Annotated in this window: 90 protein-coding genes (2 of these 90 only partly in view); 32 read left to right on the forward strand and 58 right to left on the reverse strand. The window is 61.4% G+C overall.

Translation table 11 applies throughout. The annotated features are described in order from the left end of the window. Window positions 1-96, reverse strand: the start of a protein-coding gene (locus BMZ46_RS14075) for an NEL-type E3 ubiquitin ligase domain-containing protein (protein ID WP_092163868.1). The gene continues 3,720 nt to the left of window position 1, outside the view; only the first 96 of its 3,816 coding nucleotides appear in the window; it begins with the start codon at window positions 94-96; its stop codon lies beyond the left edge, outside the window. A gap of 63 nt (window positions 97-159) precedes the next feature. Then, window positions 160-2,574 carry a hypothetical protein gene (locus BMZ46_RS14080; protein ID WP_081353113.1) on the reverse strand — a complete coding sequence of 805 codons (2,415 nt, stop codon included), beginning with the start codon at window positions 2,572-2,574 and terminating at the stop codon, window positions 160-162. 401 nt (window positions 2,575-2,975) lie between these two features. On the opposite strand from BMZ46_RS14080, the gene BMZ46_RS14085 reads away from it, so the two are divergent. The 5 genes from BMZ46_RS14085 to BMZ46_RS14105 all read left to right on the forward strand — a co-directional run bounded on the left by BMZ46_RS14085 (window position 2,976) and on the right by BMZ46_RS14105 (window position 12,815). Then, entirely contained in the window at window positions 2,976-5,279 is a 2,304-nt protein-coding gene (locus BMZ46_RS14085) for a YgiQ family radical SAM protein (protein ID WP_039766786.1), read from the forward strand. Window positions 5,280-5,630: 351 nt separating this feature from the next. Continuing rightward, complete coding sequence (locus BMZ46_RS14090; RefSeq protein WP_074689639.1) at window positions 5,631-8,906, forward strand: transglutaminase family protein; 3,276 nt, start codon at window positions 5,631-5,633, stop codon at window positions 8,904-8,906. A gap of 88 nt (window positions 8,907-8,994) precedes the next feature. Further along, window positions 8,995-11,481: a circularly permuted type 2 ATP-grasp protein gene (locus BMZ46_RS14095; protein ID WP_074689640.1), complete on the forward strand. Its 2,487-nt coding sequence runs from the start codon at window positions 8,995-8,997 to the stop codon at window positions 11,479-11,481. After that, window positions 11,481-12,371: a transglutaminase family protein gene (locus BMZ46_RS14100; protein ID WP_074689641.1), complete on the forward strand. Its 891-nt coding sequence runs from the start codon at window positions 11,481-11,483 to the stop codon at window positions 12,369-12,371. The genes BMZ46_RS14095 and BMZ46_RS14100 overlap by 1 nt, the downstream gene beginning before the upstream one ends. 66 nt (window positions 12,372-12,437) lie before the next feature. Then, complete coding sequence (locus BMZ46_RS14105) at window positions 12,438-12,815, forward strand: NUDIX hydrolase (RefSeq protein ID WP_039766685.1); 378 nt, start codon at window positions 12,438-12,440, stop codon at window positions 12,813-12,815. Between the two features lie 72 nt (window positions 12,816-12,887). Here the strand turns inward: BMZ46_RS14105 and BMZ46_RS14110 are convergent, their stop codons facing one another. Both BMZ46_RS14110 and BMZ46_RS14115 read right to left on the reverse strand, forming a co-directional pair. Beyond that, window positions 12,888-13,070, reverse strand: a complete 183-nt coding sequence (locus BMZ46_RS14110; protein ID WP_039766687.1) for a hypothetical protein — start codon at window positions 13,068-13,070, stop codon at window positions 12,888-12,890. A 68-nt stretch (window positions 13,071-13,138) separates the two neighbouring features. Beyond that, window positions 13,139-13,726, reverse strand: a complete 588-nt coding sequence (locus BMZ46_RS14115) for an LOG family protein (RefSeq protein WP_039766689.1) — start codon at window positions 13,724-13,726, stop codon at window positions 13,139-13,141. Window positions 13,727-14,066: 340 nt separating this feature from the next. Between BMZ46_RS14115 and azu the strand changes: the two genes are divergently transcribed. Continuing rightward, the gene (gene azu, locus BMZ46_RS14120) at window positions 14,067-14,513 is read left to right on the forward strand and encodes an azurin (protein WP_074689642.1); all 447 of its coding nucleotides are present in this window, start codon (window positions 14,067-14,069) and stop codon (window positions 14,511-14,513) included. 54 nt (window positions 14,514-14,567) lie between these two features. On the opposite strand, the gene nadE is transcribed toward azu, so the two are convergent. The 5 genes from nadE to BMZ46_RS14140 form a co-directional block, all read right to left on the reverse strand. After that, a complete protein-coding gene (gene nadE, locus BMZ46_RS14125; RefSeq protein ID WP_074689643.1) occupies window positions 14,568-15,395 on the reverse strand; it encodes an ammonia-dependent NAD(+) synthetase in 828 nt (275 codons plus the stop codon). A gap of 4 nt (window positions 15,396-15,399) precedes the next feature. Continuing rightward, window positions 15,400-16,623 (reverse strand): nicotinate phosphoribosyltransferase, encoded by a 1,224-nt coding sequence (pncB, locus tag BMZ46_RS14130; protein WP_074689644.1) that lies wholly within the window; start codon window positions 16,621-16,623, stop codon window positions 15,400-15,402. 79 nt (window positions 16,624-16,702) lie between these two features. Further along, window positions 16,703-16,933, reverse strand: a complete 231-nt coding sequence (locus BMZ46_RS29065; RefSeq protein WP_085667731.1) for a hypothetical protein — start codon at window positions 16,931-16,933, stop codon at window positions 16,703-16,705. Continuing rightward, window positions 16,926-17,195 (reverse strand): hypothetical protein, encoded by a 270-nt coding sequence (locus BMZ46_RS14135; protein WP_074689645.1) that lies wholly within the window; start codon window positions 17,193-17,195, stop codon window positions 16,926-16,928. The genes BMZ46_RS29065 and BMZ46_RS14135 overlap by 8 nt, the downstream gene beginning before the upstream one ends. A gap of 146 nt (window positions 17,196-17,341) precedes the next feature. Next, window positions 17,342-18,793, reverse strand: coding sequence for an alanine/glycine:cation symporter family protein (locus BMZ46_RS14140; RefSeq protein WP_074689646.1), 1,452 nt, complete (start codon window positions 18,791-18,793; stop codon window positions 17,342-17,344). A 176-nt stretch (window positions 18,794-18,969) separates the two neighbouring features. Between BMZ46_RS14140 and BMZ46_RS14145 the strand changes: the two genes are divergently transcribed. Continuing rightward, window positions 18,970-19,779, forward strand: a complete 810-nt coding sequence (locus BMZ46_RS14145; RefSeq protein ID WP_074689647.1) for a helix-turn-helix domain-containing protein — start codon at window positions 18,970-18,972, stop codon at window positions 19,777-19,779. 42 nt (window positions 19,780-19,821) lie between these two features. On the opposite strand, the gene BMZ46_RS14150 is transcribed toward BMZ46_RS14145, so the two are convergent. Next, window positions 19,822-20,727 carry a LysR family transcriptional regulator gene (locus tag BMZ46_RS14150; protein ID WP_074689648.1) on the reverse strand — a complete coding sequence of 302 codons (906 nt, stop codon included), beginning with the start codon at window positions 20,725-20,727 and terminating at the stop codon, window positions 19,822-19,824. 161 nt (window positions 20,728-20,888) lie between these two features. On the opposite strand from BMZ46_RS14150, the gene BMZ46_RS14155 reads away from it, so the two are divergent. From BMZ46_RS14155 to BMZ46_RS14200, 9 genes are all read left to right on the forward strand, one after another. Further along, window positions 20,889-22,379, forward strand: coding sequence for an L-piperidine-6-carboxylate dehydrogenase (locus BMZ46_RS14155; RefSeq protein ID WP_064379117.1), 1,491 nt, complete (start codon window positions 20,889-20,891; stop codon window positions 22,377-22,379). Window positions 22,380-22,544: 165 nt separating this feature from the next. After that, window positions 22,545-23,828, forward strand: a complete 1,284-nt coding sequence (locus BMZ46_RS14160) for an L-pipecolate oxidase (protein ID WP_039766701.1) — start codon at window positions 22,545-22,547, stop codon at window positions 23,826-23,828. A 364-nt stretch (window positions 23,829-24,192) separates the two neighbouring features. After that, window positions 24,193-25,326, forward strand: coding sequence for an ABC transporter substrate-binding protein (locus tag BMZ46_RS14165; protein ID WP_011332206.1), 1,134 nt, complete (start codon window positions 24,193-24,195; stop codon window positions 25,324-25,326). Between the two features lie 229 nt (window positions 25,327-25,555). Next, window positions 25,556-26,470, forward strand: coding sequence for an ABC transporter permease subunit (locus tag BMZ46_RS14170; protein ID WP_039766704.1), 915 nt, complete (start codon window positions 25,556-25,558; stop codon window positions 26,468-26,470). A gap of 3 nt (window positions 26,471-26,473) precedes the next feature. Continuing rightward, window positions 26,474-27,775, forward strand: coding sequence for a high-affinity branched-chain amino acid ABC transporter permease LivM (gene livM / locus BMZ46_RS14175; protein ID WP_039766706.1), 1,302 nt, complete (start codon window positions 26,474-26,476; stop codon window positions 27,773-27,775). Further along, a complete protein-coding gene (locus BMZ46_RS14180) occupies window positions 27,772-28,644 on the forward strand; it encodes an ATP-binding cassette domain-containing protein (protein ID WP_064593137.1) in 873 nt (290 codons plus the stop codon). The genes livM and BMZ46_RS14180 overlap by 4 nt, the downstream gene beginning before the upstream one ends. Further along, window positions 28,641-29,357 carry an ABC transporter ATP-binding protein gene (locus BMZ46_RS14185; RefSeq protein ID WP_074689649.1) on the forward strand — a complete coding sequence of 239 codons (717 nt, stop codon included), beginning with the start codon at window positions 28,641-28,643 and terminating at the stop codon, window positions 29,355-29,357. Before BMZ46_RS14180 ends, BMZ46_RS14185 begins: the two co-directional genes overlap by 4 nt. A gap of 739 nt (window positions 29,358-30,096) precedes the next feature. Next, window positions 30,097-30,861 carry an SDR family oxidoreductase gene (locus BMZ46_RS14195; RefSeq protein WP_011332209.1) on the forward strand — a complete coding sequence of 255 codons (765 nt, stop codon included), beginning with the start codon at window positions 30,097-30,099 and terminating at the stop codon, window positions 30,859-30,861. Between the two features lie 131 nt (window positions 30,862-30,992). Further along, window positions 30,993-31,898, forward strand: a complete 906-nt coding sequence (locus BMZ46_RS14200) for a cation diffusion facilitator family transporter (protein WP_039766710.1) — start codon at window positions 30,993-30,995, stop codon at window positions 31,896-31,898. A gap of 38 nt (window positions 31,899-31,936) precedes the next feature. Here the strand turns inward: BMZ46_RS14200 and BMZ46_RS14205 are convergent, their stop codons facing one another. The 7 genes from BMZ46_RS14205 to BMZ46_RS14235 form a co-directional block, all read right to left on the reverse strand. Next, entirely contained in the window at window positions 31,937-33,064 is a 1,128-nt protein-coding gene (locus tag BMZ46_RS14205; RefSeq protein ID WP_074689650.1) for an AGE family epimerase/isomerase, read from the reverse strand. 100 nt (window positions 33,065-33,164) lie between these two features. Next, window positions 33,165-33,737 carry a HupE/UreJ family protein gene (locus tag BMZ46_RS14210; protein ID WP_074689651.1) on the reverse strand — a complete coding sequence of 191 codons (573 nt, stop codon included), beginning with the start codon at window positions 33,735-33,737 and terminating at the stop codon, window positions 33,165-33,167. A gap of 27 nt (window positions 33,738-33,764) precedes the next feature. After that, entirely contained in the window at window positions 33,765-34,379 is a 615-nt protein-coding gene (gene ureG / locus BMZ46_RS14215) for an urease accessory protein UreG (protein ID WP_007950645.1), read from the reverse strand. A 22-nt stretch (window positions 34,380-34,401) separates the two neighbouring features. Next, window positions 34,402-35,076, reverse strand: a complete 675-nt coding sequence (locus BMZ46_RS14220) for an urease accessory protein UreF (protein ID WP_074689652.1) — start codon at window positions 35,074-35,076, stop codon at window positions 34,402-34,404. Beyond that, window positions 35,073-35,573 carry an urease accessory protein UreE gene (gene ureE, locus BMZ46_RS14225; RefSeq protein ID WP_007950631.1) on the reverse strand — a complete coding sequence of 167 codons (501 nt, stop codon included), beginning with the start codon at window positions 35,571-35,573 and terminating at the stop codon, window positions 35,073-35,075. The genes BMZ46_RS14220 and ureE overlap by 4 nt, the downstream gene beginning before the upstream one ends. Window positions 35,574-35,776: 203 nt before the next feature. Beyond that, complete coding sequence (locus BMZ46_RS14230) at window positions 35,777-36,409, reverse strand: TetR family transcriptional regulator (protein ID WP_074689653.1); 633 nt, start codon at window positions 36,407-36,409, stop codon at window positions 35,777-35,779. Window positions 36,410-36,580: 171 nt separating this feature from the next. Beyond that, a complete protein-coding gene (locus BMZ46_RS14235; protein WP_039766719.1) occupies window positions 36,581-37,087 on the reverse strand; it encodes a hypothetical protein in 507 nt (168 codons plus the stop codon). A 381-nt stretch (window positions 37,088-37,468) separates the two neighbouring features. Here BMZ46_RS14235 and BMZ46_RS14240 point away from each other — a divergent pair, with 381 nt between their 5' ends. Continuing rightward, window positions 37,469-39,544, forward strand: coding sequence for an AsmA family protein (locus BMZ46_RS14240; RefSeq protein WP_074689654.1), 2,076 nt, complete (start codon window positions 37,469-37,471; stop codon window positions 39,542-39,544). A gap of 136 nt (window positions 39,545-39,680) precedes the next feature. On the opposite strand, the gene BMZ46_RS14245 is transcribed toward BMZ46_RS14240, so the two are convergent. Both BMZ46_RS14245 and BMZ46_RS14250 read right to left on the reverse strand, forming a co-directional pair. Beyond that, window positions 39,681-40,211 (reverse strand): ferritin-like domain-containing protein, encoded by a 531-nt coding sequence (locus BMZ46_RS14245; protein WP_039766721.1) that lies wholly within the window; start codon window positions 40,209-40,211, stop codon window positions 39,681-39,683. A 98-nt stretch (window positions 40,212-40,309) separates the two neighbouring features. Next, the gene (locus BMZ46_RS14250) at window positions 40,310-41,212 is read right to left on the reverse strand and encodes a LysR substrate-binding domain-containing protein (RefSeq protein WP_074689655.1); all 903 of its coding nucleotides are present in this window, start codon (window positions 41,210-41,212) and stop codon (window positions 40,310-40,312) included. Window positions 41,213-41,332: 120 nt separating this feature from the next. Between BMZ46_RS14250 and BMZ46_RS14255 the strand changes: the two genes are divergently transcribed. The 3 genes from BMZ46_RS14255 (at window position 41,333) to BMZ46_RS14265 (ending at window position 43,259) form a co-directional block, all read left to right on the forward strand. Then, window positions 41,333-41,971 (forward strand): FMN-dependent NADH-azoreductase, encoded by a 639-nt coding sequence (locus tag BMZ46_RS14255; protein ID WP_074689656.1) that lies wholly within the window; start codon window positions 41,333-41,335, stop codon window positions 41,969-41,971. Beyond that, window positions 41,972-42,277, forward strand: a complete 306-nt coding sequence (locus BMZ46_RS14260; protein ID WP_074689657.1) for a DMT family transporter — start codon at window positions 41,972-41,974, stop codon at window positions 42,275-42,277. A 91-nt stretch (window positions 42,278-42,368) separates the two neighbouring features. Then, a complete protein-coding gene (locus BMZ46_RS14265; protein ID WP_074689658.1) occupies window positions 42,369-43,259 on the forward strand; it encodes an esterase/lipase family protein in 891 nt (296 codons plus the stop codon). On the opposite strand, the gene BMZ46_RS14270 is transcribed toward BMZ46_RS14265, so the two are convergent. After that, window positions 43,256-44,149 carry a DMT family transporter gene (locus tag BMZ46_RS14270; protein ID WP_074689659.1) on the reverse strand — a complete coding sequence of 298 codons (894 nt, stop codon included), beginning with the start codon at window positions 44,147-44,149 and terminating at the stop codon, window positions 43,256-43,258. The two genes, BMZ46_RS14265 and BMZ46_RS14270, sit on opposite strands and share 4 nt — an antisense overlap. Window positions 44,150-44,247: 98 nt before the next feature. Here BMZ46_RS14270 and BMZ46_RS14275 point away from each other — a divergent pair, with 98 nt between their 5' ends. The 3 genes from BMZ46_RS14275 (at window position 44,248) to BMZ46_RS14285 (ending at window position 46,771) form a co-directional block, all read left to right on the forward strand. Further along, window positions 44,248-45,042 carry an AraC family transcriptional regulator gene (locus BMZ46_RS14275; RefSeq protein WP_074689660.1) on the forward strand — a complete coding sequence of 265 codons (795 nt, stop codon included), beginning with the start codon at window positions 44,248-44,250 and terminating at the stop codon, window positions 45,040-45,042. A 63-nt stretch (window positions 45,043-45,105) separates the two neighbouring features. Further along, a complete protein-coding gene (locus BMZ46_RS14280) occupies window positions 45,106-45,411 on the forward strand; it encodes a PsiF family protein (RefSeq protein WP_064379136.1) in 306 nt (101 codons plus the stop codon). Window positions 45,412-45,757: 346 nt separating this feature from the next. Then, window positions 45,758-46,771, forward strand: coding sequence for an AI-2E family transporter (locus tag BMZ46_RS14285; RefSeq protein WP_039766732.1), 1,014 nt, complete (start codon window positions 45,758-45,760; stop codon window positions 46,769-46,771). A 108-nt stretch (window positions 46,772-46,879) separates the two neighbouring features. Here BMZ46_RS14285 and BMZ46_RS14290 read toward each other — a convergent pair whose 3' ends face one another. Then, window positions 46,880-48,148: an Hsp70 family protein gene (locus tag BMZ46_RS14290; protein WP_074689661.1), complete on the reverse strand. Its 1,269-nt coding sequence runs from the start codon at window positions 48,146-48,148 to the stop codon at window positions 46,880-46,882. Window positions 48,149-48,441: 293 nt separating this feature from the next. On the opposite strand from BMZ46_RS14290, the gene BMZ46_RS14295 reads away from it, so the two are divergent. After that, complete coding sequence (locus BMZ46_RS14295; protein WP_039766790.1) at window positions 48,442-49,380, forward strand: DnaJ C-terminal domain-containing protein; 939 nt, start codon at window positions 48,442-48,444, stop codon at window positions 49,378-49,380. A gap of 23 nt (window positions 49,381-49,403) precedes the next feature. Then, on the forward strand, window positions 49,404-49,709 hold the full coding sequence (locus tag BMZ46_RS14300) for a chaperone modulator CbpM (RefSeq protein ID WP_074689662.1): 306 nt from the start codon (window positions 49,404-49,406) through the stop codon (window positions 49,707-49,709). 4 nt (window positions 49,710-49,713) lie between these two features. Here BMZ46_RS14300 and BMZ46_RS14305 read toward each other — a convergent pair whose 3' ends face one another. Continuing rightward, on the reverse strand, window positions 49,714-50,841 hold the full coding sequence (locus tag BMZ46_RS14305) for a sensor histidine kinase (RefSeq protein WP_074689663.1): 1,128 nt from the start codon (window positions 50,839-50,841) through the stop codon (window positions 49,714-49,716). 178 nt (window positions 50,842-51,019) lie between these two features. Between BMZ46_RS14305 and BMZ46_RS14310 the strand changes: the two genes are divergently transcribed. After that, the gene (locus BMZ46_RS14310; RefSeq protein WP_170844911.1) at window positions 51,020-58,069 is read left to right on the forward strand and encodes an NEL-type E3 ubiquitin ligase domain-containing protein; all 7,050 of its coding nucleotides are present in this window, start codon (window positions 51,020-51,022) and stop codon (window positions 58,067-58,069) included. A gap of 49 nt (window positions 58,070-58,118) precedes the next feature. On the opposite strand, the gene ureC is transcribed toward BMZ46_RS14310, so the two are convergent. The 11 genes from ureC to urtA all read right to left on the reverse strand — a co-directional run bounded on the left by ureC (window position 58,119) and on the right by urtA (window position 68,284). Beyond that, a complete protein-coding gene (ureC, locus tag BMZ46_RS14315) occupies window positions 58,119-59,819 on the reverse strand; it encodes an urease subunit alpha (RefSeq protein WP_039766741.1) in 1,701 nt (566 codons plus the stop codon). A 122-nt stretch (window positions 59,820-59,941) separates the two neighbouring features. Further along, window positions 59,942-60,247 (reverse strand): urease subunit beta, encoded by a 306-nt coding sequence (locus BMZ46_RS14320; RefSeq protein WP_074689664.1) that lies wholly within the window; start codon window positions 60,245-60,247, stop codon window positions 59,942-59,944. Continuing rightward, complete coding sequence (locus BMZ46_RS14325; RefSeq protein ID WP_039766745.1) at window positions 60,247-60,780, reverse strand: GNAT family N-acetyltransferase; 534 nt, start codon at window positions 60,778-60,780, stop codon at window positions 60,247-60,249. Before BMZ46_RS14325 ends, BMZ46_RS14320 begins: the two co-directional genes overlap by 1 nt. A 5-nt stretch (window positions 60,781-60,785) precedes the next feature. Beyond that, window positions 60,786-61,319 (reverse strand): GNAT family N-acetyltransferase, encoded by a 534-nt coding sequence (locus tag BMZ46_RS14330; RefSeq protein ID WP_074689665.1) that lies wholly within the window; start codon window positions 61,317-61,319, stop codon window positions 60,786-60,788. 9 nt (window positions 61,320-61,328) lie between these two features. Continuing rightward, window positions 61,329-61,631: an urease subunit gamma gene (gene ureA / locus BMZ46_RS14335; RefSeq protein ID WP_039766748.1), complete on the reverse strand. Its 303-nt coding sequence runs from the start codon at window positions 61,629-61,631 to the stop codon at window positions 61,329-61,331. A gap of 33 nt (window positions 61,632-61,664) precedes the next feature. Continuing rightward, on the reverse strand, window positions 61,665-62,504 hold the full coding sequence (locus BMZ46_RS14340; protein ID WP_074689666.1) for an urease accessory protein UreD: 840 nt from the start codon (window positions 62,502-62,504) through the stop codon (window positions 61,665-61,667). Window positions 62,505-62,547: 43 nt separating this feature from the next. Next, window positions 62,548-63,246, reverse strand: coding sequence for an urea ABC transporter ATP-binding subunit UrtE (urtE, locus tag BMZ46_RS14345; RefSeq protein WP_039766753.1), 699 nt, complete (start codon window positions 63,244-63,246; stop codon window positions 62,548-62,550). Window positions 63,247-63,411: 165 nt separating this feature from the next. Continuing rightward, window positions 63,412-64,281, reverse strand: coding sequence for an urea ABC transporter ATP-binding protein UrtD (gene urtD, locus BMZ46_RS14350; protein WP_007950599.1), 870 nt, complete (start codon window positions 64,279-64,281; stop codon window positions 63,412-63,414). After that, window positions 64,278-65,357 carry an urea ABC transporter permease subunit UrtC gene (urtC, locus tag BMZ46_RS14355; protein WP_074689667.1) on the reverse strand — a complete coding sequence of 360 codons (1,080 nt, stop codon included), beginning with the start codon at window positions 65,355-65,357 and terminating at the stop codon, window positions 64,278-64,280. Before urtC ends, urtD begins: the two co-directional genes overlap by 4 nt. After that, the gene (gene urtB, locus BMZ46_RS14360; RefSeq protein WP_074689668.1) at window positions 65,357-66,859 is read right to left on the reverse strand and encodes an urea ABC transporter permease subunit UrtB; all 1,503 of its coding nucleotides are present in this window, start codon (window positions 66,857-66,859) and stop codon (window positions 65,357-65,359) included. Before urtB ends, urtC begins: the two co-directional genes overlap by 1 nt. A 159-nt stretch (window positions 66,860-67,018) precedes the next feature. Beyond that, window positions 67,019-68,284, reverse strand: a complete 1,266-nt coding sequence (gene urtA / locus BMZ46_RS14365; RefSeq protein WP_007950596.1) for an urea ABC transporter substrate-binding protein — start codon at window positions 68,282-68,284, stop codon at window positions 67,019-67,021. A 317-nt stretch (window positions 68,285-68,601) separates the two neighbouring features. Between urtA and BMZ46_RS14370 the strand changes: the two genes are divergently transcribed. Further along, complete coding sequence (locus tag BMZ46_RS14370; protein WP_081353115.1) at window positions 68,602-73,413, forward strand: DUF4329 domain-containing protein; 4,812 nt, start codon at window positions 68,602-68,604, stop codon at window positions 73,411-73,413. A 49-nt stretch (window positions 73,414-73,462) separates the two neighbouring features. On the opposite strand, the gene BMZ46_RS14375 is transcribed toward BMZ46_RS14370, so the two are convergent. The 12 genes from BMZ46_RS14375 to cbiE form a co-directional block, all read right to left on the reverse strand. Next, window positions 73,463-74,473: a FecCD family ABC transporter permease gene (locus BMZ46_RS14375; RefSeq protein WP_074689669.1), complete on the reverse strand. Its 1,011-nt coding sequence runs from the start codon at window positions 74,471-74,473 to the stop codon at window positions 73,463-73,465. Further along, window positions 74,470-75,417, reverse strand: coding sequence for an ABC transporter substrate-binding protein (locus BMZ46_RS14380; RefSeq protein WP_074689670.1), 948 nt, complete (start codon window positions 75,415-75,417; stop codon window positions 74,470-74,472). The genes BMZ46_RS14375 and BMZ46_RS14380 overlap by 4 nt, the downstream gene beginning before the upstream one ends. Beyond that, a complete protein-coding gene (locus BMZ46_RS14385; RefSeq protein WP_074689671.1) occupies window positions 75,414-76,202 on the reverse strand; it encodes an ABC transporter ATP-binding protein in 789 nt (262 codons plus the stop codon). Before BMZ46_RS14385 ends, BMZ46_RS14380 begins: the two co-directional genes overlap by 4 nt. Before the next feature lie 12 nt (window positions 76,203-76,214). Further along, a complete protein-coding gene (locus tag BMZ46_RS14390) occupies window positions 76,215-78,341 on the reverse strand; it encodes a TonB-dependent receptor (protein ID WP_074689672.1) in 2,127 nt (708 codons plus the stop codon). Between the two features lie 163 nt (window positions 78,342-78,504). Then, window positions 78,505-79,884 carry a PepSY-associated TM helix domain-containing protein gene (locus BMZ46_RS14395; protein ID WP_074689673.1) on the reverse strand — a complete coding sequence of 460 codons (1,380 nt, stop codon included), beginning with the start codon at window positions 79,882-79,884 and terminating at the stop codon, window positions 78,505-78,507. Between the two features lie 79 nt (window positions 79,885-79,963). After that, window positions 79,964-82,084: a TonB-dependent copper receptor gene (locus tag BMZ46_RS14400; protein WP_074689674.1), complete on the reverse strand. Its 2,121-nt coding sequence runs from the start codon at window positions 82,082-82,084 to the stop codon at window positions 79,964-79,966. Between the two features lie 84 nt (window positions 82,085-82,168). Next, the gene (locus BMZ46_RS14405; protein ID WP_074689675.1) at window positions 82,169-82,597 is read right to left on the reverse strand and encodes a DUF2946 domain-containing protein; all 429 of its coding nucleotides are present in this window, start codon (window positions 82,595-82,597) and stop codon (window positions 82,169-82,171) included. Window positions 82,598-82,618: 21 nt separating this feature from the next. Then, the gene (locus BMZ46_RS14410) at window positions 82,619-83,098 is read right to left on the reverse strand and encodes a copper chaperone PCu(A)C (protein WP_074689676.1); all 480 of its coding nucleotides are present in this window, start codon (window positions 83,096-83,098) and stop codon (window positions 82,619-82,621) included. Window positions 83,099-83,146: 48 nt separating this feature from the next. Then, the gene (locus BMZ46_RS14415) at window positions 83,147-83,548 is read right to left on the reverse strand and encodes a DUF2946 domain-containing protein (RefSeq protein ID WP_039772017.1); all 402 of its coding nucleotides are present in this window, start codon (window positions 83,546-83,548) and stop codon (window positions 83,147-83,149) included. Between the two features lie 187 nt (window positions 83,549-83,735). Beyond that, window positions 83,736-84,455 carry a cobalt-precorrin-6A reductase gene (locus BMZ46_RS14420; RefSeq protein ID WP_074689677.1) on the reverse strand — a complete coding sequence of 240 codons (720 nt, stop codon included), beginning with the start codon at window positions 84,453-84,455 and terminating at the stop codon, window positions 83,736-83,738. Beyond that, a complete protein-coding gene (locus BMZ46_RS14425; RefSeq protein ID WP_074689678.1) occupies window positions 84,452-85,549 on the reverse strand; it encodes a cobalt-precorrin-5B (C(1))-methyltransferase in 1,098 nt (365 codons plus the stop codon). Before BMZ46_RS14425 ends, BMZ46_RS14420 begins: the two co-directional genes overlap by 4 nt. After that, window positions 85,542-86,753, reverse strand: a complete 1,212-nt coding sequence (cbiE, locus tag BMZ46_RS14430; RefSeq protein WP_074689679.1) for a precorrin-6y C5,15-methyltransferase (decarboxylating) subunit CbiE — start codon at window positions 86,751-86,753, stop codon at window positions 85,542-85,544. Before cbiE ends, BMZ46_RS14425 begins: the two co-directional genes overlap by 8 nt. A gap of 143 nt (window positions 86,754-86,896) precedes the next feature. On the opposite strand from cbiE, the gene cobG reads away from it, so the two are divergent. The 5 genes from cobG (at window position 86,897) to BMZ46_RS14455 (ending at window position 98,731) form a co-directional block, all read left to right on the forward strand. Continuing rightward, a complete protein-coding gene (gene cobG, locus BMZ46_RS14435; protein WP_074689680.1) occupies window positions 86,897-88,195 on the forward strand; it encodes a precorrin-3B synthase in 1,299 nt (432 codons plus the stop codon). Beyond that, complete coding sequence (locus tag BMZ46_RS14440) at window positions 88,188-88,814, forward strand: precorrin-8X methylmutase (RefSeq protein ID WP_011332253.1); 627 nt, start codon at window positions 88,188-88,190, stop codon at window positions 88,812-88,814. The genes cobG and BMZ46_RS14440 overlap by 8 nt, the downstream gene beginning before the upstream one ends. Beyond that, window positions 88,811-89,545 (forward strand): precorrin-2 C(20)-methyltransferase, encoded by a 735-nt coding sequence (locus BMZ46_RS14445; protein ID WP_371855313.1) that lies wholly within the window; start codon window positions 88,811-88,813, stop codon window positions 89,543-89,545. The genes BMZ46_RS14440 and BMZ46_RS14445 overlap by 4 nt, the downstream gene beginning before the upstream one ends. Then, a complete protein-coding gene (gene cobJ / locus BMZ46_RS14450) occupies window positions 89,545-91,248 on the forward strand; it encodes a precorrin-3B C(17)-methyltransferase (protein WP_074689682.1) in 1,704 nt (567 codons plus the stop codon). Before BMZ46_RS14445 ends, cobJ begins: the two co-directional genes overlap by 1 nt. Window positions 91,249-91,579: 331 nt before the next feature. Next, a complete protein-coding gene (locus BMZ46_RS14455; RefSeq protein WP_074689683.1) occupies window positions 91,580-98,731 on the forward strand; it encodes a TcdA/TcdB pore-forming domain-containing protein in 7,152 nt (2,383 codons plus the stop codon). Between the two features lie 66 nt (window positions 98,732-98,797). On the opposite strand, the gene BMZ46_RS14460 is transcribed toward BMZ46_RS14455, so the two are convergent. The 13 genes from BMZ46_RS14460 to BMZ46_RS14520 form a co-directional block, all read right to left on the reverse strand. After that, entirely contained in the window at window positions 98,798-99,394 is a 597-nt protein-coding gene (locus tag BMZ46_RS14460; RefSeq protein ID WP_007951032.1) for a MarC family protein, read from the reverse strand. Window positions 99,395-99,457: 63 nt separating this feature from the next. Next, on the reverse strand, window positions 99,458-102,235 hold the full coding sequence (locus BMZ46_RS14465; protein ID WP_039772033.1) for a hybrid sensor histidine kinase/response regulator: 2,778 nt from the start codon (window positions 102,233-102,235) through the stop codon (window positions 99,458-99,460). Window positions 102,236-102,337: 102 nt separating this feature from the next. Continuing rightward, window positions 102,338-103,630 carry a phosphoribosylamine--glycine ligase gene (gene purD / locus BMZ46_RS14470; protein ID WP_007951030.1) on the reverse strand — a complete coding sequence of 431 codons (1,293 nt, stop codon included), beginning with the start codon at window positions 103,628-103,630 and terminating at the stop codon, window positions 102,338-102,340. Between the two features lie 172 nt (window positions 103,631-103,802). Further along, window positions 103,803-105,410: a bifunctional phosphoribosylaminoimidazolecarboxamide formyltransferase/IMP cyclohydrolase gene (purH, locus tag BMZ46_RS14475; protein WP_074689684.1), complete on the reverse strand. Its 1,608-nt coding sequence runs from the start codon at window positions 105,408-105,410 to the stop codon at window positions 103,803-103,805. Between the two features lie 82 nt (window positions 105,411-105,492). Further along, on the reverse strand, window positions 105,493-105,813 hold the full coding sequence (gene fis, locus BMZ46_RS14480) for a DNA-binding transcriptional regulator Fis (RefSeq protein WP_002555375.1): 321 nt from the start codon (window positions 105,811-105,813) through the stop codon (window positions 105,493-105,495). Then, window positions 105,810-106,820: a tRNA dihydrouridine synthase DusB gene (gene dusB, locus BMZ46_RS14485; RefSeq protein ID WP_074689685.1), complete on the reverse strand. Its 1,011-nt coding sequence runs from the start codon at window positions 106,818-106,820 to the stop codon at window positions 105,810-105,812. Before dusB ends, fis begins: the two co-directional genes overlap by 4 nt. 185 nt (window positions 106,821-107,005) lie before the next feature. Next, the gene (locus tag BMZ46_RS14490; RefSeq protein ID WP_074689686.1) at window positions 107,006-108,256 is read right to left on the reverse strand and encodes a DUF3426 domain-containing protein; all 1,251 of its coding nucleotides are present in this window, start codon (window positions 108,254-108,256) and stop codon (window positions 107,006-107,008) included. Between the two features lie 30 nt (window positions 108,257-108,286). After that, window positions 108,287-109,165, reverse strand: coding sequence for a 50S ribosomal protein L11 methyltransferase (prmA, locus tag BMZ46_RS14495; RefSeq protein WP_007951025.1), 879 nt, complete (start codon window positions 109,163-109,165; stop codon window positions 108,287-108,289). 166 nt (window positions 109,166-109,331) lie between these two features. Then, entirely contained in the window at window positions 109,332-110,690 is a 1,359-nt protein-coding gene (gene accC / locus BMZ46_RS14500; RefSeq protein WP_011332264.1) for an acetyl-CoA carboxylase biotin carboxylase subunit, read from the reverse strand. A 17-nt stretch (window positions 110,691-110,707) separates the two neighbouring features. Next, on the reverse strand, window positions 110,708-111,175 hold the full coding sequence (gene accB / locus BMZ46_RS14505; protein ID WP_007951023.1) for an acetyl-CoA carboxylase biotin carboxyl carrier protein: 468 nt from the start codon (window positions 111,173-111,175) through the stop codon (window positions 110,708-110,710). Window positions 111,176-111,199: 24 nt separating this feature from the next. Beyond that, a complete protein-coding gene (gene aroQ / locus BMZ46_RS14510) occupies window positions 111,200-111,655 on the reverse strand; it encodes a type II 3-dehydroquinate dehydratase (protein ID WP_074689687.1) in 456 nt (151 codons plus the stop codon). Window positions 111,656-111,787: 132 nt separating this feature from the next. Beyond that, complete coding sequence (locus BMZ46_RS14515) at window positions 111,788-113,545, reverse strand: protein-disulfide reductase DsbD (protein WP_074689688.1); 1,758 nt, start codon at window positions 113,543-113,545, stop codon at window positions 111,788-111,790. Window positions 113,546-113,603: 58 nt separating this feature from the next. Continuing rightward, window positions 113,604-115,343: the 3' portion of a methyl-accepting chemotaxis protein gene (locus BMZ46_RS14520; protein ID WP_074689689.1), read on the reverse strand. The gene runs 207 nt beyond the window's last position; only the last 1,740 of its 1,947 coding nucleotides appear in the window; the start codon falls outside the window, past its right edge; it ends in the stop codon at window positions 113,604-113,606.

Here is a 115,343-nt window from a genome sequence, read left to right on the forward strand (position 1 = left end):
CGGATCGGCTCCGGGAAGCGACTCGTTTGCTCGGCGTGAAGGAGGTGTATGTACTTCTACGGTAGTGTTGCCCCTGGAGGGCGGTTTTACTGGCATGGTTATTCATCCTTGAATCATGGTTGCATCAGCTCCCTTGGTCGGAGTGATGCGCATTGGCGGCTATTGCCGAACCGGTGTCCCGGCGGCCGGTTCGCTTGCGCAGTCGAAGAGCTTTTGCGCAACTTTCGGGCTGATGTATTCCCGCCAGATGGGCTGGTGGGCAAGGCCCGCCTGCTCCTGGCGTTGCTGAAATGCGCTGCCCGCTCCGGCCTGGGCGAGTGTTTTCATGTGTGCTCCCCTGACCGTGTAATCCAGCGCCGGGCGATCCTGTCGGTCGTAATGGAAGTGGGCCTCCCATAGCGGGGTATTGGCGGAGCGGTCATTGATCGAATAGACGTCGAGAAATGATTTGTCCTTGCCCTTGCCCAGCTGCTTGCGGGCAACGATCTTGATGACATTGAGCTGCGAATGTTCGAGCAGGTAGTTCAGTCGCAACACGTCCAGTACTGCCTTCTCCTTGTACATGCGGACCATGATGTCGCGTCCCGCTGTACTGAGCGAATCACCGGCTGCTTTCAGGCGAGCGATGACGCTGGCGGCCTGCGCATCGCTGGCAATACCCTCGATGCTCTCCAGACGGCTGGCCAATCCGTGAAGCTCGTCGGCGCTTTCGTCCAGTGATTCCCGAATACTGGTCGGATTGGACTTGCGGCTTTCCATCGCCAGCCCCTCGTCCAGCAATTCATCGACCCTGCCCAGCAGATGAGTCGCCTGACCTAGCAGTTGGGGCGTGGGGGCCGCTGGGGGCGTGGAGCGCATGGGGTGCCATTCGCCCTGTCTTTTCTCGTAGCGTTGAGGCGGATCTTGCGGTTTGAACGGGTCTGGAACGTCAATGGTGACGCTACCGTCCGGATCGACTTGCCTGACCCCTACCAGAACCCGATAAGTCCCATGCTGGCGGGTCCGGAAGATCTTTCGCGGGGCGCTCGGGGTGGCGGTCGGAACGGACTGCTGCGGCACGAAGTCCAGGTCGATGTCCTGATCGAGTGCGGGCCACTCGGTGTTGCTGTTGACCCTGGCGTAGATATCGTTCAGCTGGCCGTCGATCCTCGACTCGAATGTTCCGAGTACGGACATCGCTTCGTGCAGGTAGGGTGTCTTCGTGGCGGGCAAAGCCGGCAACAGCTCTTCGAAACGGCCTTTTTCCAGTCTGATTTCATCGAGTGCCAATTGCAGGACAACTGGCCGGGACTGTCCGGAAACGTTGTGCAGCTCTTCTACAAACAGGTTGACGGCCATGTAGCTGCGCATTCCGAACGGCGGCGGGATGGTCGGATCATCGGCGAGCAGGCGCAGGCAGAGGTTGTATCGGGCGCAGTTGATCTGATCAACGCCGGGTATTCCCCGGTTGAGCTCTTCGATTTCGGATGTGGCGCTGCGGGACACCTTGCGTACCTGATCCATCACGGCCTGGCGGTCATCGAGGATCCGCAGTTTTTTGTTCATGTGAGCGAGGTTGCCTTTCAGCGAATCAACCGTCATCAGTGCAACCGAGGGATAAACCCGGCGATCCATGATGGCGAGCAGTTTGTTTAAATAGTCGACCCTGGCCAGCTGTTGCTCATGCAGCTCGGTTTTGTAGACGCCGCCGGCTTTCATCATGACCAGCCAGTCCTTGTTGTCGATGAGTGACTGGACGAACTCGGTCTGAAGGCGGATATGTTTGAGGGTGTGGACTTCAAGTCCGATCAGCTCCGCTCTTTCGAGGTCGCTGCCTTCCGGCAAATGTTTGGCGACGTCCCAGAGTTCATTGAAGCGCGCGTCCGAGGCTTGCAGCGCAGCAAAGGCTTCCCTGATGGGCTCGTACCGCTGCAGCAAATGCGCAATGTTGGCTCGGGCAGTGGCGGTCCGGGGCATTCCACCCAGAAGGCCGGAGCGGCTCGAAACCCAGCCGTGATCGGCGTCTCGAACAATGCCCAGGGTTTCACCGGCACGGCTTGGGCGATAAACGTTCTCGGTGTCGTGGGCGACCGGATCCTTCGAATTGACGATGCGCCAGACCTTCCTGGCGGGAGAGGAAGCGTCGATGTCGCGCATGACCTGATAGGCATGCCCTTCAATGACCGCGTATCGCTTGCCTTCAAAGCCGTGTAGTCCGTCGCTGTCTGGCGATGCACCGGCGAAATCCAGGGGGGTGCGAAAGCCTTCCAGACGTTTTTGTGGCAACGGGTAACCGATCAGGTCGGCGTCGTCGGGCGAAAACCAGCGCAGGCTGAATGGATCCTGCAGGAGGATCGGCCCGGAAGGTTTCAATTCTCCGGGCAGTTTGGCACGGTACAACCCGTTGTCAGGGTCCAGGCCCACATGCAGGACGTGGCCATCTTCGGTACTGACGAAAAGTCGACCTTTCAGCTGGATGAGACCCTGATCGTCGGGATCCGGCAGCGAGCCGCCAGGACGGATGCGATAGTCCGCCAATGAAAGCGGCGCTGGAATCACCGGTATTGCCGAATTCGGGATTTCGCTGACAGTCAACGGCGGTGCCGGTGTTATTGCATCCAGGTCACCGACGGTCGGCAATCTGGCCGGTTTCTGGTCGGGAACGGGAGGTTGGTTGATCGGGGGCAATCGCGAGGCAGTGTCACTCCTGAAGAGAGGGTCTTTGACCGGGCGCGAGGGCGGAGCATGTACTTCAGCGGTAGTAATCCCCCTTGGAGGCGGTTTTACGGGCATGTCTTTTCATCCTTGAATACTGATTCAGTTGTCGGCGTCATTGCCTTGTTTTGCTGCGAACCCGAAAGGTGCGACACATCGGGAGCGGACCGGGAGCGGGAAACGGCAATTGGAGAAACCGACCACGGTCGTCGGAATTGGTCAAAATTTGTGCTATATTCCGCGCCCGCGAAATTCAATGAAAGCCAACACCGGTTATCGACATGCAAGCAGCCAAGCCGTTATTTGACTATCCAAAATATTGGGCCGAATGTTTCGGGCCAGCGCCGTTCCTGCCCATGAGCAGGGAGGAGATGGATCAGCTTGGCTGGGATTCCTGCGACATCATCATTGTTACGGGGGATGCCTACGTCGATCACCCGTCGTTCGGCATGGCGATCATCGGCCGGCTGCTGGAGTCGCAAGGCTTCCGCGTCGGGATCATCGCGCAGCCCAACTGGCAGTCCAAAGACGACTTCATGAAGCTCGGCGAGCCGAACCTGTTCTTTGGCGTCGCGGCCGGCAACATGGATTCGATGATCAACCGCTACACCGCCGACAAGAAAATCCGTTCCGACGACGCCTACACCCCGGGCGGCATGGCCGGCAAGCGTCCCGACCGCGCGAGCCTGGTCTACAGCCAGCGCTGCAAGGAAGCCTACAAGCACGTGCCGATCGTGCTCGGCGGCATCGAAGCCTCCCTGCGCCGCATCGCCCACTACGACTACTGGCAGGATCGCGTGCGCAACTCGATCCTGATCGACGCCAGCGCCGACATCCTGCTGTACGGCAACGCCGAGCGAGCGATTGTCGAAGTCGCCCAGCGTCTGTCCTACGGGCACAAGATCGAAGACATCACCGATGTGCGCGGCACCGCGTTCATCCGTCGCGACACGCCGGCGGGCTGGTACGAAGTCGACTCCACGCGCATCGACCGTCCGGGCAAGATCGACAAGATCATCAACCCGTACGTCAACACTCAGGACACTCAGGCTTGCGCGATCGAGCAGGAGAAGGGGCCGGTTGAAGACCCGCAGGAAGCCAAGGTCGTGCAGATCCTGGCCAGCCCGAAAATGACCCGCGACAAGACCGTGATCCGCCTGCCGTCGATGGAAAAGGTGCGTAACGATCCGGTCCTGTACGCCCACGCCAACCGCGTGCTGCACCTGGAAACCAACCCGGGCAACGCCCGTGCGCTGGTGCAGAAGCATGGCGAGATCGACGTCTGGTTCAACCCGCCGCCGATTCCGATGACCACTGAAGAAATGGACTACGTGTTCGGCATGCCTTACGCACGTGTTCCGCATCCTGCGTACGGCAAGGAAAAAATCCCGGCCTACGACATGATCCGTTTCTCGGTGAACATCATGCGTGGCTGCTTCGGCGGCTGCACCTTCTGCTCGATCACCGAGCACGAAGGCCGGATCATCCAGAACCGTTCCGAAGAGTCGATCATTCGCGAAATCGAAGAGATCCGCGACAAGGTGCCGGGCTTCACCGGCGTCATTTCCGACCTCGGCGGCCCGACCGCGAACATGTACCGCATCGCCTGCAAGAGCCCGGAAATCGAATCCGCGTGCCGCAAGCCGTCCTGCGTGTTCCCGGGCATCTGCCCGAACCTGAACACCGACCACTCGTCGCTGATTCAGCTGTACCGCAGCGCCCGTGCGTTGCCGGGTGTGAAGAAGATCCTGATCGCCTCCGGCCTGCGTTACGACCTTGCGGTCGAGTCGCCGGAATACGTCAAGGAGCTGGTGACCCACCACGTTGGTGGTTACCTGAAGATCGCCCCGGAACACACCGAGGAAGGTCCGCTCAACCAGATGATGAAACCGGGGATCGGCACCTACGATCGCTTCAAGCGCATGTTCGAGAAGTACACCAAGGAGGCGGGGAAAGAGCAGTACCTGATCCCGTACTTCATCGCCGCGCACCCGGGCACCACCGACGAAGACATGATGAACCTGGCCCTGTGGCTCAAGGGTAACGGCTTCCGTGCCGACCAGGTCCAGGCGTTCTATCCGTCGCCGATGGCCACCGCCACCGCGATGTACCACTCGGGGAAGAACCCGCTGCGCAAGGTCACCTACAAGAGCGACGGCGTGACCATCGTCAAGAGCGAAGAGCAGCGCCGTCTGCACAAGGCGTTCCTGCGTTATCACGACCCGAAGGGCTGGCCGATGCTGCGTGAAGCGCTGACCCGCATGGGTCGCGCCGACCTGATCGGGCCGGGCAAGAACCAGTTGATCCCGCTGCATCAGCCGGCCACCGACAGCTACCAGAGTGCCCGTCGCAAGAACTCGACACCGGCCGGCAGCCACAAGGTCGCGAAAGAGAAGACCACCAAGATCCTCACCCAGCACACCGGTTTGCCACCGCGCGCCAGTGATGGCGGCAATCCTTGGGACAAGCGTGAGCAGGCCAAGGCCGCGGCATTCGCCCGCAACCAGCAGGCCGCCAAGGAACGCAAGGAAGCCGCGAAAGGCAAAGGGCCGAAACCGGCACGCAAGCCGGTCGTACCGCGCTGAAACGCACTTGAGCCAAAACAGAACGCCAACCTTCGGGTTGGCGTTTTGCTGATCGTTCCCACGTCGAGGCGTCGAGCCGTCTGCGTGGGAATGCCTCCAGGGACGCTCCGCGTCCAGTGACGCAGAGCGTCACGGGCTGCATTCCCACGCAGGAGCGTGGGAACGATCACGGGAGAGGGTCAGGGGAAGGGGCTCTTCGCAACATTTGCGTGCAACTGTGCCAAACCATTTCACCGCATCGCCCGATTTTGGTGCTGTACTGCCCTAAGCATTCCGGGAAAGCGCCCAAGCCTCTGCATGGCATAAGTCTTGCGCGCTTTCGAATACGCTTGGGCTCGCAGGAGGCACGCCGTGTCGATTCATGTCGCATTGCATCACGTCACGCATTACCGCTACGACCGCGCTGTCGAACTCGGCCCGCAGATCGTGCGTCTGCGCCCGGCTGCCCACAGCCGCACGCGGATTCTGTCTTATTCACTGAAAGTCTCGCCCGAGCAGCACTTCATCAACTGGCAGCAGGACCCTCAGGGCAACTACCTCGCACGGCTGGTGTTCCCCGAGAAAACCGCCGAACTGCGGATCGAGGTCGATCTGCTGGCCGAGATGGCGGTGTTCAACCCGTTCGACTTTTTCCTCGAGCCCTACGCCGAGAAAATCCCCTTCGCCTACGCCGCCGATGAACGCAAGGAACTGGCGCCGTACCTCGAAACCCTGCCGCTGACGCCGAAATTCAAGGCCTATCTGGACGCCATCGACCGCACGCCGCTGCCGGCCGTGGATTTCCTGGTGGCGCTCAACCAGCGTCTGAGCGAAGACATCAATTACCTGATTCGCATGGAGCCGGGTGTGCAGACCCCGGAACACACCCTCGAACACGCCTCCGGCTCCTGTCGGGATTCGGCGTGGCTGCTGGTGCAACTGCTGCGCAACCTCGGGCTGGCGGCGCGTTTTGTCTCCGGTTACCTGATTCAACTGACCGCCGACGTGAAAAGCCTCGACGGCCCGTCCGGCACCGAAGTGGACTTTACTGACCTGCACGCGTGGTGCGAGGTGTATCTGCCCGGCGCCGGCTGGATCGGTCTCGATGCGACGTCGGGGTTGTTCGCCGGTGAAGGGCATATCCCGCTGGCCTGCAGTCCCGATCCGTCCTCGGCGGCGCCGATCAGTGGGCTGGTGGAGCCTTGCGAATGCGAGTTCAGCCACGAAATGTCCGTGGAGCGGATCTGGGAAGCGCCGCGGGTCACCAAGCCCTACACCGATGAGCAATGGCTGGCGATCCAGGCGCTGGGCCGGCAGATCGATGCCGACCTGCTGGAAGGCGATGTGCGCCTGACCATGGGCGGCGAACCCACCTTCGTGTCCATCGACGACCCCGACGGCGCCGAGTGGAACACCGCCGCGCTGGGTCCGGACAAGCGCCGGCTCTCCGCCGAACTGTTCCGGCGCATGCGCAAACATTACGCGCCCAAGGGGCTGGTGCATTTCGGTCAGGGCAAGTGGTATCCCGGCGAGCAACTGCCGCGCTGGTCATTGAATTGCTACTGGCGCCGCGACGGTGTACCGATCTGGCACAACAGCGCGCTGATTGCCGACGAGCAGCAGGATTACGGCGCTACGGGTGAGCTGGCCGGGCGCTTTCTGGCGAGTGTCGCCGAACGCTTGAAGCTGCCGACACGCTTCGTGTTCCCGGCCTACGAAGACAACTTCTATTACCTCTGGCGCGAGGGCGCCTTGCCGAGCAACGTCAGCGCCGAAGACTCGCGTCTGGAGGAGCCACTGGAACGTGCGCGGCTGCGCAAGGTGTTCAGTCAGGGGCTGGACAAGGTTATCGGCCAGGTGTTGCCGCTGGCGCGCACCGCCAAGGGCGATCAATGGCAGAGCGGGCGCTGGTATCTGCGCGATAAACATTGTCGGCTGGTGCCGGGGGATTCACCGCTGGGCTATCGCCTGCCGCTGGGCTCGCAGCCCTGGGTGAAGGCAGCGGAGTATCCGTTCATTCATCCGAACGACCCGAACCAGGATTTCCCCGAGCTGCCCGAAACCTCGCAGCTCAACGACCACCGTGAGCCGGCTCCGGCAGACGAGCGTGTACCGAAGATCGATGAGTCCGCCGACTGGCTGACCCGCACCGCCTTGTGCGCCGAGGCCCGGGAAGGCCGGTTGTACCTGTTCATGCCGCCGCTGGAGCGGGTCGAGGATTATCTGGAACTGGTCGCGGCCATCGAAGCCACCGCTGAAGAGCTGCATTGTCCGGTGTTGCTCGAAGGCTACGAGCCGCCGAGCGATCCGCGCCTGAGCAATTTCCGCATCACCCCGGATCCCGGCGTGATTGAGGTCAACGTGCAGCCGTCGGCGACGTGGGACGAGTTGGTCGAACGCACCGAGTTTCTGTACGAAGAAGCGCGCCAGACCCGACTGTCCACCGAGAAATTCATGGTCGACGGGCGGCACACCGGCACCGGCGGCGGTAACCATTTCGTGCTCGGCGGCGCGACGCCGGGCGATTCACCGTTTCTGCGCCGTCCGGACCTGCTGCGTAGCCTGATCAGTTACTGGCACAACCATCCTTCATTGTCGTACCTGTTTTCCGGTCTGTTCATCGGCCCGACCTCTCAGGCGCCGCGGGTCGACGAAGCGCGCAACGACGCGCTGTATGAACTGGAAATCGCTTTCGCACAAATGCCGGCGCCGGGAGAGGAATGCCCGCCGTGGCTGGTCGATCGCCTGTTGCGCAATCTGCTGATCGACGTCACCGGCAACACCCACCGCGCCGAGTTCTGCATCGACAAGCTGTATTCACCGGACGGCGCCACCGGGCGCCTCGGGTTGCTGGAGTTGCGTGGTTTCGAGATGCCACCCCATGCGCGCATGAGCCTGGCGCAGCAGCTGTTGTTGCGAGCGCTGGTGGCGCGGTTCTGGCGCGAGCCCTATGCGCCGCCGAAACTGGCGCGCTGGGGTACGGAGCTGCACGACCGCTTCATGTTGCCGCACTTCATCGAGCAGGACTTCGCCGACGTCATCGTCGAACTCAACAATGCCGGTTACCCCCTGCGCGCTGAATGGTTCGCGGCGCACCTTGAGTTCCGTTTTCCCAAGGTCGGCGATTACGCCGTCAACGGTATCGAGCTGGAATTGCGCCAGGCCCTTGAACCCTGGCACGTGCTGGGCGAGGAGGGCGCGGCGGGCGGCACGGTGCGCTACGTTGACTCATCGCTGGAGCGCTTGCAGGTCAAACTCACGGGACTGCCACCGCAACGTTATTTGCTGACCTGCAACGGCATCCCGGTGCCGCTGCAACCGACCGGACGGGTTGGCGAGTTTGTCGCGGGTGTGCGTTTCCGCGCGTGGCAACCGGCCAATTGCCTGCAACCGACGATCCCGGTGCATGCGCCGCTGGTGTTCGACTTGCTCGATACCTGGATGCAGCGCTCGCTGGGCGGTTGCCAGTACCACGTCGCGCATCCGGGCGGGCGCAATTACGAGACGCTGCCGGTCAATGCCAACGAAGCGGAGAGCCGGCGCATGGCGCGGTTCTTCCGCATCGGACACACGCCGGGGAAACTTCCGATACCGAACCTGACAATCTCCGACGAGCTACCGATGACTCTCGATTTACGACGTTTTTGATTCGTACACGACCCCCGGATTTTTCGTATATCCGGGCGTCATGTGCCTGCGTTAGTCTGACCGTTCCTTGCCGGCTGCCGAGCTTTCCATGCCTGACCTGCTTGACCGCTACCCGCTGACGGCGGGCACCTATCACGAACTGCTCGACGACAGCGGAGCGGTGCGCCCGCACTGGCGGCGGCTCGTCGACCAATTGCAGCGCAGCACCCCGGCGCAACTGGTGCAGCGTCAGGCGTTGCTGACCCGGCAGATTCAGGAAAACGGCGTTACCTACAACGTCTATGCCGACCCAAAGGGGGCGGACCGTCCGTGGGAACTGGATCTGCTGCCCCACGTGATCGCCGCCGATGAGTGGCAACAGCTGTCCGCCGGAATCGCCCAGCGCGCGCGGCTGCTCAATGCGGTGCTGGCGGACCTGTATGGCCCGCAGCGGTTGATCCGCGAAGGCTTGCTGCCGGCCGAGCTGGTATTCGGCCACAACAACTTCCTCTGGCCCTGTCAGGGCATTGCGCCGCCGGACGGGGCCTTTCTGCACCTGTATGCCGTGGATCTGGCGCGCACACCGGACGGGCGCTGGTGGGTGACGGCGGATCGTACCCAGGCGCCATCCGGCGCCGGTTATGCGCTGGAAAACCGCACCATCGTGTCCCGTGCCTTCCCCGAGTTGTACCGGGATCTGAAAGTGCAGCATCTGGCCGGCTTCTTCCGCACCTTGCAGGAAACCCTGGCCCGTCAGGCACCCTGCGACGATGATGCGCCGCTGGTGGTGTTGCTGACCCCGGGGCGCTTCAACGAAAGCTATTTCGAACATCTTTATCTGGCCCGCCAGCTCGGTTATCCGCTGGTGGAGGGCGGTGACCTGACGGTACGTGATGCCACGGTCTACCTGAAAACCCTCAGCGGCCTGCGCCGGGTGCACGCGATCCTGCGTCGGCTCGACGATGATTTCTGCGATCCGCTGGAATTGCGCACGGATTCGGCGCTCGGCGTTCCGGGATTGCTGGAGGCGGTGCGTCAGGGCCGGGTGCTGGTGGCCAACGCGCTGGGCAGCGGCGTGCTGGAGTCGCCGGGGCTGCTCGGTTTCCTGCCGAAGATCAATCAGTACCTGTTCGGCGAAGAGCTGATTCTGCCGTCCATTGCCACGTGGTGGTGCGGCGAAGCGCCAGTGTTGGCCCAGGCCCTGGAGAAACTGCCGGAGCTGTTGATCAAACCGGCGTTCCCGTCGCAAAGCTTCGCTCCGGTTTTTGGCCGGGATCTGAGCGAAAAACAGCGTGAAAGTCTCGCTGCGCGCATGCAGGCACGCCCTTATGCGTATGTTGCGCAAGAACTCGCCCAGTTGTCCCAGGCGCCGATCTGGCAGCCCGAGGACGGGCAACTGCAGCCCCGGGCAATCGGCATGCGCATGTACGCGGTGGCCAGTCACGATGGTTATCGGGTGCTGCCCGGTGGCCTGACCCGGGTCGCGGCCGAAGCCGATGCCGAAGTGGTGTCGATGCAGCGCGGTGGTGCGAGCAAGGACACCTGGGTGCTGGGGGATCGGCCGCCAAGCGGTGAACAGTGGAAAGCCCAGCGCAATATCGGCGTGCCTGATCTGGTGCGACGCGATCCGTACCTGCCGTCGCGGGTGGTGGAAAACCTGTTCTGGTTCGGCCGTTACTGCGAGCGTTGCGACGACAGCGCGCGGCTGCTGCGGATCATGCTCGCGCGCTACGTCGACGGCGATGACCCGCAAGCCTTGCAGGCCGCTGTGGATCTGGGCGAGCGGCTGATGCTGCTGCCGGATGAAGGTGAGCTGCCAGAGCGTTTGCTTGCGGCACTGCTCGGCGAGGACTGGTCGTTCAGTTTGCGTTCCAACCTGCAACGCTTGCAGTGGGCGGCTTCGCAAGTGCGCGGTAAGTTGTCCCGGGAAAACTGGCAGGCGCTGGTGGAGCTGCAACGTGAGGCTGCGGAACTGGACACCGACGAACCGGACTTCGGCGAGTTGCTGGATTTTCTCAACCGGCTGGTGATGTCGCTGGCGGCGCTGTCCGGGTTTGCCCTCGACGACATGACCCGTGACGAAGGGTGGCGCTTCCTGATGATCGGCCGGCGGATCGAGCGCCTGCAATTTCTCAGCGGCAGTCTCGCGGGTTTCTTGCGTGGCGCCGGGGCGTTCGATCAGGCCGGGCTTGAGTGGTTGCTGGAACTGGGCAACAGCAGCATCACCTATCGCTCGCGTTATCTGGCGGTGGCGCAGTTGATTCCGGTGCTCGACCTGTTGCTGCTGGATGAGCAGAACCCCCATGCGGTGCTGTTCCAGTTGAAGCTGGTGACCCGCACCCTCAAGCGGCTGAATGATGACTTCGGTGTGCCGAGGGAGGCAGGATTGCCGCCGCTGGTCGAGCGTCTGGCGCGTTTCGACCTGAGCTGTCTGGAGAATCCTCTGTTTGGCGAGTCCAGCGTGCGCTCGGCCCTCGATGGTCTGGCGGATCTGCTGCAGGAGATCGCCGACGCCAGCAGTCAGGTCTCGGACCGTCTGGCCCTGCGCCATTTCGCCCATGTCGATGATGTCAGCCAGCGTACGGTGTCCGTCTGATGAGCGCCCATTACCAGATCTTTCACGACACCTGCTATCGCTACGACAGCCCGGTGTCCCTGGCCCAGCAACTGGCGCATCTGTGGCCGCGCGAATGCGACTGGCAGCGCTGCACCGAGCAGCAATTGCTGATCAGCCCGGAGCCGACCACCCGCCGTGACGAGCAGGATGTGTTTGGCAATCCGCTGACCCGCCTGGCCTTCGAGCGGCCCCACGATGAATTGCAGGTCAACGCACGGCTGACGGTCGAAGTGCTGGCGCGGCCCGTGGTGGATTTCCAGCAGTCGCCGGCCTGGGAATTGACCCGCAATGCGCTGACCTACAGCAGCCAGCCGCTGTCCGCCTCGTTGCTGGAAGCCTGTCGCTACCGATTTCAGTCGCCCTACGTGCATCTCAAACGCAGCTTCGTCGAGTTCTCGGAGAGCTGTTTCCCGGCCGGCAGACCGTTGATGCTGGGTGTGCAGGCCTTGATGCAGAAGATCTTCAGCGAATTCACCTTTGATGCCGAAGCGACCCAAGTCGCCACTCCTCTGGTGGAGGTGCTGGAGCGGCGGCGCGGGGTCTGTCAGGACTTCGCGCACCTGATGCTCGCCTGTGTGCGATCACGGGGATTGGCGGCGCGTTACGTCAGCGGCTACCTGCTGACCCAGCCGCCACCGGGGCAGCCACGGTTGATCGGCGCCGATGCATCCCATGCCTGGGTCTCGGTGTTTTGCCCGGTGCTGGGCTGGGTGGATTTTGATCCGACAAACAATGTGCAGCCGGCACTGGAGCACATCACCCTGGCCTGGGGCCGGGATTTCTCCGATGTGTCGCCGTTGCGTGGGGTGATTCTGGGAGGAGGGAGCCATGATCCGGAGGTGCGGGTCACGGTGATGCCACTGGAATAACGGAGTTCAGAAATGTGGCCCGCTCCTTAATGGTTCTGTGTTGTAACGGCTGATGAGGGTTTTCCAATGTTTCCGGTTTCAATCAAAGGGGTTCTGCAAAACCCGGAAGGTAAGGTTGTGCTGATGCTCAACGAGCGTGACGAATGGGAATTACCCGGGGGACGGATTGAGTTGGGTGAAACGGCGCAGGAATGTCTGGCTCGGGAAATTGCAGAAGAACTGGACGTCAAGGTGGCAGTGGGGAAGTCGTTGGACTCCTACCTGTTTGAAGTCATCCCGGGCAAGCATGTCTTTATCTCGACCTATCGCTGCCAGCTGCTGGGCGAGTTCAGACCGACCATCAGTCACGAGCACAAGAAGATTGGCCTGTTCGACCCGGCACAACTGCCGGTTAACCTGCCTGGGGGCTATCGTGAGTCGATTGCCAAAGCGCTGGGTCTGTAAGGGCCGGCAATGAAGCCGCCAGCCCCGTCACGGATCAATGGAGCCTGATTCGATCATCAAGCCCGATGTGGCTCAGGCGTCGGGCGCCTGGTCTTTCGGTGTCTCAACATCATCATCTTCAGTCGCCACTTCACCGTCAGGGTTCAGTGCCGCCTCTTCAGCCATCTGTTTCTTGCGCTGAAGCTTTTCCTCTTTCTTCTGTTCCTTGGCCAGGTCACGTTGACGTTTGGCGAAGGAGTAATTGGGTTTGGCCATGGGCGATCCTCTGGGGTCGAAGGTGAGGTTGAGCGGCGCGTATTCTGCCCTGTATCGGTGCCCGGCGGTTAACCGGGTTTCTGGTCGACCCATTTTGGGGTGACGGTGGGCTTCCAGTTGTCGAGGGCTTCGAGCAGCGTTTGCGGCGATTCACTCACTTGCAGCATGTCACGGTGCGGCGCGCGAACGAAGCCTTCGCCGACGATGTGATCGAGAAATGCAGTGAGTTTGCTGTAGAAACCGTTCACCTCGAGCAGGCCCAGTGGCTTGCCGTGATAGCCGAGCTGGCCCCAGGTCCAGACTTCGAACAGCTCCTCCAGGGTGCCAAGGCCACCTGGCAGGGCAATGAACGCATCGCTGAGTTCGGCCATCCGCGCCTTGCGCGCGTGCATGCCGTCGACCACTTCCAGACGCGTCAGGCTCTTGTGACCGATTTCCTTGTCCATCAGGCTCTGCGGGATGATGCCGATCACTTCGCCACCGGCCGCCAGCGCGGCGTCGGCGACAATCCCCATCAGGCCGACGGCGCCACCGCCGTAGACCAGCGTCAGCTTACGCTCGGCAATAGCTGTGCCGAGGGCAATGGCGGCTTCGGTGTACGCCGGGGTGGTGCCGGCGTTGGCACCGCAAAATACACAAACGGATGTGAGAGACATGCCTTCCTCCTGGGTCAATCGGTCACAGGGTAATGGCTGGCACGCCTTGATCCAAGGGCTAGACTTCGCGTTTCGGGGTTTCACAGGTGCCGCTGGCGCCACAGGCGTAAGCAGCGAGCAGACTGCACAACAGGCTGTTGAAGGACATGACGGATGCTCCAGATGAGTGTTGAGCCCTGAAGATACGACCCGGCCATACGTCTGGCTGTTAGATTGTTTCGATGAGTGTCATAGCCTGAAAGTTGTATACAATTTTTGACTCAAGTCATAGGAACTTGCGAAGATTTCAGGCAGTCTTCCAACCATTCGTGTTTTGTTAACCCTGCCTTGGAGATTCACCATGTTTTCCAAAGTTGTTGCGGTATCCCTGCTGGCGCTGGCCAGCAGCCAATTGATGGCTGCCGAGTGCAAAACCACCGTTGATTCCACCGACCAGATGTCCTTCAACACCAAGGCCATCGAAATCGACAAGAGCTGCAAGACCTTCACCGTCGAGCTGACCCACTCCGGCAGCCTGCCGAAGAACGTCATGGGCCATAACCTGGTGATCAGCAAAGAAGCCGACATGCAGCCGATCGCCACCGACGGCCTGGCCGCCGGCATCGACAAGAACTACCTCAAGGACGGTGACGAGCGCGTCATCGCTCACACCAAGATCATCGGCGCCAAGGAAACCGATTCGGTGACCTTCGACGTGTCCAAGCTCAAGGTTGATGAGAAGTACGGCTTCTTCTGCTCGTTCCCGGGCCACATCTCGATGATGAAAGGCACCGTGACCCTGAAGTAAGCAACACAAGGTCAAAAAAAGCGTCCGGAAGGACGCTTTTTTTATGCCTCGGAATCAAGGCGCAAACGGCATGACCCGCTTGTGATGAGTCTTTTTGTAGGTGTTGACGATGATGTCGAACGCCTCCTGACGCACCGGCTCGCCATGCAGGAAAGCGTCGATTTCGGCGTAGGTCACACCGTGGGACGCCTCGTCCGGTTTGCCCGGCGACAGGTCCTCCAGATCCGCGGTCGGCACTTTTTCCACCAGCGATTCCGGTGCGCCGAAGCTGCGGGCGATGGCCCGGACCTGGTTTTTCACCAGACCGCTGAGCGGGGCCAGGTCGCAGGCGCCGTCACCGAACTTGGTGAAGAATCCCATCACCGCTTCCGCCGCGTGGTCGGTGCCGATCACCAAGCCATGGGCCGCGCCGGCGATGGTGTACTGGGCGACCATGCGCATCCGCGCCTTGGTGTTGCCGAGCACGAAATCCATCGACACCGCGTGCTTGCCTTCGAAGGCTGCGACTTCGCTGGCCAGGGATTTGACCGCCGGGCCGATGTTGACGGTGTGGCGCTCGTCCGGGGCGATGAAGTCCACCGAGGCCTGGGCATCGTGTTCATCGAACTGCACGTCGTACGGCAGGCGCACGGCGATGAACTTGTAGGCCTCGTCACCGGTGCGCTCGCGCAGCTCTCGCATGGCGCGCTGGGCCAAAAGGCCGGCAGTCAGCGAATCGACGCCGCCGCTGATGCCCAGCACCAGGGTCTTGAGTCCGGAACTGGTCAGGCAATCCTGGATGAAGGTGATGCGGCGGGCGACTTCCGCTTCGAGGGCCTGGTGATCGGCGAACGGCGGCTGAACGTTGAGCTGTTCAGCAATCTCACGCTGTACGGCTTGCATGAATTCACTCCTTGCTGGAAAGGCTGGAAACGGCAGGAACCTGGAAAACGTGTCGCAAGTAGGCGACGAAATTCGGGTCTTTGCAGTGGGTCTTGCCCGGCTCGTCGGAGATCTTCGCCACCGGTTGGCCGTTGCAGGCGGTCATTTTAAGCACGATGCTCATCGGTTCGACACCCGGAATGTCACAGGTCAGGTTGGTGCCGATGCCGAAGCTGACGTTGATCCGGCCGCGCAGGGCCCGGAAGATCTCCAGCGACTTGGGCAGGGTCAGGCTGTCGGAGAACACCAACGTCTTGCTCATAGGGTCGATGCCGAGCTTGTGATAGTGGGCGATGCATTTTTCGCCCCACTGCACCGGATCCCCGGAATCATGGCGCAAACCGTCGAACAGCTTGGCAAAGAACAGATCGAAGTCGCCGAGGAACGCGTCGGTGGTGATGCAGTCGGTCAGGGCGATCCCCAGCAGGCCGCGATACTCGCGAACCCAGCAATCGAGGGCGGCGATCTGGCTGTCGATCAGTCGCGGGCCGAGTTGCTGGTGGGCCATGATCCATTCGTGGGCCATGGTGCCCAGCGGTTTCATGTCCAGCTCGCGGGACAGGTGCACGTTGCTGGTGCCGACGAAACGCCCGGGGAAATCGTGCTTGAGCACGTTCACCACTTCTTCCTGCACACGGTAGGAAAACCGCCGGCGCGTGCCGAAATCGGCGACCTGCAGCTGCGACAACTCTTCGGCCGAGGCATTGGCGGTCAGCCAGTCGAACTTGCGATACAGCTGTTCGCGGGCCTGTTCCAGCAGCGTTTCACGGTAGCGATAGCGGTTGCGCACTTCGCTGACGATCGCCAGCAGCGGCACTTCAAACAGAATCACGTGCAGCCACGGCCCGCGCAGGCGGATGAACAACTCGCCGTTCTCGATGCCGGTGTGCAGGTAGCGCAGGTTGAAACGGAACAGACCGAGGAACCGCAGGAAATCCGGCTTGAGGAACGAGATGCGCTCCAGGAAACTCAACTGATCGGCGCTCAGGCTCAACTCGGCCAGACGCTCGACCTGGAAGCGGATCTCCGCCAAATAAGGGCGCAGATCCTCACTGTTACGGCAACGGAACTCCCATTCGACTTCGACGTTGGGGTAGTTGTGCAGCACCGCCTGCATCATCGTCAGTTTGTAGAAGTCGGTGTCGAGCAGGTTCTGCACGATGCGATCGGCAAACACACTCTCGCTCATAACGGGGTCTCCAGGCGGGCCGCGCGTTGGCGCGGTATCAATCAATGGCGCTAGTGGCGCATATCCTGGATGAAGATTGCTAGCGATTTTTTGTTCGGTGGCCTGCTTTTGTTTTTGACGGCTTTTGCTTTTTTTTTCCTGCAGCCGCTTTTTGTTCGGGATACACATCGAGGGAGGCTTGAATGACCAGCTCAAGTCGTTCCCAACTTTTTATGTACTCTGCGAGACGCGAATGCCTAGGGATGAGGTTGGTTTCAACCGCTTTGATCATTGCTGCCCTGAGCATTGCATAGGTTGCTTTCTCAGCCATGAGTGAAGTCTCCCTTGAAGGAAACCTGGTCGAGTGTGTCAACGCCATCTTGAAGTAATACATAAACGGGAAGTATCAGTCGGTACAGATCTGAGTCATTGATGTCCTTGATGGTTACGGATGTCAGGGTCTCCAGAAGGCTGACAGCAGCGCGGATTCTGAAGCAGGCATCTTCGAACAGCTGGCCGGGTGCGGAGTGTGTATCTATCAAGTAAGTTGGACTGTTGGTCGCATTGGCTTTAAGTGGGAAATAACGATTCATCGGGGGCGTCCTGATAATTGTTTTTGGCTTAATGAGTAGAAGAGTTTTTTCTTCTTCAAGTCGATTTGATGAGGTTCTTATATATTGGTTTGCTGAGCCATTGCGGGGTCGAATGGCTCAGCACTCGGCTTAATTGTTTAAACTGATCATGTAGTTACTTCGTTGGTTACCGATGACGAACTGCGATTTATTGTTTGTAGTTTTCTTGGTCGCGGCGGCCAGGCCAATGGGTCGAGATCAAGATCAAGAAACTTGCTGGAGTCGAAAATGGGCGTCTTGATTCCGATACGACGCTGCTCGTCGTAATCTCGCAAGATCCGAAGACAAACTTTAAACAGCAGTGCCATGGCTACAAGGTTGACCAGCGCCAGCAACGTCATGGTGATGTCGGCGAAAGCAAGCACGGTCGAAAGATCCTCTACCGCCCCCCATAACACCAAAACCAATACCAGCGATCGGTAGAAGAACAGCGTTTTTCGAGGCTCGCCAAACATGAACCGAAGGCTGTTTTCCCCGAGGTAATAGTTGTAGAGCATCGCCGTGAAGACGAACAGCGCCAGCACCACACTGATGAACATTCGCCCCCATTCACCGACCACGGCTGCCAACGAGTTTTGTGCCAACGCAACACCGTCGCCCTCAAATCCAGGCGCGTAGAAACCCGAAAGCAAAATGAGTAATGCCGTGCACGTACAAATCACGAACGTGTCGATGAATACGCTGAATGCCTGCACCACGCCCTGTGCCACGGGATGGTCGGTTTTCGCCACGGCAGCAACATTGGGAGCGCTGCCCAGCCCCGCTTCATTGGAAAACACACCGCGTCTCACACCCATGACTATTGCGCTGCCGACCAATCCACCAAAGGCCTGATCCAGACCGAACGCGCTTTGGATGATAGTCATCAGCATTGGTGGAACCTGATCGAACTGCAGCACGATCACGTAACTCGTCACGCCGACGTAAGCGAGAACCTTCAACGGCACCAACAAGTCGGCTACGGCAGCTATTCGTTTTATCCCACCCATAAAAACTGCCCCGAGCAGCAGGGACATTGTGAGTCCTGACCACATGGGCGCCAGACCGAAAGCGTCTTTCAGCGAATGTGAGACTGCATGCGATTCGAGACCATTGATTGCAAATCCAAACGTCACTAGCAGTAGAAGCGCTGCAATTGTTCCGAGCCAGCGTTTGTCCAGACCGTGCTCGATGTACCAAGAGGGGCCGCCTCGAAACAGGCCATTCCCATCGCTACGTTTGTAGAGTTGGCCCAGTGTGCATTCGAAGAAGCTACTCGACATGCCGAGCAAGGCTGTCATCCACATCCAGAACACGGCGCCGGGTCCTCCCATGCTCACTGCAATCCCTACCCCGACGATGTTGCCCGTGCCCACCCGCCCGGCGAGGCTGAGGGTCAATGCCTGAAGCGAACTCAGATGGCGACTGCCGCTGCGCCAACTGCCCTGTAAAACGGTAAACATGTGCAGGAAATATCTGAACTGGACAAACCTTGATCGGATGGTGAAATAGCTACCCAGTCCAAGGACTACAGGGATCAAAACCTTTCCCGAAAGAAAGTCGTTGATGATGTCTAGCATTCAAAGCTCCTTGCTATTGAAAGTGCTGGCGTTTTTTATTAGCTGGTCAAGTCCTGAAACCTTTCAGGGCTCGTAATATCCAGCCATATTTCGCAGGCCGCAATTTCGCAAGTTGCTTAAAAGTGATGCGAGTTGCTGCTATGGTTGCGTCTTCTAAAACTGTTTCAAGGATATTTATGTGGGAGTTTCTTCCAGCTAACTTAAGACTTCTGTGCAGTCACTACAGATCTGTCGCGGAAGTCTGTAGGAAGATTCGAATTAATCGCGGGCAATTCAATAAGTATCTGTGTGGGAATAGTGTACCTACAGCTTTCAACTTGAAAAGAATCTGCGATTTTTTTGGGGTCGAGGCGTTTGAAATAGCCCTTCCGACAGAGCAATTCATCACACTGATCGGCATGAGGTCTAGGAAACCCGGCACAGTCGAAGAACAAACTGCACCGCAGAGAATGCTTGGACACCTGCGTCAACACTCCTCGCCGGAGCTCAAGGCGCACACTGGTTACTACTATGAGTACTATCACGCTATGACGGAGCCTGGCTCGATTCTGTGCTCGCTGGTGCACGTCTGTGAAGATGGATCAGACATCGTCTATGAGCGAAACGAGTGCTTACAGATTGCGGGTGCCGAAGGTGAGTTTGAAAGGTATCGATACATCGGGTTCGCTTACTACCTCAGAGATCGCCTGTTTCTTATCGACTACGAGTCACTGACCTCGAACGAGATCAGCCAAACTATTCTCATACCAAGCTTCAAAAGCTGCATCACACGGCTCAACGGTCTGAAAATGGGTGTGTCCGCCGCTGACCATCGGGCTCCGGCTTGTTCGCGAGTCGTTTGGGAGTATCTGGGGCAGGAAATCAATCGGATCGATGCTTATCGCCGGGTGCGACTTTATGACGTTGATGATCCGGTTATCGATGACGACCTGCGCGCGCGACTCACTCAAACCAAGTTTGTTGATGGCCTGTTTGTAATTGCGTGACGATTCGCCGAGCCGGCGCAATACAACGCGTTTTCACTCAGGTCAGTCGGCATTAGTACTATCGATCTGCTCCAGCATCCACTTCACGAAATCCCGCACCTTGGGCACTTCTGCCGCGTGTTCCGGATAGGCCAGGTAATAGGCGTCGGTGCTGGGCATCGCATGCTGCCAGGGAATGACCAGTTTGCCGTCGGCCAACTCCTCTTCCACCAGAAACCTCGGCAGCAGGGCGACGCCGCAACCGACCTGCGCGGCGCGGATGCACATATAAAAGGTTTCGAAGCGCGGGCCGTGGTAGCTGTGTTCGGTCTGATAGCCCTGGCTGTCGAACCAGTCGTGCCACGCTTGCGGGCGCGAAGCATTCTGCAGCAGGACCAGATCGGTGAGTTGCGTTGGATCAGTCAACGGAATGTCCGGCAGGCTACTCGGCGCGCAGACCGGCACCAGTTCTTCGCCGAACAGCTTCAGGCATTCGGTGCCGGGGCGTGAACCCTGGCCGAAATAGAACGCCAGGTCGCTGCGCCCTTGCAGCAAGTCATCGGCCTCCTGCTCGTTGCACAGGTCCAGATGGATCGACGGATGACGCAGACGCCAGCCCTTGAGGCGCGGCACCAGCCAGCGAGCGCCGAAGGTCGAGGGCGTGGAGACCCGCAGGACTTCGGTTTCGCCGCCGTAGGAACGCAGGTAATGGGTCGACATCTCGACCTGGGTCAGGATTTTTCTGACTTCCACCAGATACAGATCGCCGGCCGGGGTCATCTGCAAACGGCGGCGCACCCGGCGAAACAACAAGTGCTGTAACAATTCTTCGAGCTGCGCCACCTGCTTGCTGACGGCGCTCTGGGTCAGGTTCAGTTCCTCGGCGGCCCGGGTGAAACTCAGGTGCCGGGTCACGGCCTCGAAGCACTGCAACGCGGTGATCGACGGCAAGTGGCGTTTGTTCAGCATGGGCGATCCTTTTCTTGTCTTTCTGCGCAGCATGAATAAACGGAATGATATCTCGCGTAAAGGTCGTTTGTTGCACAGCCTTCCTGACGCTACAACTAAAGGTCTGCCCGGTCGTGAAAACGCGCCCGCACACATTCAGTTTTTTGCTTGAGGAGTGACCCATGGTTGCCGCATTGCTTGATCGTCTAGGTGTGAACCCGGCCCTGTACCAGAACGGCAAAGTGCCGGTGCATTCGCCCATCGACGGCAGCCGCATCGGCGCCGTGAACTGGGAAGGCCCGGCCGAAGTCGAGCAGCACATCAGTCGCGCAGATCATGCGTTCGAACATTGGCGCAAGGTGCCGGCCCCGCGTCGTGGCGAACTGGTGCGTCAGTTCGGCGAAGTGCTGCGTGAATACAAGACCGAACTCGGTGAGCTGGTGTCCTGGGAAGCGGGCAAGATCACCCAGGAAGGCCTCGGTGAAGTGCAGGAGATGATCGACATCTGCGATTTCGCCGTCGGCCTGTCCCGCCAGTTGTACGGCTTGACCATCGCCTCCGAGCGTCCGGGCCACCACATGCGTGAAACCTGGCACCCGCTGGGCGTGGTCGGCGTGATCAGTGCGTTCAACTTCCCGGTCGCGGTGTGGGCATGGAACACCACGCTGGCGCTGGTCTGCGGAAACCCGGTGGTATGGAAGCCGTCGGAGAAAACCCCGCTGACCGCGCTGGCCTGTCAGGCGCTGTTCGAGCGCGTACTGAAGAACTTCAGCGATGCCCCGGCGCACCTGAGCCAGGTGATCATCGGCGGCCGCGATGCCGGCGAAGCGCTGGTGGATGACCCGCGTGTCGCGCTGATCAGCGCCACCGGTAGCACCCGCATGGGCCGCGAAGTGGCGCCGAAAGTTGCCGCACGCTTCGCTCGCAGCATTCTCGAACTGGGCGGCAACAACGCGATGATCCTCGGCCCGAGCGCCGATCTGGACATGGCCGTGCGCGCTATCCTGTTCAGCGCCGTCGGCACCGCCGGTCAGCGTTGCACTACCTTGCGTCGCCTGATTGCCCATGAGTCGGTGAAGGAAGAAATCGTCACCCGCCTCAAAGCCGCGTACTCCAAGGTCCGTATCGGTCACCCGCTGGAAGGTAACCTGATCGGCCCGCTGATCGACAAGCACAGCTTCGAAAACATGCAGGACGCGCTGGAGCAGGCGCTGAGCGAGGGCGGCCGGGTGTTCGGCGGCAAGCGCCAGCTCGAAGATCAATTCCCGAATGCCTATTACGTGTCGCCGGCCATCGTTGAAATGCCGGAGCAGAGCGACGTGGTGTGCAGCGAGACTTTCGCACCGATCCTGTACGTGGTCGGTTACAGCGATTTCGAAGAGGCGCTGCGCCTGAACAATGCCGTGCCGCAAGGGTTGTCGTCGTGCATCTTCACCACCGATGTGCGCGAGGCCGAGAAATTCATGTCGGCGGTCGGCAGCGACTGCGGCATCGCCAACGTCAACATCGGCCCGAGCGGCGCGGAAATCGGCGGCGCGTTCGGCGGTGAGAAAGAAACGGGCGGCGGTCGTGAGTCGGGCTCGGATGCGTGGCGCGCGTACATGCGTCGGCAGACCAATACCGTGAACTACTCGCTGGAATTGCCGCTGGCGCAGGGCATTACCTTCGACTGACAGTTTTCTCAAAGCTATTGATCGTTCCCACGCTCTGCGTGGGAATGCTGCACCGAACGCTCCGCGTTCGCTTTCGGGACGCAGAGCGTCCCTGACTGCGTTCCCACGCAGAGCGTGGGAACGATCTCTTAGGTGTGTTTGGCAGGTTTCTGTTGGAGTCTGGCAATGCCGTTACGCGAAGAATGTCTGTGGGAAAAGCTTACGCCGCAACGCCCGGATAACACGGCGCTCAGGGGCGAGGTCAAGGTTGATGTCTGCGTGATCGGCGCCGGGTTTACCGGGCTGTCGGCGGCGCTGCATCTGCTGGAGAAAGGCAAAAGTGTCTGCGTGCTCGAAGCCCATCGCGCCGGGCATGGCGGCTCCGGGCGCAACGTCGGGCTGGTCAACGCCGGGATGTGGATTCCACCGGACGAGATCGAGGCGGGATTCGGCGAGGCGGTCGGCAGTCAGCTCAACCGCATGCTCGGTGCGGCGCCGGCGCTGGTGTTCAGCCTTGTGGATAAATACAACATCGATTGCCAGTTGCGCCGCGAAGGCACCCTGCACATGGCGCACAACGCCAAGGGTGAGGCTGATCTGCGCAGTCGCGAAGAACAGTGGAAACGCCGCGGTGCACCGGTCGAACTGTTGACCGGCAAGGCCTGTGAACAGGCGACCGGCACGCAGAAGATTGCCGCCGCGTTGCTAGACCGGCGCGCCGGTACGCTCAATCCGATGGCCTACGTTACCGGCCTGGCCAACGCTGTCATCAGCCTTGGCGGGCAGATGTTCGATCACTCGCCGGTCGCGCGTCTTGAACGGCAAGGGCAGAAATGGTCGGTGCAGACCGAGCAGGGTTCGGTGCTGGCCGAACAAGTGGTGATCGCCTCCAACGCCTACACCGAAGGCGACTGGACCGAACTCAAGCGCAATTTCTTCCCCGGTTACTACTATCAGGTCGCTTCGGTGCCGCTCACCGAAGACGCTGCCCAGGAAATTCTCCCGGGCGGGCAGGGCTCGTGGGATACCCGCCAGGTGCTGAGCAGCATCCGCCGCGACAAGGACGGGCGTTTGTTGCTGGGCAGCCTCGGCAACGGCAATCAGAAACCGACCTGGTTCCTCAAGGCCTGGGCCGACCGGGTGCAGCAGCATTACTTCCCCAATCTGAAACCCGTGGAGTGGGAATGCACCTGGACCGGGCGCATCGCGTTCACCCCTGATCATTTGATGCGCCTGTTCGAACCGGCGCCGGGACTGGTGGCCGTCACCGGTTACAACGGCCGTGGGGTGACTACCGGCACCGTGGTCGGCAAGGCCTTCGCCGATTACCTGTGTAACGGAAATCCTCAGGCATTGCCGATTCCCTTCGCACCGATGCAGCCGCTGGCAGGGGTGGGTTTGCGCAGTTGTCTGTACGAGGCCGGGTTCTCGCTGTATCACGCGGGCCAGTGCCTGCGGATCGTCATCTGAGTGTTGAAATATGTTGCCGGAAGCGGCGCTTTTCGATGTAGCGACTAGCCTGTAATGGTGCGGGTTGTAGCAGTCCCGCACCAGCAGTGTGCAGTTCGGTGACGCGGGCTGTTACAGGCTGGTTGCACGTCGTTTGGCGCCGCGGTTGCAATGATGGCGCGTGCGGGTTGCGCCTGAAAAAACAAATGGTTTCACCTTCCGCGGTTTAGACGGTTGCACGCCCAATGAAAATGGGAACGAAACAGTCGAAATAACAAGAAAGCAGCGACTTTTTGAAGAATAAAAAACCGATGGCACGGCCCTTGCTCTGAGCATTCAAGTGAAGTCGCAGTGCCAACTAAAAAAAACCTTGGAGCACCACCTCATGTCCCAGACGTTTTACAAGAAAGGCTTTCTGGCCCTCGCAGTGGCTACTGCGCTGGGTGTTTCTGCGTTTGCACAAGCTGATGTGAAAATCGGTGTGGCGGGTCCGATGACGGGCGCCAACGCGGCATTTGGCGAGCAATACATGAAAGGGGCACAAGCGGCGGCCGACGCGGTCAACGCGGCGGGCGGCGTCAACGGGGAGAAGATCGTCCTGGTCAAGGGCGATGACGCTTGCGAGCCGAAACAGGCGGTGACGGTCGCCAAGGATCTCACCAACCAGAAAGTCGCCGGTGTGGTCGGCCACTTCTGCTCGTCCTCGACCATTCCTGCGTCCGAGATCTACGACGAAGCCGGCATCATCGCCATCACGCCGGGCTCCACCAACCCGCAAGTGACCGAGCGCGGCCTGAGCGCCATGTTCCGTATGTGCGGCCGTGACGACCAGCAAGGCATCGTCGCCGGCGACTACATCGTCGACGTGCTCAAGGGCAAGAAAGTCGTCGTGCTGCACGACAAGGACACCTACGGTCAGGGCCTGGCCGACGCGACCAAGGCTCAGCTGGAAAAACGCGGCGTGAAGCCAGTGTTGTACGAAGGCCTGACCCGTGGCGAGAAAGACTTCAGCACCATCGTCACCAAGATCCGTGGCGCCGGCGCCGATGTCGTCTACTTCGGTGGCTTGCACCCGGAAGCCGGCCCGCTGGTTCGCCAACTGCGTGAACAAGGCCTGAAAGACGTCAAGTTCATGTCAGATGACGGCATCGTGACCGACGAACTGGTGACCACTGCCGGTGGCCCGCAATTCGTCGACGGCGTGCTGATGACCTTCGGTGCCGACCCACGCCTGCTGCCAGACAGCAAGACCGTGGTAGATGCATTCCGCAAGGCTGGCACCGAGCCTGAAGGCTACACCCTGTACGCCTATGCATCGGTTCAGGCCCTGGCCGCCGCCTTCAACGGCGCCAAGTCGAACAAGGGCGAGGAGGCCGCTGCCTGGCTGAAGAAAAACCCGGTCAAGACCGTCATGGGCGAGAAGACCTGGGACTCCAAAGGCGACCTGAAGGTCTCCGACTACGTGGTCTACCAGTGGGACAAGGACGGCAAATATCACCAGCTGGAAAAACAGAAATAACGGCACCTGATCAACCGGAAGCCACATTCCCTGTGGGAGCGGGCTTGCCCGCGATGACGGCCTGACAGTCGACAACTTTGTTGAATGTTCTACCGCTATCGCTGGCAAGCCAGCTCCCACAAGGGGGCTGCGGTTTCCTGTCTGACATTGCTCCGACGTAAATCTGTATTTTTCCTAGAAGAACCGCGCGCCTCAGGGTGTGCAGGTTCTCACTGCGTGAGATTGCGTTATGGATGGTATTTTCCTGCAGCAACTGGTCAACGGCCTGACCCTCGGGTCGGTCTATGGCCTGATCGCCATCGGCTACACAATGGTCTACGGCATCATCGGCATGATCAACTTCGCCCACGGCGAGGTTTACATGATTTCTGCTTACCTGGCGGCAATCAGTCTGGCTCTGCTGGCTTACTTCGGTATTGAATCCTTCCCGCTGCTGATGCTCGGCACCCTGGTATTCACCATCGTGATCACGGCGGTGTATGGCTGGGTCATCGAGCGAGTCGCTTACAAACCCCTGCGCAACTCCACCCGACTGGCACCGTTGATCAGCGCCATCGGCATCTCTCTGATTCTGCAGAACTACGCACAGATCGCCCAAGGCGCCAAACAACAGGGCGTTCCCACCCTGCTGACCGGTGCATGGCGTGTCGAAGTCGGTACCGGCTTCGTGCAACTGACCTACACCAAAGTCTTCATCCTGGTGGCCGCATTCGTCGGCATGGGCCTGCTGACCTACGTCATCAAGTACACCAAGCTCGGGCGCATGTGCCGTGCGACCCAGCAGGACCGCAAGATGGCTTCGATCCTCGGCATCAACACCGACCGGGTGATTTCTTACGTGTTCATCATCGGTGCGGCCATGGCGGCGTTGGCCGGCGTGCTGATCACCATGAACTACGGCACCTTCGACTTCTATGCCGGCTTCATCATCGGCATCAAGGCATTTACCGCGGCAGTACTGGGCGGGATCGGTTCGCTGCCTGGCGCCATGCTCGGCGGGATCATCCTCGGGATCTCCGAGTCGCTGTTCTCGGGCCTGGTCAACTCCGACTACAAAGACGTGTTCAGCTTCTCGCTGCTCGTACTTGTTCTGGTCTTCCGGCCTCAGGGCCTGCTGGGCCGTCCTCTTGTGTCGAAGGTGTAAGCGATGTCTTCAACCACTACAAAATCCATTGATGTCAAAAAAAGCCTGGTTGAGGCGATTCTCGCCGGTCTGATCGCCCTGATTGTGTTCGGGCCGATCGTCGGCGTCGTACTCGACGGCTACAGCTTCAACCTCGAACCGACCCGCGTGGCATGGATCATTGCCATCGTCATGGCCGGCCGCTTTGCCCTCAGTCTGTTCCTGCAAACCCCGAAAGGCCTGCGCATTCTCGACGGATTCGAGAGCACCGGTTCCGGCGTACATGTGCTGGCCCCGGACTACAAATCGCGCCTGCGCTGGATCATCCCGCTGATGATCGCCATCGCCGTGGCGTTGCCGTTCTTCTCCAACTCCTACCTGCTGGGCGTGGTCATCCTTGGTTTGATCTACGTGCTGCTGGGGCTGGGACTGAACATCGTGGTAGGCCTGGCCGGCCTGCTCGACCTGGGTTACGTGGCGTTCTACGCCATCGGCGCCTATGGTCTGGCGCTCGGGTATCAGTACCTCGGCCTGGGCTTCTGGACCGTGCTGCCACTGGCGGCGATCACTGCTGGCCTTGCCGGTTGCATCCTCGGTTTCCCGGTGCTGCGTCTGCACGGCGACTACCTGGCGATCGTGACCCTGGGCTTCGGTGAAATCATTCGTCTGGTGCTCAACAACTGGCTGTCCCTGACCGGCGGCCCGAACGGTATGCCGGCGCCACTGCCGACCTTCTTCGGTCTGGAGTTCGGCAAGCGGGCGAAGGATGGCGGGGTGCCGTTCCACGAGTTCTTCGGCATCGCCTACAACCCGGACGTGAAGTACTACTTCATCTATGCGGTGCTGTTCCTGGTGGTACTGGCCGTGCTGTACATCAAGCATCGCCTGGTGAAGATGCCGGTCGGCCGCGCCTGGGAAGCCCTGCGTGAAGACGAGATCGCCTGCCGCTCGATGGGCCTCAACCACGTGCTGGTCAAGCTCTCGGCGTTCACCATCGGTGCGTCGACGGCAGGTCTGGCGGGTGTGTTCTTCGCCACCTATCAAGGTTTCGTCAACCCGACCTCGTTCACCTTCTTCGAATCGGCGCTGATCCTCGCCATCGTTGTGCTCGGTGGCATGGGCTCGACCATCGGTGTGGTGATTGCAGCGTTCGTGCTGACGGTTGCTCCGGAACTGCTGCGCGGCTTCGCCGAATACCGCGTGCTGCTGTTCGGGATCCTGATGGTGTTGATGATGATCTGGCGACCTCGCGGGCTGATCCGCATCAGCCGTACCGGGGTCACTCCACGCAAAGGTGCCATTCACTATGAGAGGACTGCGCCATGAGTGAAGTCGTACTCTCTGTTGAAAAACTGATGATGCATTTCGGTGGCATCAAGGCCTTGAGCGATGTCAGCCTGAAGGTCAAACGCAACTCGATCTTCGCCCTGATCGGCCCCAACGGCGCCGGCAAGACCACGGTGTTCAACTGCCTGACCGGGTTCTACAAGGCCTCCGGCGGCAAGATCGAACTCAACGTGCGCGGCCGGCAGACCAACGTCATCCAGCTGCTGGGCGAGTCGTTCAAACCGACCGACTTCGTCTCGCCGAAAAACTTTGCCAGCCGTCTGTATTACAAGATGTTCGGCGGCACCCACCTGGTGAACCGCGCGGGCCTGGCCCGGACGTTCCAGAACATTCGCCTGTTCAAGGAAATGTCGGTGCTGGAGAACCTGCTGGTGGCCCAGCACATGTGGGTCAACCGCAACATGCTGGCCGGCATCCTCAACACCAAGGGCTATCGCAAGGCCGAAAGTGATGCGCTGGACTGCGCGTTCTACTGGCTGGAAGTGGTGGATCTGGTGGACTGCGCCAACCGTCTGGCCGGTGAGCTTTCCTACGGCCAGCAACGGCGTCTGGAGATCGCCCGGGCCATGTGCACGCGGCCGCAGATCATCTGCCTCGACGAACCGGCCGCCGGCCTCAACCCTCAGGAAACCGAAGCGCTGAGCGCGATGATCCGGCTGCTGCGCGACGAGCACGATCTGACCGTGGTGCTGATCGAACACGACATGGGCATGGTAATGAGCATTTCCGATCACATCGTGGTGCTGGACCACGGCATCGTCATCGCCGAGGGCGGACCGGATGCCATTCGTAACGATCCGAAAGTGATCGCCGCTTACCTGGGCGCCGATGAAGAGGAAGTCGTATGACGCAACCCATCCTCGAACTCAAGGATCTGGACGTGTTCTACGGCCCGATCCAGGCCCTCAAAGGCGTTTCGCTGCAGATCAACGAAGGGGAAACCGTCAGCCTGATCGGCTCCAACGGTGCCGGCAAATCCACGCTGCTGATGTCGATCTTCGGCCAGCCTCGGGCGGCGGGCGGGCAGATCCTGTATCAGGGCGTGGACATTACCCACAAGTCATCGCACTACATCGCCTCCAACGGCATCGCGCAATCGCCGGAAGGGCGGCGGGTGTTCCCCGACATGACCGTCGAGGAAAACCTGCTGATGGGCACCATTCCGATCGGCGACAAGTTCGCCAAGGAAGACATGCAGCGCATGTTCGAGCTGTTCCCGCGGCTCGAGGAGCGCCGTAATCAGCGGGCCATGACCATGTCCGGCGGCGAGCAGCAGATGCTCGCCATCGCCCGGGCGTTGATGAGCCGGCCCAAGCTGTTGCTGCTGGATGAGCCGAGCCTGGGGCTGGCGCCGATCGTGGTCAAACAGATCTTCGCCACCCTGCGGGAACTGGCGAAGACCGGCATGACCATTTTCCTCGTCGAACAGAACGCCAACCATGCGTTGAAGCTGTCCGACCGGGCATACGTGATGGTCAATGGCGAGATCCGCCTGACGGGAACCGGCCAGGAACTGCTGGTGAACGAGGAGGTGCGTAACGCTTACCTCGGCGGTCACTGATCGTTTGAAGTTGTCCACAAGCCCCGATGCGTGAGTGTCGGGGCTTTTTTGCGCCCGACTGTTCACCGAAGACAGACACGTTCGGGAAATTGTGGAAAACAAAATCGCCAACCTGCCAAAGCGCGACATATAGACGCTGCAAATGGCTGTTTTTCCACAGTTTTGACTTGTCCCCGTTTGCTGTGGAGCTGGCTGTGAATAACGTGGGTGTAGCTCGCTGAAAGCCTTTTAAACCGTGGCTTGCAGAGGTGTGATTGTTTTTTGATCAGTATGTTTTTGCTGAGGGGAAGGCCTGTTTGTCAACCTTTTTATAGGGGTACAAAAAGGTGCAGATCGTTGTGGTTAATCCTGTGGATAAGTCTGTGATTAAACTCTGGAAAGACTCGGCTGAGGGCCGTAATTGCTGGCCTCGCGCAATCATGGGCATGACCGGCCGGTCGTGCAAAATGCCCTGCCCGGCACAACTGGTTGTTCAGGGTCAAGCAAAAAACTTTCTGAATCGCTCGCAAAGCCTTGTGTGGCGCGGCTTTGCGCTTTTCCACTTGCCCCCGGAAACTGTGGAAGGGCTTGTGGATAACGTGCGTGCACATGGCTCCAGGCCACGGCGCATATGGCGTAGCGGCCATTGATCAATTAATGAGCAGGATTCGGTGGTTGCCGGTTAAAGCAGGGCCGGGCATGCTGCCCGCTGATTTTCTATTCCAATGGCTGCCCCGGCGGCCGAAGCAAGGAGAACACGATGTCCAACACCCTGTTTATCACCGGCGCGACCTCCGGTTTTGGTGAAGCCTGTGCCCGTCGTTTTGCCGAGGCCGGCTGGAAACTGGTGCTGACCGGTCGTCGTGAAGAACGCCTCAACGCGCTGTGCGCCGAACTGTCGAAGCAAACCGAAGTGCATGGCCTGGTGCTGGACGTGCGTGATCGCAAGGCGATGGAGGAGGCGATTGCCAACCTGCCGCCATCGTTCGCCAAACTGCGTGGCCTGATCAACAACGCCGGGCTGGCGCTGGGCGTGGACCCTGCGCCGAAGTGCGACCTCGACGACTGGGACACCATGGTCGACACCAACGTCAAAGGCCTGATGTACAGCACTCGCCTGTTGCTGCCTCGGCTGATCGCCCACGGTCGTGGCGCCGGCATCATCAACCTCGGCTCCATCGCCGGTAACTATCCGTACCCGGGCAGCCACGTTTATGGCGCGACCAAGGCCTTCGTCAAACAGTTCTCGCTGAACCTGCGCTGCGACCTGCAGGGCACCGGTGTGCGCGTCAGCAACATCGAGCCGGGCCTGTGCGAGAGCGAGTTCTCGCTGGTGCGTTTCGCCGGCGATCAGGCGCGTTACGACGCCACCTACGCCGGTGCCGAGCCGATCCAGCCGCAGGACATCGCCGAGACCATCTTCTGGGTGCTGAATGCGCCGGCGCACATCAACATCAACAGCCTTGAGCTGATGCCGGTGAGCCAGACCTGGGCGGGTTTTGCCATCGAGCGTAACAAGGCTTGATAGGGTTTTGCCCCCCTTCGCCAGTCTGCTGGCGAAGAGGGCAAATCGGCCAAATTATGGCAGTAAGTTAGACTCACTCCTCAACAACCCCACCGCACCCAGCGTTTTTCAAGGTTTTTCGAGGAGTCAAAGTGAGTAACCGAGGTGAGCAGTCGCTGCTCAAACAATCCACCCTTCTAATGTTGGCCGTGTCGATCGCCGGGATCGTCACCGGTTTTGTTTCGGGTTCCCAGTCCATCCTGTTCGATGGCTTTTTTTCGCTGATTGCCACCTTCATCAAAGTCCTGATGCTGATCACCGCGAAGCTGATCGCCAAGCAAAGCAACCAGCGCTTCCAGTTCGGCTTCTGGCACCTGGAGCCGATGGTGCTGCTGATCGAGGGCAGTTTCCTGTTGCTGATCGCGATCTACGCGTTTCTCAACGGTGTGTTCGGCATCATCAATGGCGGTCGTGAGATCGAACTGGGGCTGGTGATCATCTACGCGGCGGTGTTCACCGTTGTCGAGTTCGCCTACTTCTTCTACGTCCGGCACCGCAATCGCACGCTCAAGTCGAGCCTGATCCAGTTCGACAACATCAGCTGGCTGGTGGACGCGATGCTGTCGGTGGGCCTGTTGATCAGTTTCCTTGCGGCGCTGTTGCTCCAGTCCCAGGGTTATGGCGAGTGGGCGAAGTTCGTCGACCCGCTGATTCTCATCGTGCTGGCCCTGACCATGCTGCCGCCGGCCTTCAAGATCCTCGGCCCGGCGCTGCGGGACGTGCTCGGCATTGCGCCGGACACGCTGGACGATCAGGTGCGTCAGGTGATGGACGCGGCCAAGGCCGAGCATGGTTTCGACGACTACGTGTCCTACGTGCAGAAGCACGGGCGGGCGCGGTTTATCGAGATTCATGTGGTGTTGCCAGCAGACTACCGGCTGCAGAGCGTCGGTCAGCTGGACGTGCTACGTGAGGAGATTTCCGCGAAGCTGGGCAAACCGGATGCGGCGCGCTGGCTGACCATCAGCTTCACTGGCGACCGGAAGTGGATTGCCTGATGTTTGCGGCGAGGGAGCCTGCTCCCTCGCCACAGCTGTCAGCTCAGATAGACGGCAATGCCGCGATAGCAGGTCGCCAGGTGATACGGCGTGGTCGACGGCATGTCCTTGCGGCTGACCTCGCCCTGATCGTCACGGCATTCGTGCCAGCCGCCGGCGTGCAGGAAGCGCTGTTGCAGCGCCTGCAACTGGCGCAGCACCGCGCTTTCACTGCCCGGACGCAAGGTCAGGGCGCGCAGGTACTCGGCCTGGGCCCAGATGCGCTGGGTCGAATCCTTCCCGTGTCCTTGCGGATCAAGCATGGCCAGCACCGCACCGGTGTCGGCCTCGACGCCCTGTTGTTCGGTGAAGGCAAACGCACGATCCAGTGCCGCGTGCAGCTTCGACCCGCGCAGCAGCGGTGAGGATTCGAGCAGGAAATACCATTCGAACTGATGCCCCGGCTCAAACCAGTTATCCACAGCACCCAGCGGTTTTTCCATCAGCACGCCCTGTTGCGGTTCGATGAAGCGCTTGTGCATGGCTGTGCATAACTCGCTCAGCGCCTGCTGGGTCTGGGGATCTTCGCGCACGGCCAGCGTGGCCAGGAAGGCCTCGGCCAAGTGCATCAGCGGGTTTTGCAGCGGGCCGGTTTCCAGCGTGATCCAGTCGCGATCAAGGCAGGCTTCGTAGAGGCCGTCACCCGTTGCGAAGCGCCGGCCGATCACTTCCAGCGCGGCGTTGAGCGTCGATTCCACCAAGGGCTCGCGGGATTTTTCCCAGTAGTGGGCGCAGGCAAACAGGATAAAGGCGTGGGTGTAGAGGTCCTTGCGCTGATCCAGCGGTTTGCCCTGCGGATCGATGCTGTAGAACCAGCCGCCGTGCTCGGCATCGTGGAAGTGCCGTTGCAGGGAACGGAACAGTGCAGCCGCGCGGATTTCGGCGTTATCCACAACCCCGATCAGGCTGGAAAACAGGTACAGCTGCCGTGCGCAGGCCATGGCCCGATAGCGCTGCGGTGGCAGCGGCTGATGTGCGCCGTCCAGCGCCTCGTAAGGCAACGCCATGTCGGCGTTCCAGCCCGGTCCTTGCCAGAGGGGCACGATCACGTTCAGAAAGTGCTGTTGCACTTCGCCGAACAGGGCGGTCAGTTCAGGCAGGGAGGTGGAGCGGGAAGCGTGGGGCATGGGCGGACGTCGTCACGGCAGGGGCGATTGCGCGACATGGTAGCAGAGAGTGGCGATCGATCGTTCCCGCGCCATGCGCGGGAACGATCAGAGGTGCAGTTCAGCCGGCCAGCAACCACGCGCCCGTCACCGCCGAAGCGGCTCCGGCCAGTCGAACCAGCGGCGCGGCCGCCTGAGGCAGAAAACGCACGACCGCATAACCCGCCGCATGCAGCGCAGCCGTCGCGACCACGAACCCTGCGGCATACGCCCAAGGGCTCGACATGTCCGGCAACTCGAGGCCGTGAGCCACGCCGTGGAACAGCGCAAACAGCGCCGTCGCCGCCACCGCCATCACCAGTGGCGGGCGCACCGCCAGCGCCACCGCCAGACCCAGCGCCAGCACCGAGGCGGCAATCCCGCTTTCCAGCGCCGGCAATTCCAGCCCTTCAAAGCCGAGCAGGCCACCGATCAGCATGGTGCCGACAAAGGTGCATGGCAGCGCCCAGCGTGCGGCGCCTTGCTGCTGCGCGGCCCACAGGCCGACGGCCAGCATTGCCAGCAAATGGTCGAGACCGCCGATCGGGTGGCTGATGCCGGCCACCAGGCCAGAGTCGCCGTGGCCAGGGTGGGCGAAGGCCAGGGCCGGAGTCAGCAGCAGCGCGACAGCGCCGAGAATGCGTTTGAGTGTCATGGATAAGCTTCCTTGTTGATCAGTGAATCAGGCTGCGGTCAGCAGGCCCTGGCGTTCGATGAAGGCGATGATGTCTTCCAGGCCCTGACCGGTTTTCTGGTTGCTGAACACGAACGGCTTGCCGTTGCGCATGCGTTGGGTGTCGCTGTTCATCATCTCCAGCGAGGCGCCGACCAGCGGCGCAAGGTCGATCTTGTTGATCACCAGCAGGTCGGATTTGCAAATGCCGGGCCCGCCCTTGCGCGGCAGTTTGTCGCCGGCCGACACGTCGATCACGTAGATGGTCAGGTCGGACAGTTCCGGGCTGAAGGTCGCGGACAGGTTGTCGCCGCCGGACTCCACCAGAATCAGGTCCAGCCCGGGAAAGCGGCGGTTCAGTTGATCCACCGCTTCGAGGTTGATCGAGGCGTCCTCACGAATGGCGGTGTGCGGGCAGCCACCGGTTTCCACGCCGATGATGCGTTCCGGCGCCAGCGCTTCGTTGCGCACCAGAAAGTCGGCGTCTTCGCGGGTATAGATGTCGTTCGTGACTACAGCCAGGTTGTAGCGCTCGCGCAGGGCCAGGCACAGGGCCAGGGTCAACGCGGTCTTGCCGGAACCGACCGGGCCGCCGATGCCGACGCGCAGGGGTTGTGTGTTCATGTGATTCTCCAGATAAAAGGCCCTAGGAACGGAACAGGCGGCTGTACTGGCGCTCATGGGCCATGCACGCCAGGGACAGACCGAACGCGGCGCTGCCGAGGTGTTCGGGATTGATTCGGGTGGCGTCCTGCTGCGCCTGTTGCAGCAGCGGCAGCAGTTCGCTGGTCAGGCGCTGGGCGGCTTGCTGGCCCAGCGGCAAGGTTTTCATCAGCACCGCGAGCTGGTTTTCCAGCCAGCTCCACAGCCACGCGGCGAGGGCGTCCTGCGGGCTGATCTGCCAGGCGCGAGCCGCCAAGGCCCAGCACAGGGCCAGGTGCGGCTCGGCGCAATGTTCGAGAAAGTCCCGCGCGGGCTGATCGAGTTCGGGCAAGCCGTTGAGCAATTGCTGCAACGAGTAGCCCATCTGCCGGCTCTCCAGATGCAGTTCGCGGGTTTCGCGGCTGGCGCGATGGCTTTCGCAGAGCTTGCGCAATTCATTCCAGTGTTCGTCCGCCGCGGCCTGGCAATGGGCGAGCAACATGGGCGCCTCGAACCGCGCGAGGTTGAGCAGCAATTGATCGCTGATCCAGCGGCGGGCGCTGTCCGGGCTGTCGACGCGGCCGTTATCCACAGCCATTTCCAGGCCCTGGGAATAGCTGTAGCCGCCAATCGGCAATTGCGGACTGGCCAGGCGCAGCAGCGCCCAGGCCGGGTTCACAGACGGACGCCGAACTGATGGAGTTTCGGCGCGTAGTTGAAGTCTTCGTCACCGTGCCGCGAATGGTGATGGCCGCCGCCGTAGGCGCCGTGTTCCGGCTGGAACGGGGCCTCGATCGATTCCACGGCGGCGCCGAGCTGTTCGAGCATCGCCTTGAGCACGTAATCGTCAAGCAGCCGCAGCCAGCCGTCACCGACTTGCAGCGCAACATGGCGGTTGCCCAGGTGATAGGCGGCGCGGGTCAGTTCGAAAGCATTGGCGCAGGTGACGTGCAGCAATTGTTCGGGGCGGGCGCAGACCCGGACGATCCGGCCATCTTCGGCTTGCAGGCACTCGCCGTCATACAGCGGCGGCTGACCGCGCTCCAGAAACAGTCCGACGTCTTCGCCTTCGGCACTGAAACAGCGCAGGCGGCTTTTGCTCCTGGCTTCGAAGGTCAGGTGCAACTCGGCGGCCCAGACGGGTTGAGGGTCGATTCTGCGATGAATCACCAGCATCGGAAAGCTTCCAGCAATGGACAATGCTCAGGCTAGAGCAAGGGGCTTGCCAATCGGACGAGATGTAGGAAAACCCTGTCGGAGCCTAGTGGATGTTTCAAGATGTTGCAGGATTGTGAGATGTTTTGGTGCATGAAGTTTTTTACATGCACCAATTTGCGGCGCAAAAAAATCGCAGCTCAAGGCTGCGATTTTTTGCTTTCTCACTCGGTACTGCCGAGCCCTTGCCAGTGCTTCAGCCCGATGAAGATAAAGCGCAACTGCTGGGTGATCTTCGCCTGGGGCGTCAGATGCTCCGGCAGGGCTTCGGCCGGCGGGTCGATGATGTCCGGCAGGGTGGCGAACACCGATTTGACGATCAGGTCGGCCATCACGCTCAGGCCATCGTGATTCAGATGCTGAAGCTTGGGCATCAGGGCCAGGTCCGCCGCCAGGTCGGAGCTGATGTCTTCACGCAAGCGGCCGATGGCCTGACGCACCGGCAACGATCCGCCGTACTGCTCGCGGGCCAGAAACAGAAATTGCGAACGGTTGGCGCTGACCACATCGAGAAAGATTCGCACCGACGCATCGATGATGCCGCCCATGACAAATTCGTTGTGGCGTACCAGGCGGATGGTTTCGCGGAAGGTCTGGCCGACTTCACTGACCAGCACCAGGCCGAGTTCGTCCATGTCGGCGAAATGCCGGTAGAAACCGGTGGGCACGATGCCGGCGGTTTTCGTCACTTCACGCAGGCTCAGGCTGCCGAATCCTCGGCCGCTTTCCATCAGGTGGCGGGCAGCGTCCATCAGGGCGTTGCGGGTCTGTTGTTTCTGTTCGGCGCGGGGCAGCATCGCAAGGGAGTGTTCTTAGGCAAGACAAGCGCCGCACTCTAGCAAATCGGCTTTGTCGGCGTCGAACGGCAGGGGGGATGAAAGCGGGAAATCGCGACTTCTTTATACAGGCTGCTGAAAAGTCAAAAGCCCAATCCGGGGATTGGGCTTTTTTTCCAGGCCGCCATGGGCTTAGCTCAAAGCGCTGTTGCGTTCGATCACACGGTCACCACCACCTTCGGCCAGAGTTTGACCTTGTGGAGTGCGGTCACCACCGTCCGATGCCAGGGTCTGGCCTTGGGGAGTGCGGTCGCCGCCGTCAGAAGCCAGAGTCTGACCTTGTGGGGTACGGTCGCCGCCGTCAGATGCCAGGGTTTGACCTTGTGGAGTGCGATCCGAACCGTCTTGAACCAGACCTTTCTCTTCCAGACGATCGCGGCCGCCTTCAGCTACGGTTTGACCTTGTGGGGTTTTGTCATAGCCATCTTGAACCAGGCCTTTTTCTTCCAGACGGTTACGACCGTTTTCAGCCAGGGTCTGGCCTTGTGGAGTGCGGTCCGAGCCATCAGCAGCAACGGTCTGGCTGAACACCGAGTGGCTGGTTTTGACTTGCGGAGTCGCTTGATCGGCAGCTGGCAGAGCGAAAGCGGTGCTGGCCAGCATCGAGAGGGTAAGACTGAACAGAAGTTGGCGTTTCATGATGGGTTGCTCCTTGGGAGGGCGATAAAGTGGGTACGAAGCTAATGCTACTCTCGATAAGTCGATATAAAAGTTCATAAACACAATGGTAATAATCAACAGAATTGATTGTTCCATTGGGAGGCTCTAGCTCGGGCGTTTCAGGCGGGCGGTTTTGCACTGCGGTGGGTATTTTCCACCCACTTGCGCCCCGCAAATGTGCGGGGGCGGTAACGCCAATTCGACCGATCGGTCAGAATGGCGACCGTTTTTTCCCCTCGCTGGGGCTTTGGATTAAACCTGCGGGCTGTTTGTCAGTCACAGATTTCATGAGGGCCATCATGGCCTGCCGTTTCAGCTGCGTCGTGCCAATGGATGCAGTCGTCTTCAGGAGCTTTGTGCATGACGCGCACCCGTAAAATCTTCGCCTGGACCTTCGCCACCCTTGTGCTGCTTCTGGCGGTGCTGGTGTTGGTCATCGTGTTTTTCGACTGGAACCGGATCAAGCCGCCGCTCAATGCCAAAGTCTCGGAAGAATTGCACCGACCGTTCGCCATCAACGGCAACCTGTCGGTGGTCTGGCGGCGCGAAATCGACGAGGGCGGCTGGCGCGCCTGGGTGCCGTGGCCGCATGTAGTGGCCGAAGACCTGACGCTGGGCAATCCGGACTGGTCGAAGCAGCCGCAGATGGTCACCCTCAAACGGGTCGAGCTGCGCATTTCACCGCTGGCCTTGCTGGCGCAACGGGTGACGATCCCGCGGATCGACCTGACTGAGCCGAACGCACAATTGCAGCGTCTGGCTGACGGCCGCGCCAACTGGACCTTCAAGTTCGATCCCAAGGATCCGAATGCCGAGCCCTCGAACTGGGTGGTCGACATCGGCGCCATCGGTTTCGACAAGGGCCACGTCACCCTGGATGACCAGACCCTCAGGACCAACCTCGACTTGCTGATCGATCCGCTGGGCAAGCCGATTCCGTTCAGCGATATCGTCGGTGACAAAGCCGCGAAAACCGCACAGGACAAGGGCGGGGCACCGCAGGATTACGCCTTCGGCCTGAAAGTCACCGGCCAGTACCACGGCCAGAAACTTGCCGGCCAGGGCAAGATCGGCGGTCTGCTGGCGCTGCAGGACGCGAGCAAACCGTTCCCGTTGCAGGCCCAGGTGAAGATCGGCGATACCAGCGTCGAACTCGCCGGCACCCTGACCGATCCGCTGAATCTCGGCGCCCTCGACCTGCGCCTGAAACTGGCGGGCGCCAGCCTCGGCAATCTGTATCCGCTGACCGGCGTGACCCTGCCGGACACCCCGCCTTATGCCACCGACGGCCACTTGATCGCCAAGCTGCATGAGCCGGGCGGCGCGCAGTTCCGCTACGAACAGTTCAACGGCAAGATCGGTAGCAGCGACATCCATGGCGATCTGGCTTACGTCGCCAGCCAGCCACGGCCGAAGCTGAGTGGCGCGCTGCTGTCCAATCAATTGCTGTTCGCTGACCTCGCGCCGCTGATCGGTGCCGACTCCAATGCCAAGCAGAAGGCCCGTGGCGGCGAGAGCAAACAGCCGGCGGACAAGGTGTTGCCGGTGGAAGAATTCAAGACCGAGCGCTGGCGCGACATGGACGCCGACGTCGAATTCACCGGCAAACGCATCGTCCACAGCGAAGAACTGCCGTTCACCGACCTCTATACCCACCTCAAACTCAACGACGGCGAACTGAGTCTGGAGCCACTGCGCTTCGGCGTGGCCGGCGGCAATCTCGACGCGCAGATTCGTCTCAACGGTCGTACCGAGCCACTGGAAGGCCGGGCCAAATTGACCGCGCGCAAGTTCAAGCTCAAACAGCTGTTCCCGACCTTCGAACCGATGAAGACCAGTTTCGGTGAACTCAACGGCGATGCCGACATTGCCGGTCGCGGCAACTCGGTGGCGAAGCTGTTGGGCGGTGCCAACGGCAACCTGAAGATGCTGATCAACGACGGCGCGATCAGTCGCGAGTTGATGGAGCTGGCAGGCCTCAACGTCGGCAACTACGTGGTCGGCAAGATCTTTGGCGACAAGGAAGTGAAGATCAACTGCGCGGCGGCGGACTTCGACATCAAGACTGGCCTGGCGAGCACGCGGCTGTTTGTGTTCGATACCGAGAACGCAATCATCTACATCGATGGCACGGCGAACATGGCCACCGAGCAACTGGACCTGACGGTGACGCCGGAATCCAAGGGCTGGCGTTTGATTTCCCTGCGTTCGCCGTTGTACGTGCGTGGCAAGTTCATCAAGCCGGATGCCGGGGTCAAAGCGGTGCCGTTGATGTTGCGCGGGGCGGGGATGGTGGCGTTGGGCGTGATCGCCGCGCCGGCGGCGGGGCTGCTGGCGCTGGTGGCGCCGAGCGGCGGCGAGCCGAACCAGTGCGCGCCGTTGCTGGAGCAGATGAAGGCGGGCAAGGCACCGGTGACCGTCAAACCCACCAAGTAATCGCAGCAACCCGATCGTTCCCACGTCGAACCGTCTGCGTGGGAACGCCGCCATGGACGCTCTTGGGACGCGGAGCGTCCCGGGATGCATTCCCACGCAGAGCGTGGGAACGATCGGTCAGCGGGGGTAGCGGGGATTAGAGGTCTTTCAGGATATCGGCCATGTCATCGGCATGCTCTTCTTCCTGAGCCAGGATGTCTTCGAAGATCCGGCGGGTGGTCGGGTCCTTTTCACCGATGTACTGGATGATCTCGCGGTAGCTGTCGATGGCGATCCGCTCGGCCACCAGGTCCTCGTAGACCATTTCCTTCAAGGTGTTGCCGGCCACGTATTGCGCGTGGGACATCTTCGACAGCAAGTCCGGGTTGAACTCGGGCTCGCCGCCCAGTTGCACGATGCGTTCGGCGAGACGGTCGGCGTGTTCGGCTTCCTGGGTGGCATGTTCCAGGAACTCGTTGGCGGCGACGTTGGCTTTCAGGCCGTTGGCCATGAAGTAGTGGCGCTTGTAGCGCAAGACGCAGACCAGTTCAGTGGCCAGCGACTCGTTGAGCAGGCGCAGCACTTCTTCACGGTTGGCGCTGTAGCTTTCGGTCACCGCGCCATTTTCCACGTGCTGGCGTGCGCGCTCGCGCAGGGTTTGAACATCAGACAAATGCAGATCACTCATTTCAGTCTCCTGGAGGCTAATCCGATTGGCGTCACGTTCTGCTGACGTGATCGTTACCAGGTTGTGAGTGATGAACGCGGCAAAAAGTTTTGTCGGATTCAGCGCGGGGCATGTCCCGAAAGCAATGCTTCCTCGCGCAGCCAGGCAAAAAACGCCTTCACCGGTGGATGCCGTTCACGGCCCGGTACGCAAAGTGCGCTGTAACCGGCGCCGTCGACCTGCACTTCACCCTTGTACGGCACCAGCAGACCACTGGCGACGCTCTGCGACACCAGGATGTTGCTCGCCAGCACCAGCCCCTGTCCGGCAATGGCCGCTTGCAGGGCGTAATGCTCTTCGTCGTATTCGCGGACGGCCGGGTGCTGATTCAACCAGTTTTCGCCCGACTGCGCGCACCAGGCCTCCCAGCCGTGAGCGTAGAGCTTCGAATTGTGCCAATGCACGCTGATCAGCGCCGGGGTGCGACGGGCGGCCAGCGCCACCTGTTCCGGCGAGCCGTACACGCCGAACGATTCATCGAACAGGCACAACCCGTAGAGGTTCGGGTAATCGTCGAGGCTGTAGCGCAATACCAGGTCGACACTGGCGTCCTGATGCAGATCGATCACTTCGCAATGCGTATCCAGGCGCACATTGATGTTCGGGTGCCTGGCGTAAAACCGCCCCAGTCGCGGCACCAGCCACAGCGCAGCAAACGCGGCGGTGGTCGACAGCGTCAGGCTGCTGCCGCTGCGTTGCGGGCGCAGGGTGTCGACGCTTTGCGCCACTTCCAGAAACGCGCCGTGCAGGCTGCGAAACAGCCGCTCGCCGCCCTCGGTCAGGCGCACCTGACGCGGCAGGCGTTCGAACAGCGCCACGCCGAGCCAGTCCTCCAGCGAGCGGATCTGATGGGAAATCGCCGTGGGCGTCACCGCCAGTTCTTCGGCGGCCGCCTTGAAACTCAACAGACGTGAGGCGGATTCGAACGCGCGCAGGGCGGTCAGGGGCAAGGCTGCGAACATGAAAACTCCACGGATGAGATCAATTCATCCCGACTGATTTTTGCTCATTTGAGGCGGTGATGTGATGCCTGCAATCTGGCGCCACACAGTCACTCAAGTCTAGACCTCAAGGAGATTCAGATGAGCAAGATTCTTGCAATCCATGCCAGCCCACGCGGTGAACGTTCTCATTCGCGGCGCCTGGCAGAAAGCTTTCTCAGCGCCTGGCAAGTCCGCCATCCACAGGCTCAGGTCACCCGCCGTGAAGTCGGGCGGGCGGTGATTCCGGCGGTTAATGAGGCGTTTGTCGCGGCGGCGTTTTACCCGGAGCCCGAGGCTCGACCGCTGACGATGCAAGCCGATCTGGCGCTCAGCGATCAACTGGTGGGCGAGCTGTTCGATCACGACCTGCTGCTGATTTCCACGCCGATGTACAACTTCAACGTGCCCAGCGGCCTCAAGGCCTGGGTCGATCAGATCGTCCGGTTGGGCCTGACGTTTGATCACACCCTCGACAACGGCATCGCCCAGTACACGCCGTTGTTGCAGGGCAAGAAGGCGCTGATCGTCACCAGTCGCGGCGGTTTCGGATTCGGCCCGGGTGGCGAGCTGGAGGCGCTGAACCACGCCGATCCATGGCTGCGCACCGCGCTGGGCTTCATCGGCATCAACGATGTCACGGTGGTCGCCGCCGAGGGCGAGGAATCCGCCGAGCGCACCTTCGCGGTGTCGGTGGCCGAGGCCGAGCAGCGCCTGCTCGAGCTGGCCCGGGAGTTCTAGGTGGCCTGGCTGTTTCTGCTGATTGCGGCCGGGTTTGAGGTCACCTTTGCCATGGGCATGAAGTACGCCGAGGGCTTCACCCGGCTCTGGCCGTCGCTGATCACTGTGGTTGCGGCGGTGGTCGGGATCTATTTCCTGACCCTGGCGATGCGCGAGTTGCCGGTGAGCATCGCCTACCCGATCTGGACCGCCATCGGCTCGCTCGGCACGGTGTTTCTCGGTTTCGCCCTGCTGGGCGAGAGCTTGACGCTGGTGAAGTTACTGTCGGTGGGGCTGATTGTGGCGGGGGTGGTGGGGCTGAAGTAGGCTGGTCGTGGAGTTGTCATCATCGAGGAGGATGCTTGGCGGGCGTTTTGCACGCCCTGCATCCACTCACCGACCACAAGGATGTTTGCCCATGTCGCAAGATTCGGCCACACGTTACCCACTGGTGCTGGTGCCGGGAATGCTCGGTTTCATCCGTCTGGTGCTGTACCCCTACTGGTACGGGATCATCAAAGCGTTGCGCCGGGGTGGGGCGACGGTGATTGCGGTGCAGGTGTCGCCGCTCAATTCCACCGAAGTGCGCGGCGAGCAGTTGCTGACGCGCATCGATGAAATCCTGCGCGAGACCGGCGCGGCCAAGGTCAATCTGTTCGGCCACAGCCAGGGCTCGCTGACGGCACGTTACGCGGCGGCCAAGCGTCCGGATCTGGTGGCGTCGGTGACGTCGGTGGCCGGCCCCAATCACGGTTCGGAACTGGCCGACTATCTGGCGAAACATTATCCGGCGGACAGCGCCAAAGGGCGCATTCTGGAAGCGCTGTTACGTTTTGTCGGCTGGCTGATGGCGCTGCTGGAAACCGGCTACCACGGGCCGAAACTGCCGGTGGATATCCATGCCTCGCACAACTCGCTGACCACCGAAGGCGTGGCGCTGTTCAATCAGCGTTATCCACAGGGCCTGCCTGATACATGGGGCGGGCAGGGACCGGAAGAGGTCAACGGCGTGCGTTATTACTCGTGGTCCGGCACCTTGCAGCCGGGCAAGACCGACCGTGGGGGCAACCTGTTCGATGGCACCAACCGCAGTTGCCGGTTGTTCGCCAAAACCTTCGTGCGCGAGCCGGGGCAGTGCGACGGCATGGTCGGCCGCTACAGCTCGCACCTGGGCACGGTCATCGGCGATGACTACCCGATGGATCACTTCGACATCGTCAACCAGTCACTGGGACTGGTCGGCAAAGGCGCGGATCCGGTGCGGCTGTTTGTCGAGCATGCGGCACGGTTGAAAACCGCAGGAGTCTAGGCTGCGCTTGGAGTGCGGGAGCGACCGAGGACGGTGGTCCAGCGCTCGGAAAGAATTACCCCACCCAGTGTCAGCAAACCACCGACCAGGTGATACATCGCCAGTTGTTCCTTCAATACCACCGCAGCAATCAGCGCGGTGATCAACGGCAGCAGGTTAAAGAACAGCGTGGTCCGGCTCGGGCCCAGACGCTGCACGGCCTGCATCCACGCCAGCGGCGCGAGCATCGAGGCCAGCAGGCACGCATACAGCACCAGCGGAATGTTCTGCAGGGTCAGGCCGGTTTTCGGCGACACGGCGTACAGCGGAAACAGCACCACCACCGCCACCAGCACCTGCAAATACAGCAACACCAGCGGCGGCAGGCGCAGCTGCCACTTTTTCAGCAGGGTGCTATAGATCGCGTAGGCGAGGGTGGCGACCAGCATCATCGCGTCACCCAGGTTCACCCCGTGTTGCAGCAACGCGCCGAGGCTGCCGGACGACACCACCACCAATACACCCGCGAATGAAAGTACGGCACCGACCAGCGCACCGGCGGTCAGGCGCTGGCCGAGGCTGATGATCGCCATGGCCAGCGACATCAGCGGCATCAGCGACAGGATGATGCCCATGTTGGTGGCGCTGGTCAGGGTCGCCGCAAAGTAGGCCAGGCTCTGATAGACCGCCATGCCCAGCACGCCAAGGATGAAAATCTTGCCGAGGTTCGGGCGGATCTGCGGCCAGTGCGCGATCACCTTTTTGAGCATGAACGGCGTGAACAGCAGGCCGGCGAGCAGCCAGCGGTAGAAGCCGATCTCGGCGGGAAAGATCGCACCGACCGCGAGCTTGTTGATCACGGTGTTGCCGGCCCAGATGAAAATCGCCAGCAGGGGAAACGCGTATTGCATGGGAGGAGAAACCAGTACGTTGATGAACGGCGATTATCCCCTGTCTGGATGCAGGCCTATACTGCGAACCGGACAACCCGCCCCTGATTCCGGACAGCATGAACAGTAAACACATCGATCTGCTGGATTTCAGCGAACTGCCGTCGGCAGTGTATTTCCGCTATGCCGATTTCAATGCCCACGAATACGCCGCGCCGCATCGCCATCCGTGGGGCACGTTGGAATACGCGGCCCACGGCGTGCTGCATATGGATGTCGATGGCAGCCGCTTCATGTCGCCGCCGCAATACGCGGTGTGGGTGCCGCCGCAGGTCGAGCACAGTTTCTACAGTCATCAGCCGGTCAATTATCGGGCGGTGTGCCTGGCGCCGGAGGTCTGTTCCGATTTGCCGGCGCAGGCCTGCACCCTGGCGATCAGCGACATTCTCAAGGCGATCCTCAAGGACTTCGCCGCCCGTGATGTGAAGATCCCCGCGTTCGAAGCCGACCAGCGCCTGGCCCAGGTGTTGGTGGATCAACTGCGCCAGGCGCCGGTGCACCAATGCTATTTGCCTTACGCCAGCAGCCCCGGTTTGCTGACCATTCTCGAAACCCTGCAGGCCGAGCCCGGCAACAATCAGCCGCTGGCGCACTGGGCGGCGCAGGTGCATGTCAGTGAGCGCACCCTGGCTCGGCAATTCGTGCGGGAGCTGGGGATGAGTTTCGGCGAATGGCGTCAGCGGCTGCGTTATCTCGCGGCCATCGAGGCGCTGGAGTCTGCGCGCAGCGTGCAGGAAATCGCTTTCGATCTCGGCTACAGCAGCGGCTCGGCCTTCATCGCCATGTTTGCCCGGCAGGCCGGATGTACCCCGGAGCAGTATCGGCGCAGCCATCTTGAGGCTAGGAAGGTGTAACAAGCTTTGACTACACTCCAGCAGAGGCCACCTCCATCGAGGCGGCGCCAAGGAGAAAACTCCATGAAGATGTTGCGTGTCCCTTTGTTGATGATCGGTCTGCTGCTGTGCTCCCAGGGTTTCGCCGCCACGGCGCAACAGAACAAGATGACCACCTGCAACGCCGACGCCACGGCCAAGAGCCTCAAGGGCGACGAGCGCAAAGCCTTCATGAGCACCTGCCTCAAGGCAGCCCCGGCGGCCAACGACGCCAAGGCTCTGACCCCGCAGCAGGAAAAGATGAAAACCTGTAATGCCGATGCCAAGACCAAGGCGCTGACGGGTGATGCGCGCAAGACCTTCATGAGTGATTGCCTGAAGAAAAAATAAAGCGGGTTTGAGTGGTGACTGGCAGAGGTGTCCGGCTTGGGATCCAGGCCCTCACCCTAACCCTCTCCCAGAGGGATAGGGGACTGACCGCGTTGTTTCCAGACATTCTTCGACCTGAAACATCCGGTCGATTATGGATTCGATACAGAGCTTTCAGGTCGCCAGATCACCCGAGCATCCCGCAATCAGTTCCCTCGCCCTCCGGGCGGTCCTACGTTTCGGGAGGGCTAGGGTGAGGGCTGGGCCGCAAGTCAGACACCAGACCCCAAACACCGCATATCCCTAGTGCTCCCCAAGGATCGCTGGCAGACTGCCAATCCTTTTACGCCGTTCGTTTTGAGGCTGTATGCCAACGTTTTCTGAGCGTCATGTTGTGTTCTGGGTCAGTTGCATCATCATTTTCGGCGGTCTGTTGCTGGTGTTGCCATTGCGTTTGCTGCCCAGCCTGCTGGCCGGGTTGCTGGTGTTTGAACTGGTCAACATGCTCACCCCGCAACTGCAACGGCTGATCGAAGGCCGGCGTGCGCGCTGGCTGGCGGTGGCGCTGCTGGGCACGCTGGTGGTGAGTGTGCTGGCACTGATCTTTGCCGGGGCTATCAGTTTCCTGTTGCACGAGGCGGAAAACCCCGGCGCATCCCTCGACAAATTCATGGGTGTGGTTGATCGCGCCCGCGGGCAACTGCCGCCATTTATCGATAGCTACCTGCCGGCCAGTGCCGCCGAGTTCCGGGTGGCCATCGGTGAATGGGCGAGCAAGCATTTGTCCGAACTGCAACTGGTGGGCAAGGACGCGGCGCACATGTTCGTGACGCTGCTGATCGGCATGGTGCTGGGCGCGATCATCGCCTTGCAGCGCGTGCCGGACGTCACCAAGCGCAAGCCGCTGGCGGCCGCCCTGTTCGACCGTCTGCATCTGCTGGTTCAGGCGTTTCGCAATATCGTGTTCGCGCAGATCAAGATTTCCCTGCTCAACACCTTCTTCACCGGGATCTTCCTGGCGGTGGTCCTGCCGCTGTTCGGGATCAAGCTGCCGCTGACCAAGACCCTGATCGTGCTGACCTTCCTGCTCGGTCTGCTGCCGGTGATCGGCAATCTGATGTCGAACACGCTGATCACCATCGTCGGCCTGTCGCTGTCGATCTGGGTGGCGATTGCGGCGCTGGGTTACCTGATCTTTATCCACAAGCTCGAATACTTTCTCAACGCGCGCATCGTCGGCGGGCAGATCAGTGCCAAGTCCTGGGAGTTGCTGCTGGCAATGCTGGTGTTCGAGGCCGCGTTCGGCCTGCCGGGGGTGGTGGCGGGGCCGATTTATTACGCGTATCTGAAGAGTGAGCTGAAGCTGGGCGGGATGGTTTAAAAGCAGCTGCGAGTTTTGAGCTGCAAGCCGCAAGAAAAAGGCAAGAGCGGTGGTCGCTCTTGCCTTTGCTTTTACTTGTAGCTTGAAGCTTGCAACTTGAGGCTGGCGTTAAACGCCGTAGCGCTTCATGGCTTCAATCGCCAGACCGCTACCAATGCTGCCGAAGATGTTGCCTTCAACATGCCGCGCGTTCGGCAGCATCGCCGAGACGCTGTTGCGCAGTGCCGGGATGCCGCTGGAACCACCGGTGAAGAACACCGTATCGACCTGACCCACCGCCACATTGGCGTCGGCCAGCAACTGGGTGACGCTGGCGCGCACGCGCTCGAGCTGCGACTCGATGGCCGACTCGAACAATGCCCGGGTCAGTTCCACGCTCAGGCCCGACTCGATGCGATCCAGCGGTACATGACGGCTGTCGTTGTGGGTCAGGTGGATTTTGGTTTCTTCCACTTCCATCGCCAGCCAGTGCCCGGCGCGCTGTTCGATCAGCTTGAACAGACGGTCGATGCCGCCGGTGTCCTCGATGTCGTAACGCATGCTGCCCAGGGCCAGGGTCGATTTCTGCGAGTACACCGAGTTGATGGTGTGCCAGGTCGCGAGGTTCATGTGGTGGCTGGTCGGCATGAACGCGCCGCTTTTCATGCGGCTGCCGTAGCCGAACAGCGGCATCAGGCCTTGCAGGCTCAACTGTTTGTCGAAGTCGGTCCCGCCGATGTGCACGCCGCCGGTGGCGAGGATGTCGTCGTGGCGGTTATCCACACCACGACGCTCGGGCGACAGGCGCACCAGCGAGAAGTCCGACGTACCACCGCCGATGTCGACGATCAGCACCAGTTCTTCTTTTTCGATGGTCGACTCATAGTCGAACGCTGCGGCAATCGGTTCGTACTGGAACGAAACGTCCTTGAAGCCGAGCTTGCGTGCCACTTCCACCAGGGTGTCTTCGGCTTCCTGGTCGGCCAGCGGATCGTCGTCGACGAAGAACACCGGACGGCCCAGCACCACTTGCTCGAACTCACGACCGGCGGTCGCTTCGGCGCGGCTCTTGAGCTGGCCGATGAACAGCCCGAGCAAGTCCTTGAACGGCATCGCGGTGCCGAGGACGCTGGTGTCGTGCTTGATCAGCTTGGAACCCAGCAGGCTCTTGAGCGAGCGCATCAGCCGGCCTTCGTAGCCTTCCAGGTACTCGTGCAGCGCCAGACGGCCGTAAACCGGACGGCGCTCTTCGATGTTGAAAAAGACCACCGACGGCAGGGTGATCTTGTCGTCTTCCAGCGCGATCATCGTTTCCATGCCGGGGCGCAGCCAGCCGACGGTGGAGTTGGACGTGCCGAAGTCGATGCCGCAGGCACGGGCTGGAGAGGCGTCTTTCATGGTCTTTCGGTTCCGGTCAAAAAAACGGCCGCGCAGTGTATGTCAGTGCGCGACATATTCGAAGGCCGGTCATCTGCTATTTCACGACTAAGCTTGCTTGAAACTCGGCGGTTTGCCCCAAACTTGCTGGCATGGGCCGGCAGACATACCGGCGGTCGCAAGAACCGCCGTCCACTGCCGATAAACTTCTGCTGCGCCACCCGGTCACAAACTTGAGATCGGTCAACCCGGCACGCGCGAATAGGTGCATGCTGGGATCGGCGCGAAATCGATAACGGATGGTGATTCCTTCGATGGACTTCAAAGACTATTACAAGATACTCGGCGTGGAGCCGACGGCTGACGACAAGGCAATCAAGGCTGCCTATCGCAAGCTGGCGCGCAAATACCACCCCGATGTCAGCAAGGAAAAGGACGCCGAGGCCAAGTTCAAGGACGCCTCGGAAGCCTATGAAGCGCTGAAAAGCGCCGACAAGCGCGCCGAATACGACGAACTGCGTCGTTATGGCCAGCACGGTCAGCCGTTTCAGGGCCCGCCGGGGTGGCAGAGCCGTGGCGGCAGTGGCGACACCGGCGACTTCTCGGACTTCTTCAGTTCGATCTTCGGCAATCGCGGCCCCGGTTTCGGTGGCGGCGCTGGCCGGCAATCCCGCAGCGCCGGACGGCGAGGGCAAGACGTGGAACTGGAACTGCCGATCTTTCTGGAAGAGACGCTTTCGAACGAATCGAAAAAGATCAGCTTCCAGGTGCCGCAATACAACGGCTCGGGCCAGCACGTCAGCAACACCAGCAAGAGCCTGAACGTGAAGATCCCGGCCGGTGTGGCCGACGGCGAGCGCATCCGCCTCAAGGGCCAGGGCGCACCGGGCATCGGTGGCGGCGCCAATGGCGATCTGTACCTGACCATCCGTTTCGCGCCACACCCGAAATTCGACGTCGAAGGCGAAAACCTGATCATCACCTTGCCGCTCGCTCCCTGGGAGCTGGCGCTGGGCGCCGAAGTGGCCGTGCCGACCCTGACCGGCAAGATCAACCTCAAGGTCCCGGCCGGCAGCCAGAACGGCCAGCGCATGCGTGCCAAGGGCCACGGTCTGCAGAACAAGGCGGGCGAGCGGGGTTATCTGTTCGTCCAGCTAAAGGCCGTGATGCCCAAAGCCAACGGCGATGACGTCAAGGCGCTGTGGCAGGAACTGGCGAAGAAGGCCGCCTTCAACCCGCGCGAGAACTTCTGATACTGACGACGGAGTAGCCCATCATGAGCAGCCCCCTGATCGTTCAACTGGACATGGCAGAATTCTGTGAGGCGGCCGACCTGTCGGACGTCTACGTGATCGAAATCGTCGAGCACGGCATCCTCGAACCTCAGGGCGCGCAGCCCAGGGAATGGCGCTTCACCGACTACGAACTGACCCTGGCCAAACGCGCCGCCAAGCTGCGGCGCGACCTGGAGCTGGAATGGGAAGGCGTCGCCCTGGCGCTGGACCTGCTGGAAGAAGTGCAGGAGTTGCGATCCGAGAACCGCATGCTCCGTCAGCGTCTGGCGCGGCTGGTGGTCGAGTAGCGTTTCAAACCTGTCTGGGCAGCGTCACGCTGAACAGCGTACCGTCGGCTTCGGTTGAACTGACTTCGATCGCCCCGCCGTGGGCGGTCACCACTTCCTTGATGATGAACAGGCCCAGACCGAGGCTGGTCGACGGCTGGCCGAGTTCTTCGTCGGCACTGCGCACCAATGGATCGAAAATCGTGCCGATGGCTTCTGCGGGAATGGGGTTGCCGCAGTTGTGCACGGTCAGCAGCACGTGCCTGGCTTCTCCCTTCAACGTCACGATCACTTCGCGCGGATCAGACCCATGCTGCAAGGCATTGCCGATCAGATTCTGCAGCAGTTGATCGATCCGTCCGGCGTCCCAGTTGCCACGGGTGTCACCCTCGGTTTTCAGTGTCGGATCACTTTCCGGATTACCGGCGCAGGCTTCGGCGATGGCCGCGCGGGCCGCGTCGGCCAGGTCCATCGGCGCCGGTTCGATCGGCAGGCTCTTGCCCAGGCGGCTGCGCACCAGTTCCAGCAGGTCGCTGACCATCGCCGCCATGTGCCGCGAACCCTGCTTGATGTTGAGGGCGCACTGAAGGGCATCGTCCTGTAACGCGGTCTTGCGCATCAGCAGTTCGATCGACATGGTCACCGCTTGCAAAGGCGCGCGCAGGTCATGGCCGAGTATCGCGAGAAAGATGTCCCGGGAATGATCGACCTGCTCGGCGTAGGCAGCCGTCGATTCGGCCAGGGCTTCATCAATGGCTTCGTTGAAACGGATCATGTCCTGGAAGTACGCCATGTCCGGCGATTCCAGACTGTCGACCCAGAGGCGGATCACACAGGCGCGCAAATGGCGGAACTCGGACGTCATCTGCACAAGGTCGAAGCCCACTGTGTGGCGCAACTCACCGTGGCTGGCACCGGCCTCGTCCAGGCTCGGGGTCTTCTCCGGGCCTTCGCCCTTGGCTTTGGCGATCTGCTCGCTGGCGGTCTGTGCGGTGTCCATGTCGCGGGCGGCGGCCAGCAGAATCTCTCTGGCATGATCGCGCAGCGCTGCCCTGTCCATGGTCTCGGCTGCCGGGGTGATGGTCCTGGCGAACTGTTCCCACTCCTCGACGATGCGATCTGCATGTTGCCGGATAAATTCGGATAAACGCATGTCCGGGTTCCTGGAAATTCAAGGCGGGGCGTTCGAATATTAGTCTCTTTGCGCGGGAATGAAAGCGCCGCTCGGGCTTGTAATTTCCGCTGACAAGACGCTGTGTTGCGAGATTTATGTACCGCAGTCGCAAATTGTCGTCATGGTCTGCTTTTGCTCCATTTCAAGGAGCGAAACCATGTCCGAATTGCCTGTCGCCCCACCTTCGCCGGACACCGCAGCAACGCCGCGGGTGCCGGTCGTGACGCAAAGCCTGCACGCTGATTTTCTTGAGCAGTCCAGCCCTCAGTGGTTGATCAATGCATCGCCAAACCAGCGCGAGGCCCTGAAAAATGCCGATTCCGCCACGCCGGACTGGTACCTGCGCGCATCACGCGATCAACGCAAGGCTGTAGGGGATGCCGTAACCGCCAGCCTTGCCGCCCAGACATCTCTGGATAAGGCCATGTCGACCTTCCAGGACATCGACAGTTTCGCCGCGCCGCTGCTCACCAAGGCCCTCAAGGACCGGTTCAACGTGACGCTGGACGTCAACAAGACCTGGCTGGTGCTGAACAAACCGGTGGAGGTGGGGATTTTTGCCATCGACATCGGCTTCTTCGAAGTCTTGAAACTGCCTTTGCTGCAAGCGGCGCTGCACAACTTCGAAGACCGTGAATGTAAAAGTGGCGCCTTCCATGAAACGTCGGGATTTCGCAGTGAAACCCCGACACCCGGCACGCTTGCGCCATTGAGCACACCGCTGACGGTCGAGCAGTTCACTAGTCTGTGCCGTTCCCTGGACATCGGCGCGAAATATCAGGCTTACCTCAAGGATTTCCTGCACCCCCGGGACGCGGTGGCCGAACAGGTGCTGCGCGACAAATTCATCGACGCGCATAAAAGCGCTCTGCACGCGGCGGCCGAACTGGCGTTGGTCAAAGGTGATATCGGACACGAGGACTACGCTTCGATTCGTTCGATCCTGAACGGTGAACTGGCGCCGCGCCAGGGCCATCGGCAGATCTGGTTTCGCGATCTGGGCCTGATGGGCCGCCGCATGACCGGCTGCGTGATGTTCACGATCTGCGAGAAATATCGTTCCAGTGACGACTCGATCCTGTACATCCCGGGCGATCCCTACCATCCGCTCAAACGCTACAAGGGGCGGGAAATCGCAGCGATGTTCAAGCAGCGGTTCACCGCATCCGACGCCACTCAGGCTCATCCTGCAGAACCCAATAGCTACCAACGGTTTTTCAGCCAGTTCGTCGCGTATGCCGACCGACCGCACTACTTCGGTCAATTCACCGACGACACACCGGACCGTACGCTCACACAAAGGGTGGCGCCCTACGGATCGCTGCTCAACGAACTGCTCAAGGCGCTCAACCCGATCAACGCGGCGCTGACCGGAGTTCGCGAATTACCGCCCGCACCGCCGGTCGCACAGGTGCCGAACACCGATCCCTATCTGAACCCGGTTGCCCTTCCCCGCAAGGGAGGCGGGCTCTGGCCGGACAATATCGACCTGTGGCGTTACCAGTTCGAGCAGCATCGCGACCGTTTGCTCGCCGATGCCCGCAGCCACGCGGTGCCTACGGCGGATGTCGACGCCAGGGTGCGTTCGGAAAAACTCGCCGCGTTGTTGAACATCGGCATGCTGGTGCTGATGGGCGTCTCGATGTTCGTGCCGGTGCTGGGTGAAGTGATGATGGTGGTGATGGCCGCGCAACTGCTCGAAGAAACCCTTGAATGCGCCAACGAGTGGAGTGAAGGTGATCGCAAGGCCGCCAAGGCCCATCTGATCGATGTCGCGCAAAACATTGCGTTGATTGCCTTGATGGCGGGTGCCGGGAAAGGCCTCGCTCGGCTGACTGCCGCCAGATCGACACCGGTCATCGAGAACCTGCACCAGGTGGAAATGCCCGACGGTACGACCCGCTTGTGGAAGCCTGGTCTGAATGGCTACGAAAGTCCGGTCGCACTGCAAACGAATGTTGCACCGAATGCGCTGGGGCAGTACGCGGCGGGAGAAAAAAACTACATCCGCCTCGACGGCAAAACCTATCAGCAGACTTACGATGAGTCGCGCAAAGCCTGGCGCATTCAGCATCCGGACGATTCGCAAGCCTATCAGCCGCTCCTGGCGCACAACGGCGCCGGCGCCTGGCGACATACCCTGGAGCGCCCGCAGGACTGGGACCGGTTGACGCTGTTGCGGCGCATCGGCCACAGCACTGACATGTTTGCTGACGAGCAATTATTGGCGATGGCCGATGTCGCCGGTATCAGCGACAACGCGTTGCGCAAGATGCACCTGGACAACGCCTTGCCGCCGCCGGAACTGGCGCACGCCATGCAATTGTTCAACGCCGAGCGCGATGCCGGATTGATCGTCGAACAGGCCGCAGGGAAGCAGGCGGTGGACAGTCGATTCATGCACCTGTTGCCGCTTCTTCCCGACATGCCCCGCTGGCCATTCGGGCGCCAGCTGCAGATCTACGACAGTTCTGATCTCTCGGGGCGTGCCATCCGTTACGGGACGCAGCGCGGCGGCAAGGCGCCGATCCGGGTCAGCCGGGCCGAAGTGCTGAACGGTGCGTTGCCGACCCGAATACTCGCGACACTGGACGAGGCGGAGACGGTTCGTCTGTTGGGTGGCGAGCCCGCGCGCGTTCGGGCAGCAAGGGCGAAGGAGTTGTCCATTCAGATTGCCGATTTTGCCAGCGCGCAACAGCCCGCGCTGTTCGACCGTCTTCTCAAGGGGATCGAGCCTGTCGATTCCCGGGCGGCAAAGCTGCAACGAGTGATTCCGGGGCTGAGCGATCGTGCGGCGATGGCCGCGGTGGGCCACGCCAATGCCGCAGAACTGGCACGTCTGGACAGCGCAGCGCCGGTTCCGTTGCACGTGCAGGAGCTCGGTCGCTGGTATGGCCAGGCAGAGCGCCTGAACCGGGGACTGGCCGGGTTGCGCAGTGAAACCATGGCCTCGCCTGACAGCCGCCATCTGGCCTTGCAGACGCTGGGCCGCTTGCCAGGCTGGTCCGATGACCTGCGTCTGGAAATACGTGAAGGCAGTATCAACGGTCCGATGCTGGATGCCATCGGCAGCGAAACGGCCAGCACACGCAAGTATCTGGTCAAGTACGCAGATGCCTGGCAGGCGGCCAATGAGCGTGGCGAACCGCTCAACAGTATTCCCCATCGGGGCGACAACTTTTACGCCTCGCTGATGCACGCCTTGCCCGATCAGGCGCGTCATGCATTGGGGCTGCCGAATGTCGGGCAGAGCGTCGATCTGCAAGCTGCGATCATCGAACGGGCGTTCACCGAGCGCAGTGAATCGGCCCGGATTCTGCGTGCACGCAGCGCCGAACAACCATGGTTCAAGCCGCCGCAACGCATTGCTTCCAAACTGCTTGGCTATCCCGCCAGCGGTGATGGGCCAGGGCCCAGTCCGGCGTTGACGGCTCATGTCCAGAGCGTCTACCCGCAGTTGACCGACGTGCAGGCTCGCGGCTTCATTCTTGAACAATGGCGTCTGGGCAAGAGCGATCAGCAGATCTTTCATTTGCTCAACAACCGGTTGAGCGAGTGGCGAGAGCTGGAAACAACCCTTGAGCAATGGCTGACGTCGCAGAACCTGCGTCTGCGCACGACCCCTGACGAGTTCGTCAGCGTGGTGCAGAACATCAAGGAGTGCTGGCGAAATGCGCCGTTGGCCGAACATGATCCGCTGGCGGCTCGCCTGACGTTGATCGGTGAAGTGCCGCTGCCGTCATTGACCGCAGACTTTACGCATGTCAGAGAGCTGACGCTGCACGCGCCGGTGGTCAGCGATACGCTTTCGGCGTTTCCCAATGTCGAGAAACTGTCCCTGACCTCGAGCATTGCGGAGTTCGACAAAGTGCTCGCGACGTTGAAGACGCTGCGCCAGATGACCCGACTGAAACTCTCCACACCGATTACCGGACAGGTGGCGTCGCGACTTCGGGAGCTGACCCGGCTTGAAGAGCTGGAGCTGCGCTGTACCTCCGGGGGCATGAACCCGGTGGTGCCCATGACCCTCGACGTCGGCGGCATGCGTCAATTGCGCAGGCTCGAACTCGGCAGTCCGCAAATGCACCAATGGCCGAGAGGTGTTCTGGAGTTGCCTCGACTGGAGCGCCTGAACCTGCGATCGACCGCGATCGAAACCCTGCCAATGGAGATCTATGAAGGCCATCAACGATTGTTGTCCGGGCTGTCACTGGACTGGTCGAAGTTCCCGCGCCGGGTGTTCAAGCCGATCTACGAATTCGTTCGGAGTCAGCCTCGGCACCTCATCGATCTGGACGAAATGGTCGCAGACTATTGTCGCGGTGAGCTCAAGCGTTTTGTCGGCATGGAAAGGAGTCTTCTGGATGTCTTGAATACGGGGTTCAAGGCGCAATGGACGGATGTCGGCAGCCGGTTCGCCGCGATCGAAACCTTGAGCGAGCAGTTCAGTGAACTCGACCGGCTTGAGGAGTGGATCGGTTCCGATCCAACGGCTGCCAACGGTGGTGCTGCCCGCGCGGAGGTGGCCGAGGCGCTGAAAGCCAGTTGGCGCAGCGGGTTGTTCCAGCGCTACGGCGCGCGCACCGAAAGCGTGTTCTACAACTTGTATGTCAGCCTGCCCAATGACGCCACGGTGCTGGATATTCCAGGCTCGCCGCTGGACAGCCTGCCGACGCTCTCGGCTGACGGGTTCAACCATGTCAGAAGTCTGCAGCTGCCCGGATTGCAGGCCCCGGTCGAGCAGTTGCGCCGTTTCATTCGGACCTTTCGCGGGGTCGATACCCTCGATCTGAGCCATTGTGGCCTGGCGGAACTGCCGATCGATTCAAGCGATCTGCCGGCACTCGAAACCCTGAACCTGCATGGCAACCCGCTGAGCAGTATTGACGTGCGCGGTATGAATCGCCTGAAGGCCCTGGACCTGAGTGCAACGGCCCTGCGCGAATGGCCGGTGGGGGCGGAGTTGCTGCCGGACCTGACCTGGCTGGATCTCAGCGACAGCCGGTTGACCTCGTTGCCGCAGGTGTTGCTGGGGCGTGATGACTTGTTGCTCGATACCAGCCTCGCCGGGACCCCGCTGAATGCGCAGGCCGAAGTGGCGCTGGCAACCGCGCGTCAGCGTATCGAAGACGCCAGAGGCCTGTTGCCGGGGGCGTTGCAACGCTTTGCACTGGAGGAGCCGCGCCATCGTACGCCGCCCGCCGAAAGTGGCTCGGTGATCGCCCGGCGGTTGCTGCCGCTTGCGCCGAGTCCGGCAGACGTGGGGCCCGGCGGGTGGGGCTCGCGCATCCAGCGCCTGTGCCCGTCGTTCGAAGAGGCGCAGACACAGCAGACGATTGAGCGGATGCGGGGCGCAGGGCTGACCGAGGTGCAGATCGGTGCACGGATCAATGCATGGGAGCAGGCATTCGAGGCGCTGACGCGGCGGCTGAACGATTGGCTGTTCACCCATGAAACCCGAGGCATGGATTGGGTCGTGTCGTCGCGCACCCGCCAGCTCGCCGCCCGGCGCATCATGGAATGCTGGCGTGAAAGTACCGTCGACTGGAATGGCGTGTCTGACCGAGAACTCAACCTTGACGGTCTGCAGGTGGGCGACCTGCCCGCACTGGACCAAACATTCGCGGCGGTGGGCACCCTGAACCTCTCGGGAGTCAAGCTCACCACCAATGGCTCCAATGCTTTCCTTCGGGCCTTCACACAATTGCGCAGGCTCAATCTGAGCGGCAATCACTTGCCGGCTATCCCTGAGCCTGTCGGGCACATGCTGCAACTGGAACGACTGGAACTGTCGCTCACCGGTCTCGTGGATTCCGAAGCGCTGGATCAAACGCTCGAGGGCCTGCCGCAACTGCGGTGGCTGGATCTCAGCCATAACGGCCTGCGTACCCTGCGCGTTGACCGTCTGCAGCGACTGGAACGGCTGGACCTGCGTGACAACCTGCTGACTGTGTGGCCGGAGGGGCTGCTGCGAGCCCCGCGTTTGCAGGCGGTCGACTTGAGCAGCAATGAAATAACCTCGATTCCGTCCGGGTTGTATGACGGCACCCATGCTGCACTGATTGCCGGCAGCAATCTGTCGGATAACTTCGAAATCTCGCAGCAAAGCCTGATCCGTCTGCGTGAATACGCCGATGCCCATGGACGTGACGATGTGCTGGGTCTGACGTATGCCGAGATCGATCGAATGATCGATGACATGGACAGCACCACCGAGAGTGAGGGTGAAGACACGGGAAGCGAAAGTGATCTGGAACCGGATGAAGTGGTGCCGACACTCGCCGAAAGTGTCCTCGAACTGCAAGCGACGCCGTGGATTGAAAACCTTCCGCAAGAGGATGCCGTACGCTGTCGGGCCATGTGGCAGCGGCTGGCAGCGGAGCCTGATAACGGAGCGTTCTTCCATCTGCTTTCGCGGATGCCGGACACCGAGGAGTTCCGGGTGTTTCGCGCTGATCTGACACGCCGGGTGTGGGAGGTTGTCGAGGCGGCCAATAACAGTCAGGAACTGCGCGATACGCTGTTTTCCATGGCCACCACGCACACGACCTGCGTCGATGGACGCACCCTGGCGTTCAGTGAAATCGAGGTCAAGGTGTTCGAGTACAACGCCTTGCGCTACCTGCCTCCGGGCCTGGCGGTCAAGGGGCGTGCCTTACTCGACCTGTCGCGTCAGCTGTTCCGCCTGGGCGAGGTGGAAAAGCTGGCCGCGCGCAGCATGGGCCGTGATGCGGATCCTGCGGAAGTGCGTTTGCAGTATCGGATCGGCCTGACCTCCGGCTGGCAGGATGGCCTGCAATTGCCGGGGCAACCCGGCCATATGCGCTTCGCCCGACCGCTCAGAGGGGAGGAGCTGGCGACCGCGCGTGATGCGGTCGTGAAGGCGGAAAAAGGCGAGCGCTTCTATGAAGAACTGATCAGCCGCGATTACTGGGTGCAGTACTTGAACGAGAAGTACCCGGACGAACTCGGCGCGCTCAGGCGCAGCGCAGATGAAAAGCTGCAACGCCTTGAGGATCAATATGACGACGTGACCAGCACGGCTTACCAGGAGGCGGTACAGATGCTTGAAGTTGAACGCAGCATTGAGCGCAATCAGCAACTGATTGCCCTGTCGCGCCTGGAAACCGGCGAGCCGGTGGTGGTCGCGCTCGACGACGAGCAGCCAGGCCCTTCGCGTTATTTGATGGACACCTCAATCCGCTGAGGCGCCGCCAGCCCCGGTCGTCGAACGCTTCGACGACCGGGTCCTTGTCTCAGAACAGAAAGTAACGCTGCGCCATCGGCAGGGTTTCGGCCGGTTCACACCAGAGCAACACGCCGTCGGCCTTGACCTGATAGGTCTGCGGGTCGACGTCGATGTTCGGCAGGTAATCGTTGTGGATCAGGTCGGTTTTCTGCACGTCGCGGCAACCTTTGACCACCGCGATTTTCTTCTTCAGGCCCAACGCTTCGGGCAGTCCCGACGCCTGCGCCGCCTGGCTGATGAAGGTCAGGCTGGTGGCGTGCAGCGAGCCACCGTAGCTGGCGAACATCGGGCGGTAGTGCACCGGTTGCGGGGTCGGGATCGAGGCGTTGGCGTCACCCATCAGGCTCGCGGCGATGGCGCCGCCCTTGAGGATCAACGTTGGCTTCACGCCGAAAAATGCCGGACGCCAGAGCACCAGATCGGCCCATTTGCCGACTTCCACCGAACCCACTTCATGGCTGATGCCATGGGTGATTGCCGGGTTGATCGTGTACTTGGCGATGTAGCGTTTGGCGCGGAAGTTGTCGTTGCCTTCGCCGTCCTGAGGCAGCGGGCCGCGCTGCTTTTTCATCTTGTCGGCAGTCTGCCAGGTGCGCGTGATGACTTCGCCGACGCGGCCCATGGCCTGGCTGTCGGAGCTGATCATCGAGAACGCGCCGAGGTCATGCAGGATGTCTTCGGCGGCAATCGTTTCGCGGCGGATGCGGCTTTCTGCGAACGCCACGTCCTCGGCGATGCTGGGGTCGAGGTGGTGGCAGACCATCAGCATGTCGAGGTGTTCGTCGATGGTGTTGCGGGTGAACGGCCGGGTCGGGTTGGTCGAGCTCGGCAGCACGTTGGCGAAACCGCAGGCCTTGATGATGTCCGGCGCATGGCCGCCACCGGCACCTTCGGTGTGGTAAGTGTGGATGGTGCGACCCTTGAACGCGCCGAGGGTGGTTTCGACGAAACCGGACTCGTTGAGGGTGTCAGTGTGGATCGCCACCTGCACGTCGTACTGGTCGGCGACGCTCAGGCAGTTGTCGATGCTCGCCGGGGTGGTGCCCCAGTCTTCATGCAGCTTGAGGCCGATGGCGCCGGCCTTGACCTGTTCGATCAGAGGCTCCGGCAGGCTGGCGTTGCCCTTGCCGGTGAGGCCGATGTTCATCGGGAACGCATCCGCTGCCTGAAGCATTCGCGCCAGGTGCCACGGCCCCGAAGTGCAGGTCGTGGCATTGGTGCCGGTGGCCGGCCCCGTGCCGCCGCCGATCATGGTGGTGACGCCGCTCATCAGCGCTTCTTCGATCTGCTGCGGGCAGATGAAGTGGATGTGGGTGTCGATGCCGCCGGCGGTGAGGATCATGCCTTCGCCGGCAATCACTTCGCTGCTGGCGCCGATGGCGATGGTCACGCCGGGCTGCACGTCCGGGTTGCCGGCCTTGCCGATGGCAGCGATGCGTCCGTCCTTGAGGCCGACGTCAGCCTTGACGATGCCCCAGTGGTCGATGATCAGCGCGTTGGTAATGACGGTGTCGACCACTTCGGCCGCCAGCAACTGGCTCTGGCCCTGGCCGTCGCGGATCACTTTGCCGCCGCCGAATTTCACTTCTTCGCCGTAGGTGGTGAAGTCCTGTTCGACCTCGATCCACAGCTCGGTGTCGGCCAGGCGCACCTTGTCGCCGACGGTGGGGCCGAACATGTCGGCGTAGGCTTGACGGCTTAGTTTCATTTCCTCGTTCCTCGGAACTGAGCTGCAAGCTTCAAGCTGCGAGCTTCAAGTAAAAGCAAAAGTGTGAGCGCCACGAAACTGCCTTTTACTTGCAGCTCGCGGCTTGCAGCTCTGAGCTGCTTTCAGAGGTCACCCATGACCCGCCCGGCAAACCCGAACACCCGCCGGTGCCCGGCGTAATCCACCAGTTCCACCTCGCGGCTCTGCCCCGGCTCGAAGCGCACGGCGGTGCCCGCCGGAATGTTCAGGCGCATGCCACGGCTGGCGTCGCGGTCGAAAGTCAGGGCATCGTTGGTCTCGAAAAAATGGTAGTGCGAGCCGACCTGGATCGGCCGGTCTCCGCTGTTCGCCACTTTCAGGCTGACGGTGCGGCGACCGACATTGAGTTCGATATCGCCGGGATGGATCCGGTATTCGCCGGGAATCATCAGTTCGCTCCTTGCAGGACTTTGTAATAGAGGGCCGTCGGGCGATAGGTGCCGTTCGGGTCGCAGGCGTAATCGGGAATTTCCCCGGCGCGGGTGTAGCCCAGAGCCTTGTAGAAATCTTCGGCGGGGGAGCCGGCCTCGGTATCGAGGTAAAGCATGCCGCGCTTGTACTGACGCGCGGTCTGTTCCAGCGCTTGCATCAACTGCTGGCCGAGGCCGCGCCGCCGGGCGTGTTCACGCACCAGCAGTTTCTGCACCTCGGCACGGTTCAGGCCGTTGGCTTTCTGGCACAGGCTCAACTGGACGCTGGCCTGCACCTGTTCGTCCTTGACCACCACCCACAGCAACACGTTGCCCTTGTTCAGGTTGTCCTGCACATCGTCGAAATAGGCGCGGGCCTGCGTGGCATCAAGGTCGGCCATGAAGCCGACGCTGGCGCCATACCCCACGGCGTCGAGCAGCAGGTCGATCAGGCCCTGACGATAGTGCGCAAAACTTTCAGCGTTGACGCGTCGCAGTTGGGCGGGGTTCATCGGTGTCACTCCTTGTTGGCGGTCGGCGGCTCCGCGCCAGGATTGAGGGTCAGTTGCATGAAGGTCAGATCGAGCCAGCGGCCGAACTTGGTACCGACTTGCGGCATCTGCCCGGTGGTGATGAAACCGGCGCGCTCGTGCAGGCGGATCGACGCGGCGTTGCCGCTTTCGATGGCGGCGACCATGACGTGCTTGTCGCAGGTTTTCGCGCGTTCGATCAGCGCGGTCATCAGTTGCGGGCCGAGGCCGTTGCCGCGCTGGTCGCTGCGCACGTAGACCGAGTGCTCGACGGTGTGGCGGAAACCATCGAACGGCCGCCAGTCACCGAACGAAGCGTAGCCGAGGGTGGTGTTGTCGGCGTCGACGATCACCAGTATCGGATAACCCTGAGCCTGACGGGCGCTGAACCAGGCCTGACGGTTGCCGAGGTCGATGGCGGACTCATTCCAGATCGCCGTGGTGTTGAGCACGGCGTCGTTGTAGATGTCGCGGATCGCCGGCAGGTCGGCGTGCAGGGCATCGCGGATGGTGTAGGTCATGGCACGGCCTCAGACGATCGGTTGGTGGACGGTGACCAGTTTGGTGCCGTCGGGAAACGTCGCCTCGACCTGGATCTCCGGGATCATTTCCGGGATGCCTTCCATCACCTGATCGCGGGTCAGCAGGGTGGTGCCGTAGTGCATCAGCTCGGCCACGGTCTGGCCGTCACGGGCGCCTTCGAGCAGCGCCGCCGAGATGTAGGCCATGGCTTCCGGGTAGTTGAGCTTCACGCCACGGGCCAGTCGCCGCTCGGCAACGAGGCCGGCAGTGAAGATCAGCAGCTTGTCTTTTTCGCGTGGGGTCAGGTCCATCGTTTGAAATCCATTGTCGGCAGTTGAAGAAAATCAGGTGTTCCAGATTCGGGGGGGCAGGGCTTCGCGGCCGAGCAGCGCAGGTCTGAGCAATCGCCAGAGATCGATCAGCCAGGCCCGCGCCAGCAACGCTTCGCTGGCCAGGCAACGGGCGACCAAAAGACCGGGCAACTGCGTCAGATCTCCGCGCACGTCGTGGCCCAGCGAGCGGCAGCGCTCCAGCAGTTCGGCATCGATTTCGCCGGTGACCAGCAACGTCGCAAACACCGGATTGCCATCCAGCCCGATCGGCGAATCGAGCAAGCCGTCATCGCCGACGATGCGCTGGCGCTCATGCCACAACAACCGGCCATCACGGCGAATATCCAGATGTGCCTGGAAATGCCCGAGGTCGAAACGCTCGCCACTGGCCGGCCGCCCGAGGGCTACCACGTCCCAGTAGAACAGCCGCGCATCGCCTTCAAGCTCAATCGAGGTCGAGAGTTCCGCCTGGGCGGCGCTGTAGACGATGGTCTCCTGAGGTAGCCATTCCAGTGTCGCGCCATCGGCGACATGCAGGTTCAGCGACTGATAAGCGGGCCCCGCCGCGCGATACCACTTGGCCGCGCCGGGGCTGGTGATCTGTGCCCAGGCGCCCTGTTCGACGCGGGCGCTGATGTCCAGTCGGTCACCGCCGGCAATCCCGCCCGGCGGGTGGACGATGATGTGCTGGCAGACCTCGGGCCCTTCGGCGTATAGGTGCTTTTGCACCCGCAACGGGCCGAGGTGCCGGCGGCGGGTCGGCCGCGTGCAATCGCCGAAGCGGGCGTAGGCCAGCTCCAGCTCGGCGTGCCAGCTCGGGGTAAACAGGGCAGTCGCAACAGGTAAGTTCATGTTTTCTGATTATCGTTAGGACGCTACAGATTAGACCGTAACCTCAAATAGTCACCAGCCCGCGCACACCTTCGGCTTCCATATTTTCGCCACGGCCCTGCTGCACGATCTCGCCCCGGGACATCACCAGGTATTGATCGGCCAGTTCGGCGGCGAAATCGTAGAACTGCTCCACCAGCAGAATCGCCATGTCGCCACGGGCGGCAAGTTTCTTGATCACCGCGCCGATTTCCTTGATCACCGACGGCTGGATGCCTTCGGTGGGCTCGTCGAGGATCAGCAGACGCGGACGGCTGGCCAGTGCGCGGCCAATCGCGAGCTGCTGTTGCTGTCCGCCGGACAGGTCGCCGCCGCGCCGCTGTTTCATTTGCAGCAGCACCGGGAACAGCTCGTAGATGAACGCCGGCACCTCTTTGGCTTCGCTGCCGGGAAAACGCGACAGCCCCATCAGCAGGTTCTCTTCCACGGTCAGCCGGCCGAAAATCTCCCGGCCCTGCGGCACGTAGGCAATCCCCGCATGCACCCGTTGATGCGGCTTGAACGTGGTGATCGGTTGGCCTTCCCAGTTCACCGCGCCTTCCTTGGCCGGCAGCAGGCCCATCAGGCATTTGAGCAGCGTGGTCTTGCCCACGCCGTTGCGGCCGAGCAGGCAGGTCACTTCGCCGACCTTCACGTCAAAGCTCAGGCCGCGCAGGATGTGGCTACCGCCGTAGTACTGGTGCAGCTTGTCGACTTGCAGCATGTTCAATTCTCCCCGGTGATCGTTCCCACGCTGTGCGTGGGAATGCATCCCGTGACGCTCCGCGTCACATAACGGCGGACGCGGAGCGTCCATGGCGGCATTCCCACGCGGACGGTTCGACGCCTCGACGTGGGAACGATCTGGTGTTGGGTGTTTGTTCGCAGGTTAACGGCCGAGGTAAACCTCGATCACGCGCTCGTTGTCCTGCACCTGTTCCAGCGATCCCTCGGCCAGCACGCTACCCTGATGCAACACGGTGACGTGGTCGGCAATCGAGCCGACGAAGCCCATGTCGTGTTCCACCACCATCAGCGAATGCTTGCCTGCCAGCGACTTGAACAGCTCGGCGGTGAACTCGGTTTCGGCGTCGGTCATGCCGGCCACCGGTTCATCGAGCAGCAGCAGTTGCGGGTCCTGCATCAGCAACATGCCGATTTCCAGGAATTGTTTCTGTCCGTGGGACAGCAGCCCCGCCGGGCGATTGACCGAGGTGGTCAGGCGAATGGTGTCGAGCACTTCGCTGATCCGGTCTTTCTGCTCGCCGCTCAACTTCGCCCGCAGGCTGGCCCACACCGACTTGTCGGTCTTCTGCGCCAGCTCCAGGTTTTCGAACACGCTCAACGCTTCGAACACCGTCGGTTTCTGGAACTTGCGCCCGATCCCGGCCTGGGCGATCTGCACTTCGCTCATCTGCGTCAGGTCGAGGGTTTCACCGAACCACGCCTTGCCGTGGCTTGGGCGGGTCTTGCCGGTGATCACGTCCATCAGCGTGGTTTTGCCCGCGCCGTTGGGGCCGATGATGCAGCGCAGTTCGCCGACACCGATGTACAGGTTCAGATTGTTCAGCGCGCGGAAGCCGTCGAAGCTGACGCTGATGTCTTCCAGGGTCAGGATCGTGCCGTGGCGGGTGTCGAGGCCCGGACCGACGCGTTGCCCGAGGCCGATCGAGTCGCGGCTGGTGCCTTCGTCCTTGTTGGGCTCCACCGGGAAAAAGGCCGGTTCCAGCATGAATTCAGCGCTTGCCGTGACTCTCATGATTCACCTCGTTTCTTCAGCAGACCGATCACACCCTTGGGCAGGTACAACGTCACGACGATGAACAGCGCGCCGAGGAAGAACAGCCAGTATTCGGGGAAGGCCACGGTGAACCAGCTCTTCATGCCGTTGACCACGCCGGCGCCGAGCAGCGGGCCGATCAGGGTGCCGCGCCCGCCAAGGGCCACCCACACGGCGGCTTCGATCGAGTTGGTCGGCGACATTTCGCTCGGGTTGATGATCCCAACCTGCGGCACGTACAACGCACCGGCCAGACCACACAACACCGCGCTCAAGACCCAGACGAACAGCTTGAAACCGCGCGGATCGTAGCCGCAGAACATCAGGCGATTTTCCGCATCGCGCAACGCGGTCAGCACCCGGCCGAACTTGCTGCGGGCCAGCCGCCAGCCGATGAACAGGCTCGCCACCAGCAACAGAACAGTGGCTAGAAACAGCACCGCGCGAGTGCCGGGTTCGGTGATGCCGAAGCCGAGAATCGTGCGGAAATTGGTGAAGCCGTTGTTGCCGCCGAAGCCGGTCTCGTTGCGGAAAAACAGCAGCATCCCGGCGAAGGTCAGGGCCTGGGTCATGATCGAGAAATACACGCCCTTGATCCGCGAGCGGAAGGCGAAGAAACCGAACACCAGCGCCAGCAGACCCGGCGCCAACACCACCAGGCACATCGCCCAAAGGAAGTTGCCGGTGCCGCTCCAGTACCACGGCAACTCGGTCCACGACAGGAAGGTCATGAACGCCGGCAGACCATCACCGGCGGCCTGACGCATCAGGTACATGCCCATCGCATAACCGCCGAGTGCAAAGAACAGACCGTGGCCCAGAGACAGGAGACCGGCGTAACCCCAGACCAGATCCAGTGCCAGGGCGACGATGGCGTAGCAGAGAATCTTGCCGACCAGCGTCAGAGTGTAAGCAGAAACGTGCAGTGCACTGTGCGCCGGCAACAGCGACAGCAGCGGCAGAGCGATCAGCAAGGCGAGCACCACCGCGCCGATGGCGAGGGTGACTTTCGGGCCGGCCTTTTGTGTGGCCGTGACTAGTAGAGGCTGGTTCATCAGTCGATCACCCGTCCTTTCAGTGCGAAGAGGCCTTGCGGACGTTTCTGGATGAACAGAATGATCAGCGCGAGGATCAGGATCTTGCCGAGCACCGCACCGATCTGCGGTTCCAGAATCTTGTTGGCGATGCCCAGGCCGAATGCGGCGAACACGCTGCCGGCCAGTTGCCCGACGCCGCCGAGCACCACCACCAGGAACGAGTCGATGATGTAGCTCTGGCCGAGGTCCGGGCCGACGTTGCCGATCTGGCTCAGGGCCACGCCACCGAGCCCGGCGATGCCCGAGCCGAGGCCGAAGGCGAGCATGTCGACTCGCCCGGTGGGCACGCCGCAGCAGGCGGCCATGTTGCGGTTCTGGGTGACGGCACGCACGTTCAGACCGAGGCGGGTCTTGTTCAGCAGCAGCCAGGTCAGCACCACCACGAACAATGCAAAGGCAATGATCACGATGCGGTTGTACGGCAGCACCAGATTCGGCAACACCTGAACCCCGCCGGACAGCCACGCGGGGTTCGCCACTTCCACGTTCTGCGCACCGAACACCAGACGCACCAGCTGAATCAGCATCAGGCTGATGCCCCAGGTGGCGAGCAGGGTTTCCAGTGGGCGACCGTAGAGGTGACGGATCACCGTGCGCTCCAGGGCCATGCCGATGGCGGCGGTGACGAAGAACGCCACCGGCAGCGCGATCAGCGGATAGAACTCGATGGCATTCGGCGCGTAGCGCTGGAACATCAACTGCACGACGTAGGTCGAGTAGGCGCCGAGCATCAGCATCTCGCCGTGGGCCATGTTGATTACACCGAGCAGACCGAAGGTGATCGCCAGGCCGAGCGCGGCAAGCAGCAGAATCGAACCGAGGGACATGCCACTGAACGCCTGGCCGAGCAGTTCGCCAACCAGCAGTTTGCGCTTGACCTGGGCGAGGCTGGTTTCGGCGGCGGTGCGCACGTTGGCATCGGTTTCGACGCCGGGTTCGAGCAGGCCTTCAAGGCGGGTACGGGCCAGCGGGTCGCCGGTTTCACCGAGCAGACGCACTGCCGCGAGGCGCACCGCCGGGTCGGTGTCGACCAGTTGCAGATTGGCCAGCGCCAGGCTCAGGGCGGCGTGGACGCTTTCATCGGTTTCGCCAGCCAGTTGCCGGTCGAGGAATTTCAGCTGCGCCGGTTTGGCGCTTTTCTGCAATTGCTGCGCGGCAGTCAGACGGGTTTTGGCGTCGGCGGCGAGCAATTGGTGGCTGGCCAGTGCGGTGTCGATCAGACCCCGCAGGCGGTTGTTCAGGCGCAGGGTCTTGGGTTGGCCGTCGACGGTCAACTCGCCTTGTTGCAGGGCGTTGATCAGTTCGACACGCGCCGGATCGGGCTGCGCGGCCCAGGCTTCCAGCAGTTTGGCCTGTTGCGTGGGATTGGCGGCGACGAAGTCTTCGGCGTCGCCTGCATGGGTGGCCATCGGCAGCAAAAGTGCGACGGCCAGGATCAAACGGATAAGGGCAGTGAGCATATGAAATGGCCTTGCGTAGTGATCGTTCCCACGCTCCGCGTGGGAATGCAGTCCGGGACGCTCCGCGTCCCAAAAGCGGACGCAGAGCGTCCATTGAGGCATTCCCACGCAGACGGTTCGACGCCTCGACGTGGGAACGATCAGGTTGAGCGGGTTAACTCAGTTGCTCTTCACCGCATACTCCGGCTTCTTGTCATTACCCGGAATGAACGGGCTCCACGGCTGCGCACGGATCGGCCCTTCGGTCTGCCACACGACGTTGAACTGACCGTCGCTCTGGATCTCGCCGATCATCACCGGTTTGTGCAGGTGGTGATTGGTCTTGTCCATGGTCAGGGTGTAGCCCGACGGCGCGGCAAAGGTCTGGCCGCCGAGGGCTTCGCGGACCTTGTCGACGTCGGTGGATTTGGCTTTCTCCGCCGCCTGCGCCCACATGTGGATGCCGACGTAAGTGGCTTCCATCGGGTCGTTGGTCACCGCTTTGTCGGCGCCCGGCAGGTTGTGTTTCTTCGCGTAGGCTTTCCAGTCGGCGACGAATTTCTTGTTCGCCGGGTTATCCACCGACTCGAAGTAGTTCCACGCCGCGAGGTTGCCCACCAGCGGCTTGGTGTCGATGCCGCGCAGTTCTTCTTCGCCTACCGAGAACGCCACCACCGGTACGTCGGTGGCCTTCAGGCCCTGGTTGGCCAACTCTTTGTAGAACGGCACGTTGGAGTCGCCGTTGACGGTCGAGATCACAGCGGTCTTGCCGCCGGCCGAGAATTTTTTGATGTTGGCGACGATGGTTTGATAGTCGCTGTGGCCGAACGGGGTGTAGACCTCTTCGATGTCTTTGTCCGCGACGCCTTTGGAATGCAGGAACGAACGCAGGATCTTGTTGGTGGTGCGCGGGTAGACGTAGTCGGTGCCGAGCAGGAAGTAGCGCTTGGCGCTGCCGCCTTCTTCACTCATCAGGTATTCAACCGCCGGGATCGCTTGCTGGTTCGGCGCGGCGCCGGTGTAGAACACGTTCGGCGACATCTCTTCGCCTTCGTATTGCACCGGGTAGAACAGCAGGCCGTTGAGCTCTTCGAACACCGGCAGCACCGATTTGCGCGACACCGAGGTCCAGCAGCCGAACACCACCGCGACCTTGTCCTGGGTCAGCAACTGCCGGCCCTTTTCCGCGAACAGCGGCCAGTTCGACGCCGGGTCGACCACCACCGGTTCCAGCATCTTGCCGTTCACCCCGCCCTTGGCGTTGATCTCGTCGATGGTCATCAACGCCATGTCCTTGAGCGATGTTTCGGAGATCGCCATGGTGCCGGACAACGAATGCAGAATCCCGACCTTGATGGTCTCGGCGGCCTGTACGGTCCAGGTCATGCCCATCGCGGCAATGGATGCCGTGAGTGTGAAAGCCTTGATCAAACTGCGACGCTTCATTGTGCGATCTCCATGAACGTTAAAGTTTTTTATGGTTGGCAGATGCGAACGACTGAAGGCTGTTTTGCAAGGGCTGTGCCCAAGCGGGGAATGACGGTGTCCCGAGGGGGATGCCCCAGGCGGGAGGCGCAAGCTGCACCAAAAACAGGCAGGTGAGCATCGTGAGTGCGAAGTGTCTGCGCACAAATGGTGCTGCTCTCTTGTGCGAGTGCGGTACAGATGGATACATAAACGATAAACATGTACTGCGGATCGAAGCGCGGCTGCGCCAACACTCATTCATTCGATATGTCGATTCTTAACCGCAGGATTTGATCATGAATGAAGTACCTGGCCGGACCGGCCGCGCAGCAAGTGCCTTTGGGAAGCCCCGCCTGCCGCGGTTGAGCCCGGCTTTTGTGACGGAAGAAGATGCCGCTTACTGGGCTCACACGCAGATTCCAGTCAAGCCGGACAGGGAATATGGCAGCGTAATCATGCTCAGGCCGGATGGCCTGTTTGTCGCTACAGAACCGGTATCTGGCAGTGTCGACCGTTTTGATTTCGGCACCATTATCGAAGTCGACGCGAGGGGAAGTTACGTACAGCCGCAAGGTTATCGATGTGTTGCAAATCTGCATAACCATGCACCCCTTTATAAGGAGGTACGCAACGCCAATCCCGGGGTGGATGAATTCCACCTGAGGCTGTTCATCAATTTTTTTTCCTATCTGGACTTTGTGGCTGATGTTGCAGCGCGAGGTTTTTTTCCCAGCGCTTACCTGTCCGGGCCCGATGGCGTTCTGCTTAAATATTCGCCCAGCGGTTCGAAAGAAGAGTGGAGTTACTCCCTTTGGCGCCAGGCCGGTTCGCCGCCCGGCAATCCGGTGGGGACATATGACATCGTCAGTACCATCAACAAGTTTGCTGCCGTAGGTGATCTGAGGGTCATTGTTTCGAATGCAGACTGGGGCTACTCCGTCGGTCGCGTGCCGTCTGACTGGAAAGCCGGGAAGGCTTTTTCCGGAGGAGAGGTGACGGAGTTGCCGCTCATGACCCGCGTTTGCGCCAATGCAGAACGCGCTGTTCTTGCCGCGCTCAAGTTCAGGGATGCCAAGACCAGCGGGCTCGTACTTCGAAGCCATTCGGGCAAACACTATGTAGCGACTCATGCAAGGCCCGCCGGATTGGCGGCATGGGATCCGCACAGGTTGTTTCCTGCCGGGAGCGACGGTCAACCGAGGTTACCCCGCGGCTATGTGCTGGAGGGCTTTTACTATGGCTCTCGCCCGGACCCTGGAATGTTTCCTCCCACTCAACACTGGCTCTACGAGAATTTTTTCACGCCGCAGGAAATGGCCCTTGCCATTGCTTGCAACACCCGGTGGCAACAGTTGTCTGCGCCGGGCCAGTCACTGTCGCTGTACATGCTGGCATTGGATGCCTCGATGCTGAAATACACCTTCAGTGGCAGTCGGATCGAAGCAGGAATGAGTGTCGAGAGCTCTGACGGGACGATTCACGACGCAGGCCTGCAGGCCGGACTTCGTAACGGGGCGCTACTTCCCCGTGAATACGTTTCGGTAGTCATGCTGGCCGGGCGTCTGCAGGTGTTGCGCGGAAGCGCACTATGGGCGCGACTCGGTTTGGTGGATGTCGACTGGAAACCATTCGCAAACTTTCCCTGGCCGGTGCTGAGCCAGGAGTTTTTAACCGCCGATGATGCCGTTCGATATGCCCACGAGCAGATTGACCCGCGGCGTGACCGGCAATATGCGGGTTATGTCCTGCAACGCGACAATCGTCGTTTTGTGGTGACCGAACCGCTTGAAGGTGACATCGCCACGCTCAGCCGAGGCGACTTGTATCCCAAGGATAACAAGGGGCGTCCGGTTCTTCCCGATAGCCATCTGCTGCATGCCCGTTACGTGTCCCATGTGGCACTTTCAGAACTCGACTCCGTCGACGTCGCCTCAGTTCCAGGAACGTCGCAGGACACTCCCGGCAACCCTATCGATAGCGATGCCCGCCCCGTTGTACCGAGCCATTTGCCCTTTGAGGGTGAGCCGATGGACCAGCCGACAGATGCCCAGCCAGCAAAGTGGACACGAAACAGTTTCGCCATGAGCCTGCAAATGGTCAGTGTCGACGAAAGCAGGCAGGTTTTCATGGAGGATATCCCTCTCTATGTTTCTGCGGGGCAGGATGGTCTTGTCAGGTTCGAACCCTCTACCACGCAGGATGCCAGGGATTTTCAACAACGTCTGGGCACCACCGGGAATCCGGGTCCCCTGGCGAAAGCGCTGGAAACCAGAACCATCCTGCCGGAAGCGTTCATTCGATTGCAGGCATCAGCCGGTCGGTTGACTGTCTTGCTCGACAGTGACCTGTGGGGGCCGAGAGGCGACATAACGCCTGCCTGGCGTTCGCCCGATGTACCCCAGGCATGGAAACGCCCCGGGACCGTCGCCTTCGGCGCAGTGTGTGCGTCCGCAGATGACGCCAGCGTGTATCGATATGCCCGTGAAGCACGTTTGTATGACACTGAGCGGGCGTGGTTCGGCTTTATCCTCAAACACGTGGATCGTGAGGAGTACGTCGCCACGGAGTTGTTTCCCGTCGATGAGCACAAAGACAACGTCTTCCAGCTGGCAAGCATGTTCGCCTGGCGAAGTGGAGCGCCGTGGTTCCAGTTCCCGGAGGGCTTCGGTCGCCACGCATTGTTTTATTCGCGTCAGCGGGTGAAACATCCGTCGAGCCGCTCTCTTTCCTGGCTGGCGCAGTACTTCATCCCGCCGCAAGACCTTTCCCTTGCGACTTACGATCCCAATCGCCGTCCAGTGGTGGATCCGATCCAGGGGGCTTTGTATATGTCGACGCAGGACGGCGCCTTGCTGAGGTATGAGCGCAGCGACGCCAGTCGACTGTTCAAAAGTAGTGATCCCGAACTCAGTCTGGCTGCAATCAACCAGAAGCTGGCGCGACGCAGGATGCTCCCCGAAGAGTTTGTCCGGCTCGTTGCCAACAGCGGCGAACTCTATGTCCTGCGCACGAGTGCGTGTTGGGACAGGGCAGGGAGGGTCAATACAACCTGGAAACCCAGGATGAATCTTGAGCGCCGCTGGCTCAGTCCGGTATTTCAAAGCCCTGACGATGCGGTGGTCTATATGCGATCCCTCATAACCGGTTCGGCGATCAAGCCCTTTGGTGGCCTGATTCTGAAAAGGTCCGATGGCCTGTATATGGCTACTGCGCCGCTTGAGGTCTCGCGGGAGGACTTCGATATCGCGGAGATTTACCCGGACCAAAGCGAGAAGACCGGATTGTTTCCCTCTGGCTGCCGGGTCATGGCGCGCTACCGATCACGTGTTGCCAGGGGCATGCCGGTTTTGTTGTCGTCGGTCGAAAAACAGGTTTACTTGAACATGTTGTCGGTCGACACGCTGTATACGGCGTTCACCAGAGCCTCGCCGACCGCACTCGATGAGTACCTGTTGAGCCCTGACGGTTCGGTGATCTGCTACCGGTCCGGGCTCCTCGACCGCATTCGCGCCGGTGTGGCCAATGTGCTGACAGACTACAAGGGATTGCCTGCCGATCTGGATGGAAAAAAAATCAGACAGTTCATCCACACGGGTGAATTGAAGCCCGGTGTCTGGATCGATTCCCTGGCCAAGGCAGGCAATTTGCGGGTCATTGTCGGCGGTGACCTGTGGGGGCTTCCTCGTCTGGTGATGCGTTGGGTTCCGTTTTCCACCGATCTGCTCCCCCCGTCGGACTATCACAAGGCCGCGAGTGACCCGGTGTGCAGTCCTTTGTTTATCCAGGCGGACGACGCTGCCCGATACACCCATGAATCAGAGGCAAGCAGACGTGACCAGACCTTTGGATTCATTCTGCGCTCAGGGGATGGCTCGTTCATTGCCACTCTGCCAATCGAGGTACAACGCTCGTCGCTGGCACTGGATCGGGTATTTGTACAAGGACGGTTGCTCGCAGGATTTTCTCTGGAGGCCGTTTATATTCGTGCAGCCTATCCACCCATAGGCGCGCGGGATGATGACATCAGGCATTTCTTTATTTCACCGAACGATATGTACCACGCACGCGTGCAGGCCTTTACCCACCAGGGTTACAAAAGCATTTACATATCCTGTACCGACGGCGCGCTATTGAAACTGACGCTTGATGCTTTTGAGCCTGGGGTGTTTTACGACAGACACGGACAGATCGAACTACGGCCCAACATGTTTGCATCGGCGGATCAGGCTGCGCAGGATGAGCGTGACATCGCCAAGGGGACTTTCATTTTTTCCGATTACGTTCGACGCATGTCCCGAGCCGGTAAGCTGGAAGTCATTGAAACCAGTGCGCACTGGTCGCGTCATGGTTCGGTGGGCGATGACTGGCGGCCACGGATGGTCGATGTGTCTGTCGATGAGAGATGGCGAGCCAACCCTGCGCCGGCACTGGGGCCTGTTTTTCAGCATGCCGACGATGCTGCCCTCCATGCGTGCGAACGTATGGACGACGAACCTGACACCGAAAACGGATACGAAGGCGCAATCCTTGCGAAGGCCGGGGCCGATCGGCATGTCCCGCTGGAGCCTGTTGCTTATTCCGCCTATGAACAAAGTCCGCTGGTGCGAATATTTCGTACCGCCAGGGACGCCGACACCAGTTGGACTCATCCGGTACCGAGTTTTCCTGATGGCTACAAGCTTGTGGCGGCTCATCAGTTTCATTTGTCGGCCAACACGACGCTTGTGCCTGACCCTGATGCGGTACACGCGAATTTCGCCTCGCCGGATCAGGTTCATGCGCATACCCATGAACTGAAAAACAAGGGTTTTGCGATACGGGATTACTACTATTCGACCCCCGACGGAGCACTGCTCAAATACACGCCGGTCTATTCGGATGCCGAGCGGCATCTGCTGTTGACGAAGCCGGTGGTGTTTGAAAAGGGTCGATGGGTCAGCAAGCTGAGTCCCGGCCAGTTCATTTCAAAGCTGGTGGAACTGGGCGAGTTCAGGGTGCTGGTGCCCGGACATTACTGGAAGCAGACGGGAGGTATGGGAACCGGTTGGAAAACCTTACGCCAACAGCCAATGAACCCGGGAGTTGTCCGGCCCAGAGACGAACTCTGATGCTCTGCACCCGTTGACGCGGTGAATGCGTCGCCGCGCGCTTGCAGAGTCAGCGGCGGCGCATCAGAGCGATGAAGAACAGTCCGCCGAGGGCCGCGGTGGCAACACCGATGGGCAGGTCTTCGGGGGCGATCAGTGTGCGTGCGGCGACATCCACCCAGACGAGGAAAACGCTGCCGAGCAACACGCACACCGGCAGCAGACGCCGATGCTCGGCACCGATCATGCGCCGGGCAATGTGCGGCACCATCAGCCCGACAAAACCGATGGAGCCACTGATCGACACCAGCACTCCGGTCATCAGCGAAGCGATCACGAACACCCGCAGACGCACAGCCCGGGCATTCAGGCCGAGGGTGACGGCGGTCTGCTCGCCGGCCATCAAGGCGTTCAGCGGGCGGGCCATGCCGATCAGCAGAAGCAAGCCGAGCAACACGCTGAGCGCCGGCACCGCCAACAACTCCCAGCGCGCCAGACCGAGGCCGCCGAGCATCCAGAACATCACCGCTGAACTGGCGCGGTGATCGCCCATGAACAACAGCAGGTTGGCGATCGCCATCATCACGAACGACACCGCGACGCCGCACAGCAGCAGGCGATCACTGTCCAGCCGACCCTGCCGGTTGGCGATGCCCAGCACCAGAAACATGCTCGACAACGCGCCGATGAACGCCGCAATCGGCAAGGTCAGCAGGCCGACGATTTCGCCGACGTGCAGCACCACGATCACCGCGCCGAGGGTGGCGCCGGAGGTGACGCCGAGCAGGTGCGGATCGGCCAGCGGATTGCGCGTCACTGCCTGCAGCACCGCGCCGATCAACGCCAGACCGGCACCGACCAATGCACCGAGCAACATACGCGGCACGCGGATCAGCCAGACGATGTGTTCCTGGCCGGCGCTCCAGTCCGGCACGCCGAGGCCGAACAGTTTATGCAGCAGAATCCGCCACACCACGTCCACCGGCACCCGCGCCGGGCCGAAACCCAGCGACACCACGCACGACACCAGCAGCACGGCACCGAGGGCGATCAGCAGCAGCGCATAGCGACGATCGATCATTCGCCGTGGAAACCTTTGGCCAGGGTTTCCACCGCCAGCACGTTGTCGATCCCCGGCGTGGCCTGCACGTAGGGGATGACGATGAAGCGCTGGTTCTTGATCGCGTCCACCGATTGCAGCGCCTTGTTCTTCAGCAGGAATTCAATCTTCTGCTCGGCGGTGATTTCGCTGTAGTCGACGATCACGATCACCTGTGGATTACGCTCGACCACGGTTTCCCAGTTGACCCGGGTCCAGCTCGCTTCGACGTCATCGAGAACGTTGCGCCCGCCGGCGGCGTCGATCAGCGCTTGCGGCATGCCGAGGCGGCCGGAGGTCATGGCGCGGTCTTCGCCGCTGTCGTACAGGAACACCCGTGGTTTCTCGGCGGGCAGGTCTTTGCGAACGGCGGCGACCTGGTTTTGCATGTCGGCGATCAGCGCGTTGGCGCGATCCTGCACGTCGAAAATCTTTCCGAGGTTGCGCAGGTCGTTGTAAGTGTCGTCCAGCGTGGCGGCCGGGCGCTTCATCACGAAGGCGCAGGACTCGGTCAGTTCATACACATTGATGCCCAGCGGTTGCAGGGTCTGCGGCGTGAGATCGCCGCCGACGCGCATGCCGTAATCCCAGCCGGCGAAGAAGAAATCGACGTTGGCGTTGAGCAACGTTTCCACCGACGGGTACTTGGCCGCCAGTTCCGGCAGGCCATCGAGCAGCGACTGCAATTCAGGTGTCACCGACTTCCAGCCACTGACGCCGCTGTAGCCGGCCATCTTCGACTTGAGGCCGAGGGCGAGCATCATCTGGGTCATGTTGATGTCGTGACTGACCGCGTGTTTCGGTGCTTGCTTGAAGGTCACTTCACGGTTGCAGCTCTTGATCGTCAGCGGGTACTTCGTGGCCTCGGCGAAGGCGTGGGTGGTGCCCAGCAACAGGGCGAGGCAAAGCAGGGAGCGCACAGTCATGGTCGGGTTATCCAGGTGATTCGCGGGTAGCCGTGGAGGGGGTGTGGATCGATCAATGCTTCGACGCCGAACACGTCGCGCAGCAATTCAACAGTGAGGACTTCTTGCGGCGTGCCGCTGGCTACGATGCGACCGTGGTTGATCACATACAAACGGTCGCAGAACGCGGCGGCGAGGTTCAGGTCATGGATGCTCGCCAGCGTGCCGATCTGCAAACGTTTGACCAGTTGCAGCAGCTCCAGCTGATAGCGCGGATCGAGGTGGTTGGTCGGCTCGTCGAGGATCAGCAGTTGCGGTTGCTGGGTCAGGGCCCGGGCGAGAATCACCCGCTGTTTTTCACCGCCGGACAGCGTGGCGAACGCGTGATCTTCGAAGCCGTCGAGGCCGACGGATTTGAGGGCCTGGGTGGCGAGCTGGCGGTCTTCCAGCGTGTCGCCGTCGAACAGGCCCTTGTGCGGCGTGCGGCCCATGGCGACCACTTCTTCGACGGTCAGGCCGAAGGCGTCGGGGAATTCCTGCAGCACCACGGCGATGCGTTGCGCACACCAGCGTGAGGATTGCTTCCAGACGTTATGGTGGTCGAGTTTGACCTCACCGGTTTCCGGCTGACTGAAGCGGTAGGCGCAGCGCAACAGGCTGGTCTTGCCGCTGCCGTTGGGCCCGATCAGCCCGACGAACTCACCGGCGGCCACTTGCAGCGAGGCGTCACGCAGCTGGAACTGGTGATGACAGTGGCCGTGGCCCAAGGGGGACCAAGCGAGATTAGTGAGGGACAGTGAGGTCATTTCGTTCCTGTTCTAGAAGGTGTAGTCAGCCGTGACAAAGAACGAACGAGGCTCACCCAGAATCCACTGCTGGCCCTCATTGTATTGGCTTTGCGCATACGTTCGGTCAAACAGATTGTTCACCTGCAACCCCAGCGTGGTGTTGCGCAGGGCTTTCCACGACAGCGTTGCATCGACCACGGTGTAGCTCGGCAGCTCGTTGCGGTTGGCCATGTCGGCGTAGCGCGCATCGACATAACGCACGCCGGCGCCGGCCTTCAGGTCATCGGTCAGCGCCTTGCTCAGCCACAGATTGGCAGTGCGGCGTGGCACGTCCACCGGGCGATTGCCGTTGCGCGACACGGGCACGCCGTCGACCACTTCTTCAAAATCGTCGTACTTGGCTTTGACGATGGCGGCGTTGGCCTGCAGTTGCCAGGCGTGCGGCAGTTGCAGATCGAGGCTGGCTTCCAGGCCGTTCGACGATTGCTGGCCGACCTGCTGCTTGAGCGTCGGGTTGCCCGGATCGTCGGTCAGCAGTTTCTTCTTCACGATGCGATACGCCGCCAACGTGAACTCGCCACGCTGATCCCAGAACAGTTGCTTCATGCCGATCTCGGTCTGCCGCGCGTTCGACAGGTCATATTGCTGCTGGCTCGGGCTCAGGGAAATCAAACCGCCAATGCCATCGGTGCTGGTGGCAACCTGGCCGTAGAACGAGGTGTCCTGGGTCAGCGCGAACACCAGCCCGGCCTTCCAGTTGTTGCCGGTCAGGGTCTTGTCGCTCTGGCTGCCATCGACCAGGTTGTTGCGATCCACATGTACGTAGTCGCGGCGTACACCGGTCACCAGCGACCAGCGCTCGCTCAATTGCGTGCGGTTTTCGGCGAACAGCGACATCTGTCTGGTGGTGCTGTCGAACTGATCGCGATACGGATCGGCGCTCTCGAAATAACCGGTTTGCGGGTGATAGCGATCCAGCGGCTGGCCGTTCGGCAATACGTCGTTGAACGGCGAGTTGCTGTCGAGCTGGAAGCGAATACGGTTGTAGTCGACGCCGGTCACGGTCTGGCTGTCGAGGCCGAACAGCGAGTGCTTGAAGGTGAAGGTCTGGCGGTCGCCGAGCTGTTCCTGTTTATGGCCGATACCGAAGTAACCGCTGCGGCTGAGTTGCTGACGGTCAGCGTCGAAGTTGTAGTTCTCTGCGTTCTGCCAGCGGCGTTGGGCCTTGAGGTAGTACAGCTCGTTGCTGGCGCTGACCGCCTCGTTGATCTGCCAATCCGAGGTCAGGCGCGTCCATTGATCGTTGTAGTGCTGCTTGTCGTCGCGCACGTTGTAGTTCTTGTTGCGCAGGCTGTCTTTCAATTGGCCGTTGATCAGTGGCGTGCCGAAGTAGTTTTGCGGGCGCTGATCGCCGTAATCGTGGGCGAGGGTGAAGGTCAGGTCGTCGGTCGCCTGCCAGCGCAGGGCGGCGCTGATGAAGTCGCTGGACGAGTCGCCGCGATCGACCCAGCCGTTGCCGCGCAGGCGGTTGAGGTTGAGGCGATAGCTCAGGGTGTCGGTCAGCGAGCCGCCGCTGTCGAACGCCTGTTGCTGGCGGTCGAGCGAGCCGTAGCCGACCCGCACATGGTTTTCGATTTCGCCTTCGAACGGCTTCTTCGGAATCACGTTGACCACCGCGCCCGTTGCACCTTCGCCGTACAGCACCGAGGCCGGGCCGCGCAGCACATCGACGCGCTCCACCGACCAGGTGTCGACCGGGAACGTCACGGTGCCCATGCCGGTGTACATGCGGTTGCCGTCATACAACTGCATCACCGAACTCTGCCCGGTAAAACCCCGGGCCTGCAACGAAGTGCCGCCATCGCCTGGCGTGCCGGTGCGGCTGATGCCGGTGCTGCGCGACACCGCGTCCTGCACGCTGCGGTCGCCACGGGCGCGGACCTGTTCGCCGCTCAGGCTTTCGACACTGGCCGGGGTTTCCATCGCACTGAGGTTCAGGCGCGAGCCGGCGCTGGTCGGCGTGGTCAGGCTGACGGTCTGGTCGTCATTGGCCGGGGCGGTGATGGTGCCGGTGGGCAGCGTCAGCGGGGCGTTGTCGGCGTGGGCGCTGTTGTTCAGGGCGAACAGACAGAGGCTGGACAAGAGGTACTTGTTCATCGGGGTGGTGAATCACTTCTTCAAAAAGAAAAGCCCGCAGGCTCATGACGGTGCATGGCCGCGGGCAGAGCAGCAAATTTGCGTTATACAGTAACACTAAAAATTGCCGAAGTTTAAGCCCCGGCAGTTTAAAGATCTGTCTGGATCGCGCATCTCGCGTGATTCACGATGAAGTTGAGGCAGATTCAGTTTGCCGGCCCAGACGCGACAACAGCAGCCGATCCAGCAACCACACCACTACCAGCGAAGCCCCTACCAGCGGAAACACCACCGCCAGCACCAGCATGATCGCCACCCCGGTTTTCCATTTCGGCAGATCGTGGCGCAGCGGCGGCACGCCGAATTTGCCCTGGGGCCGACGCTTCCACCAGATCACCACACCGCTGACGGCGCTGAGCAGAATCATCAGGCAGATCAGCAACACGATGATCTGGTTGAAGGTGCCGAACATCTTGCCTTCGTGGAGCATCACGCCGATCTCGGTAGCCCGGGCAACAGCGCCGTATTGCTCGAAGCGCACATCGGCGAGGACTTTGCCGCTGTACTGATCGATGTGCAGGGTCGCGTCGTTGCGTGGGTCGTCGGCGAACACGGCTATGGTGAACACGCCGGTGGCGGTGGTCGGCATTGTGATGCTGTAGCCCGGCTCGACCTTGCGCTCGATCGCGATGTTCTGCACGTCCTGCAGGCGGATGGTCGGCGCGGCGGGGCCGTGTTGCATGCCGCCGTGGGCCATGTGTTCGGCATGGTCGCCGGACATCGGCATCGGGGTGTTTTCCATCGCCCAGGGTACGGTCTGGCGCGCGGCGTTGTTGAGGCTGCCGGCCTCGACGTCGGAGGTCGGCACGTTGTCCCACATCGCCGCCGGGAACACGTTCCACACCTGGGCGTATTGCTTGCCCCAGAAGCCGGTCCAGGTCATGCCGCTGAGCAGCATCACCAACAGCAGTGCGGCGCCCCAGAATCCGGTAACGGCATGCAGGTCACGCCACAGCACGCGGCCGCGACTGCTCAGGCGTGGCCACAGAATCCCCGCGGCCTGACCTCGCGGCCACCACAGGAAAACCCCGGACACCACCAGCACCACGCCCCAGCCGGCGGCCATTTCGATCAGTCGGTCACCGACGGTGCCGATCATCAGTTCGCCATGGATCGCCCGGGCGATGGCTTGCAGGTTCTGCCTGGCATCCTGCTCGCCGAGGATGTCGCCGTGGTACGGATCGACGAATACGTTCAGCTCATGGCCTGCATTGGCCACGACAAACTGCGCGCTGCGCTCGGCATTCACCGGCGGCAGGTACTGGGTGACCTGGCCCTGGGGATAAGCGCTTTTGACCTTTTGCAGCAAGTCGTCGGCCGGCACCGTGTGATGCCCGGCGGGGACGTTCAGCAGGCTGCTGTACATCAGCGAATCGAGCTGCGGCTTGAACAGGTAAATGATGCCGGTCAGGGCCAGCATCACCATGAATGGTGCGACGAACAATCCGGCATAAAAATGCCAACGCCAGGCCAGGTTGTAGAAATTCGGTTTGGGCTGTTTCATCACGTGTGCTCCGCTTGGCTTGGATCTTCTCGTTGTCTGTTGCCGCCCGCTCCCTGAAGGGAGCGAGCGCCCTTCAGGGTTAGAAACTCATGTCCACCTTGGTCCAGAGCGTACGCCCCGGTTCATTGATCGCTTGCGGGTCGTTGGCCGGGTAGCCGAACCCGGCGTTGCCCGCCAGGTTCAGGTGTTCGGCGTAAGCCTTGCCGAACAGGTTGTCGACGCCGGTACTGACCTTCCAGTGTTTGTTGATCCGGTAGGCACCGTTGAGCGAGAACACGCCGAAGCCTGAACTCTTGTCGTAGTCCTTGCCGACCACGTTGCCCTTGTTCTGGTCGATACGGTTTTGCGCGGCGACCACCCTCCACAGTGCGCCGGCGCTCCAGTTGTCTTCGCTGTAGGTGAGGCCGAAACGTGCATCCAGCGGCGGCATCTGCGGCAGGGCCTTGCCGTCGCTGCTGTTCTTGCCCCAGGCGTAGGCCAGGGTCGCATCGGCTTTCCAGTTGTCGGTGAGTTTGTAAGCGGCACCGAGTTCACCGCCCATGATCCGCGCGTCGATGTTCTCGGCGCGGGAAGTGCTCATGCCCATCATCGTCGGGGTGTAGTCGAACAGGATGTAGTCGCGCACCACGCCGATGTAGCCCGAGGCCCACGCTTCGAGGTCGGCGTCCTTGTAGTTCACGCCGAAGTCGAGCTGAGTGGTCTTTTCCGGCTTGATCGAATCGAACGCATTGACCGAGCCGGCCGGGCCGGACTTGGGCGAAAACAGCTCCCAGTAATCCGGGAACCGCTGCGCGTGGCCGAGGCCGGCGTAGAGCGTGGTCGGGCTGTCGGCCAGGTCGTGCTCGAAACGGATGAAACCACTCGGCAGGGTGTCGGCGCGGGTATCGCCAGCGGTCGGGTTCGGCCGGGACATCATTCCCGAGCCGGTGGTCTGGCGATAATCCCTGGCCGAGGCACGGTCGACCCGGGCGCCGGTAATCAGTCGGTCGCGATCGTCGGCGTACCAGGTCATTTCGCTGAACACGCCGTAGTTATGGAAGTCGGCGTCCTTGGTGAACGGCTGATCCTTGTAGGTATCGATGCCCATGCCGCTGCGCTGCCGGTGTTCATTGGTTTGCGCGTCGAGGCCGGTGATCAGCTGGATATCGGCCCAGCGCCAGGTCGCCTTGATCCGCGCGCCGAGGGTACGGCGGTCGACGTTGGACGCCATCGGTCCCGCCATCATCCCGGTGCCGGACGGCGTGCGCAGGGTGTAGTTGTCCATCACGTGGTCGGCGTAGTTGTAGTAGACCTGCGCTTCGAGCTTCTCCAGCACGTCGCTGATGTTGGATTTCTCAAAACGCAGACCGAGGCTTTCACGCAGGAATTGCGAGCCGTCCATGCCGCGCCCGGCATAGCGTGCTTCGCCGTCGCCCTTGCCGGCGGTGAGTTCGATCAGGGTGTCGGCATCCGGGGTCCAACCCAGCGCCACGTCGCCGTTCCACTTGTCATAGCGCGAGGCAACGCTGTCGTTGTTGCCGTCGCGGTAGTCGTCGGAATGCGCGGTGTTGCCGATCACCCGCACATAGCCGAGCGAGCCGCCGGCCGCTGCATCGACGACTTTGTCGAAGCGTCCGTGGGAGCCGGCCAGCACGCTGGCGTTCACCCGGGTGCCGAGCTCGCCGAAGCTTTCCGGCTCGCGGTCGAACAGGATCGTGCCGGCCGAGGCGCCCGGTCCGTAGAGCACGGTTTGCGGGCCTTTGATCACGGTGAGTTTGTCGTAGGTTTCGGGCGAGATGTACGAGGTCGGCGCGTCCATCCGGCCGGGGCAGGCGCCGAGCATCATGCTGCCGTTGGTGAGGATGTTCAGGCGCGAACCGAACATGCCGCGCAGCACCGGATCACCGTTGGTGCCGCCGTTGCGCACCAGGGCGAAGCCTGGAATGGTCTTCAGGTAGTCGCCGCCGTCGCTGGCCGGCACCGGTTGGCGCGGGTCTTTCGGGTTGGTGACGATGGTCAGCGGCGAGCTCGGGGCGATGGCGGTGATCACCGTCGGGCTCAGTTCGTCAGCATGGCCGGCGTGTTCGTCGGCGTGGACCAGCGGGGACAGCAGGACGCCGCAAAGGACGGCGGTAGCGTGCCTGAAACGAACGCGGGATTCGTTCAGAGCAAAGGACGCCGGGGCAGAACCCGGGCGTGGCACAGCAGAAAACCTGGACATGACAATTTCCATCAAACAGTCGTAAACGACACGGCCGGCAGCCTGAAGCTGTCTTCTCAACCGTGTGCAATCAGCGGTGGGTGTTTACGCTGCGACGGGCGGGGCGCGGGTGCGGGCGCCGGGGAAAAAGGTCTGCCGGGCATGGCCCAGACGCGGGGAGGGTGGGGTGAAGGTGTTGACCAGTGGAATACTGAAGGTGGCGAAGCTGCCGCCGCCGGTCAGCGCCGGGCAGTTGAACAGCAGGCTGCAATAACCGCATTTTTCCCATAGCACATGGTGCGAGGATTGCGGCGGACAGTGTTCGGCGGTGGGTTGCGCGGTGTGCCCGGAGTGATCCATCCCCGCCATGTCCATCGGCATGGAGGTCGAGGCGTGCTGATCCATCGGCATCGACTGGGAAATCAGCGGGCCGATGAAAATCATCAACATGGCGAACAGGGCGATCCAGCTGCCGCGGGTCAGGTGTTCAGTCTGACGGCGTTGCAGGGAGGGCCTGGCGCTCAGGGGGCGCATGGGCGGAGTCTGCCGGAACGGTTACTGGGCGTGCGCGTGGGCTTGCGTGGCTTCCGGCGGCTTCTTCTGCACGGCAACTTCGACAGTCACGTCACCGGCCTTTTCGAAGTGCAGGGTCAGCGGGAAGCGCTTGCCGTCGGTCAACAGACTGCGGTCGGTCGGATTCATCAGCATCACGTGATAGGCCATCGGCGCGAAGGTCACGTTTCCACCGGCCGGAATGGCCACGTTCGGCACCTGTTGCATCTTCATCAGATCACCCTGCATCACGTGCTCGTGCAGTTCGGCCGTCGGGGCGATTGGGGAGTCGACGCTGAGCAGGCGGTCAGCCGTCTTGCCGGCGTTGTGAATGATGAAATACGCGGCAACGGTCGGCGCGTTCGGCGGCAGTTCCTGCGACCACGGGTGGGCGATTTCCAGCTCGCCGGCCTTGTATTCGTGGGCATGGGCGAAGCACGCCGGCAGCAACAGCGCAGCGATGACGATGAGTTTGTTCAACATGGCAGTTCTCCAGAACGATTTGAAACGCAGGTCAAATGCGGGAACAAATCAGACCAGAGGAGAGGCGCGGGGATTGAGGCTCGGCCATTGTTGGCGCGGTGTCGGAGTTTGCAGCAAGGCGGGGGCCACGCTGCGATTGCTTTCGTATTGAGCGAAATACAGCTGCGGCGAATGCCCCGGCAACGCCACCACCGGCGCCGATCCGGAACAGCACCAGCAATGCTGCATGGTCGAATGATTGTCACCACTCTGCGGCGCTTTCTGATCGAGGCTGCCGATGTCGATCGCCACCATCTTCGTCCCGCTGCCGGTGCAGAAACTGCTCCACAGCAACTGCTCGGCCGGCGTCTGCGCTGCCTGCGCCATCGCTCCCGTCAACGGCATGGCGAGCATGTTGAACAGCACTGCAAAGCAGGCGATCCAGGCAAATGCGAGCCGGTGTCGGTTCATGGGACAGATCCGTAGGGTGGGCGATCAGGCGCGGCTATTTAGCCTGATCAGGGCCGATAAGTAAAAAAGCGTCGTGCGGTTTGGTGTCGCAGCGCTCTTTCAAGAGAGTGTAGCGGCTCGAATTTGCATTGCATGGGACTTGCATCAACAACTGAAGCTATCGCGAGAGGAAAAAGCTCCGTCCCGATCAAGGTTTTTCAAGAGCCGAGATGACGTCATCAACCGTCGCAAATTCCCGATCGACCCTCGCCAACACCGGCCGCTTCAACACCATTACCGGCACCCCAAGCTCCCGCGCCACGTCCAGTTTCGGCTCGGTGGCGGTGCTGCCGCTGTTCTTGCTGATCAGCACGTCGATCTGCCGGCGTTCGAACAGTGCCCGCTCATCTTCCAGCAGAAACGGCCCGCGGGCGCCGATGACTTCGCAGCGTTCGTTGCCGGGGTAGACGTCGAGGGCGCGCAGGGTCCAGAACTGGTGCACAGGGATTTCGTCGAGGTGTTGCAGCGGTTCGCGGCCAAGGGTGAACAGGGGGCGGCGGAAGGGTTCGAGGGCGGTGATCAGTTCGGCCCAGTCGGCGACTTCGCGCCAGTCATCGCCCGGTTGCGGTTGCCACGCGGGGCGGCGCAGGGCCCAGCAGGGGATGCCGGTGAGTTGCGCGGCGGTGGCGGCGTTCCGGCTGATTTGCGCGGCGTACGGATGGGTCGCGTCGAGCAAAAGTGTGATGCCTTCAGCGCGAATGAACTGCGCCAGACCTTCGGCGCCACCGTAGCCGCCGACGCGCACCTGACACGTCAGATCGGTCGGCACCCGGCCGACGCCGGCCAGGCTGTAAATGTGTTCCGGCCCCAACGTGCGCGCGATGGCCAGCGCTTCAGTCACGCCGCCGAGCAACAAGATTCGCTTCATACAAAGGCTCCCGCATGGCCAACGATGCCGCCCTGACGATCAATCGCAAACACCTCGACCTGCACCTGCGCCGGCACCACGCTACGGGCGAATTCCAAAGCATGGCGGCAGACTTCATCGCCCAGCGCAACGCCCGCCGCACTGGCCATCGCCAATGCCTGCTGACTGGTGTTCGCCCCGCGAATGGCTTGCTGCAAATCGTCGTCGGCACCAATCGCCGCCGCCCATTCGGCCAGTTGCGGCAAGTCGATGCTCGAATGGCGCGAGTGCAGATCCATGTGCCCGGCCGCCAGTTTGCTGATCTTGCCGAAGCCGCCGCACAGGCTGAGTTTCTCCACAGGTACTTTGCGCAGGTGCTTGAGCACCGCGCCGACGAAGTCGCCCATTTCGATCAGGGCGATTTCCGGCAGGTTGTAGACCTGGCGCATGGTGTCTTCACTGGCGTTGCCGGTGCAGGCGGCGATGTGCAGGTAACCGTTGGTTTTCGCCACGTCGATGCCTTGATGGATCGAGGCAATGTACGCCGCACAGGAAAACGGCCGGACGATGCCGCTGGTGCCGAGGATCGACAGGCCGCCGAGAATGCCCAGACGCGGGTTCATGGTTTTCAGCGCCAGGGCTTCGCCGCCCTCGACATTGACCGTCACCTCAAAGCCGCCGCGATAGCCGGTTTCTTCGGCCAGCAAAGTCAGGTGATCGCTGATCATCTTGCGCGGCACCGGGTTGATCGCCGGTTCGCCGACGCCCAGCACCAGCCCCGGCCGAGTGACGGTGCCGACGCCTTTGCCGGCAATGAAGCGGATTCCCGGCTCGGCCATCAGCCGCACTCGCGAATAAAGCAGGGCGCCGTGAGTCACGTCCGGATCATCGCCCGCATCCTTGATGGTTCCGGCTTCGGCGCCGTCTTCGGTCAGCCGGCAGAACTCCAGACGCATCTGCACCTGCTTGCCCTTGGGCAACACGATCTGCACGGCATCCGCCACCACGCCGCCGAGCAGCAGACGGGCAGCGGCGAGGCTGGTGGCCGTGGCGCAGCTGCCGGTGGTCAGGCCGCTGCGCAGGGGCGCGGGTTGTTCGGCGGTTTCGTCACGCATCGAGGGGTTTGACCAGATCGAGCAGGGTAATCGGCAGGGCCTGGCGCCAGGTGTCGAACTCGCCCAGCGGCTGGGCTTGAGCGATGTGGATGCGGGTCAGCTCGCCGCCGTGGCGTTCGCGCCAGCTCATCAAGGTCATTTCACTTTGCAGGGTCACGGCGTTGGCCACCAGTCGGCCTCCGGGTTTGAGGTGTTCCCAGCAGGTGTCGAGCACCCCTTCGCGGGTCACGCCGCCGCCGATGAAAATCGCATCCGGTCGTTCCAGCCCGGCGAGCGCCTGCGGGGCGCTGCCGCGAATCAGTTGCAGGCCAGGAACGCCCAACGCATCGCGGTTGTGTTCGATCAATTGCTGGCGACCGTCGTCAGCCTCGATGGCCAGTGCGCGGCAGCTCGGGTGAGCGCGCATCCACTCGATGCCGATCGAACCGCTGCCGGCGCCGACGTCCCACAGCAGTTCGCCCGGGGTCGGGGCGAGACGGGCGAGGGTGATGGCGCGCACGTCGCGCTTGGTCAGTTGGCCGTCGTGCTCGAAGGCCGAGTCCGGCAGGCCGGCGAGACGCGACAGGCGTGGTGTCTGCGGATCGGCCAGGCACTCGATGGCGATCACGTTGAGGTCGGCAATGAGCGGATCGTTCCAGTCGTTGGCGGTGCTGTCGATCCGGCGTTCGGCGCTGCCGCCCAGATGCTCCAGGACGCTCAGGCGACTGGCGCCGAATCCGCGTTCACGCAGCAACGTGGCAACCGCCGCCGGGCTCTGGCCGTCATTGCTCAGCAGCAACAGGCGCACGCCGCTGAACAGTTGCGCATTGAGGGCGGCAAGAGGGCGGGCCACCAGCGATAACACGCTGACGTCCTGCAACGGCCAGCCCAGTCGGGCGGCCGCCAGCGAGCACGAAGACGGCGCCGGCAAAATCAGCATTTCGGCCCCCGGCACCTGCCGCGCCAGACTTGCGCCAACGCCGTAGAACATCGGATCACCGCTGGCCAGCACGCACACGGCTTCACCGCGACGCTCAAGAACCGGGGCCAGGGAGAACGGGCTCGGCCACAACTGGCGCTCGCCACGGATGCACACCGGCAACAGCTCCAGTTGACGCTGACCGCCGATGATCCGCGAAGCGCCCATCAAGGCGCGCCGGGCATTCTTGCCCAGGCCCTTGAAGCCGTCTTCACCGATTCCTACTACTGTCAGCCAGGGTGACATCTGTAGCCCTCAAAAAAGTGTCCGCAAACGCGCCGTTCCGACGGGCAGACTTTTCATGCCGTCGGACAAAGCAGGCATAATACCGCGCCTTCGCCCGCGAAGCGCCTTTCCCACAGAGCTGCCAGCCCTTGAACGAACGTCCGATGTCCAACGCCATACGCCCCTCGGCCTGCCCGGGGTTGCTGCGTATCGTCCAGGCGCTGGATGGCGGTATCTGCCGGATCAAGCTCGATGGCGGTTCGATCACCGCCGATCAGGCCGATGCAGTGGCCAATGCCGCCGAGGGGTTTGCCGGCGGGGCGATCGAGGCGACCAATCGGGGCAATCTGCAGATACGCGGGATTGGCGAGCAGTCCGCCGCGCTGATCGACAGCCTGCTGGCCGCCGGTCTCGGGCCGCGAACCGCAGCGGGCGACGATGTGCGCAACCTGATGCTCAGCCCCGCCGCCGGCATTGACCGACAGATGCGCTTCGATACCCGTCCATTGGCCGGGCAGATCCTCGAGACCCTGCAAAGCCATCCGCGCTTCCATGAGTTGAGCCCCAAGTTCGCCGTGCAACTGGATGGCGGTGAAGCGCTGGCGATGCTCGAACATCCCCATGATCTGTGGTTGTCGGCATTCGAAGATCGCGGCGACACGCTGCTGGCGTTCGGCCTGGCGGGTTGTCCGACGGATCGACCGCTGGCGGCTGTGGCGCTTGCGCACGGACATGCGCTAGTGGTCGCGGTGCTGGAGTTGTTCCTCGAACTGGCCCGTCCGGAGCAGACGCGAATGCGCCATCTGCTGGATGAATGCCCGGCGCCGGTTTTCCTGGAAAAGCTCGGTCAGCGGATCAATCTGAAGTCAGCCGCTGATTGGCAGCGCGAAGCCGGACCGGAAGGTTTGCACCTCGGCATCCATCCTCAGCCATCGGCTGGTCAGGTCTATGTCGGTGCCGCACCGGCGCTCGGCCGCCTTGATCCGGACATGCTGCGTGGTGCCGCGCAACTGGCCAGAACCTTCGGTGATGGCATCCTGCGTTTCACCCCTTGGCAGAGTCTGTTGTTGCCCGATGTGCGGGAAGCCGATGCGGTTCAAGTGCTCGACGAATTGAGCAAGCTGAACCTGCTGACCCATGTCGAAGATCCCTTGGCGCAACTGATCGCCTGCACCGGCTCCAAAGGCTGCGGCAAAGGCCTGGCCGACACCAAACACGATGCCCGCCGGCTGGCGACGCTGTTGCCACATGCCGTGGATGTGCACCTGTCCGGCTGCCCTCGCTCTTGCGCCGCCGCGCATCGGGCTGTGGTGACTTTGCTGGCAGTCGGCCCCGGTCATTACGACCTCTATTTTCGCGATGCAGCGCTGCCCGGTTTCGGCGCGCTGCACGCTCACAACCTTACTATCGAAGCGGCGGCGAAATTGCTCGCCGCCCGCTCACGGAGCCCCCTTGATGCTTGATTACATCCGCGACGGTCAGGAGATCTATCGCAACTCCTTCGCGATCATTCGCAGCGAGGCCAATCTGGCTCGCATCCCGGCCGACCTGGAAAAACTCGCGGTGCGGGTGATCCACGCCTGCGGCATGGTCGAGGCCATCGACGGGCTGCAATTCTCCGAAGGCGCCGGCAAGGCCGGGCGCGATGCGCTGGCCGCCGGTGCGCCGATCCTGTGCGATGCGCGGATGGTTTCCGAGGGCGTGACCCGTGCGCGCCTGCCGGCCAACAACCAAGTGATCTGCACCCTGCGCGATGACAGCGTGCCAGAGCTGGCGCGCGAGCTGGGCAACACTCGCTCGGCAGCGGCACTGGAACTGTGGCGTCCGCATCTGGAAGGCAGCGTGGTGGTGATCGGCAACGCGCCGACCGCGCTGTTCTATCTGCTGGAAATGCTCGACGCCGGCGCCCCGAAACCGGCGCTGATCCTCGGCTTCCCGGTGGGCTTCGTCGGCGCCGCCGAATCCAAGGCCGAGCTGGCTGCCAACAGCCGTGGCGTGCCGTTCGTGATCATGCAGGGCCGCCTCGGCGGCAGCGCCATGGCCGCCGCTGCGGTCAATGCCCTCGCCACGGAGATCGAATGATGCAGGCTAAAGGACGTTTGATTGGCCTGGGCGTCGGCCCCGGTGATCCGGAACTGATTACCGTCAAGGCCCTGCGCCTGCTGCGCGAGTCGCCAGTGGTGGCGTACTTCGTGGCCAAGGGCAAGAAGGGCAACGCCTTCGGCATCATCGAAGCGCACCTGCAGGACGCGCAGAACCTGCTGCCGCTGGTGTACCCGGTGACCACCGAAGTGCTGCCGGCGCCGCTGTCCTACGAGCAAGTGATCAGCGATTTCTACGATGACGCGGCGCAGGAAGTGGCCGCGCATCTGAATGCCGGCCGCGACGTGGCGGTGATCTGCGAGGGTGATCCGTTCTTCTACGGCTCCTACATGTACCTGCACGATCGTCTCGCCGGCCGCTATGAAGCCGAAGTGGTGCCGGGCGTCTGCTCGATGCTCGGCGGCGCTTCGGTGCTGGGCGCACCGCTGGTGTATCGCAATCAGAGCCTGTCGGTGCTGTCCGGCGTGCTGCCTCACGATGAACTCAAGCGCCGTCTGGCCGATGCCGACGCTGCGGTGATCATGAAGCTGGGGCGCAACTTTCCAAAAGTGCGCGACGTGTTGGCAGAGCTGGGCCTGGCCGAGCGTGCGCTGTATGTCGAGCGGGCGACCATGGCCAACCAGAAAATCGTGCCACTGGATGAGGTCGAGCCGATGTCGTCGCCGTACTTCTCGCTGATCATTGTGCCCGGCGAACGGTGGCAAGGCTGATGACTCATTCCACACCGGCCATCGTCATTCTCGGCCAGGGCGCGCTGGACACGGCCCGTCGCCTTCAGCAGGTCTATCCGGGCGCAAAGATTCACGGGCTCAATGGGCGCGTCGAAGGCGCCGACCTGACTTACAGCGAGTTCGGCGCAACCCTGCGCGAGCTGTATAAACAGGACACGCCGATCATTGCCCTGTGCGCGGCGGGCATTGTCATCCGCACGCTGGCGCCGCTGTTGCTAGAGAAAGGCGCCGAACCACCGGTGCTCGCCGTGGCGGAAGACGGCAGCGCCGTGGTGCCGCTGCTCGGTGGCCTCGGTGGGGTGAACGTCATGGCTCGCGAGATTGCGGCTGCACTTGAAGTGGCAGCGGCGATCACCACCAGCGGCGAGTTGCGTTTCGGCACTTGCCTGCTCAATCCTCCCGGCGGTTATGCCCTTGGCGATCTGGAGCAGGGCAAACGCTTCGTGTCCGATCTGCTCGCCGGCCACAGCGTGCGCATCGACGGTGCCGCGCCGTGGCTTGAGCAGGCGCAACTGCCGGAAGATCCACAGGCGCAGCGCTCGATTCATGTGGGCAGCGATGCCCGCGCGGCGAGCGCCAGTGAGTTGCTGATTTATCCACGCAGTGTGGCGGTGGCGGTCGCTGCCGATGTGGCCGGTCTGCCGGATGCGATTCGCGATGCGTTGCAGCAGGCCGGTGTAGCGATTCAATCGCTGGCCTGTCTGGTGGCGGCTGATACTCAGATGGCCAGTCCGGCGTTGCGTGAAGCCGCGCTTGAACTGGCTGTGCCGTTGCGCTTTGTGGCGCCGGTGAGTGACATCGGTGAGCTGGTTCGCGATGCAGTCCCCGACGCTCGAATCATCACAACATCCCGCGACATTGCCATCGCCGTGGCCGAACAGCCGCTGGATGTTTCGCAGGTCGGCCGTCCACGCGGACGTCTGGCCGTCATCGGCCTCGGCCCGGGCGCGGCAGAGCTGATGGTGCCGGCGGTGAAAGCCGAACTGGCCCGCGCCACCGATGTTCTGGGTTATGAAACCTACGTGCGCATGGCCGGCCCGTTCCGCGACGATCAGGTGCAGCATTGCACCGACAACCGCGAAGAAATGCAGCGTGCCCGTCACGCCTTCAGGCTGGCCGCTCAGGGGCGTTCGGTGATTGTGGTTTCGTCGGGCGATCCGGGCGTGTTCGCCATGGCGGCGGCAGTGCTCGAAGCGTTGCACGAGTCGACGGACCCGGCGTGGCACAGCGTCGATCTGGAAATCCTGCCGGGTGTATCCGCTTCACTTGCTACCGCTGCTCAGGCCGGTGCACCCCTGGGCCACGACTTCTGCGTGATGTCGCTGTCGGACAACCTCAAACCGTGGTCGATCATCGAAAAACGTCTGGATCTGGCCGCCGAAGCGGATCTGGCATTGGCGTTCTACAACCCGATCTCCCGTGCCCGTCCCTGGCAGTTGGGGCGCGCGCTGGAAATTGTCGCGCAACACCGTGTGCCGCAAACACCGGTGGTGCTGGGCCGTGATATTGGTCGTCCGGGGCAGACGCTGCGGGTGACGACCCTTGGCGCATTGACACCGGAGCAGGTGGACATGCGTACGATGGTGCTGATTGGTTCGTCCACCACCTGCACCTTCCCTCGTACCGAGGGCGGAGGGTGGGTGTATACGCCGCGTTGGTATGGTGAGAAGCCGGTCAGTTGATCACGGTGTGGTTGCCAGTTGTTGCAGCCGCTTATAGATATAAATAACAGGGCCTCGAATAAAAGTTCGCGGCCCTGTCTGTTTTTGTCTGGGTTGCAGGTGTTCGTACTTGATGATTGTTAAATTTTCTCTATGGGTGTTGTTGGATATTTCTGTAGAAATTCTTTGAATGGCTTCCTGTTTGTTTGTGAGATTTTTTTGTACTAGTTTTCCGTTCTGAAGTTGTGAGGGTTGATTTTTATTTGCCATGAGCTGGATATTTCTGGCGAGGTTTTTCTGTGTTCGATGGTTTTTTTGTGCAGGTCATTGAATATTTCAAGGAAGGTTGTTTATGCAGGATTCGAAAGTTAAAGCTGCAAGTGTTGGATATTTGGATTTTGTCAATTTGTTCAAGTTGAGTGATCTTGAACAAGCACTGCTGCCGTACAAAAACACCCGGCAATATGATGTTGCCATTCGTTATTATTTTGCCTGCAGCGCTTTGCTTGAATCATCGCGGCTGCGAAATCCGCTGGCGCTGTTCAAACAGGCTCTGGAGGATCTGGAGGATCTGGAAAAGCACCGCGTGCGCCGCGAAACGGAGCAAGAGGAGGCAAACCATTCCGATTCGGATTCGCCCCTGACACTTTCACAAATAAAAGAAAAGCTTGCAAACTTTCAGTCTAATATTCTTTCCAGTGTCGAGAAAGTTAATGCACCGGCGACGCAAGTGCCGAAGATTTTGCACTTTGTGTGGTTGGGTGGAGGCATTGGCGAGATTCAACGCGATTACATTAATCTCTGGAAGCAAGTACTGGTCGGGCAGGGGTATAAAATCAATCTCTGGTATGACAGTGATGCAATGCTTGTCCATCAGACTACTCGCCTTATTGTCGAAGCCGCCAAAGTGCATGCAATGCAGCATGGTGGAGTTGACAGCACCACGGAAGAGAGGCTCGGAGAGGCATATGTAACTCGAGCCATTGTTCTGAAACAGCAAATGTTTGCTCATGTCAATGAGGCCGTTGAAAGCGGTATGTCTGCCGACACTGCCAGGGTGCAATTGTTGAGCAAAGCGTATGGTCAGCAGGAAAAGGATCTGCAATCTCTTAAAGAGCGCAATTTGCAGAGCCTGCAGGCGGTGGCAGGTGGCGATTTGCAGTTGCGCGATTTGGCCGGCGCCTCGCAACCTATGCAATTGCAAGACATTTACGATCGGGAAATGCGCTTGCGCGGCAATCTGGCCGCCGGTTCCGATGTTGTGCGGCTAGAGGTACTGGAGCCAGAAGGCGGAATATATTCGGACGTCGACAATCTTCCGCCGTTGTTGAAGGTGTTGGGGGGGGTGGATATCAGCAAGCTCGGCACGAATGCCGAGCTTGGCATCACTCAACTGCTGTTGGATCACAACCCACACTGGATGCCCGGACGTCAGGCATTGCGCAGTCGTTACAAGAATTATGGCCACTACATCCCCGAGGAACATCGTGCAGCGCTGGAGTCTTTTGCCAAAAGCGCGCCGGATTTGAGTCAAGTCTTCCAGGCACCGAGCGACCTGTTGGCACGCCCCTACATGCTGCGTGCCGTGGCTGAAATGGGTTCAGTGACCAACGCTTATCTGATGGCTCATCCGGGTGCGCCGATGCTGCAGTCAGTGAAGGAGTGCCTGGGCTTTAACTATGCAGTGATCGACTCGGTAGACATGGCCGCAGCGGCCAAAGGTTCAGCACCAGGAGACACCGATGCCAACTACGAGCTGGCGATTGTCGAGATCGAGCGCCGACTCGGGCCTTTAAGCGCATTGCCTAACATGCAAGAGTCGGCAATGTATCGGTTGGCGGTCTCTATCGCCGAGTATCACAGCGACGGTATCCGTCCGAAAAAAGAGGTAACGATTTTCCTGACCGGTCCAGGGGCTATGCGCCGGGGTATGCAGGACTATGAGCGGGCTCATTTCACGCCCAGTGAGGCCGCCGCTTTACATAATGAGGTGGGCATCGAACCGGGAGGTGTGGTCACTCGTTCGAGCGAGGAGGAACAGGATCACTCCTGGAAAGACAACGAAAGCGATCTCGATCAGTGGGTAAAAAATGAAAAACAACGTTGGCATGACGGCCAATACAAAACCCGCTATGCAGGCGACATCGACGAGTTGCTGAAACACACGACCCTCGAATTCGAGCTGGGCTGGCCAGTTATCGAGGGGCGTCATGTGCTCAATACCGACTTGTTGCAACGCATGGCCGAGCGCCTTGGACAGTCTTTTTCCAAGGCGATGATGAGCTGCCAGGACGGCAAGGTTGTGTTCGCCGACAGGCTGCCGCTCAACTTCGAGCATCGTCAGGCCATCCGCAATCAGGACATTCGCCTCCGGCCCCCCGCATCCTTGAGCACTCAGTCTACTCAGGGGCTCGCGCTGGATGAACTGTTGATCGGTCTTGGCAAGGGGACCTGGCAGCTTGCGCACCTCAGTCCGTTGCAGCGTTTGACGATAGGCGCTTTGCTGGGAGCCGAATCGCTGGATGATCAAAGTTTTTCTGCACTGAGCGGTGCAATGGACAATTTGACCAACAGCCTGAGTGAGCGTGGGACGTCCGGGCGCTATGCGGCGATCGAACAGCAACTCTATCGGCGCCTGGCGCCAGCCTTTGTAACGGCCATGGCGAGTGTCGACGATGGCTTTTCGTTGCTTTCGGTCAATGCGCTGAGTCTGAAGAAGGACGCGTTGGCCAAGGCTGTGACGCTGGCCGACTGGGGGCGTCAGGTGGCACAGATCCAACGGCTGGCCATTCAGGAACATCGCGAACAGGTCCAGTTGAAGGTGGAGCAGGTGCTCGATCAGTTCGACGCTGGCACCGTAAAACTGGTGCCTCAGGATTTGTTGATGCACGGGCCGGGTGACAGGGCTGCGGGGCGCTGTTTTCCACTGGCATTGGCGATGAGTGCTGCCCTCACCCAGGGCGAGGGCTCGACCCGACAATTGCGCGAGCGGTTTTACCTGGCGGTGCTGCAGCCGGAGCACTCAGATTCGAGGGCCTTTCTGGGGGCGCTGGAGGAATTGCGTGGGGTGAAAGTCGCAGAGGTGGGCACGGCGCTCGGGCGGGTCGATATGGACAGGGTGGTCGCTACCCTCGAGGAGTCCGCCGGTACCCGAACCCTGATGCTCAACTCGGACAACCACTCGATGCTGGTGGCGCGGAGTTTCAACGGTGTGGCGCACATTTACCACTTCTACGATCCGAACTTCGGCCTGTTCGAATTTGACAACCAGGTGACCTTCAAAACGGCCCTGAATCGGTTTTTCAGGCTCGCAGGCATAGCCCGTCATTACGCGCTGTACGGGAAACCAGACCGACCGTTGTTCGATCTGATCGATGTGCAGGGTGAGAAAGTTGCCGATGTGGACCTGTCGAATGGCACCAAGGTGAATCAGTTGTTCAAGGATGAGCCGTTACCGGACACGCCATTCAGATCCATCCGCCAGCGGCTGAACAGTGCTCACGGCCAATCTCTGGTGGAAAATCCGCGCCTGGGCAAAGCTTTGCTGTCTGCGGACAATGACTGGTGGGCCGAGCAGATTGCCGACGTCACTTCACGCTTGCAGGAGGGCCATGACTCGGTGTCGCCTCTGGTGCCGTTGTTCGACTCGCTGGAAGTGACGTCAGAGGGCAGCTATCGGGTGAGTATGATTGATCCGAAAAGTGGCGAGGTGGTCGCCACGGTCCTCAGCCAGGATGATCGCCTGCTGCGGATCAGGAACTATCTGACGGAACTGTTCTCGGCGCTCGGTGGCAAACGTAGGGTGGACATCGGGGCAGACGCCACCGAGGCTGCGGCAGTACATACGCTGAATGCCGGTTTTGCGGTGCAGGCGTTGATGAGTGCATTGCGCGGGCGCGAAGGCGCAGACCGCACAATGACCACTGCTGTGCAGTGGCACGCCTACGTCAATTACGCGCAACTGGTGCATGGCAACGCAGTTGATGTGGCAGGTCTGATCAGCCTGGTGCAAGCCGCGTTGCGCGATGAAAAACTGATCGCCCGCACCAGTGCAAAGGTGGTCGGCGAAGCTCTCGAGCCATTGAGCGGCAGCACCTTCGGTACCGTGGCCGGACATGTGGCCAACGAGGGTATCGGTGCCGTGCTGGGCCTGGCCAATGTCGGATTCGATATTTATCAGGTGGCGACGGCCCGCAACGATGTCGAAACGGTTACCTATTCTACTCAGTTGGCCTTTGACGCCAGCAGCCTGGCCCTGACCGGTGCGGGACTGGGTGCCGCACTTGCCGGAGCAGGAACGGCGGCAGCGGTGCTGGGGGGCGCGGGGGTGATCCTGGGTGGCCTGGCGGTGGGCGTGGCGGCGCTGGCGCAGAACTTCGCAACGATCGCCGAAGAAGCGAAAGCGGTCGGACTGTTTTTTGCGGAGCTTGAGGACGCTCATCACGGGGCTGGATATCGCTACAGCGGCGAGCAAGGTGCCTGGTTGCCACGACCGTCTCTGATTTTCAATGCAGTGGATCTGGGCACCGGAAAGCTCTCGCTCGACAGCACCCGCCTGTATCCATTGCGCGATCATTTCGGCGTGCCGGAATTCGAGGTCGACTACTCACGAGCCATTCATCTGAGCAATGAACTGGGCTACCCGACCGAAATGAAGTTCGCACCACCGGCCGGGCAAGCCATTGTCCTGCCGGGTACGCCAATGACCTGCTACCGATACGAGTATCAGATCCTGCCATTTGCATCGCAGCGCCACGACAAGGGCTTTGATATTGCCCGGCGTCTGGAAAAGAAAAAAGCGGACGGTCAGTGGCTCTTTCTTTTTTCGTTCTATTCGTTTCCCAGCCACTACATCGTCCATCGGATGTATCCCGATTACCGGCCGACCCAGATCAGCGTCACACTCGACGCCCAGGCGCGAAAGTTGATCGTGCCGGTGATTCCGAAAACCTGGCATGAGCAGATCAGCTACCGGATTCAGGGTGGAGGAAACACATGCACACTGGTGCTCAACCCTGGTGTCAACGTCGAGCTGACGTCATTGGGTAATCAGAAGGACCGCTGGATCATTGCCGCACCGTGGGCCGTCGAGAAGGATATTGTGTTCGGCAGCGACGGGCAGTTCAGTATCAAGGGTTGCCAGTTCAAGGTCACGGCGGTCAACACGCCGGAAATATCCCTGATGATCGAAAATGGCCGAATCTTCAGAATCGCAGGCACCAAACAGCTTGAGTTGCAATTGCTCGAGGAGCAGGCGCCCAAAGGGCTGGACGACCAGATCCTGCAGGATCATCTGCATGCGCTGGCGCGGGCTCATCGACTGGCGTTGCGCTATACACCGATCCACGACTACCTGATTCCATTCGAGAACATCGAAGCACCCCGTTATACCAATGCCTGGTACGACGCCGTGGAGGACCGGATTCTGTATATCCGCAACGATGAGTTCTTCAGCGAAGACAAACAGTTGTCGCTGGTGACTGGCGACACGGTGTTCTTCCATGATCCGAATGAATACGACATTTGCCAGGTCGATGCCGACACAGGGCTGCTCAGCCACCGCTATCGCTTGATGTTCCGGTTCGAGGGTCTCAGCACAATTCGCAGTGTGGAGGCCGATGAACAGGGGGTTGTCCATGTGGTGCAGGAGTATGCCCGTCAGGACGGCACAATCGAGCGCCTGAACTATCTGATCCACAAGGGTGAACTGTGGCTGAGCTCGATCACCCGTGGACTCGAGCCGACTTTCGAGGCCTTGCTCGATGACCGAAAGGCTTTGACTGACTGGGCGCCGTTGCTCGGTGATTGGGTGGAACACAAACCGGTTCTGACTGACAGAGGGTTTGCCACGGTCGACTGGCAGCTCGCGTCTTACGTTTCGATTTGCTGGAAGATTGAAGAGAACGCCCGGGACATGGCTTGGGTTCGCACCCGCGACAATCTGATCATACGCCCGGTACCGCGCCGTCACCGTGACCGCGGATGGCCGGACTCGATCCAGAATCTGAAGGAATTGATGTTGCTGCCGCTGGCCGATGACAGCGATGTATTTGTCATCTACGACCGCCGATTCCAGAAGTTGTGTCGGGTTCAGTTGACCATGACGCAGGGACAGGGACAGGGCCAATGGTCGCACGATTGGGTGCAGCCCGAGCGCCTGAAGCAGGTGACGGCTGAGCACAACGGTTATCAGGCACGGACCGAGGACGGATTGTCGTTCGAAATCGGCACTGACGGTAACGTGCGTTTTGCGGGTCTGGCCGAGCCATGGCTCAAGGGGCGCAGGCATTGGTGGCTGGCGCTCGAAGCCGTAGCCCGGCAGCACGCTGTCGAGCAATTCTCGATTGTCGGGGTTGCCAACGCTACCGGCGATGCGCGGTTGCATGCCTGGTACGTGGATAACCGGGTGTTGTTGTGTGACGCGCCACAGACGCAGATTCGGTTGCTCGGTATGACGCCGGACAATCAGTCGGCATGGTTGTTCGAACCCGAGGGGGGCGAGATCTGGCGCCAGACCTTTATCGATACGCAGCAACTTGAGCAGGCGTTCGCAGAGGGGACGCAATTGTTGCACGCCCGGATGCTGCCCAGGCCGGAGCGCCAATGGACGGCGTGGCGATTTACCGACGTGCGGATTGTCGGTGCTGGCCTTTTGGGCACAACGCAGGAAGGGGTGGTGCTGCAACTGCAGTACCTGGAGCCACCATTGATCAGCGGAGTACAGCACGATTGGCTGGCAGCTCATGGCGAGCATTTGATCAGCGACCTGCAGGCCTTGCTGGAAACCGAAGACCACCGCCCGTTCATTTCGCTCGCGACCCAGGATGCCAGTTTGCAGTGGTATATCGCTGACAGTGCGCGGGTGATCCGGATCCCTGCCGTGGATCTCCCGGTGGATTTCGAGCTGCTGGGCGCCCGACGGCATACCGATCTGGTGTTGCATGAGCCGCTGGAGCGAGTCGTTCAGGGCTATCCGAGCATGCGCCAGATCAAACCACTGGATTATGTCGAGCGCACGGGCGACGTGCTGGTACTCGAAGGGCAGGTGGATGCGTACGATCCTCTGCCGCTGATTCCGGACGACGTGCGTACGCTCGTCCTGCGGGTGGGGCGTGGCTCGATGAAATGGGTACTGGCCGAGGCGCTCATGCGCAAACTCGACTCATTGGTGGTTGACTGTCGTTATCCGCTGGGTGTCCGCCCGCAGGTCATGAGCCGCTTGATCCTGACGCTGGACGATCCACAGAGGCTGGAGGTGGCGATAGTCGAGGATCATCTGATTGTGATCGACCCGGACAGTGGACATTGCGTGTTGGTACGCCATGCGGATGCGCAGGATCTGGCTTTGCGTGGTGATGCCGTGCTGGAGGTCACAGGCCTGCGTCCGTGCCAGGTGTCGACACTGGTGCGCTGGCTCAAGGCGCGCAAGGATGGAGGCGATAGTGTGACGCTGAAAGGCTTGATCGATCAGGCAAGCAAGAAAACCGTCGAGCCTGTCGGTTGATGGATTGGGAGCACTGACGAAAAAAGACCGCCGACGTTACCGTCGGCGGTCTTTTCGTTTCAGGGTTCAAGGCACCAGATAGCCTTTGACCCCGGTAAAGATGATCTGCGCTGCCAGTGCGCACACGAACAGCCCCATCAGTCGGCTGACGATCTGCAAGCCTTGATCACCGAGAATCCGCTCGATGCGGTTCGACAGATAAAGCACGACACCCACGGTAAAGCTGGCGAGGGCGATGCTCATGATCGCAAACAGCTTGTCGTCCCAGTGCGGCTGGCTGACGCCCATCACCAATAGCGCACCGATGGTGCCGGGGCCGACGGTCAGCGGAATGGTCAGCGGAACAATCGTCACGTCCTGCTGCACGTTGTCGGTCTGCACGGCCGACTTGCCCTGCGCCATGCCCAGCGCCGAAATGAACAGCACACTGCCGGCGCCGATGCGGAAGGCGTCCACCGTGATGCCGAACACATCGAAAATCACCCGCCCGAACAGATACAGCAACACGCTCGAGACCAGCGTGGCAACCGCCACTTTCCAGGCCAGGCGGCGTTGTTCCTTGCGCGAATAACCGCGGGTCAGGCTGATGAAGCAGGACAACACGAAGAACGGGCTGTAGAGCACCAGCATCTTCAGGTAAACACTGAATAACACGTGGAGCATGGCGCGGGCTCGCTGGCGGGGAAAGTCGGGGGGAGTCTAACAGGCGCTATCGTGTCTGTCGGCTCACGACGGTTGCGTCGTCGCTCGGTTCTGCTGATCACGCTGGGCCACCCAGTGCTCGATCAGCTCTCGCAGTTGCGACAGCTCCACCGGTTTGGCCATGTGCCCGTCCATCCCGGCCTGGCGCGCGCGTTCCTTGTGTTCGGCGAGGATGTGCGCGGTCAGCGCCACGATCGGCGTGCGGATGCGCTGATTGCCGACTTCCCAGGCCCGCAGTTGCTGGGTGGCGGAGAAGCCGTCGAGGATCGGCATTTCGCAGTCCATCAACACGAGGTCGTAGCGCTGGGCTTTCATCGCCTGCAAGGCTTCTTCGCCATTGCTGGCGGTATCCGGTTGCAGATTGAGTTTGCCGAGCATGCCGCGGATGACCTTGGTGGAAATCGTGTTGTCTTCGGCCACCAGAATGCGGAAGTCGCTCGGCACCTTGACCGGCGCTGCGGGGCTGGCCGGCTGCGGCTGGAACACCACCTGGCCACGGTTGCGCTGGTTGAGCTCGTCGGCGAGCGTGGTCTTGAGCGTGTAGCCGGCCACCGGTTTGGCGAGGATGCGCTTGATCCCCGAATTGCGCGCAATGATCTTGCTTGGCGCATTGCTGATGCCGGTGAGCATGATCAGCAGGATGTCGTGGTTCAGGCTCGGGTCTTCCTTGATCTTGGCGGCCAGTTGCATGCCGGTCATGCCGGGCATGTTCTGGTCCAGCAGAACCACGTCGAAATAGTCGCGCAGGTGCGCCTTGGTGCGCAGCAGGGCCAGCGCTTCCTTGCCCGACGGCACGGCGCTGACGTTCAGGCCCCAGGCGCTGCATTGCTGCACCAGCACCTTGCGGCAGGTGTCGTTGTCGTCGACCACCAGCACGCGTGCGCCTTGCAGCGGGCTGTCGAGGTCCGAGGTCGGGTGCTCCAGGCGATCCGGGTCCAGCGGCAGGGTCAGCCACAACGTACTGCCCTGGCTGGCGCCGCTCTTGATGCCGAACTCGCCCTGCATCAGACGGATCAATTGGCGGGCGATCACCAGCCCGAGGTTGCCGCCCAGACGGTTGGCCGACAGGAAATGCTTGCTGTGCAACTCGGCGTGCATCAGCGCGTCGCGCTCTTCCTGATCCATCGGCTGGCCGCTGTCCTGCACGGCAATGCGCAGGCGTGGGCCGGCGCTGCGTTCGTCGAGGGCGACCACCACCAGCACTTCGCCTTCCTCGGTTTTCTTCAGGGCGTTTTCCAGCAGGCTCAGCAGTGTCTGGCGCAGGCGCGTCGGATCACCACTGATGACCCGTGGCACTTGCGGCTGGATGAAACTGATCAGCTCGACGTTCTGCTGTTCGGCCTTGGCGCGGTAGATGCTCAGGCAATCGTCGATCAGCGCGTTGAGGTCGAACTGCACATCGTCCAGTTCGATCTGCCCGGACTCGAGCCGCGAGATGTCGAGGATCTCGTTGATCAGGGTCAGCAGTTCGTTGCCGGCGCTGTGGATGGTCTGCACGTAGTCGCGTTGCTTGACCGACAGCGGCGTGCCGAGCAGCAGTTCGGTCATGCCCAGTACGCCGTTCATCGGCGTGCGGATTTCGTGGCTGATCTTGGCCAGGAATTCGGCCTTGGCATTGATCTCGGCGTTGCTCGCGGCGAGGTCACGGCTGATGCTGAAACGGCTTTCGGTAATGCTGCGCTGACGTTCTCCGAGGGCGATGCTCATCAGCAGGCCACTGATGCAGATGAAACCCATCAGGGTCATGATCAGGCCTTGCGGCGCCACCAGGGTCAGCCCCAGCAAGGCCGGGAGGATGATCAGCGTGCCGATGTTGAACACCACCATCGCCGCGACGAACAGCCGGGCAGGGCGGTAGCCTTTCTGCCAGTGATAGGAACCCACCAGCAACATGCTCAGGCCGGCCAGGGCGACGAGTGCATAGGTAATGATGTTCAGCGGCAGGGTGTTGACGAACAACAGCAACAGGCTGCAGATCACGATGAACAGAATGTCGCCGATCAGCAGCTTGTTCAGCGGATGCGGGCCGAGCGGTGCGAAAAAGCGGTAGGCGAACATCAGGCCGGCCGGTGCGGTCAGCAGCAGGGCCAGGTAGGCGCCGGGGGTCTGGATCGCGTGCCAGTTCGGCAGCCACGGACCGGCGAGGTTGAGCAGCAGCAACAGGCTCAGGCCCAGCAGCACTTCACAGATGGCCAGCCACAGGCTGCTGCGCGAGCGGGTGTAGGCGTAGCGGATCAGGTTGTGCAGGATCAGCATTGCAAGGCAGCCGAACAGCAGGCCGTAGATCAGCGTCTGGTTGTGATTGGCCGCGGCCATCACTGCCGATTGCAGGGTGATGTACGGGCGCAACTGGTGATCGGAGACCAGTCGCAGGTAGACGTCGAGGGGTTTGTCGCTTTGCGGCAGCGGCAGCATGAAATCGCTGCTGGGCAGCGGTCGTTCCACCTGGGGCTGGGTGGTGCCGGTGTCGCGCTGCTCGATCAGGCGATCGCCGTCGAGGACATACAGATTGAGGTGCGACAGGTCGGGGGCGAAGATCCGCAGCACTTGTTCGTGCTTGCCGGGCGCCAGCCTGAAGCGCAGCCACAAGGCGCCATCGGGTTCGGCCGCGGTGAGGCGGTCAAGCTCGATAGGGCTGAATTGATTGGTGTAGCGGGCGGAGCGGATGTCGCTCAGCTGGAGGTTGCCCTGATCGTCAAGCAATACCGACCAGCCACTGCCTTGCGCGGCCTGGGCCGGGAGCATGCAGAGCAAGGTCAACAGCGTGACGGTGAAACCTATGGCAATCCTGAGCCAGCGCACGGCGAAATCCCTTCGTAGGTTGATGCCAGAATATAACGATGCGCAGCGTCGGAACAGTCCGGCAAGGGCGATGAGCCCCTGCCGGAAACACAGCGTAGCTTATTACTGAGACTCACCGCGTTCACGGGCAATGGCGCGGTAGCCAATGTCGGTGCGGTAGAAGCAGCCTTCCCAGTCGATGGCCTTGGCCAGTTTGTAGGCCTGCTCCTGGGCGGCGCCGACGCTGGCACCCATGGCGGTGGCGCACAGCACCCGACCGCCGGCCGTCACGACGTTGCCGTCCTTGAGCGCAGTACCGGCGTGGAAGACCTTGCCTTCCAGTGCGGCGGCGGCGTCCAGACCGTTGATCGGCGCGCCCTTGGCGTAGTCGCCCGGGTAACCGCCGGCGGCCAGCACGATGCCGACGCTCGGACGTGGATCCCACTGCGCTTCAACCTTGTCCAGCGCCTGAGCCAGGGCGGCTTCGACCAACAATACCAGGCTCGATTGCAGACGCAGCATCACCGGTTGGGTTTCCGGGTCGCCGAAGCGGCAGTTGAACTCGATGACCTTCGGATTGCCAGCCTTGTCGATCATCAGACCGGCGTACAGGAAACCGGTGTAGACGTTGCCTTCGTCGGCCATGCCGCGCACGGTCGGCCAGATCACCTGGTCCATCACGCGCTGGTGCACGTCGGCGGTGACCACCGGTGCAGGGGAGTAAGCACCCATGCCGCCGGTGTTCGGACCGCTGTCGCCGTCGCCGACGCGTTTGTGGTCCTGGCTGGTGGCCATCGGTAGAACGTTCTTGCCGTCGACCATGACGATGAAGCTGGCTTCTTCGCCGTCGAGGAATTCTTCGATGACAACGCGTGAACCGGCGTCGCCAAAGGAATTGCCGGCGAGCATGTCGCGCACGGCGTCTTCGGCTTCGGCCAGGGTCATGGCAACAATCACGCCTTTACCGGCGGCCAGGCCGTCGGCCTTGATCACGATCGGTGCGCCTTTTTCACGCAGATAAGCCAGGGCCGGCTCGATCTCGGTGAAGTTCTGGTAGTCGGCGGTCGGGATCTTGTGGCGTGCCAGGAAATCCTTGGTGAAGGCTTTCGAGCCTTCCAGCTGCGCGGCGCCGGCGGTCGGACCGAAGCAGTCCAGGCCACGGGAGCGGAACAGGTCGACGACGCCGGCCACCAATGGCACTTCCGGACCGACGATAGTCAGGGAAACGTTTTTCTCGGCGAAGTCAGCGAGCTGCTCGAGGGCTAGCACATCGATGGCGACGTTCTCGCACTTGGCTTCAATCGCGGTACCGGCGTTGCCCGGTGCGACGAAAACCTTCTGCACTCGCGGATCCTGAGCCACTTTCCAGGCCAGGGCGTGTTCGCGGCCACCGCTGCCAATGATCAAAACGTTCAAAGAGAGACTCCTTCGGAGAAAGCTGCAAGCTACAAGCTGCAAGCAAGAGCGAGTGTGTGACTCTCGATTACAGCTTATGGCTCTGAATTAATGAGGCTGCAACTGCAAGAAGGAGCGATACCTGACTGCTCTTTCTTGCAGCTTGCAGCTTGAGGCTTGTAGCTGCCGTGTATCAGTGACGGAAATGACGCATTCCCGTGAACACCATAGCGATACCGGCTTCGTCAGCAGCAGCAATCACTTCAGCATCACGCATCGAGCCACCCGGCTGGATCACTGCCGTGATACCGACCTTGGCCGCGTTGTCCAGACCGTCGCGGAACGGGAAGAATGCATCGGATGCCATTACCGAACCGGCCACTTGCAGACCAGCGTGCTCAGCCTTGATTGCGGCGATACGCGCCGAGTTCACGCGGCTCATCTGGCCGGCGCCGACACCGATGGTCTGACGGTTCTTGGCGTAGACGATGGCATTGGATTTGACGAATTTGGCCACTTTCCAGGCGAAGATCAGGTCGTGGACTTCCTGTTCGGTCGGGGCGCGTTTGGTCACCACTTTCAGGTCGTCGGCGCCGATCATGCCGATGTCGCGGCTCTGTACCAGCAGGCCGCCGTTGACGCGCTTGTAGTCCCAGGCCGGAACGCGATCGGCCGACCACTCGCCGCAGGCCAGCAGGCGTACGTTGGCTTTGGCAGCAACGATGGCGCGGGCTTCTTCGCTGACGCTTGGTGCGATGATCACTTCAACGAACTGACGCTCGACGATCGCCTTGGCGGTCTCGGCATCCAGTTCACGGTTGAAGGCGATGATGCCGCCGAACGCCGATTCGGTGTCAGTGGCGTAGGCCAGTTCGTAGGCCTGACGGATGCCGCCTTCGGCGTCCGGGCTCACGGCCACGCCGCACGGGTTGGCGTGCTTGACGATCACGCAGGCCGGTTTGACGAAGCTCTTCACGCATTCCAGCGCGGCGTCGGTGTCGGCCACGTTGTTGTACGACAGTTCCTTGCCTTGCAACTGGGTGGCGGTGGCGATGCCGACTTCGGCAGGCTTGGCTTCAACGTAGAACGCCGCGCTCTGGTGCGGGTTCTCGCCGTAACGCATTTCCTGAGCCTTGATGAACTGGCTGTTGAAGGTGCGCGGGAATTCGCTGCGACCTTCAGTGCTCAGGGTTTCGGCAGCCTGGTTCACGGTGCCCATGTAGTTGGCGATCATGCCGTCGTAGGCGGCGGTGTGTTCGAACGCCTTGAGCATCAGGTCGAAACGCTGAGCGTAGGTCAGGCCACCGGCCTTGAGGTTTTCCAGGACGGTGGCGTAGTCGCTGGCATTCACCACGATGGCCACGTCTTTGTGGTTTTTCGCCGCCGAACGGACCATGGTCGGGCCGCCGATGTCGATGTTCTCGATGGCGGTCGGCAGGTCGCAGCCCGGCTTGCTGATGGTGGCTTCGAACGGGTACAGGTTGACCGCCACCAGATCGATCGGCTTGATGCCGTGCTCGTTCATGATCGCGTCGTCGATACCGCGACGACCGAGGATCCCGCCGTGGATTTTCGGGTGCAGGGTTTTCACCCGACCGTCCATCATCTCTGCGAAACCGGTGTAATCCGCGACTTCCACTGCGGCCACGCCGTTGTCCTGCAGCAGTTTGAAGGTCCCGCCGGTGGAAAGGATTTCCACGCCCAGGGCTTCCAGCTCCCTGGCGAATTCGAGGATCCCGGTCTTGTCGGAAACACTGATCAAGGCGCGGCGGATCGGCAGGCGGGTAGTCTGGTCGGTCATCTCAATTTCCATCAAAAGCAAGGGAAGTCAGCAAAAAAGGCGACCGGTTTTACGCGGGCGCCTTTCTGGTTTGATTGAATGCTTACAGCAGATCGTACTGCTTGAGTTTCTTGCGCAGCGTGCCGCGGTTCAGTCCGAGCAGCTCGCTGGCCTTGGTCTGGTTGCCCTTGACGTAGTTCATCACGCTTTCGAGCAGGGGAGCCTCGACTTCGGAGAGCACCAGGTTGTACACGTCCGTGACGGACGCGCCCTCAAGGTGGGCGAAATAATTGTGCAGCGCCTTCTCGACACTCCCGCGAAGGGTCTGGCCTTCTTCGCTCGGGGTATTGAGGTGCTGTTTCAAATTCACGTTGTCGCTCACGGGTGTTGTTCCACTCACTAAAGTCTCGGTCATCATCGTCATGCGGCCACCCCTTCTCCGTCCCCTGTCAGGCTCTTGTAACGTTCGGCGAAGAACTCCCGAACGTTGGCGCATTGTGTTTCCGTACCATCCAAACGATTGAAGTGGGCGCGAAATTCCCTGGCGCCCGGCAAGGTTGCGAGATACCAGCCCACATGCTTGCGGGCAATTCGCACACCCATCACGTCCCCATAGAAGGCGTGAAGGGCGGCCAGATGCTCAAGCAGAATGCGTTCCACCTCGATCAGCTCCGGCGCCGGCAGTTTTTCGCCGGTACGCAGGAAGTGTTCGATCTCGCGAAAAATCCATGGCCGCCCCTGGGCACCCCGGCCGATCAACAGGCCATCGGCACCGGTCGCGTCGAGCACGTAGCGGGCCTTTTCCGGCGATACGATGTCGCCGTTGGCAAAGACCGGAATCGACACCGCCTGCTTGATCGCGGCAATGGTGTCGTACTCGGCTTCGCCGGTGTACAGGTCGGCGCGGGTGCGGCCATGCACCGCCAGCGCCGTGATCCCGGCCTGTTCGGCGATCTTCGCCACGGTCAGGCCGTTCTTGTTGTCGCGATCCCATCCAGTGCGGATCTTCAGGGTCACCGGCACATCAACCGCCGCCACGACGGCATGCAGGATCTCGGTAACCAGTGCCTCATCCTTCAACAGCGCGGAGCCGGCGGCCTTGTTGCAGACCTTCTTCGCCGGGCAACCCATGTTGATATCAATAATCTGTGCGCCCAGCTCGACGTTGGCCCGGGCCGCATCCGCCAGCATCTGCGCATCGCCACCGGCGATCTGCACCGAGCGTGGCTCGGGATCACCTTCGTGGATCATGCGCATGCGCGACTTGCGGGTGTTCCACAGGCTCATGTCACTGGTGACCATTTCCGAGACTACAAGCCCTGCGCCCAGACGCTTGCACAGCTGACGAAAGGGCTGGTCGGTGACACCCGCCATCGGGGCGAGGATCAAGCCGTTCTGCAATGTATATGGGCCGATGCGTACCGCCGACATAGGACTTCCCTGAAGTGGGGCCGGATCATGAGAGTTCGAAAAAGGGTTGGCATGATACCCGCTCTCGATGACTGGATAAAGGCTGAATTGAACAAAATCTGAACAGTTATTCTGTTATTACCGCCGGTTTGGTTGTGCGGTGTGCAGTCAGAAAATTGCCGTCAATCCGGGAGCGGTGAAGCGCTTCACTCGGGTGAGTGGAAACTCAGGCTGTAGTTCACCGCTTTCGGGCCTGGGTCAAGGATGTCCAGAGCGATATGGATCGGGGTCTGCGGCGGCATTTCCGCCATGCCTTCGAGGTCGCCGTTGAGGTATTCGCCGGGTTTGAAGCGACGACTGGCGATCAGGTGACCGTTGAGGTCAGCGAAGCGCAGCTCCAGCAGCGGAAACGGCTGCGAGAACGGCGCGCGGTTATAAATGATCGCGTCCACCACCAGCGCACCGCTGAATTCCGGGTGGCTGCGCACCACCAGGTTGCTGCTCTTGATCTTGGCGATATCGACCTTGGACGGCACCGTGCAGCCGACTTGCGGGCAGAGTTGCTGGAACCACGGCCGGTATTGATCCTGGCGCGCCAGTTCGTCGAAGTGATAGGCGATGTATTGTCCGCCCAGGCCGGCGGCGGCCAGCACGATGAGCAACAGCCAGAGCAGGCGACGGCCCCAGGGCGAGCGGCGTTTTTGCCAGTCCAGTTGCAGCGGATCATCGGTCAGATCCTGCAAGGCTTCGGCGCGAGCACTGGACTCGACACGTTCGCGTTTTTTGCGCGCAGGTTCGATCAGTGGCAGTTCGTCGTCGACGTCATCGCTGGCTGACAGACGTTCGCGGCGGGCATTCGGGTCGATCGGATCGTGCAGGCGCAGTTGCGGGATCGGCGGTTCGTCGTCGAGATCCACCGGCTCCAGCGACAGCGAGGGTTCGGTGCGTTCCGGTCGGACGGGTTCAGGCTCGACGGCGTCGGGTTCATCTTCGACTTCGGGGGAGCGCTCATCTGCCGGTTCGCTGAACAGGCTGTCCGGCCACGACGTATCTTCCGGTTCGTGGCTGTCGCGGCGGGCGCTCAGGGCGTCCTCGCGTGGGCGGCCAAGCTCGGTGGTCGGCTGGATTTCCCGTTGCTCGAGGCGGGCCAGTTCTTCGTCCAGATCCAGGCTGTCCAGATCCAGCTCGGCGGCGCTCCATTGCTTCTGGCTGATGGCGCGTGGCTCGGGCGTTTCGACGATGGCCGGTGCGTCGGCGGGCGCCGGCTCGCTGATCAACGGTGCCACCGGCGTGACTGCTTCCTTGCCTGCGTGTTGCTCCAGCAATTGCTTGGCGGCATTGAACACTTGCAGGCAGGAGCCGCAACGAACCACCCCGCGGGCCACGCTCAACTGAGCGTGGCTGACGCGGAAACTGGTTTGGCAATGCGGGCACTGGGTGACGAAGCTGTCGGTCATGCGGCGGTCCGGATTGAGCAGGCGGTCATTCTAGCGCCGACGGCCGGTGATGCGCACCCAGCCATCGCGATTGGCGATCGGGTCGAGATCGAAGTCCTGCGCGTAGGCGGCAGCGACTTCGTCACCTTGTTCGGCGAGGATCCCGGACAGTGCCAGGCGCCCGCCGGACTTGACCAGACCGGACAGTTGCGGCGCCAGGGAAACCAGCGGACCGGCCAGAATGTTGGCCACCAGTACGTCGGCTTTGACCTGCGGCAGGTCTTCCGGCAGGTACAGCGGGAACAGTTCGTCCGCGATGTTGTTGCGCCCGGCGTTGTCGCGGGAGGCTTCGAGTGCCTGCACGTCAATGTCGGTGCCGACCGCTTCTTTCGCGCCGAGCAGCAGGGCGGCAATCGCCAGAATCCCCGAGCCGCAGCCGAAATCCAGCACGTTGCAGTCTTTCAGGTCCTGGCCGTCCAGCCATTCCAGGCACAGGGCGGTGGTCGGGTGGGTACCGGTACCGAACGCCAGGCCCGGGTCCAGCAGCAGGTTGACCGCGTCCGGCTCCGGTGCGGCGTGCCAGCTCGGCACGATCCACAGGCGCTGGCCGAAGCGCATCGGCTGGAAACCATCCATCCAGCTGCGTTCCCAGTCCTGGTCTTCGATCACTTCGCTGTGGTGCTCGGGCAGCGGGCTGCCGGTCAGCAGTTCCAGGTGGGCCAGTACCGGGGCGGCTTCGGTGCCGCCCTCGAACAGGGCCAGCAGGTGGGTGTGCGCCCACAGCGGGGTGGTATTGAGTTCCGGTTCGAAGATCGGCTGATCTTCGGCGTCCATGAAGGTCACCGAAACGGCGCCCACTTCAAGGAAAGCGTCTTCGTAGGTTTCGGCTTGTTCCGGGCTGATGGCGAGTCTTACTTGCAGCCAAGGCATGGCGGGCACCTGTGAAAAAGATTGATTGCAGCCTAGCGGCCTGCGAGAAGCGCGCAAGTTTACGCGAGCGCGACGGTTTTGTGGGAGCGGGGAATGTGTGAGCAGATGAAACCTTCGGAAACAACAAAGCCGCCCGAAGGCGGCCTTGTCTGGTGCGGGCTGAAGCTTAGTGCTTCTCGCCAGCCAGCTTGTGCTCGAGGTAGTGAATGTTCACGCCCCCTTTGCAGAAGCCTTCGTCGCGGGTCAGATCACGGTGCAGCGGGATGTTGGTCTTGATCCCGTCGACCACGATTTCGTCCAGGGCATTGCGCATGCGGGCCATGGCTTCGTCGCGGGTCGCGCCGTAAGTGATCAGCTTGCCGATCAGCGAGTCGTAGTTCGGCGGAACGGCATAACCGCTGTACAGGTGCGAATCGACGCGAACGCCGTTGCCGCCTGGTGCGTGGAAATGCTTGACCGTACCCGGGCTCGGCATGAAGGTTTTCGGGTCTTCGGCGTTGATCCGGCATTCCAGCGAGTGACCGCGGATCACCACATCATCCTGGGTATACGACAGCTTGTTGCCAGCGGCGATGCTGAGCATCTCCTTGACGATGTCGATACCGGTGACCATTTCCGAAACCGGGTGCTCCACCTGAACACGGGTGTTCATTTCGATGAAGTAGAAACGACCGTTCTCGTACAGGAACTCGAAGGTGCCGGCGCCACGGTAGCCGATGTCGATGCACGCCTTGACGCAGCGAGCCAGGACTTCCTTGCGCGCGTTCTCGTCGATGCCCGGTGCCGGCGCTTCCTCGAGAACCTTCTGGTGACGGCGTTGCAGCGAGCAATCGCGGTCGCCCAGATGGATGGCATTGCCCTGGCCGTCGGACAGAACCTGCACTTCGACGTGACGCGGGTTGGTCAGGAATTTTTCCAGATAGACCATCGGGTTGCCGAACGCCGCGCCAGCTTCGGAGCGGGTCAGTTTCGCCGAGGCGATCAGGTCTTCTTCCTTGTGCACCACGCGCATGCCGCGACCACCACCGCCGCCGGCGGCCTTGATGATCACCGGATAGCCGACTTCACGACCGATGCGCAGCGCCGTTTCCTCGTCTTCCGGCAGCGGGCCGTCGGAACCTGGAACGGTTGGCACGCCCGCTTCGATCATCGCGTGCTTGGCCGATACCTTGTCGCCCATCAGGCGAATGGTTTCGGCTTTCGGACCGATGAAGGCGAAGCCGGAGTTCTCGACCTGCTCGGCAAAGTCGGCGTTTTCCGCGAGGAAACCGTAGCCTGGGTGAATGGCGGTAGCGCCAGTCACTTCAGCGGCCGCAATGATTGCCGGGATGTGCAGGTAGGAGTGCGCGGCAGAAGCCGGGCCGATGCAGACGGATTCGTCTGCCAGACCCAGGTGCATCAGCTCTTTGTCGGCCTTGGAGTAAACGGCGACGGTCTTGATGCCCATCTCTTTGCAGGCACGCAGAATCCGCAGGGCGATCTCACCGCGGTTAGCGATCAGAACTTTTTCCAACTTCGCAGTCATCAAAGGCTCTCCGCAGTTCAAACGATGGTGAACAGCGGTTGGTCGTACTCAACCGGCTGGCCGTCTTCGACGAGGATGGACTCGATCACACCGCTGGTTTCAGCTTCGATGTGGTTCATCATCTTCATGGCTTCGACGATGCACAGGGTGTCGCCTTTCTTCACGGTCTGGCCGACTTCAACGAAGGACGGCGAGGTTGGCGAAGATTTGCGATAGAAGGTGCCGACCATCGGCGAACGGGCAACGGTGCCGTTCAGCGCTGGAGCAGCAGCGGCAGCTGGAGCTGCGGCAGCAGCAACCGGAGCGGCAGCGGCGGCAGGTGCAGCGGCCGGAGCCTGCATCGGAGCCGGTGCGTAATACTGCTGCGCCGGGGTCTTGCTGTGACGGCTGATGCGTACGGACTCTTCGCCTTCCTTGATCTCGAGCTCGTCGATGCCGGACTCTTCCAGCAATTCGATCAGTTTCTTAACTTTACGGATATCCATGAATCATCAACTCCCAAGGGTCGGTCAGGGGCGTATAGCTTGGTGTTCAAGCTGCTCTAGTGCAGCGTCCAGGGCCAGTCGATAACCGCTGGCGCCAAGGCCGCAGATCACTCCTACCGCTACATCGGAGAAGTAAGAGTGATGGCGGAAAGGTTCGCGTTTGTGCACGTTGGACAAATGCACTTCGATGAATGGGATGCTCACTCCCAGCAGCGCGTCACGTAATGCGACACTTGTGTGTGTAAATGCTGCCGGGTTGATCAGAATGAAGTCCACGCCCTCGCCGCGTGCGGCGTGGATGCGATCGATCAATTCGTACTCGGCATTGCTTTGCAGATACATCAGATGATGGCCGGCTTCACGGGCGCGGCGTTCCAGATCCTGATTGATCTGCGCCAGGGTGGTCGACCCGTAGGTCCCGGGTTCCCGGGTGCCGAGCAGGTTCAGGTTGGGGCCGTGCAGCACCAGTAGCGTTGCCATCTGCGTGTTCCTTGTTATGGGTGAGCCTTCGTCAGAACCCGGCGACTATGCCGCAAAGACTTTGTGACTGTCCAGTTCTCTGCAATAGCCAGCACGATGACCGATGTTTGCGCAAAATATGTGACTGACTGATTAAATCCGGTCATTCGCTCTGGCGACACGTTCGGCGAAGTCGCGGGCGTTGATCTCGCCGATCACCCGCACATCGCGACGTTCCACCCCGTCCTTTCCGAAGAACATCAGTGCCGGTGGGCCGAACAGGCTGTAGCGGTCGAGCAGGGTGCGCTGTTCGGCATTGCTGGCGGTGATATCGAAGCGGATCAGCCGATAACCCTTGAGCCGATCCACGACTGTGGCGTCATTGAGTACTTCGTGTTCGATGACTTTGCAGCTGATGCACCAGTCGGCATACCAGTCGAGCAGCAGCGGGGTGCCGGCGGTTTTCGCTTCGAGCAGTACCCGGTCCAGTTCCGCGGGAGTGCTGACGGTCTGCCACGAACCGTTGTTTTGCGCGATCGAGCCGCTGTCGGCAAGGCGTGCCGAGGCTATCGGATTCAGCGGGTCGGTCTGGCCGCTGAACGCGCCGTACCAGCAGGCCAGCGCATAAAACAGCAGGAACAGGCCCAGCAACTGGCCGAGGCGTTTGCGCGGCGGTTTGTAGACGAATTCCAGCGCGCCGAGGAACAGACCGACGCCGCCGGCCAGCAAGCCGATCAGCAGCAACGTGATCTGTCCAGGCAACACCCGGCTGAGCAAACCGATAGCCAGCCCGAGCAGCAATACGCCGATGCCGTTCTTCACGTACATCATCCACGGACCGCTTTTCGGCAGCCACGCCGCGCCGCCGGTGGCTACCAGCAGCAGCGGCGCGCCCATGCCCAGGCCGAGCATGAACAGCTTCAGGCCGCCGCCCAGCGCATCGCCACTGGCGCTTATATAAAGCAGCGCGCCGGCCAGCGGGGCGGAAACGCACGGCGATACCAGCAGACTCGACACCACACCCAACACCGCCGCGCCCCACAACGAGCCGCCTTCAGTGCGCCCGGCAATCCGGTCGAGACGGCTGCTGATGAAGTGCGGCAGTTTCAGCTCGAATACGCCGAACATCGCCAGCGCGAACACCGCAAAGAACATCGCAAACGGCACCAGCACCCACGCCGATTGCAGCCGTGCCTGCAAATTCAGTTGCGCGCCGAACAGCCCCATCAAGGCCCCCAGCAGCGCGAAGCACGCGGCCATCGGCAGCACATAAGCCAGGGACAGATTGAAGCCACGCAAACCGCCGACCTGCCCGCGCAACACCACACCGGACAGGATCGGCAGCATCGGCAATACACAAGGCGTGAAGGTCAGGCCCAGGCCCGCCAGGAAAAACAGCGCCAGATCACGCCAGTCCCAGCCTGCTACCGGCGCGGACGCACCACTTGGCGCTGCGTTGCCCTCGATGCTCAGGCGTTCGGTTTCCGGTGGATAGCACAAGCCCTTGTCGGCACAGCCCTGATAGGTGACGGCCAGCGTGAACGCTCGGGAATCATTGCGCGGCAGTTCTACATCGAGAATGCCGTGGTAGACCTCGACGTCGCCGAAATACTCGTCGTGTTTCTGTTCGCCTTGCGGCAGTTGTGCGGCGCCGAGTTTCACCTCTGCAGGCTCGGCACGAAACTGGAAGCGATGCCGGTAGAGGTAATAGCCTTCGGAGGCGACGAAGCGCAGTTTGACCGATTGCGGTGTGCTCTCGACCAGGCTCAGTTGAAAGGCTTCGCGCACCGGCAGGAAATCGGCGCTGTTGTTGACCGAGCCCAGCGTGGCGCTGGGTTTGCTGTCGAACAGACCGGCGGCGCCGGCCGGCAGGGCGAAGACGAAAAACAGCAGGCAGAGCAGGCGGCGCATGACAATCTCGCGAATCAAAGGTGCGGGAATGATAGCGGACTTGGCCCTGCGCTGTGTGTCACACGCGGAACGCCTGCACAGCGGTGTGCAACTGGCCGCCCAGCAACAGCAGGTTCTCGCCTTGCTCGCGGCCCTGACCGATGCGTAGCAGATTGGCCCCGCCCAACTGATGGATCCGCTCGCTGTGATCACGGATCTCGCTGACCGCGCCGCTCTGTTGCGCGGTGATCTCGGCAATGCGGATCGCAGTGTCGGAGATGGTCTGGATCGCGCCGACAATCCTGTCCAGCGCACCATCCGCCGATTGCGCCTGATTGGCCGTGGCCTCGGCGTGTTCGACCTGGGCGCGCATGCCCTCGACCGATTGCCGGGCGGCGGTTTGCAGGCCGGCGATCAGGGTCTGGATTTCGGCGGTGGCGCCGGCGGTGCGTTGCGCCAGCGAGCGCACTTCCTCGGCCACCACGGCAAACCCACGGCCCATTTCCCCGGCGCGGGCGGCTTCGATCGCCGCGTTGAGCGCCAGCAGGTTGGTCTGGTCGGCAATCGAGCGGATCACCGTCAGCACGCCGCCGATGGTCGCCGACTCTTCGGCCAGGTGTTCGATCATTTGCGCATTGCCCTGCACTTCGCCAACCAGCGCGTGCAGGCCGGTGAGGCTTTGGCCAATCACTTGTTGTCCGTGTTCGACGGCCAGTCCGGCATGACGGCTGGCGTCGGCGGCCTGGCGCGCATCGCCGGCCACTTGCTGGATGGTCGCTTCCAGTTCGCCGAGGGAATCACGGATCAGCGCCGTATCGCCGGCCTGATGTTCGGCACCGCTGTGCAAGTCATTGCTCAGCTCGGCGAGGGTGCGGCTGCTGCCGGCCACTTGCTCGGCATTGCCGCGAATGGTCCCGACCAGATCCACCAGATAGGCGCGCAGGCGATTGAGCGAGGCTTCGATGTCGTGCAATTCGCGGTTGGTCTTGCCCAGATGAATGTCGCGACTAAAGTCGCCTTCGGCCCAGGTCGACAGCGCCGGCGCGAGGTTGGTCAGGGTGCGGGCCAGGCGCCGCTGCAGGGTATCGATCAGCAGTGCGATCAGCAGAATCAGACCGATCATCACGCCTTGCATCAGCCGTACTTCGCCCTGGATCTGCCCGTGCTGGGCGCGTACCACCGGTTCGAGGCCGGCGATGGCTTGTTGCACGGCGGCGATTTTCTGGTGGGTTGCGGTGCTCAGGTCGGTGCGTTTCTGGATCTGCTCGCGGGTGCGTGCGAGCTCCGCCGGGTAACGGCCGAGCAAACTGTTGAGTTCGCGTTTGAGACCGACGCCGGCGTCTTCGGCGGCGGCTTTTTCGGTGCTTTCGATGCCCATCAGCGCGGCGAAGTCGTCGCTGCCGGACTCACTGCTGGCGACCACGCCGAGCAAGGGCAGGACATCGATCGTCTGGGCCTGGGCGCGGATGTTGCTGACTTCGCGCTCGACATCGGCGGCCAGTTCACTGCGTCCGCTGCTGACCAGTTTGTCCCGGGCCAGCGACAGTTTGCCCAGATGTTGAGAGGCAATCAGCAGGGGTGTCAGGTAGGTCGCGTTGCCGCCGGCGTAGGTGCTGAGTTGGTCGAGACTGGCGCTCAATTCGCGTTCGGCCTGCAACAGCAGGGCCTGCGGATCGCCGGCCAGTTTGCCGGCGGCCAGCAGGTCGGTCTTGCTGAATTCATCGAGGCCGGTGAGGCTCGGGCGCAAGGTGTCGGCCAGCGCGGGCGGCAGCTCGTCGAGTTCTTTCTGCAACTGATCGATGGCCTGGCTGGCGCTGCT

Origin of the sequence: Pseudomonas sp. NFIX49 (assembly GCF_900115915.1) — a bacterium.
Taxonomy (GTDB): Bacteria; Pseudomonadota; Gammaproteobacteria; order Pseudomonadales; family Pseudomonadaceae; genus Aquipseudomonas; species Aquipseudomonas pharyngis.

Excerpts from the sequence above, each read along its gene's own strand:
- BMZ46_RS14330 (WP_074689665.1), bottom strand. The coding sequence starts at position 61,319 with ATGACCTACACCATCCGCGATGCCCTGCACGCCGACCTGCCGGCGATC.
- purH (WP_074689684.1), bottom strand. The coding sequence starts at position 105,410 with ATGACCGACCAGACTACCCGCCTGCCGATCCGCCGCGCCTTGATCAGT.
- BMZ46_RS14295 (WP_039766790.1), top strand. The coding sequence starts at position 48,442 with ATGGACTTCAAAGACTATTACAAGATACTCGGCGTGGAGCCGACGGCT.
- BMZ46_RS14445 (WP_371855313.1), top strand. The coding sequence starts at position 88,811 with ATGATGCAGGCTAAAGGACGTTTGATTGGCCTGGGCGTCGGCCCCGGT.
- BMZ46_RS14515 (WP_074689688.1), bottom strand. The coding sequence starts at position 113,545 with ATGCGCCGCCTGCTCTGCCTGCTGTTTTTCGTCTTCGCCCTGCCGGCC.
- BMZ46_RS14410 (WP_074689676.1), bottom strand. The coding sequence starts at position 83,098 with ATGTTGAACAAACTCATCGTCATCGCTGCGCTGTTGCTGCCGGCGTGC.
- cobJ (WP_074689682.1), top strand. The coding sequence starts at position 89,545 with ATGACTCATTCCACACCGGCCATCGTCATTCTCGGCCAGGGCGCGCTG.
- urtD (WP_007950599.1), bottom strand. The coding sequence starts at position 64,281 with ATGAGAGTCACGGCAAGCGCTGAATTCATGCTGGAACCGGCCTTTTTC.
- prmA (WP_007951025.1), bottom strand. The coding sequence starts at position 109,165 with ATGCCTTGGCTGCAAGTAAGACTCGCCATCAGCCCGGAACAAGCCGAA.
- azu (WP_074689642.1), top strand. The coding sequence starts at position 14,067 with ATGTTTTCCAAAGTTGTTGCGGTATCCCTGCTGGCGCTGGCCAGCAGC.
- BMZ46_RS14370 (WP_081353115.1), top strand. The coding sequence starts at position 68,602 with ATGAATGAAGTACCTGGCCGGACCGGCCGCGCAGCAAGTGCCTTTGGG.
- BMZ46_RS14285 (WP_039766732.1), top strand. The coding sequence starts at position 45,758 with ATGCCAACGTTTTCTGAGCGTCATGTTGTGTTCTGGGTCAGTTGCATC.
- aroQ (WP_074689687.1), bottom strand. The coding sequence starts at position 111,655 with ATGGCAACGCTACTGGTGCTGCACGGCCCCAACCTGAACCTGCTCGGC.
- BMZ46_RS14390 (WP_074689672.1), bottom strand. The coding sequence starts at position 78,341 with ATGAACAAGTACCTCTTGTCCAGCCTCTGTCTGTTCGCCCTGAACAAC.
- BMZ46_RS14255 (WP_074689656.1), top strand. The coding sequence starts at position 41,333 with ATGAGCAAGATTCTTGCAATCCATGCCAGCCCACGCGGTGAACGTTCT.
- BMZ46_RS14085 (WP_039766786.1), top strand. The coding sequence starts at position 2,976 with ATGCAAGCAGCCAAGCCGTTATTTGACTATCCAAAATATTGGGCCGAA.
- BMZ46_RS14165 (WP_011332206.1), top strand. The coding sequence starts at position 24,193 with ATGTCCCAGACGTTTTACAAGAAAGGCTTTCTGGCCCTCGCAGTGGCT.
- BMZ46_RS14205 (WP_074689650.1), bottom strand. The coding sequence starts at position 33,064 with ATGCCCCACGCTTCCCGCTCCACCTCCCTGCCTGAACTGACCGCCCTG.
- BMZ46_RS14385 (WP_074689671.1), bottom strand. The coding sequence starts at position 76,202 with ATGACCTCACTGTCCCTCACTAATCTCGCTTGGTCCCCCTTGGGCCAC.
- accB (WP_007951023.1), bottom strand. The coding sequence starts at position 111,175 with ATGGATATCCGTAAAGTTAAGAAACTGATCGAATTGCTGGAAGAGTCC.
- BMZ46_RS14460 (WP_007951032.1), bottom strand. The coding sequence starts at position 99,394 with ATGCTCCACGTGTTATTCAGTGTTTACCTGAAGATGCTGGTGCTCTAC.
- BMZ46_RS14170 (WP_039766704.1), top strand. The coding sequence starts at position 25,556 with ATGGATGGTATTTTCCTGCAGCAACTGGTCAACGGCCTGACCCTCGGG.
- BMZ46_RS14395 (WP_074689673.1), bottom strand. The coding sequence starts at position 79,884 with ATGAAACAGCCCAAACCGAATTTCTACAACCTGGCCTGGCGTTGGCAT.
- BMZ46_RS14210 (WP_074689651.1), bottom strand. The coding sequence starts at position 33,737 with ATGACACTCAAACGCATTCTCGGCGCTGTCGCGCTGCTGCTGACTCCG.
- BMZ46_RS14140 (WP_074689646.1), bottom strand. The coding sequence starts at position 18,793 with ATGCTAGACATCATCAACGACTTTCTTTCGGGAAAGGTTTTGATCCCT.
- BMZ46_RS14305 (WP_074689663.1), bottom strand. The coding sequence starts at position 50,841 with ATGCGTTTATCCGAATTTATCCGGCAACATGCAGATCGCATCGTCGAG.
- BMZ46_RS14440 (WP_011332253.1), top strand. The coding sequence starts at position 88,188 with ATGCTTGATTACATCCGCGACGGTCAGGAGATCTATCGCAACTCCTTC.
- BMZ46_RS14095 (WP_074689640.1), top strand. The coding sequence starts at position 8,995 with ATGCCTGACCTGCTTGACCGCTACCCGCTGACGGCGGGCACCTATCAC.
- cobG (WP_074689680.1), top strand. The coding sequence starts at position 86,897 with ATGTCCAACGCCATACGCCCCTCGGCCTGCCCGGGGTTGCTGCGTATC.
- BMZ46_RS14490 (WP_074689686.1), bottom strand. The coding sequence starts at position 108,256 with ATGACCGACAGCTTCGTCACCCAGTGCCCGCATTGCCAAACCAGTTTC.
- BMZ46_RS14230 (WP_074689653.1), bottom strand. The coding sequence starts at position 36,409 with ATGCTGCCCCGCGCCGAACAGAAACAACAGACCCGCAACGCCCTGATG.
- BMZ46_RS14300 (WP_074689662.1), top strand. The coding sequence starts at position 49,404 with ATGAGCAGCCCCCTGATCGTTCAACTGGACATGGCAGAATTCTGTGAG.
- BMZ46_RS14400 (WP_074689674.1), bottom strand. The coding sequence starts at position 82,084 with ATGTCCAGGTTTTCTGCTGTGCCACGCCCGGGTTCTGCCCCGGCGTCC.
- BMZ46_RS14185 (WP_074689649.1), top strand. The coding sequence starts at position 28,641 with ATGACGCAACCCATCCTCGAACTCAAGGATCTGGACGTGTTCTACGGC.
- BMZ46_RS14405 (WP_074689675.1), bottom strand. The coding sequence starts at position 82,597 with ATGCGCCCCCTGAGCGCCAGGCCCTCCCTGCAACGCCGTCAGACTGAA.
- BMZ46_RS14425 (WP_074689678.1), bottom strand. The coding sequence starts at position 85,549 with ATGCGTGACGAAACCGCCGAACAACCCGCGCCCCTGCGCAGCGGCCTG.
- nadE (WP_074689643.1), bottom strand. The coding sequence starts at position 15,395 with ATGCAAGCCGTACAGCGTGAGATTGCTGAACAGCTCAACGTTCAGCCG.
- BMZ46_RS14155 (WP_064379117.1), top strand. The coding sequence starts at position 20,889 with ATGGTTGCCGCATTGCTTGATCGTCTAGGTGTGAACCCGGCCCTGTAC.
- BMZ46_RS14265 (WP_074689658.1), top strand. The coding sequence starts at position 42,369 with ATGTCGCAAGATTCGGCCACACGTTACCCACTGGTGCTGGTGCCGGGA.
- BMZ46_RS14340 (WP_074689666.1), bottom strand. The coding sequence starts at position 62,504 with ATGAACTTACCTGTTGCGACTGCCCTGTTTACCCCGAGCTGGCACGCC.
- BMZ46_RS14250 (WP_074689655.1), bottom strand. The coding sequence starts at position 41,212 with ATGTTCGCAGCCTTGCCCCTGACCGCCCTGCGCGCGTTCGAATCCGCC.
- BMZ46_RS14320 (WP_074689664.1), bottom strand. The coding sequence starts at position 60,247 with ATGATTCCCGGCGAATACCGGATCCATCCCGGCGATATCGAACTCAAT.
- BMZ46_RS14380 (WP_074689670.1), bottom strand. The coding sequence starts at position 75,417 with ATGACTGTGCGCTCCCTGCTTTGCCTCGCCCTGTTGCTGGGCACCACC.
- urtC (WP_074689667.1), bottom strand. The coding sequence starts at position 65,357 with ATGAACCAGCCTCTACTAGTCACGGCCACACAAAAGGCCGGCCCGAAA.
- BMZ46_RS14420 (WP_074689677.1), bottom strand. The coding sequence starts at position 84,455 with ATGAAGCGAATCTTGTTGCTCGGCGGCGTGACTGAAGCGCTGGCCATC.
- BMZ46_RS14290 (WP_074689661.1), bottom strand. The coding sequence starts at position 48,148 with ATGAAAGACGCCTCTCCAGCCCGTGCCTGCGGCATCGACTTCGGCACG.
- BMZ46_RS14160 (WP_039766701.1), top strand. The coding sequence starts at position 22,545 with ATGCCGTTACGCGAAGAATGTCTGTGGGAAAAGCTTACGCCGCAACGC.
- BMZ46_RS14325 (WP_039766745.1), bottom strand. The coding sequence starts at position 60,780 with ATGAACCCCGCCCAACTGCGACGCGTCAACGCTGAAAGTTTTGCGCAC.
- livM (WP_039766706.1), top strand. The coding sequence starts at position 26,474 with ATGTCTTCAACCACTACAAAATCCATTGATGTCAAAAAAAGCCTGGTT.
- BMZ46_RS14100 (WP_074689641.1), top strand. The coding sequence starts at position 11,481 with ATGAGCGCCCATTACCAGATCTTTCACGACACCTGCTATCGCTACGAC.
- ureG (WP_007950645.1), bottom strand. The coding sequence starts at position 34,379 with ATGAACACACAACCCCTGCGCGTCGGCATCGGCGGCCCGGTCGGTTCC.
- BMZ46_RS14240 (WP_074689654.1), top strand. The coding sequence starts at position 37,469 with ATGACGCGCACCCGTAAAATCTTCGCCTGGACCTTCGCCACCCTTGTG.
- BMZ46_RS14375 (WP_074689669.1), bottom strand. The coding sequence starts at position 74,473 with ATGATCGATCGTCGCTATGCGCTGCTGCTGATCGCCCTCGGTGCCGTG.
- BMZ46_RS14455 (WP_074689683.1), top strand. The coding sequence starts at position 91,580 with ATGCAGGATTCGAAAGTTAAAGCTGCAAGTGTTGGATATTTGGATTTT.
- BMZ46_RS14150 (WP_074689648.1), bottom strand. The coding sequence starts at position 20,727 with ATGCTGAACAAACGCCACTTGCCGTCGATCACCGCGTTGCAGTGCTTC.
- ureE (WP_007950631.1), bottom strand. The coding sequence starts at position 35,573 with ATGCTGGTGATTCATCGCAGAATCGACCCTCAACCCGTCTGGGCCGCC.
- BMZ46_RS14235 (WP_039766719.1), bottom strand. The coding sequence starts at position 37,087 with ATGAAACGCCAACTTCTGTTCAGTCTTACCCTCTCGATGCTGGCCAGC.
- fis (WP_002555375.1), bottom strand. The coding sequence starts at position 105,813 with ATGACGATGATGACCGAGACTTTAGTGAGTGGAACAACACCCGTGAGC.
- BMZ46_RS14135 (WP_074689645.1), bottom strand. The coding sequence starts at position 17,195 with ATGAATCGTTATTTCCCACTTAAAGCCAATGCGACCAACAGTCCAACT.
- dusB (WP_074689685.1), bottom strand. The coding sequence starts at position 106,820 with ATGTCGGCGGTACGCATCGGCCCATATACATTGCAGAACGGCTTGATC.
- BMZ46_RS14275 (WP_074689660.1), top strand. The coding sequence starts at position 44,248 with ATGAACAGTAAACACATCGATCTGCTGGATTTCAGCGAACTGCCGTCG.
- BMZ46_RS14415 (WP_039772017.1), bottom strand. The coding sequence starts at position 83,548 with ATGAACCGACACCGGCTCGCATTTGCCTGGATCGCCTGCTTTGCAGTG.
- urtE (WP_039766753.1), bottom strand. The coding sequence starts at position 63,246 with ATGCTGCAAGTCGACAAGCTGCACCAGTACTACGGCGGTAGCCACATC.
- accC (WP_011332264.1), bottom strand. The coding sequence starts at position 110,690 with ATGACTGCGAAGTTGGAAAAAGTTCTGATCGCTAACCGCGGTGAGATC.
- BMZ46_RS29065 (WP_085667731.1), bottom strand. The coding sequence starts at position 16,933 with ATGGCTGAGAAAGCAACCTATGCAATGCTCAGGGCAGCAATGATCAAA.
- BMZ46_RS14110 (WP_039766687.1), bottom strand. The coding sequence starts at position 13,070 with ATGGCCAAACCCAATTACTCCTTCGCCAAACGTCAACGTGACCTGGCC.
- BMZ46_RS14115 (WP_039766689.1), bottom strand. The coding sequence starts at position 13,726 with ATGTCTCTCACATCCGTTTGTGTATTTTGCGGTGCCAACGCCGGCACC.
- BMZ46_RS14180 (WP_064593137.1), top strand. The coding sequence starts at position 27,772 with ATGAGTGAAGTCGTACTCTCTGTTGAAAAACTGATGATGCATTTCGGT.
- BMZ46_RS14145 (WP_074689647.1), top strand. The coding sequence starts at position 18,970 with ATGTGGGAGTTTCTTCCAGCTAACTTAAGACTTCTGTGCAGTCACTAC.
- BMZ46_RS14195 (WP_011332209.1), top strand. The coding sequence starts at position 30,097 with ATGTCCAACACCCTGTTTATCACCGGCGCGACCTCCGGTTTTGGTGAA.
- ureC (WP_039766741.1), bottom strand. The coding sequence starts at position 59,819 with ATGAAACTAAGCCGTCAAGCCTACGCCGACATGTTCGGCCCCACCGTC.
- cbiE (WP_074689679.1), bottom strand. The coding sequence starts at position 86,753 with ATGTCACCCTGGCTGACAGTAGTAGGAATCGGTGAAGACGGCTTCAAG.
- BMZ46_RS14105 (WP_039766685.1), top strand. The coding sequence starts at position 12,438 with ATGTTTCCGGTTTCAATCAAAGGGGTTCTGCAAAACCCGGAAGGTAAG.
- BMZ46_RS14310 (WP_170844911.1), top strand. The coding sequence starts at position 51,020 with ATGTCCGAATTGCCTGTCGCCCCACCTTCGCCGGACACCGCAGCAACG.
- BMZ46_RS14280 (WP_064379136.1), top strand. The coding sequence starts at position 45,106 with ATGAAGATGTTGCGTGTCCCTTTGTTGATGATCGGTCTGCTGCTGTGC.
- BMZ46_RS14270 (WP_074689659.1), bottom strand. The coding sequence starts at position 44,149 with ATGCAATACGCGTTTCCCCTGCTGGCGATTTTCATCTGGGCCGGCAAC.
- ureA (WP_039766748.1), bottom strand. The coding sequence starts at position 61,631 with ATGGACCTGACCCCACGCGAAAAAGACAAGCTGCTGATCTTCACTGCC.
- BMZ46_RS14245 (WP_039766721.1), bottom strand. The coding sequence starts at position 40,211 with ATGAGTGATCTGCATTTGTCTGATGTTCAAACCCTGCGCGAGCGCGCA.
- urtB (WP_074689668.1), bottom strand. The coding sequence starts at position 66,859 with ATGCTCACTGCCCTTATCCGTTTGATCCTGGCCGTCGCACTTTTGCTG.
- urtA (WP_007950596.1), bottom strand. The coding sequence starts at position 68,284 with ATGAAGCGTCGCAGTTTGATCAAGGCTTTCACACTCACGGCATCCATT.
- pncB (WP_074689644.1), bottom strand. The coding sequence starts at position 16,623 with ATGAGCGAGAGTGTGTTTGCCGATCGCATCGTGCAGAACCTGCTCGAC.